The following is an 86,066-nucleotide window of genomic DNA, read 5'->3' as shown; positions in this document are numbered from 1 at the left end:
GCCGACCAACTCGCCGACCGCATCGCGGTGCTGAACGGCGGCAAGCTCGTCGCCGAGGGCACCGCCGAGGAACTCAAGCGCCTCGTCCCCGGCGGACACGTACGGCTCCGCTTCACCGACCCGGCCGCGTACCGGAGCGCCTCCTCCGCCCTGGGCGAGGCCTCCCGGGACGACGAGTCCCTCGCACTGCACATCCCCGGCGACGGAACCCAGCGCGAGCTGCGCGCCATCCTCGACCGGCTCGACAGCGCCGGCGTCGAGGCCGACGAACTGTCCGTGCACACCCCCGACCTCGACGATGTCTTCTTCGCCCTGACCGGCGGCGCCGGCATCCCCGACCAGCCCAAGGAGCCCGTCCGATGAGCACCCCCCTGGTTCCCGCCCGCCCGGCCCGGATCTCCCTCGCCGTGCGCGACTCCTCCACGATGCTGCGCCGCAACCTCCTGCACGCCCGGCGCTACCCGTCCCTCACCCTGAACCTGCTGCTCACCCCGGTCATGCTGCTGTTGCTGTTCGTCTACATCTTCGGCAACGCGATGAGCGGCGGCGCGGGCCGCTCGGCCTACCTCGCCTACCTCGTGCCCGGCATCCTGCTGATGACCATCGGCTCCACCGTGATCGGCACCGCGGTGTCCGTCTCCACGGACATGAGCGAAGGCATCATCGCCCGCTTCCGCACCATGGCCATCCACCGCGGCTCCATCCTCGTCGGACACGTCGTCGGCAGCGTCCTGCAGTCGGTCATGAGCGTGGTCCTCGTCGGCGCCGTCGGCGTGGCCATCGGCTTCCGCTCCCACCACGCCACCGTGCTGGACTGGCTCGCGGCGTTCGGACTGCTCGTGCTCTTCGCCCTGGCGCTCACCTGGATCGCGGTCGGCATGGGCCTGGTCAGCCCGAACGCCGAGGCCGCCAGCAACAACGCCATGCCGCTGATCCTGCTGCCCCTGCTGTCCAGCGCCTTCGTCCCGCTGCACTCCATGCCCGGCTGGTTCCGGCCCATCGCCCAGTACCAGCCCTTCACCCCCGCCATCGAGACCCTGCGCGGACTTCTCCTCGGCACCCCCATCGGCGACAACTGGTGGATCGCCCTGGCCTGGTGCCTCGGCCTCACGGTGCTCGGCTACCGCTGGTCCACCTCGAAGTTCGCCAAGGACCCGAAGTAACCGCCACGACGACGCGGGCCACTTCCCGCGACGCGTCCCACCCGAGGGCGGCGTACACCGGCATCGCGTCGGGGTACGCCGCCCCGTCCGTGTCGGCGAACCGTAGGATCGGGCACGTCTGTCGACTGTCGACGGAATCGTTGCGAGGAGACTTCTGATGGCTCAGGTCACTGCCAAGGGAAACCCGGTTCAGGTCAACGGCTCGCTGCCGCAGCCGGGCGACAAGGCCCCGGCGTTCGAGTTGGTCGACGCGAATCTGACGGACACGAAGCTGTCGGACTTCGCCGGGCAGCGCAAGATCCTCAACATCTTCCCGAGCGTCGACACCCCCACGTGCTCGGCCTCGGTACGCACGTTCAACGCCCAGGCCGGCGACCTGGCCAACACCGTGGTGCTGTGCATCTCCGCCGACCTGCCCTTCGCCCAGGCCCGGTTCTGCGGCGCGGAGGGCCTGGAGAACGTGCGCACCCTCTCGACCCTGCGCGGGCGCGTCTTCCACGAGGACTACGGCGTGGCGATCGCCGACGGCCCGCTGGCCGGCCTGACCGCTCGCGCCGTCGTGGTGCTGGACGAGAACGACACGGTCGTCCACTCGGAGCTCGTCAAGGAGATCGGCGAGGAGCCCGACTACGAGACGGCGCTCACGGCCCTGAAGTAGGACGCGACGTCACGAACGCTTCGGTCCGGCGGGGCCGGGAACGCCTCGGAGCGCCCCCGGCCCCGCCCCCGCCCCTCCCGGGAGCCCCCGAACGCACACGACACACACCCTGATCACCGCCGGGTCGGCCTTCGCCGGCGTGGCCATGCTCATCAACATGGCACCCGGCCCCGACTCCCTGCTCGTCGTCCGCACGTCCGCGACCCGGGGCAGACGAAGCGGACTGGCCGCCGCCCTCGGCATCCTCACCGGCTGCGTGGGCTGGGGCCTCGCCACCGCCGTCGGCCTGACGGCCCTGCTGACCGCATCCCGCATGGTGTACGACACGCTCCGCATGTGCGGCGCCGCCTACCTCGTACTCCTGGGAGTCACCGCACTCCGCCACGCCCGGAAACCGCCCGCTCCCGGAGCATCCGAGCGCACGACCGCCGCCCCGCCCGGCCGCTGGGCCGCATTCCGCACCGGCGTGGCGACGAACCTGCTGAACCCCAAGGCGGGCGTGTTCTACCTGAGCCTGATCCCGCAGTTCGTCCCGCGGCACGCGCCGGTGTTCGGCGCGACGCTGCTCTTCACCGCCATCGACGCGGCCGAACTGGCCGTCTGGTACTGGCTCCTGACCCGCGCCGCCTCGGCGCTGGGCGAGCGCGTCCGGCGCCCCGTGTTCCGGCGCCGTCTCGAACAGCTCACCGGCGTGGCCTTCCTCGGCTTCGCCGCCGGCCTCCTCGCCGACCGCTCACCGTGAGCGGGCGAGAGAAGGCAGCCTGTGCGGAGAGGGCAGGATTCGAACCTGCGTGGACCACGAGGGTCCGACTTCGGGCTGCTGCCCTGGTCCCCGATGAGCCGCTCCGGGCACCTCTCCTTGCTCCCGGCCCCCGCGGTGTTCCGCGGTGCCGTTCACGAGTACGACGATGCCAGGCCCGGCTGACACGGGTCTGACCCGCCGCTGACCACCCCTCGCACGACCGACTCCACCCGGGGTTTGAGGCGCCGTCACCCTGATGGTCCGTCCCGACCGGCAGAACCGTCCGGGCGCGGTGAAGATGATCAGGACATGAGGGGGGAAGCGAAAGGAGCTGTTCGTGTTCCGCTCGATTGCCACGGTATTGGCCGCTACTGCCCTCACCGGTTTCCTGGGCGCCGGCATCGCCGGCGCCGTACCCGTCCACTCCCAGGCCTCCGCGGCCGTCACCCAGCAAGCGAAGGGCGGCGGCGGCGACGGCGTCGGTGGCCTCGGCTCCGCCGGTAAAGACGTCGGCGTCGGCGTCGGTGGCGTAGACGCCAGCGGAACCAGCGGTGTCGGCGGCCTCGGCTCCAACGGCAACGAAGGCAACGGCGTCGGCGGTCTGTGAGGTCCTCGCCGTTGTTCCCCCGGCCCCCCGTCTCGTGCGGGGGGCCGGGGGTTTGCGGCAACGGGCAGGCACCGCGTGACGCGCAGTGGAAGGGACCGACCGATGGACGCAGCTCGACGTGTGGACCGCAGGGCCGTGCTGGCCGGCTCGCTCGCGGGTGCCGCGACCGCCCTTGCGGGGTGCGCGCCGACGAGCGCCGCCACGCCGGCGTCCGGCGTCTCGCCCGGTCCGCGCCCGACGACGCCCGCCGCGGCGTTCGCGAGACTGATGGACGGCAACGGGCGCTGGGTGAGCGGCAAGCTCCGGCATCCGGACCGGGACCCCGACCGGCGGCAGCTCGTGGCTCAGCAGCAGGAGCCCTTCGGGTCGATTCTCTCGTGCATCGATTCCCGGGTTCCGCCCGAACTCCTCTTCGACACCGGACTGGGTGACCTCTACGTGATGCGCACGGGAGGGCAGGCGGTCGGTCCGGTGGTCACCGGTTCCGTCGAGTACGGCCCGATGACGAGCGGCACCCCGCTCGTCGTCGTCCTCGGGCATCAGCGCTGCGGCGCCGTCAAAGAGGCGTACCAGTCCCTGCGTGACGACAAGCCCCTGCCCGTCAACCTCCAGGCGATCGTCAGGGCGCTGCGGCCGGCGTACGAGCAGGCGGTGCGGGAAGGCGGTGCCGACCCGGTCGAGACGATGGCCCGGGCCCAGGTGAAGCTGACCGCGAGCGCGCTTCGCTTCAACGAGGACCTCGCCCCGTTGGTGCGCAAGGGTTCCCTCGCGGTGGTCGCCGCGTACTACTCACTCGACACCGGCATGGTGGAAGTCCTGGCCGGCCGGCCCTCCTGAACCGTTCCTGGCGACTGCCTGTGCGGAGAGGGCAGGATTCGAACCTGCGTGGACCACGAGGGTCCGACTTCGGGCTGCTGCCCTGGTCCCCGATGAGCCGCTCCGGGCACCTCTCCTCGCTCCCGGCCCCCGGTGTTCCGCGGTGCCGTTCACGAGTACGACGATGCCAGGGCCTGCTGACGCGCCTCTGACCCGCCGCTGACGCGCCGATCCGCTGTGGTTCAGGCGGTGCCGGGGGTGTTGCCCGCGTCCGGGGCGGCGTCGGCCCCGGGGGCCGGCAGATAGCTGGCCAGTCCGCGCAGGATGATCTCCAGGCCGATGTCGAACCGCTCGTCGGAGGAGTCGGTCACCATCAGACCGGACAGGGCGCGCAGGTGGGGGAAGTCCCGCGCGGGCAGGGACGCGAAGTAGTGCAGCATCTCGTCGGCCATCTCCTGCCAGTCGGGGCGGGCCGGCGAGGCGGCGCCGCCGCCGTGCCGGGCGGCCCGGTCCCGCCACATGCCCTCCTCCAGGACGAAGCCGTCGATGTAGGTGGAGATGAGGTCACCGGCCTCCGCCGCGATGCGGTCGGGCAGCCCGGCGGTGCGGAAGATGGCGAGCAACGCCTCGACGTGCGGCAGCAGTTCGGCGGTGAAGGGGACGTGTCCCATGGAGATCCTCGCCATGTCCCGGTGCGACAGCAGGCGCCGGCGCCAGGCACGGGCGAAGTCCCGCAGCTGCTCCTGCCAGCGCTCCGGATCGGGTGCGGGCAGCGCGTAGCCGTCGAAGAGACGCGTGTACATGAGCTCCAGGAGGTCGTCCTTGGAGCTGACGTGGGCGTAGAGGGCGGAGACGGCGACCCCCAGTTCGGCCGCCACCTGACGCATCGACAGGCCGTCGAGCCCGTGCCGGTCCAGCACGGTGAGGGCGGCCTCGACGATCCGCTCGCGCGAGAGCGGGGCGCGTGCCGGCGCGCCCTGGGTGCGAGCGGGGCGCTCGCGCTCCCACGGGGTCGGCGGAGGGAGTGCGGGGGTGCCGGCGGCCGCGTCGCTCATGGTGACCAGTCTAGAGACCCGGAGAACAGTGTTCTGCCCAGGGCGAGGGCGTCCCCCCTCGGGCCGAGACGCGATATATCTTGTCTTGGCGACGATGGCGCTATATCGTAATGAACAACGTTCTCTTGATGAGCGCTGTTCTGTTACGGTGAACAGTGTTCTTCCCTTCCTGTCGTGAGGAGTCTGCGATGTCCACCACCGGTGTCGCGTCCGTCGGGACGCCCACCGACTCGCCAGCGCCCTACCGATGGCGCTGGGCCGCGCTCTTCGTGATCCTGGCGGCGGAGGTCATGGATCTCCTCGACGCCGTCGTCACGAACATCGCCGGCCCCTCCATGCGGGCCGACCTCGGCGGCGGCGCCTCCACCCTGCAGTGGCTCGCCGCCGCGTACACCCTCTCGATGGCCGTCGGACTCGTCACCGGCGGGCGGCTCGGGGACATCCACGGGCGCCGCCGGATGTTCCTGGTGGGAGCCGTCGGCTGCACCCTGGGCTCGCTGCTGTGCGCGGTCTCCGTCTCGCCCGGGACGCTGATCACGGCCCGCGTCGTGCAGGGCCTGTTCGGCGCGGTGATGCTGCCGCAGGGCCTCGGCATGATCAAGGAGATGTTCCCGCCGAAGGAGTCGCAGAAGGCCTTCGGCATGTTCGGCCCGGTCATGGGGCTGTCGGCGGTGTGCGGGCCGATCCTCGCGGGCTGGCTCGTGGACGCCGACTACTTCGGCACCGGCTGGCGGATGATCTTCCTGATCAACCTGCCGCTGGGTGCCGCCGCCTTCCTCGGCGCGCTGCGCTACCTGCCCAGGGGCCGCTCCGGCGACAGGCCGCGCCTCGACATCCCCGGCATGCTCCTGGTCTCGCTGGCCGCGCTGCTCATCATCTTCCCGCTGGTCCAGGGCCGTGAGTACGACTGGCCCGGGTGGACGTTCGCGATGATGGCCGCGTCGGTCGTCGTCTTCGCGGCCTTCGCCGTCTACGAGTCGCGGCGCAGCAGGGCCGGCCGTGACCCGCTGGTCGTCCCGAGCCTCTTCCGCAAGCGCGGGTTCAGCGGAGGCATGACGCTCGGGCTGGTCTTCTTCTCGACCATGCAGGGCTTCATGCTGGTCTTCAACCTCTACACCCAGATCGGCCTCGGCTACTCGCCGTTGAAGGCGGGCCTGGTGATGGTGCCCTGGTCGGGCGGCATGATCGTCGGCTTCGGCGTCGCTCAGGCGGTCACCCGCTTCGGCCGGGCCGTGCTCCAGGCGGGTACGGCGGTCATGGCGCTCGGCGTGTTCGGCGTGTGGCTGACCCTCGACACGGTGGGCAGCGGCGTCGGCCCCTGGCAGCTCGTGCCGGCCCTGCTCGTCACCGGCATCGGGATGGGCCTGCTCATGGCCCCCTTCTTCGACATCGTGCTCGCCAGCGTCGAACAGCACGAGACGGGCTCGGCGTCCGGCACGATGACCGCGATGCAGCAGCTCGGCGGCGCCTTCGGCGTGGCGCTCCTCGGCACCGTGTTCTTCGGCCTGCTGGGCGGCGGCATCGCCGGCGCCGTCGACCACCACGCGGCCGGCCTGCGGGGGCAGTTGAGCGCCGCGCACGTGGCGCCGGCCGCCCAGGACCGCGTCGTGGCGGACCTGCGGCGGTGCGCCTCGGACCGTGCCGTCGCCAAGGACCCGGCCGCCACCCCGGCGTCCTGCGCCCGCCTGGGCGAGGACACCCGGTCCGCCGTGACGTCGCCCCAGGCCGGTGCCCGCATACCCGGCGCGCTGGAGGCCACCGCGAAGTCGGCCTTCCGCACCGGTTTCGGCTCCGTGATGAAGACGGTGCTGTGGATCGTCGACGGCATGCTGGTCCTGACGTTCCTGCTCTCCTTCCTCCTGCCGCGCCACGCACGCCCCGAGGGATCCGCCGGCCACTGAGCCCGGCGGCGCCCCGCGGGTCGCGACGGCGCACCGGTACGGCATACTGACGCCCCATCGATGCAACAAAATGTTGAAGGAGGGGCGTTGGCAGCCTGTTTCAGGACGGTCACGAGGTGGGAGAGGCCCATCTCGCCCAGGCGGAGGCCCTGGCGCGCGCCTTCCAGGAGGCGATCGCGCCCGCCACCGTCAACTACGACTTCGGCCACATCCGCGATGCCGCCGCCCGGCTTCCCGACAGCGACATCGTCAGGATGATCCGTGGCTGGGGGCTCCAGGAGGAGGCGCCGGTCGTGGTGATGGCGCTCTCCCTCAAGGAGGCGGTCCGCCAGGCGCTCCCGCCCGAGGCCGCCCAGGCGTCGTTCTGGGACACCGTCGAGCGCGACCTCGTGGACGCCTTCACCGGTCTCGCGGCGCAGGAGGGCGCACCGGGACTGGCCTACTACGACGAGGGGCCGGACCGCACGAGCTACTACCGCGACCTGTTCTTCACCCTCCAGGACGAGCAAGCCGGCGCCCACCTGTACGCCGTCGCCTTCTGCGCCGACGTCACCGTCGGCCTCGACAAGTCCCGTGTGGGCGCCCTGGGCCTCGCCGACACCGCACCGTTCGCGGTCCGGCTCGACGCGATCGTCGTACGGCAGAAACTCGCGAACGCGGCCTGATCCTCCGGGCGCCGCCCCGCATCCCGGGGGCCGGGCAGGCGGGTCGGCGTCACAGACCGGCCGGGCACAGCCGCTGGGCCCTGCCGCCGTCGACGGCGGCGTCGACACAGCCCGCGGGCAGGCCGTCGTGGGTGCGGTCCGAGAAGTTGGCCGTGACCGTCAGGACGCCGTCGCCGAACGTCGTGCGCTGCACCAGCCGGTCGGGCGTCAGCCACCGGAAGCCGGTCATCGGCCGCGTCGCCGCGGCCTTGTGCAGGGGCTCGAAGTACTTCTGCAGCTGGGCGATCCGCGAGCCGTGCCCGTCCAGTTCCGCCTTGTCGAGGACGAGGTTCAGCGGGACGTTGTACAGCATGGCCAGCAGCGCGCGGGTACGGCTCTGGTCGGGCAGCTTCGACCAGGACAACTCCCAGCGCTCGGTGCTGATGACCGAGTCGTGCAGCACGGTCTGGTACAGCGGCACCCGGTACCTGGGGTCGTACATCGCCTTCGCGACGTCGGCCGGCAACCGCACGGGCTTGAAGAAGATCCCGGGCGCTCCGGCCGGCGCGTAACCGCCCCAGGCGGCGCGGTCCCGCTCCAGCGCCCACAGCTGGTCGGGTACCGGGCTCCCGGAGCCGTGGCTGAAGGCGAGCACACCGTTCGCCCAGGAACCGGCGCTCTCCGAGCCGACCACCAGCCCGCGCTCGCCGGACAGCCGGGCCAGCCGCCGCAACCGGTTCTCCCGGTCCCGCGCCGGGGTCATCGGGTGCGCGGGGGAGTGGTCGGTGAACAGCTCGCCGGCGGCGTCCACGTCGAGGAAGTAGCTGTTCGCGCCGTTCGCGGTCATGTCCCGGGTGCGGTCGGCCAGATAGTGGCGGGACGGCTCGGCGCGGCGCAACGCCTCGGAGCTGACGTAGCAGCCGCGTCCGCCGAAACCGGTGACGACCCTGCCGTCGGCTCCCCGCACACAGGCGTCCTGCCACACGGGCGCGGGCCACTTCGACACCGGGCTGTCGGCCGAGGCGGGGTCCTGCGCGTTGGCCCAGGAGTCGTACGGCCCCACGAGGTAGCCCGACCGCTCGGCCAGGCGCACGGCCGAGCGGTCCATGGGGGAGCCGTCGGCGTCGTAGCCGAGCCACATCCTGTCGATGCCCAACTCCCGCAGCCGCCGTACGCCTTGGGCGGTGCGGGCCTGGCCCCAGGTGTAGGCGTGGAAGGCGCCCACCAGCCTGCCGGCCTCGGGGTTGCGGGCGATCTTCTGGCGCAGGGTGGTGATGCCGCCGTGGGCCTGGAGCCAGGCCCGGTAGTCGCGGGCGGCGGCCACCGGCGAGCCGTCGGTGAGCGCGAAGGCCAGCGTGTAGTCGAGCGTGCCCTCCGAGGGTGAGAACGCGTGCTCGGCCTCGGCGTGCAGCCGGCCGCCGGCGGAGACGAACTTCAGCGTGGTGGCGATGTCGGACTCGGCGATGTAGCTCGCGCCGTGCCCGCCGCGCAGGCTGGTGCCCCAGAACGGCATGGTCAGACCGTCGGACAGGCCCGCCTCGGAGCCCGCGAGCCCGGCCCCCGCGGAGTTCCACCAGCGGTCGGCGACCGGCACCGACAGGCCCTCGCCGCGCGGGACCTGCACCTCGCTCGTGTCCGGGTCGGTGGCGGTCACCGGCCAGGTCAGCGTGGACTTCCGGGTGGAGCGCACGGTCACCGCAAGCCGTCCCTCGCGCGCGGCCGCGGTGACCGTGAGACCCCTCGCCGGATACCCCCAGGTGGCCCTGTCCCCGTGCACCGAGACCTGCGCGGCGGGCCCGAGGGCGCCGGCCGCCGGAGCGGACAGCTGCCAGGCCCGTCCGTCGTCCGCCCGGCCGCGCACGGCCAGCGAGCCGGTGTCCACCACGACACGCCCACCGGCGACGGGCACGGTCACCCGGTTGCCGCGCACTTGGACCTGCCGCCCGTCCCGCCCGCCCGTACCGAACGCGGCGGCGGTGCCGACCACCCCGATCACCGTGAGTGCGGCACCCAGCGCGACGATCCTCTTCCTGGTCTTCCTGGTCTTCCTGATCTTCCTCGCCTTCATGGGGCGCCACTGTCACGGGGGGATCTAAGAACATTGTGAGAACGCGCGGCGCGCTCGCCGGTACTGCCTCGTCGGCACGGCAGCGCGGCCGCGACAGAGACGAGGACATGGTCCGCGTTGCCTGGCCGGGGTTCCGGACGTTTGTCTGCCGTAGACGTCTATCCAAGGAAGTCCGGTTATGCCCCTTAAGAATCGGTCCGCCCATATCGCCATGGTCGGCACGCCTTTGGCCGCCCATGTGCTGCCCAGCCTGGAGATCATCCGTGAGCTGGTGGCCCGCGGTCATCGCGTGACGTACGCCAATGCCGGCCCCGTCGCCGGGCTGGTCACCGCCACCGGCGCCGAACCGGTCGGCATCACGTCCACTCTGCCGGACGCCGGCCGCGACTGGCCGCAGGATCCCATCGGCTGCGCCTCCCTCTTCCTCGACGAGGCGGAGGCCGTTCTGCCGCAGCTGCACGCCGTGTACGACGACGATCCCGCCGACCTGTACCTCTACGACGCCGGCGCGTACGCGGGCCGCGCGCTGGCCGAGGCACAGGACCGCGCTCTCGTCCAGCTGTCCGCGGCGCAGGTGGCCTGGGAGGGCGCCCAGGAGGAGATCGGTGCGGCGTACGCGCAGCTGCCCGGAGGCCCCGCACACCGGGCGCGGTTCGCGGACTGGCTGGCCCGGTGCGGTGCGGTGACCGGGAACGTGGAGGAGTTCACCAGCTACCCGCGGCGCACGCTGGCCATGATCCCGCGCGCCATGCAGCCGCACGCGGACCGCGTCGACACCGAGGCGGTGACGTTCGTCGGCCCATGCCTGGGGGCCGGCCAGGAGCAGGGCGGCTGGACGCGGCCGGAGAGTGCGAAGAAGGTGCTGCTGGTATCGCTGGCCGGCGCTGCCTCCCACGGGCCGCAGGAGATCCACCACCAGTGTGTGGCGGCGTTCGCGGATCTCCCCGGCTGGCATGTGGTGCTGCAGACGGGCAGTGACGGCGACCTGGCCGATCGGGTTCCCCGCAACTTCGAAGTGTGGCCATGGGCGCCGCCGTTGACGATGCTGGAGCAGGCGGACGCCTGGGTGACGCACACCGGTGTGGGCACCAGCGGTACGGGCCTGTACGCCGGCGTGCCGATGATCGCGGTCCCCGACGGGCCCGACCAGTGCCTCCACGCCGACCGGCTCGTCGAACTGGGTGTCGCCCGCCGGCTCGACCCCGCGGACGTCACGGCGGCGGCGCTGCGTACCGCCCTGATGGAACTCATCGGCGATCCCCAGGTCGCCACGCGTTCGGCGTGGCTGTGGTCCGAGGTACGCGCCGAGGGCGGCACCGGCCGGGCGGCGGATCTGATCGAGGAGCAACTGGTGGCGGAGCGGGTGGGCTGACCGGTGGCGTCGGCCGCCGACCCGGTGTTCGGTGCGTACGGCGGCGGGCCGGGGCCCGGGTCGGTTCGGTCAGGCGGTGTTGTTCCGGGCCCGTGCGAGGATCGCGACGTGAATGGCTTCCACTTCCGCCTCGCCCGTGACACCGACCTCGCCGCCCTGGTTCGTCTGCGCGACGACGCCGCCCGCTGGATGATCGCCCGGGGCGTCACCGGCCAGTGGCAGCCCGGCGAGCTGGACGGGGACCACTTCCGCCGGGCCATGGCGACGGGTGAGGTCTGGCTCGCCGAGGCCGACGGCCGCGTGGCCGGGGCGTGGGAGCTGTGGTGGCAGGACGAGGACGCCTGGGGACCGCAGCCGCCGGTGGCCGGCTACGTGCACCGGCTGATGGTGGACCGCGGCAGCGCGCGGCCGGGTGCGGGGCGGCTTCTCCTGCGTGCCGCGGAGCGCCGCGTCGCCGCGGCGGGCCGGGCGGTCGTACGTCTGGACTGCCTGGCCGACAACACACGCCTGAACGCCTACTACCTGGACGCCGGCTACCGGGTCGTCGGCCACAAGGCGGGCAAGCCGCAACCGGGCGGTGCGCCCAAGTCGTTCACCCTCCTGGAGAAGACCTGCGGGCCGGCCAATTGATACGGGCCCGTGCGGGCCCTGCGCCGGTGCGGGCGGACACGCTGGCCGATTGTCGTTGGAAGTGACGGCGTGGTGCCATGTCGGCTGACATCATCGACTGACGGCGGTTGAGCCTGTCCGTGGAACGTCTTGGGGGCGCCGTCGATGAGTTGGCTTCACCACACCTGGTTGGCTGTCTACGTGTTACCCGCCGGCGTGAGCGCGGGCATCGCGTGGGTGGGGCTGGTACGCGAGTTCTCCGGCAAGGGGCGGTTGCTGGGCAGCTGGGCGTCGTCGTCTCTGATGCTGCTCGTGCTGGCGTTGATGGGTGTGGTGGCGGCCGGTGCGGTGGTGCTGCTGCCGCATGCGGCGTCGATTCCGCCGGTGGTCGCGGGTGCCGCGACGGGAGCCACGGCGCTGCCCAGACGCCGGCAGGACGAGACGGCGCAGCCGTACGTCAAGTTCATGACACTGGGTATCGCCCTGGTCAGGGAGCGGCTGGTGCAGCGTGTGCATCTGGACGCGTGCAGCTGGTCGGACCGCTTTCTGCAGGGCATCGAGACGTCCGCCCAGCTCAGGGTGTTCGTCCACGACCTCAAGCTGTACCTGCTGGAGCGGCATCCGCTCACCGCCGAGACGAAGACGATCTGCGCGATCTACACGGACGTGCAGACGGCGATCGACGTGGCGCTGGACGTGCAGACGCGGATCGACGAGGCGTGCCGCCAGGCCGGGCGGGAGGCGACGGGGGACGAACTCGTCGCCCGGCGCCAGGCGTTCGGCACCGCCCTCGCCCAGTGCGGTCACCTGCTGCGCTTCGCGTACGTTCACGGCCGCCGCAGCGAGAACGAGGAGCTCAGGGTCCTGCGGGCGAAGGCGATGTCCGACGACGCGTTCCACAGCCCGGCCGTGCCGTCGCAGCGTCGCTGGTTCGACCGCTGGCTCACCCGCTGAACGCGGACGGCCCGGCGATCAGCGGACGGACCGTGCGGCGCGCGTGCCGCACGTGAGGCTCAATGGCGGGCCGGAAGCACGCTGCTCCGGTGGGGCGACGCATCCGTGCCGCGGGCTCTGGCGTCCGTCGGCTGTGCCCGGGGGCAGAAGGTGATCTGCACGTCGGCGTCCAGCGCTTCCGCCACGGCGGCGAGGGTGCGCACCGTCAGGTTCGCGTCTCCGGACATGATCTGACTGACGCGCCCCGGACTGACGCCCATCGCCGCCGCCAGGTCGGAGCGGGTCTTGCCCTGGCCGGCCAGCAGGCCGGCCAGGGAGGCCGTCGCCTGTCGCCCTATCCGGGAAGCCGCTAGCGTGGTCCGGCTCTCGTCACGGGCAAAAATGCCCATGATTCACCCCCAACTCATGGAGAGACAACGCTTGTTGCCACTCCATCAGCATGCCACCTTTAGCTAGGGCTAAAAACTCGGTTGGTGGAAACGCTACGCCCTTCACCCTCCTTCAACGGCGCTGACCTGCGGTGGCTCGCCGTGAAACCGCGCAAAGTCACTCTTCTGAGTCAGTTCCGGTCAGCGTGAGCCGGTGCGAACCCGGCCGGACCAGATGTCGATCACCACCTGGCGGTGGTGCGGGCGCATCGCCGACGCGCCGGCGGCGTAGTTCCTGTCGACCTGCGCCGCCTCGGCCGCGTCCGGCTTGGCGTTCGTGCAGGACGTGCCGGGGCCGTGGCCGGACATGAGCTCCGAGCACGGGCCGCTGTAGTCGTCGGGCAGCCCGAGGATGTGCCCGGTCTCGTGGGCGGTGATGCGGGTCGCGTCGTAGCCCTCGTCCACCGCCTGCCGGCCCAGCTGCACGTCGCCGCTGCCGCCGGGGAAGATCGGCCCCAGCGTGGTCTGCGGCCAGCCGCTGGTCGCCTCGTAGACGTAGTCGGCCGAGCCGGGGGAGCTCGCCGGCTCCAGGCGCACGTTGTGCACCGCGTCGTTCCAGTTCCGTACGGCCTGCTCGACCGGGCCCGCCCACTGACCGGCACCACTGGCGTCGTAGGTCAGGGTGACCACTGCCGGGGTCGCGTGCGGCGCGGGGTGCGCCGAAGCGACGCCGACCGTCGTGCTCAGTATGGCCGGGAGAAGTACCGCCAGGGTCGCTGTTCGCTTGTTCATGGGACTGGTGCGCCTCCTTGGGTCTCCGTTGCTGCCCGCAGTAAACGAGTTCGTCGCGAACACGACAACCTCTGTCCCGGCAATCGGGTCCCGGTCGCAGCCAAGTTGGCTCAAAGAGCACAGGGGGCGGCGGCACCGCGCCGGCGGTCAGGCCGTGCCCGCCGCTTTGAGGATGAGGTCGGCGACGGCGTCGGGGCGGGCGACGAGGGAGACGTGGCAGGTGTTGATCTCGACGGTGTGGGAGCGGGCTCGCTCGGCCTCGAAGCGTTCCTGCTGCGGGGTGATGGTCTTGTCCTGCCGGCCCACCAGGGCCCACGAGGGGATGCTCCTCCACGCGGCGGCCGTGGCCTTCTCGGAGAACGCGGTGGTGGCGGCCGGTCGTTGGGTGATGCCGAGCAGGTTCGCCTGGGCGGCCGGCAGACAGGCGGCGAAGACCGAGTGGACCTTGTCCTGCTTCAGGTAGAGGTCGGTGCCGGTCGTGCCGCCGGTGCGGTACGGCACGGAGTTGGTGGCGGTCGCCAGGGCGCTCGGGAAGCGGGCGGACAGCGACATGCCGCTCTCGCCGACGTCGGGCATCAGCGCGTTGACGTACACCAGCGCCTTCACCTGGGGGTTGCCGGCCGCGGCCGAGCTGATGACGGCACCGCCGTAGGAGTGACCGGCCAGCACGACGGGACCCTTGACCGACTTCAGCACCGAGGCGAGGTACGCGGCGTCGCCGTGCAGGCCGCGCAGCGGGTTCGCCGGGGCCATGACGGTGTAGCCGCGACGCTCCAGCCGCTGGATCACGCCGTTCCAGCTGGAGCCGTCCGCGAACGCGCCGTGCACCAGGACGATGGTCGGCTTGGCGCCGTTCGCCCCGCTCTTCGCGTCGGCCGGGGCGGTGGGCACCGTGCACAGTGCGGCGATCACGCACCCCGCTGCCACGATGCGCCGGCACCGGCGTCGGCGCGCAGTGTCCGGCAGTGGCCCGCGTATGGCAGATTCCGTCATGCCGATCTCGCTCTCTCCCGGGGGGACTACGGCCCATACGTTCACGATTCGACGTGGACGGACTCGGCGTGATCGCCCAAGCGGGTGACCGGGGTGCGGCATGGGAGTGACGTTCACGGTGCGGAGTTCGCCGAGCCGCGACTGCCCGGCCGAGGAGTGCCGAGGGTGTCGGACAGTGCGTCGAGGGCGCCCCGGCAGGCGTGTTCGGGCGGGGCCGCGCAGCCGATGAGCACCCCTGCCGGGCGCAGAGGGAGCGGGCCTCGTCCTCGGGTGGCCGGTCGGCGGGGAGGACCAGGAGGGTGCGCAGACCGGCGGGGACGCCGTGGGCGGTCGGTTCCGGTACACCGGCCACACGGGCCAGGAGCAGTTCGCGCCGCCGGCGGCACGGAGCGGCGCCGCAGCACACATCACCGGCGTCGTCGGCACCGCCGTGGTCCTCTTCTACTGGCTCACGCTCGGATTCGCCGCGTTCCGTCTGTGCACCCTCGTCGCCCGCGTGCCCCGGACCGCCGCCCTGCTGACGACACGCCGACTGTCCCCGCCCGGGCTCCCGCGCCGAGACCCTGGCGCAGCCCCGGTGACGGCGCCGGGGACCGGGCGGGCGAACGCCCCCGTCCCGGGGCCGGGGGACGGACGGATCAGCGCAGGCCGGCGAAGAGGTCGTTCTCGGGTACGGCCGCGCCGGTGGTGTCCCGGACACGTACGAAGGTCTCGACGCCCATCAGCTCGGTGAACCTCTTCTGGCCCATCTTGAGGAAGAAGATGTTCTCGCCCTGGCTGGCGTGCGCGGCCAGCGCGTCGAACTTCTGACCGCCGAACGCGGCGGTGTCCACCCAGGTGGTGATCTCCTCGTCGGGCAGTCCGATCTCGGCCATCGCGGCGGCCTCGGCGGGATCCGGCTCCTGCCAGTCCGCACCGAACTCGCGCATGACCTCCCCGAACCGCCGCATCATCGAGCGGGGCGCCGTCGTCCAGTACACCTTCGGTGTCGGGTCGGTCATCGCCAGCGCGGCCATCGTGATGCGGTTCGCCTGGATGTGGTCGGGGTGGCCGTAGAAGCCGTTCTCGTCGTAGGTGACGACCACATCGGGCTGGTAGCGGCGCATGAGTTCCGCGAGCCGGGCGGCGCCCTCCTCCACGGGTGTCCGCCAGAAGGATCCGGGGACGTCGTTGCTCGGCCAGCCCATCATTCCGGAGTCGGTGTAGTCCAGCGTCTCCAGATGGCTGATCTTCAGGATGGCGCAGCTCGCCTCCAGTTCCTGACGGCGCATCAGGGCGACGGCTGCCGGGTCGTGCCCGGCATCACCCGGCTTGACGCCCCCCGGTCCGTCACCGCAACTGCCGTCGGTACAGGTCACGAGGACCGTGCGGATGCCCTCCGCCGCGTACCGCGCGAGGACGCCTCCCGTTCCGGTGGCCTCGTCGTCGGGGTGGGCGTGCACCGCCATGAGTGTCAGGGGCCGGTCGTTCATGAATCAGTCCTCCTGTGTGAAAGGGCCTCGGCCGGAGTCTGCGGCAGGCGTGTCAGCGGTCGCCCCGATGGCGGGGCGACCAGCCGGTGCAACAGTGCGGGCCGGACCGGCTGTTCCCGGCGTGCACGGGCGGCCCCGGACCCCTGAGGTCAGGCCGTGGCCTCGACCAGCCGCTTCATGCCGGGCTCGTCGGTCACGCAGCCCACCAGGCCGAGCGTCCGGGCCAGCGCCAGATCGCGCTCGTCGTTGACGGTCCAGGCCATGACGTCGATGCCGGCGGCGCCGCACTTCTCCACGATCGCCTGGTTCAGCTGGCGCAGCTCCACGCTGACCAGGGTGGAACCGACCTTCTGGGCGCGGCCGACGAAGGTGTCGCGGTGCGCGCTGGGGCCTGCCACCAGCACGGTGCGGGCCTGCGGCAGCAGGTGGTGGATCTCGATCAGCGCCGCGTCGTGGAACGACAGCACCGAGACCCGGTCCAGCAGGTGGCGGTCGGTGAGCACCCGGGCCAGCGACCGGGCGGCGGCCACGTCCTTGATCTCCGCCTGGATCGGCAGCGTCGGTCCGACGGCGTCCAGCACCTCCTCGAAGGTGGGGATGCGCTCGCCGAGTCCGGCGTCGAGCTTCTTGAGCGTCTGCAACTCCTGGTCGGCGATCGGACCGGAGCCGTCCGTCGTGCGGTCCAGGGTCTCGTCGTGCATGACGACCAGCGCGCCGTCCTTGCTCAGGTGCAGGTCCAGTTCGATGCCGTCCAGGCCCTCGCGCTCGGCCCGCAGGAAGGAGCGCAGGGTGTTCTCCGGCTCGGCGGCCATGACACCGCGGTGGCCGATGGTGAAGAAAGACACTCGGTTGCCGTCCTTGGGTGTGGTGGTCCGGGGCTGCCGCACGAGCGCCGTACCCCTCCGCCGGGCGGCGGGCGACCACCCGTCGCAGCGCCCAAGCCTAATGGGCCCGTCCGGCCCGGTGGCCGGCGTCGGATTCGGTGCCCGGGATGCGAGTCAGGTCCGCCGGACGCCGGCGTGGTGCGGGCTACCGTCGCCGTACGGCGATGCACAAGAAGGACGCGAGAAGGACGGGGGCGGGGCGGGATGAGCGAGCACGTCCGACGGCCGCGGCACCGTACGGTGGACCGCGTCGCGTGGATCCTGGAGGCCGCCGCGCGTGCGCCGGGCGTGAGGCAACGACTGCCCACTCGACCGTATCCCGTACGGGGACGAGAAGTCCTCGCAGAGGTCCTCACGTGCCCCGTCCGAGGGCGGCAGCGGACGAGCCGATAGCGGATCATGACGCCGGGTTCCGTGCTGCCGTACCCGACCGGAGCGGGCACAGGATGTCGGGTGCGGCAGGCTCGGTCCTTTCTAACGTTGGTGATCGAAAGGGAAGGAGGCCGGGGTTGCTGGATCGGCTCAACCAGGCCATGGAGCACATCGAGGGTCACCTCGACCAGCACATCGAGGTGTCCGCGCTGGCCCGGATCACGGTCACGTCCGAGTACCACTTCCGGCGGCTGTTCTCGTCACTGGCGGGGATGGCGCTGTCGGAGTACATCCGACGCCGGCGGCTCACCGTCGCCGGGGCCGAAGTGCTGGCCGGGGAACCGACCTTGCTGGAGATCGCGATGCGCTACGGCTACTCCTCGGGGGAGGCCTTCGCCCGGGCGTTCCGCGCCGTGCACGGCGTCGGTCCCGGCGAGGCCAGGCGTACCGGCGCGGCTCTGAACTCGCAGCCCCGGCTGTCCTTCCGCCTCACCGTCGAAGGGAACAGCACCATGCGGTACCGCATCGTGGAGAAGGAAGCATTCCGGGTCGTCGGCAAGAAGGCCCGCGTCCCGCTGATCTACCGGGGCGTCAACCCGCACATCGCCGAGCACATCCAGAGCATCCCGCCGGAGACGATGCAGCGGATCGTCGGCCTCTCGGACCAGGACCCGCAGGGCGTGGTGTCGGCGACCGTGCGCCTGTCGGACGGCTTCGAGGAGGGCAGCGAACTCGACTACTACCACGCCGTGGTGACCGCTGCCGCCGAGTTGCCCGAGGACCTCGACGTGCTGGACTGCCCGGCGGGCACCTGGGCCGTGTTCGAGAACACCGGTCCGTTCCCGCAGGCGCTCCAGCAGATGTGGGGTGACGTGGCCGCCCAGTGGATCCCGTCCAACCCCTACGAGTACCGTCCGGGACCGGAGATCCTGCGCACCCGGCCGTCGCAGGACGACCCGGCGCGCTCCGACGCGCAGCTGTGGATCCCGGTGACCCGCACCACGGTCTAGTGGGGTGTCTCCCCCCGCGGGGTGACGGCGGTGAGGTGGTAGAAGCTCTGCCGGAGCCGCGACCAGGGCTGCCGCGGGCCCTCGCAGAGCCAGATGGCCTGGCCTCGGCTCGCTTTGGACACGTGCAGGTGGTTGTCGACGGTGCGGTGGGGGGGAGTCAGGGCGCGCTGCTCCTGGCGTGGCGCGGCCCGGGGGCCGGTGCGGACGGTGACACGGGTTGCGTGCGGCGGTTCAGCGCCTCGGCGCGTTCCTGCCCGCACGGGACCGGGCCGAAATCCCCGTCGGGCAGCCGGTGGCGCAGGACGCACCCGACCGCCCCGCGGATGCCCACGGCCAGGGTGAAGCGGTCGGGGGCGCCGAACTCACCGGCTCTGCATGCCTGTTCAAGGCCACGACCGTACTGCTGAGTCCGGCGCCGGCCTGTTGCCGGGGTGCGGCGGCGGCGCGGGACGCCGGGTCCCTACGGCCTCGCGGCGGTCCGCCGCAGTGCGATGACGAGCACCGAGCCCGTGACCAGATGCAGGCACACGAGCACCGTCTTCGCGCCCGTCGTGACACCGAGGCCGAACGGGCCGGCCAGGGACAGGACGAGGACCGTGAGGGCGAGGACGGGCCAGGTGCGGTACGCCCTCGCCGGGGCCCACCGCTCCAGGGCGGCGAGCGAACCCCACGCGGCGAGGCCCGCCACCACCGACGCCGCCAGGACCGCCGCGGCTCCGACGGACTGTTCGTGGCGGTCCGAACCCGTACGGACGACGAGGTGGACGCCCGCCAGCTGGGCGCCCACCAGCCAGACGACGAGGGCCGCCACGGCACCGGCCAGAACCGCCAGGATCCGCGCTCGTCGCATTCCCGAGGCCCCGGACTCGCCGTCGCGGGACGGATTCGCGGTCACCATGGAGTGCCACTCCCCTCTCAGTACAACGTCCAGCGGGCGGCACCGGGAGGCGAGCAGCTCCGCAGACCGGTCGCCGGAAGACTAGGGCGGCGCCCCGCCCGCAGCCAGCGGCCAGGGCGCCCGCACGCCAAGATCGGGGGAAACAACCAGACTTCGCCGGTTCCAGGTCCGTCGGCGAAGCACGCGGTGCACCTCAGAAGGTGATCAGGACCTTGCCGAGGAGGCCGCCGGCTTCGAAGCGCTCGTGGGCGGCGCGGATGTCGCCGAGCGGGAAGCGGTCGGCGATCCGCAGCCGCAGCTCGCCGGCGTCGACGAGCCTGGCCAGGTGGGCGAGGTCGGCGGCGTTCTCCTGGACGTAGCTCTTACGGGCGCCCGGCACGTCGGGCAGGGGGTGGTCGGCGACGGAGACGAAGCGCCCGCCGGGGGCGAGGGCCGCGGCCACGTCCGTGCCGGCGGTGTCGAGGACGGCCTCGTACCGGCCGCGGGGCAGGTCCTGCGGGCGGTGCCAGGCCCGCTCCGCGCCGAGCTCCGTCGCCGCCTGCTCATGGCCGGGCCGGGAGACCAGGGCATCGACGTGGGCGCCGGTCGAGCGGGCGAGCTGGACCACCAGGCCGCCGACCGCTCCGGCGGCGCCGACGACCAGAATCCGCTCGTCGGCGCTCAACTCCGTGGCGCGCAGGGCCTGCACGGCGGTCGTACCGGCCAGCGGAAGGGCCGCCGCGTCCGCCGGCGGCACCGTGGCCGGTGCGGGTGCGAGCAGGTGGCCGGGCAGGGCGACCAGCTCCGCCCAGGTGCCGCGGCCGGTGGCGATCTGCGCGGACATGGCGATCACGTGGGCGCCCACCTCGTGAGCGGGGTCGTTGCTCGCGACGACCCGGCCGGAGATGTCCCAGCCGAGCGTGGCCGGCAGCGGCGGGCCGACCTCCCAGGCGCGGGTCTTCCAGTCCACCGGGTTGAGGCTGCTGGCCGTGGTGCGGATGAGGACTTCACCGGCGGCGGGTACGGGTGCCGCGACCTCGCGGAGGGTCAGGACGTCGGGACCGCCGTGGCGGTCGATCTGGACAGCGCGCATGGTCAGATGGGACCTTCCAGGAAGGGGTGGGTTCGGGGATCAGACGGCGGTGCCCACCGGGGCACTGCCGGTGTGCTGCGCGGTCCCGGTCCGGGGCAGAACCAGGTAGGTCAGGGCCAGGCCGCCGAGGCTGAGCACGGCCCCGGCCAGGCCGGTCCGGCGCAGGGCGCCGGCGGCGACGATGGCCCCGCCGGGGGCGGAGCCGGCGGCGGCGCCGAGGCTGAAGGCACCGACGTTGACCGCGACGGCCAGGGTCGGGGCGGAACCGGCGTGGCGCGGGATCAGGCCCTGCAGCGGGGCGATGGTGGCGGTGGCCGGCAGGCCCGGAACCAGGACCGCGACCACGGCGGTGGGCTGCCAGGCGGCGGCGAACGCGTGGCCACCAGCACGCCGGTCAAGCCGCCGAACACCAGCCGCGCGGTCAGCATGGTCACCGGGGCCCGCCGATCACCACGCCGAGCGCGTAGGCGGTCACCGCCTGCCCTGCAGTGCCCTGCGGCACCTGAAGATCCGCGCCGACCTCGGGCAGCATGCCCGCGACCAGGTATTCCGACGTACCGACAACGAAGACGCTCGCGCACAGGGCCGCGAGCGAGACAGAGTTCCCACGCATGCCGGGAAAGCTAGAGTCTCACATCGGTGTGAGAGTCAAGCGGCGTTGCCCGCCCCAGGCATCCATGAGGAGGATGACGTGCGGATCGGTGAGCTGTCCCGCAAGACCGGCGTACACGAACGGCTGCTGCGCTACTACGAGGAACAGGACCTGCTCCGGCCCGAGCGGCGGCCCAGCGGCTACCGCGAATACAGGGAGGCGGACGTGGACACCGTGCGCCGTATCCGCAGCCTGCTCGCGGCCGGCCTGAACACCGCCACCATCGCGACCATCCTGCCCTGCCTGCGCGACGACGGCGAGCGACTGGTGCCGACCTGCCCCGGCCTCCTCGCCGACCTGGCCAAAGAGCGCGAGCGGATCACCAGAGCCATCATCGATCTGCAGACCTCCCGCTCCGCACTCGACGACGTCATCGCCGCAGCCCCCGCCGACGTCGCCGAACGCGCGGCAAGCGGCGCACCAGCCGGCAGCACACGGTGAGGCACATGCCGACACCGGATCCGCCGCGGTGCCGACCGCCGGTGACGAGGCCGGCCGGCGAACTGGCCGAAGCCTTATGTGCCCACCGCGCCTTGCACGAATCGCTGAAGGTGCGCACGCACGGCGTCGGGCTGCTCCAACCAGGGTTCGTGCCCGGCGCCCTCGATCCGGGTCAGCCGAAGGCCGAGCCGGAGGGCGAGTGATGCGAGTGCTGACACGGGGCGGGGATCGTCGGTCCCTCCGAGGAGCTCCGTTCGCGCCGGCAGGCACGCGCGCAGCTCGGCCAGGTGCGCATCGAGCGGGTCCGCACGTCCTGCCCTGCCGAGTTCGCCGTTCATGGCCCAGTTGACGGGGCGACGCCGCCGGGCGCCCTGGGCGGCCCAGTGCCACCCGCGTTCCGGATCGGCGTGGTCGGTGAACCAGGCCAGCGTGAGCAGCTCGACTTCCTGCTCCTCCGTGCGGTCCGGCACCTGCTCCAGCGCACGGAGCCGCTCCTGCTGTGCTGCGGACATGCGCCGATCGCGCTCCGCCCGGTCCCCGGCGCGCCAGTCACCGACGAACGGCCCGCACATCAGCAGCATCGCGGCAACCCGGTCAGGGTGCGCCAGGCAGAACCGGCTCGCCAGGTCGGTGCCGTAGGAGTGCCCCACCAGCACGGCCCCGGGCACGGCCCATGCGTCGAGCAGCTCGGCGAGATCGTCGACATGCCGGGCGAGGCGATGACGCCCCCGCCACGGGGACCGGCCCGTGCCACGCTGGTCGTACCGGTACACGGGCGCGAGGTCCGCGACCATGGCGGCCACATCGCCCAGATAATCCGGCAGACCCGGACCGCCATGCAGCATGACCACGGGCAGCCTCCGGGCCGTCGTGTCCCCCAACGCTGTCCAGCACAACTGGGCCCCGTCGGCCATCGACGCGAAGCCCTGCGTCTCCATCAAGGTCACCGCGGAGAACCTACCGGCCCCACTGGAGCTCCGCCAAAGGTCGGTGATGTTCCTCGTCGGCCCGGTGACATCAAGTCGGTGGAGGGCTGCTCCCCGACAAGCACGCGGAATTCACGGCACCAGCGCACGACTTGCTCGTGGTCCTCTTCACCCGTGACGCGCCCCCGGCCCTGTGGGCGCGGCTGCGGTGGGGTGTGCGCGCCGAGACGGTGGAGATGCGTCCGCCAGAAGGGGACCGGCGCTGCCGCGAGGACACCGGAGGGGGAGCGGCCGAGGCCGGCCAGGTGAGCGGCGAGGGTGCCGGCCTGCTCGGCAGAGAGAGGGGTGACCCACAGGTGTCCGCGCGGCCTGCGACAGAAGATGGCGCGGACCTCGCCTCCTGACTCCCATCGGCCGAAGACGCCGGCTTCGGCACCGTGCGCGCCGGCCCCGCGTGTCCGCAGGCGGGCGCGGGCGGCGCGGGAGGAACAACGGCCGGCCGTACTCCCGGCGGGGTAGTCGCACGGCCTCTCCACGGCTGATGTGTCCGGTGATCGCCGCGGCGCATGCTGGCCCCTGTCACCACCACGAGGTGGTGCACGTCCATCGGACAGGGGGCGAACGATCATGCCCGAGCTGAGCAGGAGGCCGTTGCTGGCCGCGGCGCTGGGTGCAGCGGCCGTGGGGACGGTCGGGGCCGCCGCGCCGACGGGCCGAGGGACCGAGCGGCGGCCCGAGGGCACCGTGGAGCGCGGCACGGAGATCCGCCACCGGATCGTACGGACGAACGGCATCCACATGCATGTGGCGGAGGCGGGTCAGGGACCGGCCGTCCTCCTCCTGCACGGCTTTCCCGAACTCTGGTACTCCTGGCGGCATCAGCTGCCCGCCCTGACCGCGGCCGGATTCCGCGCCATCGCTCCCGACCTGCGGGGCTACGGCCGTACCGATGCCCCGGCGGACACCCGCGGCTACAGCCTGCGCAACAACCTGGCGGACCTGACCGGCCTGTGCGACGCGTTGGGCCTCGACTCCGCCGCCCTCGTCGGCCACGACCAGGGCGCCACGATCGCGTGGGCGGCGGCACAGCTGATGCCCCGACGATTCCCGGCGATGATCGCGCTGGGAGTGCCGTACCCGGCTCGCCCCCCGCTGCCCATCACGCAACTGATCCGCAGGAACAACCCGGGCAAGTTCAACGTCGTGCTGTACTTCCAGCAACCCGGCGTCGCAGAGGCCGAGTTGGACACCGACGCCGCCCGTACGCTGCGCATGACCATGTACGCCCTGTCCGGCCAGGCGCCCGCCGATCTGGTTCCGCGCTGGCTGCTCGACACGCCGGAGCCCTCCGGCTACCTCACCCCGCTCCCCGACCCGGGGTCCCCGTCCCACTGGTCCCCATGGCTCGGCGACGCCGAACTCGACCACTACGCGGACGAGTTCGAGCGCACGGGATTCGCCGGCGCGATCCGCCGTTACCGCACCTTCGACTTCGACTGGTCGGACCTGCCCGAGGTCGGCACGCTCCAGGTCCACCAGCCCACGCTGTACATCACGGGCGAGCTCGACTCCGCCTACCGGTTCAGCTCCCTGGACCCCATGCGTGCCCTCGTGCCCGGCCTGCGGGACATCATCAGGCTGCCCGGCTGCGGCCACTGGACCCAGCAGGAACGCGCCCGTGAGGTCAACGACCACATCGTGTCCTTCCTGCACTCCGCATGGCCGCTGCGCGGAGACGACGCCGGACACTGAGGCAGCGCCGGCCGCGGCCGCCGGACCGCGTCCGCACGGGGCTGTTCGTTCCGATGTCACACCTCCGGCCCCTGCCCTGTCTCTTCCATGAAAGGCGTGAGAACCGGACACGTGGACCGTGGGTGCACGGGAGGAGCAACAGCATGAGGTCCCTGATCATCTGTACGTCGGTGTCGCACGGCAACACCCGCAGGGTCGCCGACGTCATGGCCGAGGTGCTGGGAGCGAGGGTGGTCCGGCCGCAGGAGGCGGACCCGGCGGAGCTGTCGGCCTGTGACCTCGTCGGCTTCGGCTCCGGGATCTTCGCCCAGCGGTTCCACCCGGACCTGCTCCGCTTCGTCGCCGCCCTGCCGCCGCAGCGGGGGCGGGCGTTCGTGTTCGCGACCAGCGGCCTGCCCGAGCTGCGATTCCGCCCGCCTGCGCGGCCCCTGGTGGGCACGTTGCGGGCCAAGGGCTTCGAGGTGGCGGACACGTTCTCGTGCCGCGGCTTCGACACCTGGGCACCGTTCCGGCTGGTCGGGGGGATCCGCAAGGGGCGGCCGAACGGGGCGGACCTGGCGGCGGCGCGCGTTTTCGCCGAGGACCTGCAGAAGATCAGCTGACCCGGCCGGCGTCCACGATGTCCTGGCCGGATGCTCGTGGTGGTGCATGAGCGCGTCATGCGCCGGGCGGCACCCACACGTTCGGCCCGGCGCCGCGCCACTCCACCCAGTCCGCGCTCGCCACGTCCTCCGGCTCGACGTCCTCTGCCCCGGCCCGGCACAGGAATTCGGCGATGTCGTGCAACGTGTACGCCATGCCTACGAACCGGTTGCCGACGCGGACACGTCTGCCGCCGTCCTCGGCCGGCGGGTAGACGATGACGTGCGGCGTCTCGGTCACCTCTCCAGGGTGCGGTGTGGGCCGGGAGCGCGCATGCGGGACGCCGGAGCCGTTCGTGGGCCGGCGTGCAGGGTCTCGCCGCTGGTGGCACCGGCCGGGGAACGTTGACCAGTGATTCTCTGGCTGTCTCACGCTGCTGGCTCAGCCGCCCAGTCCTGCGAACGTGGTCAGCGTGCTTTCCCGAGCAGCTGCACGAACGCCGGATGCAGGTGGGGTGACGCGGCCAGGAAGCTGGGTGCGCCGATGTGCCAGGGGCGGCCCTCGGCGTCGGTGACCAGCGCACCGGCCTCGCGGGCGATCAGCGCGCCGGCCGCCAGGTCTGAGCAGGACGTTCGCTCTGCCGGAGCGGCTCTGCGGAGGGCGTCGGCAGAGCGGGGGTGTTACGCCGGGGGCTGGGGGCCCTGACCCGTCTGTCCTGTGCGGATGAGGCCGCTCAGGGTCTCGTGCTCGGCGGGCGTGAGCGGGGGACCGGACAATGAGGGCAACGCAGGGCCGGTCAGCGCGGCGAGCAGCGGGCCGGGCCGCATCAGCCGCAGCGCGCTGCTCCGCATGCTGGTCACGTCGAACAGCGCTGACGCGGCAGCGTACGAGCCCGTCGCCGACCGGGTCAGCCGACGCGTGTACTGCGCGGCCAGACGGTCCGCGGCGGTGGGCGCGCCTCCGATCACATGGGGGTACAGGACGTCGGAGCTGACGGCGAGCGTCCAGGCGGCGTCCACCGACGTGGCGACCTCACGCTGTACGCGGCGGGCCAGGCCCCGCGAACCCCAGCGTTGGCGTACGGTCCTCGCCAACGCCTGGGCGCCGAGGGCGGCGACGCTCATGCCCTGGCCGTAGAGCGGATTGAACGTGGCGAGCGCGTCGCCGAGTACCACCAGGTTCTCCGGCCAGACGGCCGCCCTTTCCAGGTAGCGCCGGGCGTTGCTCGTGCTGTGGCTCGTGAAGACGTCCGTGAGCGGCTCGGCGCCGGCGATGAGCCGGCCCACGATCGGGTGCGGCAGGTCGAGCGCGTACCGGAGGAACGCGTCCGGGTCCTTCGGCGGCTCGCCGCCCCGCGACCCGCCGAGGCTGACCATCCACCGGCGGCCCTCGATCGGCACGATCATGCCGCTGCGGGCCGGGCCTCCGGTGAAGGGGTTCGGCTGGATCATGGTCAGCGGCCAGCTCTCGGCACCCTCGGGGATGCGGTACAGACGGGTGGAGTTGACGAGCCCGGAGTCCAGGGTCCGCTCCGGGATGTCCGTGATCCCGAGGCCGCCGAGCCAGGTGGCGATGCGGGACCCGCGGCCACTGGCGTCCACCACGAAGTCGGCGTACAGATCGGCCTCGCCACCGTCGGCGGAGAGCCGGAGCCCGTACTCGGCGGTGAAGCCGGCGTCGAACGGGGTGTCCGGGGCGACGGTGGCGATGCGCACGCCGCGGACGCGCCCGGAATCACCGAGCAGGCCGACGGCCTTGGCCTGCCGGATCGCGATGTTGCCGAGGGACTTCAGCACCGCCGTGCGTATCGCCCAGTCCAGCAGGGCCCGGCTGCACGTGACGATGAGGGGATCCGCGTGACGCCACCGGTGGAACCATCCCCCTGACGTGAAGACGACCATGTCACGGCTCAGGGATATCTCGTGGGCGCCCGAGGCGATGAGGTGCTTGCGCATGTCCGTGCCGGGGATCAGCGTGTCCATGGCGTCCAGGCCGCCGGCCATCATGAGGTGCGCGTGCCTGCCCTGGGGCACTCCCCTGCGGTTCTCGGGCCCGTCCGGGAGGGCGTCGCGCTCCAGCACGACGACCTGGTCGACCACGCGTGAGAGAGCGGCCGCGGCCAGAATGCCGGCGGCTCCCGCGCCGATGACCACAGCAGTACGGGACATGGGACTCCTTGTGTCAGGGGTGGACGTCATCACCGCACCCGCGTGCGGGACCTGGGCTCGTGGACGGCGGGCAGTCGCCCCAGCGCCTCGGCGAGCTGTACGAGTTCCCTCGTGCCGGAGGCGGTGGTGGCGAGGAGACGGTAGCGGTCCGCCTCAACCGCCATGTCCTGCACGGGCACAGAGGAGTCGGCGGCACCTGCCTCCGCGGCGGCATCCACCACCATGGCGGCTTCGGAGACGGCGAGGGCCTCGGTGTGGGAGCTGCCGTGGTCGAGGGCGCGGACGTACACCGTCCTGCCCAGGTCCTGGTTGAAGGCGGGGACCAGGTGCAGCAGGGCGTCGTGGATGGCGAGTTCGAGCACCTGCAGCCGGTCCTTGGGCAGCCGCCACCGCGACGGTGCGGGCTTGGGCGCGGTGGACACGCCCTTCACCTGCTCCCACAGGGGCACCAGCGCGCGGTAGTCCCTCATGCTCCGCCACTGGTCACGCGTCGTCGGAAGGAGCCGCGGAATGACGAATCCGGCACTGGTGATCAGGGCACCGAGGGAAACGGCCGGCGGGGCCACGGTGGTGGAGAGCCAGTCGAGATCGTGCCCGCTCCAGCGGGCCGCGACAGCGACGAGTTTCGCGAGGACGAAGCCGACGGCGTCCAGTGTCAGGCCGACCATGATGAGCCGCAGCCCGGTCCGGAGCAGCCCGGTGACGGTGCGGGACCAGCGCAGGCTCAGCACGATCATGCTCACCGCGCACACCGCGTGCCCGACCAGGTAGAGAACGATCATCTCCCTGATGTACGGGGTGCGGGCGTAGTAGGTGTCGAGGTCCTGCAGCCGCTCGACCGGTGCACTGCCCAGCTGGTACAGGGTGATGACGGCGACGACCAGGACGCTGTAGGTGAGGACGATCCGGGTGACCATCACCCGGATCTGCTCCTGCGGGCCGCCGCGCCAGTGGATCAGCAGAATGAGCACCGAGGCGCTGTACGCGGAGATGAACGAATACGTCAGCGGAGCACCGAAGTTCGGGACACCCGTCATCTCGTTGACCCTGGCCAGCGTCGCGGGAGCCGAGCACGTGAAGCAGACGGCTCCGAGAGCGGCGGAGATGCAGGTCGACACCGTGAGCGGGTTGCGCCGGGACACCCGGGGCCCGGGAAGCAGCAGCAGAGCCGCGACGGCAAGGCCGGCTGCCGCGACGTACACAACGATGCTCATGCCTGAAGACTCCAATCAGGCCCGCGCGTGGGGGGAGAGAGGGGACGTACTGCCGAAGGAGGAATCAGGCACGGCTCTTCGCGACCGGGTCGCCGTGCGCCCGGAACGGCATCACCCGCTCGGACCCGGGCAGCGCGGCAGCGATCCGGACCAGGGTGTGCAGCTCCATGTGGCGCGGTTCCAGGACACCGGGCTGCCCGCTCCAGCCCAGGGCCGGCTGCCCGGCGCTCTCACCGCGGGCCGCGACCGCGATGGTCGTGGCCAGGGCGACGGCCTCCGCGGCCGTACGATCGCCCGAAGCGTCCAGCTCGCGCTCAAGTGTCTGCTCGTACACGTCCCGGTCGAAACAGTCCTGAAGGGCGGCGAGCCCGTTGGTGATGCTCGTCTGGCGCCAGGTCACCCACACCGACGGTGTCAGCGGCCGGTGCAGTCGCAGCGCCCGGCGCTTGAGGAAGTCCTTCAACAGCCGGTCCAGCGGGGCGAGCTGGCGGTACAGGCGCAGCTCGTGCCGCCAGCGCGTCACGTGGTGCCCGAGGAACGGCAGGAGGACGCCCACGACGGTCAGGAAGGCGCCGAGCCCGGCGAAGCCGGGGGAGAGCCGCGTCGAGAGGAAGTCCAGGTCGTGGCCGCTCCACAGGGCGATGACGGCGGTGAGCTTGGTGATGCTGAAGCCGGCGCCGATCAGCGTGCCGATGGCGAGCGTCAACAGGCTGGCACGCACCCATCCACGGACCGTGCGGCCCATGGCCCAACGCAGGGACCACAGACAGGTGATGGTGACGGCGATGAGGTGGGCCACGAGGTACAGCGAGATCATCGCGTCGATGTACGGGGTGCGGGCGTAGTAGGTGTCGAAGTCGGTCCGGCGCTCCACGGGGGTGGTGCCGAGCGCGAAGAGCACACCGATCGCGGTGACGACGACGGCGTAGCCGGTGATCCAACGACGGGCAGTGCGTCGCCCGCCGGTGCCGTTGCGCCAGTAGACCACGAGTACCAGGCAGGACGCCCCGTAGGCCGTGATGGCCGCGTAGGTCAGGGGAGCAGCCAGGTTCGGGATCCCGCTGATCCGGTTGATGGCACCCACGGCGGGCGGGGAGCCGAACAGGAAGCACAGGCTTGCCAGGGCCAGCAGTGCGGTGATGGTGCGAAGGAACGGGTCACTCCTGTGACCGACGAGGTCCCGGAGCTTGAGGCCGAGTCCGAGCCACAGCACGCCGCAGCTCACGAAGTTGATCAGGGCGGTCATGGCCTGGTCCCCCGGTAGTTCAACGCGGCGCCGATGCGGCCGGCCAGGTTGTCGACGCCGCCCTGGGCCGCGTACACGGAGTCCGGCGCCGCCTGCAGCCACGGCCGCAGACGCTGGACGATCAGCAGACCGAACGTTTCAGCCTCTTTCTCCGCAGCCTCGACGAAGTCGGTGCGGGTCGCGGCGGCCAGCGCGGACGGGTCGATCGCCTCGTCCTTGTGCATGTGCCACACCTCGTGCCCGAAGATGACGAGCTTGTGCCAGGCTGCCGCGTGCTCCTCGATGATGATGTGGTCGGCGACGGTGCCGTCCTGGTCGGCCCGCTCCATCCACATGCCCGTCGCGCGCAGCACCGCGGGAAAGGCTTTCTGATGCACCTGGACCCGGCGGCCACGCCACTGGCTGACGGACGTGATGAGCGCGTCCAGCAGCTCGTTGGGGTCGGCCGGGACCGGAACGCGGACGGGGTCGATCAACGCGCTCGCCAGCCGGCGCATCTCCCTGTTCGTCCGCGCCTTTCCGACCAAGGCGTTCACCAGCCGGTGCCTCTCTCCGTCAGTGCGCACACTTCTCCCCGCGGGTCTCATGGACGTCTGCCGTCGGGAGGAACCGCGGACGAGCCGGCAGCTGCACCAAGCACGGCCTGGTGGTCATGCATGACCTCAATATGCCAAGGGCGCCGACGTTCGGGCCACCACCCTGGGCTTCGCGTGCCCCGGGCGAAAACGGGTGTACCGCCGTAAAGGGATTCCAGCGGTCAGATCGACTGGCTGAAAGTGATGCCCGACGACATGACGGGCCGTGATGTCCATGGCCCCGGCGGCCATGAACCACCCAACTCCTCCAGGGCGTGGCGCCTTTCGCCCGGCCTGCGCCGCGTCTCCCGATCGACGGGATCGTCCGGGAGGGCCTGCCCGCAGCCCTCCTCTTCAGGGCGTACCAAATTTTTGCGCGAGCCAGAGCCCCGCCCGTCCGGGCCCATACAGGCCGAAAATCCGATGGTGCTCGATTTCCGAATGCTGACAGTGTGACCCCGCCCGGCCCCGGGCACCGCCTGACGGCCCCACGCACCATCGGTCGGCCACCAGCCGGGCCGACTCCGAAAGGGAACCGCCTCATGCTGTCCGGTCGTACATACCTGCGATCCGCCATCGCCGTTCTCGGCGTAGGTGCCGTGCTCGCCCTGTCCACGTCCACGCCCGCTTTCGCTGCCAACGAGGGTGATCACTGGATCCGAACGGCGAACTGCGTCGCCGATCAGGAGATTCAACTGAAGTTTGTCAACGGCGCCTGGCACGACGAGCAGGAGCTCAACCCGACCGTTGCTCCCCCTGGGTGCTTCTTCGTTCTGACGGACAACGGCAAGGAGATCTTCCGCAGCCAAGGCGGCGGCTCCGGCTGGATTTACGACGGCCCGGACGACTACATCTGTGCCACCGTCCTTGACGCTGGGGCCCAGTCCGGAGTCTCTGGCATCTGCAACTGAACGCCCAGCACGAGGTTGACAGCGATCCGGTCGCCGCGCGGGTCCGATCCTGGCACCGCGTGGCAAAGGACGGCGCAGAGGTACGACCCGAGCGCGCGGCAACCGAAGCGCGTTCCCGCTCCCGAGCTCGGTCACCGGTTCGATCGTCACGCCGCCCCGCCTTCCTGGAAGTGCCGCAGTAAATGCGTACTCCTCGCCCCGGCGGCCGGAATGGCCCGCCGCAGGTCGCGGTGATCACGGCAGGGGCTCTCTCGCGGTAGATCCGGCATTTACTGCGGCAGTTGCGAACGCGTTTCCGCGGTCGAGCGTCCGCCTGAATGCGGTTCAGCTGTGCGGACTTGAGGGGAGGGGACTGTCAGTGCCCGGCGCCGGCATGCTTACCTGGGTCACGCCCCGGATCCTCCGTCACGGGCAGGCACTCGGCGAGCAGGTCGACGACGTCCCGCCAGGCTCGCCGCGCGTGCCGTGGGTGGTAGCCGACGCCGGGGACCGAGGGGTGGCCGACCGGCGGGTGGTGGAAGGCGTGCAAGGCGCCGCCGTAGACCGCGAGGCGCCAGTCGACGCCCGCGGCCTGCATCTCAGCGGTGAACGCGTTCCGTTGCGCGGGCGGCATGATCGGGTCTTCCGACCCGACCCCGGCCCACACCGGGCAGCGAATGCGCGCCGCCTCGCCCGGTCGGCCCGTGGTCAGTGCGTTGACTGTCCCGATCGCACGCAGGTTGACGCCGCCGCGCCCGAGTTCCAGCCCGACGGCGCCACCGGTGCCATAGCCGACGGCGGCGATCCGGTCGGGGTCGGTCCGCGGTTCGGTGCGCAACACGTCGAGCGCCGCATGGCCGATGCCCCGCATCCGGTCGGGATCAGCGAGCAGCGGCAGGCAACGGGCCAGCATCTCCTCGGGGTCGCCCAAATAGCGCCCGCCGTGAAGGTCGAAGGCCAGCGCTATATATCCCAGTTCGGCGAGAGCATCGGCCCGGCGGCGCTCGACGTCGCTGAGCCCCATGCCCTCCGGTCCGAGCAGTACCGCGGGCCGGCGGTCGACACCGGCCGGGAGCGCGAGGTGCCCGATCATCGTCAAACCGTCGGCCGGATACTCGACCGTACGCGTCGTAATCGTCGTCATGAGACTGGACTGTAGTGATCGTCGAGCCCGGTCCAGCTGGTGTTCTGCCGCTCGCAGAACAGCGCGGGTATCCAGCGTCAGGCCAGTGGCATCGGCGGTGATGTCCAGTCCGGCGACGGTTCCCGGCGGCGCGGCGGCACGGACGTCGGCCTCGATGTCGGCGGGGTGCGTTCGACGAGGTTCCAGCGGCCGATGTGGCTCTCAAACCCCGTCCCCACGCCAGCGCTATCGGATCACCTGCCCAGGCCACGGTGTTGGAGGCTGACCCTCGCAGCAGGATTCCGGGGTACACCGGCCCGCTCCTGTGAAGGGCGTCACCAGCTGGTTCACCTCACGGTTCAGGCGGCCTGGCCGAGGCCTGCGGGGGTCAGGTCCTGCTCGCGCAGCGGGGTGAAGTCGACGTCGTCGGCGATGAGATGTCGGGGCCCGAGGCGGCGGTGTGTGGCTGCCGCCCCGAGCGGGTCTGTGCGGTCAGGGCCGCTGCTTCGGGGGCATCGAGAGGTAGAGACGGGTGCCCTGCGGCCGGTAGCCGACGCGTTCGTAGACGCGGCGGGAGCCCTCGCCCGAGTACTCCAACCACACCGATCCGGTTCCTTGGGCGAACATCGCTCCGGTCAGCGCGGCGGTCACCGCGGCGGCGATACCGCGGCCGCGGTGGGCTGGGCGGGTTCCGACGCCGGACAGTTCGGCGGTGTCCTCGGCCGGCGGAGAGCAGGACGCTCCACCGGCGCAGCCGCCTTGCGGATCGCGGACGAAGCGCACCGCCCCGCCGCCTTGCTGGGTGCGCCGCAGCCGGGCGGCACCCTGCGCGGAGGAGGCGAAGACTCCGCCGAATGCCTCCGCGAGCGCGGCGTCGAGCGCGGCGTACTCCTCGTCGGTGGCCGGGGTCTCCACGCGCGGTGCGTCAGCGGAGTGAGGGGGCGTCAGTGTGCTCGGGGTGCAGACGAGGTATTCGTGCACCGCCTCGGTGCCGAAGCCCGCCGCCCGAAGCGCCGGCGCCACGCCGGGTGCGGCCTCTGGTGCGAACTCCAGCCGCGGCAGCAGGCCACGTTCCCGGAAGACGCTGATCAGGGCCGCCACGTCGCGCTCGGTTGGCTCGGCACCGGGCAGCGGGGTGGCGTAGTTCAGGTACGGGCTGTCGGTGTCGGGGTTGAAGCCCGCGACGAAGCCGCCGGTCTCGACAGCTACGGGGCGGCGGCGGAGGTTGGCGACGGCAAAGCTCTGGACTTGGCTGTCCATGGTGGGTGGTGACCTCACGAAGTCTCAGGTGAGCCCGGGGTGAGTTCGGGCAGGGGAGAGTGGCGGTGCGCCTGGCACCGCATCGTGGGGCCGCCGTTCGGGACGGGCGTGGCAGGTTGAGGCCGCTGACCGCTGGGGAGCGGTCTGCTCAGTGCCGACGGCGGCCGCTGGTGGACGCCGAGATCATTGGCTGTCGTTCCTCACCGTGATGGGCCTGCACATGCGCAGGGCGCGGCCATGTTTCCACGGTGGGCGAGAGCGGACAAGCGGCTTTCGCCGTAGTTCCGGTCGCTGTCGTGAGAGGTTGTCCGTGTCTGCGGTGGCACTTCGGCCGGTGTTGTCGCTACTGGAGCTACCACGCCGCTCGCGAGCACTCGGCTTCGTCGACGCCCGGCCACACCCGGCACCGGCCCCCTTGACCCCAAGCCCGTCGCTGTTCCGAGTCGGCGGGCGCTCTTCCCAGCCCGTACCCGCGCAGCATCTCCTCCGAGCGCTCGCGGTGCCGGGCGGCGAACGCCTCCAGCTGCTCGCCGCCCGCGACATGCCGACTTCTACGATGATCCGCATGCCGACACCCGTACATGCCCTCGTCCAGCGCCCGTTGACCACCGAAGCCGTCGCGGAGCTCCTCGCGCTGCCGGACGTGTCCCCCGTGCCCGAGGACGTCGACGCCGTCGAGGAGGAACTACGGCGGCGCGGGTGGGAATGGGAGCACTTGGTCTGCGACTCCTTCCGCACCGGGCACGGACACGTGCTGTGCAGTGAGTACGAAAGCCCGTTCGGAGAGCCGGACGCACGCGCCTTCCTCGTCTTCGGCGAGATCTATCCCGTCGACCCCCACGACGAGGACATGCGGAACGAGGAGTGGCTCAACGGCTATGTCGAGGGCTGGCAGGAACTGCCCGGCTGGACGTGCCGCAGACCGTCCACCGACCAGGACTGCGAGGCCGTGCTCGCGCAGGCGGCACGGGCGGTGACCGAGCACCTGGGCACGGCCCCGGAGCGGACGTTCGTGTCCGCGGCAGTGGCCGCCGGTCCGGCGCTGACCCACCGCATCTGGCGCACCGCCACACACGCCCTGATCCTCGGGCCGGCGGAGGACAACGGCCCCTACGGCTACCTCACCCACCTGCGGCTGTCCTGCAGCCCGCTCGGCAGCGGACCCGACCTGCCGCCCGTCGGCGACGAGGACGCCCTGGTCTCATGGATCACGGCACACGCCGACTGGTGAGCCACATCCTCAGGACTGCTTCCAGGACCGCTTCGCCGCCGTAAGGATTGCCTCCGCCAGGAGCTGTCCGGGCGATCAGGCGTCCCGCTGGGGTGACGCGATGGGGGGACTCGATGAGTGCTGTGGAGATGAGTCGCGCGGAGGCGGTCGCGCTCGTGCGGCGGATCATGCAAGCGGACTACACCTCGGACGACGAGGTGGACGGCTGGCTGGACAGGCTCGACAGAGCCCTGGCATGCCCGTCCGGTCGGGTCAGCGATTTGATCTTCTGGCCGCCGGAGCGGGAGCTCTCTGCTGATGAAGTGGTCGATCAGGCCCTGGCGTATCGGCCCATCGCTTTGTGAGGTCGGTGCTCAACTCCGAAGCCGGATCAGCAGACCCGCCCGCCCGGCGGTCGGATGGCGTGCCATGAGCACAGGGCAGACGCATCGCCGTGTACCGGCTGGGTGATGACGTGGTCGTACGGCTGCCGCTCGTGGCGGGCGGGGCCAACGGCGTGTCGGTGGAGCGGACGTGGCTGCCCGGGGTGCGCCGCAGGCCCACCGCAGGGGACCGATGGCCTCGCTCGACGCGGAGACCCGGGCGGCGTTCGAGGAGCTGCGCGGAAGCCTTCGCCGTTCTCGCTGACCTCGGCCTATCGGCCGCCCCTTGGGCAGCTCCTGCCCCGCCGACGAACTGGGCGGCGGCGAGCGCGAGCAGCTGCTCGGCAACCTCGACGCGGTCGTGCGCGAGCCTTGGTGACGTCGGCTCAGGACGTCGCGGAGCGGGTCGTCGTGCTCCTGGGCCGGGGCGGCGACGTCCGTATCGTGCCGGGCGGGGACGGGGCTGAAGGGGCTGAGGCTCGCATCGTGCACGACGCGGATCGGGCGAGGGTTCGGTCACGCAGTGGCCCGCCGTGCTCTGCTGACGCCCCTTCATAGTGTTCACCTTCAGATCATTGCAACGAATGGGGGGTGAGGAGAGTTGCGTTAACCTTCGACCCGTTGCAACGATTTCATGTCATCTGCCTGCAACTTTGGGAATTGAGCGCAATGATTCTGTTGCTGGATTCGTGAATGCAACGTAGCGTTTCTGTCATCGGAAACGACGAGCCAAGGAGTGCACGATGCAGAAGTTCGACACCCCCGCCCCGGTCTCCGCCGTCCTGGAGATCCCCGCCGGACGCGTCCGGTTCATCGCCTCGGACCGCGCCGACACCACCGTCGAGGTCCTGCCCGCCGACCCCTCCAAGAGGCGCGACGTCCAGGCCGCCGAGCAGACCACCGTCGACTGCGCCGACGGCGTCCTGCGGATCCGCACCTGCGAGCCCAGGAACCAGCTTTTCGGCCCCTCCGGCTCTGTCGAGGTCACCGTCCAGCTGCCCGCCGGTTCCCGCATCGAGGCCAGGACCGCCGGCGCCGAACTCCGGACCGCCGGCCGCCTCGGCGACGTCGCCTTCGAAGGCGCGTACCGTCAGATCGAGATCGACGAGGCCGCGAGCGTGCGCCTCATCGCGGTCGACGGCGACGTCGAGATCGGCCGGCTGGGCGGCCCCGCGGAGATCAGCACCGCGAGGGGCGACATCCGGATCACCGAGGCCATGGGCGGCACGGTCGTGCTCAGCACGCAGTCCGGCGACATCACGGTCGGCGCGGCCGCCGGCGTCTCGGCCTCCCTGGACGCCGACACCGGCCACGGCCGCATCAGCAACGCCCTGAAGAACGACGGCAGCGCCGATCTCGACATCCGTGCCACCACCTCCAACGGCGACATCGCCGCCCGCAGCCTCTGACCCGCTTCCACCACAGCGCCACCCTGGGCGGTACAGGTCCAGCACCCAGGCGGCCTGCAGCGGTGCGAACGAGGCGGGACGGCCGCAGCGTTGACGGTCTTTGCGCCCGGGCAGGCCCGCCAGGCCGCCCGGGCGACCCGGCCACGCCGACGGCGCACGGTGTCCGGCCAGCGGGATATGCAGCGCTTCATCGACTACCTGTGACCCTCGTCTCCTCGCCCACGCCGAGCTGCGGAAGGCCACCCCTGGCGTCTGCGCACGCGACTTCGGCACCTCAGCCTGCTCAGCCGGCTCCAGGAGGCCAAGGAACAGGGGTGGCTCGGCGAGGGACCCCGAGCAGCGGAACGAGGATGCGAGGCAGCAGTCCTGAGCGCTACAACGAGGGGATGACCGTCTTCCTCTGTTCCAAGTGCGGCGCCGCGATCACGCCGGAGCTGGCAGAGCTGGCCGCCGTCCCTGACGTCTCCGACGACGACCGAGACCGGGACAAGGAGACACGCCGGGCGCCTTCCACCGTCCCACGGGGCCACTACGTGATCGATCCCGAGCCCTGGGGACCTCCCTACGTCGTGCAGGACGATCAAGAGGACCCGAAGCCGGCTCAGTCCCGCGGACCTGTGGTCTGCCGCGCACAAGGCTTCGTCATCTCGGCCGGTACGCGACACACAGTGCTGGTGCATCCCGACGACGCCGCCGATATCCGGCCCCTGCCCCATGGGGAGAACAGCAACGGGTGCTGCGGACCGAGAGGCGGCGAGGGGCTCAACCGCGCCTGCCCCTGCGGCGCTCCCCTCGCGACCCTCGCGGCCGACTGCTTCGGGCCCTACGAACTGCACCTCGACCCCGTCCGGACCTACGCGTTCTCCCGGTGAGACCGCGAAGCGCGCGTGGATGATGCCAGTTCGGACCGGTCGGCCCCGGCTCTCGTCCTGTGGGGGAGAGCTCGGCGAACAAGCCGGCCGTGTCCGGCAGCGCCTTGCTCCCCGTGGTCCCGCGCCACCACCCGGCGCGCGCCCGGCCCCTGGCACGCCCATGTCCGCCCGGTCCGCCCATGTCCGCCCGGATCCACCCGGGTCCGCCCGGGTCCGGTGTGCGTTCCCCCTTTTCCCCCCGCGTATCGACAGCCTTGATGCGGGCATCGATTTCGTTCCTCAGCAGGTCGTGGACCTGGCGTCGCCTGACCTCGTAGCTTTCTGGGCGTCAGCTTCTTTGAAGTTTCTCCGACCTGTGGACGGGAGTAATGGACGAGATATCCCCGGCGCTTTCCAGCCGTTTCGTCGTCACCAGCGTGTCGTCGGACGCGCATATGTGGAACCTCGTTTTCCTGCAGTTGTTGCTGGAGGAACGAGGAGGGGAGGTGACCAACCTCGGTGCGTGCGTACCGGACGATGTGATCCTCGCCGAGTGCCGTGAACGCCGCCCCGACGTCCTGGTCGTGAGCACTGTCAACGGCCACGGTCACCTCGACGGGCTCCGGCTCATCGAGCAGATCCGCAGCGATCCCGAACTGGCCGGTCTGCGCGTGGTCATCGGTGGAAAACTCGGTATCCGCGGATCCGAGAACGCACGGTTCGGTGCCGAACTCGTGGCCGCTGGATTCGACGCCGCATTCGAGGCGGAGGCCGGGATGGCCGAATTTGACGCCTTTCTCGGTACGTTGGAAGAACGTCCCGCACGTGAACTCGCGATGGCGGGACAGGGGGGTTTGGCATGAAGGCCGTGCAGCCGGCCGGCGTTCCGGCCGTCGCCCCGGCCTTCGGCCGTTTCTCCCGCTTTGTCAGGCGCAGCCGCGAGGAGGGGCGGCTGGTGGTGCAGCCGCGCATGGGGTTCGCCGACACGGCGACGATGCGCCGGGGTCTTGAGGCCGTACGGGCCGTGCGCGCTGCGTCCGTCGGGACGGTCACCGTCGACAGCTACACCCGGGTCAACGACCACGCCTCCGCCCGACGGGCGCTGGAACGGGGGGACGACCTCAACGGATATCCGGTCGTGGCCCATGGCGAGGAGGAGACCCGGCGGCTGCTGGCAGGCGTGGCCGACGACGACTTCCCCGTCCAGTTCCGGCACGGTTCCGCCCTGCCGCGGGACCTGTTCGGCACGCTGGCCCGCGTCGGCGCGGACGCCACCGAGGGCGGTCCGGTGTCGTACTGCCTGCCGTACAGCCGGGTACCGCTGCCGCAGGCCACGGCGGCCTGGGCCGAGTGCTGCCGGATCCTGGCGGACCGGCCGGAGCCGATGCACCTGGAGAGCTTCGGCGGCTGCATGCTCGGTCAGCTGTGCCCGCCGAGCCTGCTGATCGCGCTGAGCGTGCTGGAGGGGATGTTCTTCCGCGAGCACGGCATGCGGAGCATCTCGGTCAGCTATGCGCAACAGACCAGTCCGCAGCAGGACTTGGAGGCACTGGCCGCGCTGCGCCGGCTGGCGGCGCAGTGGCTGGGCGACGACGTCGACTGGCACGTGGTGCTCTACACGTACATGGGTGTCTTCCCGAGAACACCGGTGGGCGCCTACCGGATGCTGGAGGACAGTGTCCGCCTCGCGGTGCGCAGCGGCACCGAGCGGCTGATCGTGAAGACCGCGGTGGAGGCGTACCGGATCCCGACCATCGAGGAGAACGTGGACGCCCTGGAGTTCGCCGCCGCGGTGGAGGCCGACGAGCGGCGCCGGGCGCCGGGCGCGGGACCGGTTCAGCAGACCGGCATCTACGAGGAGGCGCTGCGGCTGATCACGTCGACGCTGCGCTTCGGGGACGACGTCGGATCGGCGCTGGTGGGCGCCTTCGCCCACGGGCACCTGGACGTGCCGTACTGCCTGCACCAGGACAACGCCAATCGCTCGCGGGCCGCCATCGACCCGAGGGGCACCCTGCGCTGGTCCCATCCGGGTGCGATGCCCGTGGCCGCCTCGGGCGGCCACGGCACCGCCGAGGTGACCGCGCGTTCGCTGATCGACATGCTGGGCTACAACGAGCGCCGGTTCGACCGCGAGGAGCTGGTCGGCGCGGCGGTGAGGGGGATGCTGTGACGACCATGGTGTACAGGACCGCCACGACGCTGGATGCCGTGCGCGCGCGAGGCGTCGTACGGGCGGTGGTCAGCCAGGGAATTCGGGGCCTGTCCCTGCCGGACGGACACGGCGGGTGGAGCGGGCTCGACACGGACGTCGCCCGCGCGGTGGCCGCGGCGGCGCTCGGCGACGGCGGTGCCGTGGAGTGGCTGCCGACGGACCCGGGGGAGCGGCTGACCCGGCTCACCTCGGGCGCGGCGGACCTCACCACCTGCAACCTGTCGTGGACGCTCGGGCGCGAGGCCCGTGAACCCGTCCTGTTCGCCGGCGTCACCTGCTACGACGGGGAAGGCTTCCTCGTCCGGACGGCGGACCGGATATCCGGCCCGGAACAGCTCGCCGGCCAACGGCTCGCCACCCAGGCGGGCACCACGACCGCGGGCAACCTGGCGGCCTGGTTCGGCGCGCGCGGCCTTGAGGTCGAGCCCGTCGCCTACGCCACCCCTGCCGAGGCGCTGGCCGGTTACGCGGACGGTACGTGCGCCGCCTACGTCCTGGACCGCATCGCCCTCGCGGGCGCGCGGGCCACGCTGCCCCGCCCGGCGGACCACGTCGTGCTGGAGACCGCCATCTCCCGTGAGCCCATGGCCCTCGCCGTCCGGGACGACGACCCGGCCTGGTTCCGGGTGTGCCGGTGGGTGCTGCAGTTCCTCGTCGGCGCGGAGGACGCCGTACGGGAGGGCGGATCGGCGCGGGCTGCCGCGGACCTCGCCGGCCGGCACGGACCTGCGCTCGGCCTGGACGAGACGTGGGCCCACCGGATCCTAGATGCCGTCGGCACCTACGGCGATGTCTACGAGCGCAACCTCGGACCGTCCTCCGGCCTGGACGTCGGCCGCGGCGCGAATGCCCTGTGGACCGACGGCGGGCTTCACTACCCGCTGCCGCTGAACTGACGTTCCGCCTGGTCACGTGGGCTCATCGACAGCCTTGATGCGGGCATCGATTTCGTTCCCCAACAGCCCGTGGACCGGCCCCCGCCGGAGCTCGTAGCTTCGTTGCATCAGCTCGGATTTCTCCCCCCCCCGACTTCCCCTCGGACCTTCCCCCCAGAGCAGGAGTATGACATGAGCACATCAGAAGCGCCTTCGCGTCAGGAGACGCGCGGCGCGGTCGAACTCACGGCGGCCATGCTGCTGTCCGGCACCATCGGCGTCTTCGTCGTCCAGTCCGGTGCCTCGCCGTTCAACGTGGTCTTCTTCCGGTGCGTGTTCGGCACCCTCTTCCTCGGCCTGTACTGCCTGGTTCGCGGCTTCTTCAAGAACCACGGCTTCACCCCGAAGAAGCTGGGCCTGGCCGCGCTCGGCGGTGTGTTCATCGTCTTCAACTGGGCGTTCCTGTTCGAGGCCTACGGCAAGACGTCCATCTCGGTGGCCACGGTCGTCTACCACACACAACCGTTCTTCGTGGTGCTGCTCGGGGCCCTGCTGTTCAAGGACCGCATCACCGCGCACAAGGCGGGCTGGCTGCTCGTCGCCTTCCTCGGGCTCGTCCTCGTCGCGGGCATCTCGACGTCCGACCTCTCAGGCGGCACCGCCTACCTGACCGGTCTCGGCTACGCCCTGCTCGCCGCCCTCTTCTACGGCCTGTCCACGATCATCACCAAGCGCGTGACCGGGGTGAGGCCCCACCTGGTCGCCCTGGTCCAGGTGACGCTGGGCATCCCGCTGCTGCTGCCCTTCACCCAGCTCGGCCAGAGCGCGCACTTCGGCAGCGGCTGGGCCTGGCTCGCCGGCCTCGGCTTCATCCACACCGGCGTCATGTACGTGCTGATGTACTCCGCGTACCAGAAGCTGCCCACCTCCAAGATCGCCGTCCTGGCCTTCGTCTACCCGGCCGCCGCCATGGTCTGCGACTGGGCCGTCTACGGACACCACGTCACCTGGACCCAGGCGCTGGGCATCCCGCTCATCGTGGCCGCCTCCCTGGGCATCAACCTCGGCTGGCGCCCCCGCCTGCGCCCCGCCGCCGCTGCGGCTGCCCCGGCCGCCTCCGCACAGCCGGTCGCCGCATCCGGCAAGCGCACCACCGCCTGAGCACCGCCAACGCCCACCGTCCGCGCCCCGCAAGCGCACCCCGCCCGAGAGGACCCCCTCCCATGCCCCGCGTCACCGATCCCACCGCACCCTCCATAGCCCTGGTCGGCGCCACCGGAGTCGTCGGCACCACCCTCCTGAAGCTCATCGAGGACCGCGGTTTCCGCTACCGCGACCTTCAACTCGTCGCCTCCGCCCGCTCGGCCGGCCAGGAGGTCGCCGTCGAGGGCCACCCCTACCGCGTACAGGACCTGGACGGCTTCGACTTCGCCGGCGTCGACGTCGCCTTCTTCTCCGCCGGCGCCCGCGTGAGCACGACGTTCGTGCCCAAGGCCGTCGCCCAGGGTGCCCTCGTCATCGACAACACCAGCGCCTTCCGGATGGACCCCGACACCCCGCTGGTCGTCCCCCAGGTCAACGCCCACGAACTCGACGAACGCCCCGCGAGCGGCATCATCGCCAACCCGAACTGCTCCACCATCCCGCTGGTACGGCTGCTGGCGCCCGTCCAGGAGCGCTGGGGCATACGGCAGGCCGTGGTCAGCACCTACCAGGCGGCGTCCGGCGCCGGCTACTCCGGCATCGAGGAACTGCGCGCCGGCGCCCGCTCCGTCCTCGACGACCCCGACAGCGCCGGCGTCACCGGAACCTTCAGCCCGTCCCTCGCCTTCGACGTCATCCCGAGCATCGACCGCCTCCTGGACGACGGCTTCACCTTCGAGGAGCAGAAGATGCTCCAGGAATCCCGCAAGATCCTCGGGCTGCCGCACCTCGACGTCACCACCACCTGCGTGCGCGTCCCGGTGGCCAACAGCCATTCCGAGGCCGCCTGGATCGAGTGCCACAACCCGGTCGACCGGGCCGAACTGGTCCGGCTCCTGGCGGAGCAGGACGAGGTGACCGTCCACGACCTGGAGACCCCGGGCGCATTCCCCACCCCGCGCACCGCCGGCGACCCGAACCGGGTCCACGTGGGCCGCGTCCGCGTCTCCGCCCACAACCCGCGCGGCTTCTGGTTGTGGCTCGTCGCCGACAACGTCCGCATCGGCGCCGCCCTCAACGCCCTGCAGATCGCCGAGGCGCTCACCCTGCGAGGTGCGCTGTGAGCACACCCGCCGTCCTGAAGTTCGGAGGCTCCACCTTCCCCGCCGCCACGGCCTACGCCGACCTCGCCGCCGCCCTGAGCCGGCGGGCCGAGCAGGAGCAGCGGCCGCTGGCCGTCGTCGTCAGCGCCATGCCCGGCGAGACCGAGAAGCTGCGCGGCCTGCTGCACGAGGTCAACCCCCAGCCGGAGGACGCCACCGGAGCCGGACTCCTGACCCTCGCCGACACCGTCAGCGCCCACCTCCTGGCCACCGCCTTGCACCGCACCGGCCTCACCGCCACCGTGCTCGCCGGTCACCAGCAGGGCCTCGTCACCGACGACACGTTCATGTGGGCCAAGGTGGCGCGGCTGGACGACGGACCGCTGCGGCGGGCCCTGGACGAGCACCAGGTCGTCATCGTGCCCGGCGGCCAGGCGGCGGACCGGCACGGCCGCCCCACCTGGCTCGGCAAGAACAGCTCCGACCTCTCCGCCGTCCTGGTCGCCGCCGCACTCGGCGCCGACCGCGTCGAGATCCACTCCGACGTCGACGGCATCTACAGCGCCGACCCGAACGTGGTCGCCGGAGCCCGTCTGCTGCCCGAGGTCACCTACGACACCGCCGCGCTGATGTCCCTGTACGGCGCCAAGGTTCTGCACCGCAGGTCGGTACGGACCGCCCGGCAGCACGGCATCACCCTGGTCTGCCGCCACAACCGGGCCCCCTTCACCTCCGGCACGGTCATCAGCAACGAGGGTGGGCCGACCGCCGGCGTCGTGGCCAACACCAGGTCCAAGGTCCTCGGCTACGCCACCGCGGCCCAGGCCGACCTGGCGCACAGCGTCTTCCACACCGAGGGCATCGACACCGTACGCCTGGAGGACGGACCGCACCTCGTGGTCGTCGGCGGCTACCTCGACATCGACCGCTTCCAGCGCGTGCACGACCTGCCCGAGGCCCGGGTCCTGGGCATCCCGGTCACCGAGATCATCGGCAGCCGGGCCACCACCCACATCGCCGCCGACCCTGAAGAGGCCCGGCAGCTCGCGCAGAAACTCCACGACGGCCTGCCCGAGAGCACCACCGGACTCCGCGCCCTGTAGGCCACCCGCCCGCGCAGCCGACCGCCAGCAGCCAACTGCCAGAAGCCAACTGCCAGAAGGGGATTTACCACCATGACCGCGACCACCGTCGAGACCGGCACCCGCGCCCCGCAGACCCTCGGCCTGATCGAACTGCCCGACGCCGTCCGGGACGCCATCGGACGAGACCTGGCCGCCGAGCCCGATCCGACCCTGGACACCGACCGCGCCATGGCGCGCTACCACCAGATCTTCGCCACCCTGCCGCTCGAACTGCTGCAGCAGATCCTCGACTTCGGCCGCCACAACGACTCCCCCGGTGTCGGCTACGTCCGCAACCTCCCCGTCGACGCCCGGCTGCCCGCCACCCCGGCGGACGGCGGCCCGGCCACCGGCAAGGAGACCTTCGTGGCCGAGGGCGTCCTGCTCGGCCTGTCCGGCCTGCTGGGCGAGCCGGTCGGCTTCCTCACGGAGAAGCGGGGGCAGCTCGTCCACGACGTCATCCCGGTCGAGGGCGGCGCGATGACCCAGACCAACCAGGGCTCGACCGTCTTCCTCAACTTCCACAACGACATCGTCCACGACGCCATCGGCCGCTACGACGTCAGCAACCCCGACTTCCTCGTTCTCAGCTGCCTGCGCGCCGACCACGAGGGCGTCGCCGCGACCCACTACGCGGACGCCCGGGACATCGTCCGCGCCCTCGACTCCCGCACCCTGGAGCTGCTGCGCAGCCCGCTGTTCCGGCTCAACGCCCCCGGCAGCTACATCCGCGACGTGGCCGGCGGCGGCGAGGTTCTCTCCGACCCGGTCGCCATGATCAGCGGACCCGAACAGTTCCCGGAGATCTCCTCCTCCGCCAACGGCGTACGCGCCATGACCACGGCCGCCGAGGCCGCGCTGGACCGCCTCCAGGCCGCCTGCCGGGAGTCCGCACACCAGGTCTTCCTCCGGCCCGGCGAGGCCCTCCTGATCAACAACCGCAAGGGCCTGCACGCCCGCACCCCGTTCACCGCACGCTACGACGGTGCCGACCGCTGGCTCCAGCGGACCTACGTGCGCCGCAGCCAGTGGTCCATCCGCTACCGGCAGACCGACGGCAGCCGCCGCGTCCACTACTGATCCGCCACTGGCCGTCGCTGATCCGCCGACTGGGGGCGGGGTGTCCCGGCACCCCGCCCCCACTTCGTACGCGCCTACGAGGGGAACCCCCATGGACGTCATGACCGCCGTACTCAGCCGTCGCAGCGGGCACCGGCTGGTCGAACCGGCTCCGAACGACGAGGAGTTCGCCTATCTGCTCCGGGCCGCCGCCACCGCCCCGGACCACGGCAGGATCCGGCCGTGGCGGTGGATCCTGGTGCGCGGTGAAGGACGTACCGCCCTGGGCCGCTGCTTCGCCGACGACGGCTCGGCGCCCGACGCGGAACGGGACCGGACCGAGGCCAAGACGCGCCGTGCGCCGCTGCTGGCCACGCTGGTGTTCACCCCGGCCGTCGGTCACCGGGTGCCCGAGTGGGAGCAACTGGCCGCCACCAGCGCGATGACCGGATCCCTGATGCTCCTGCTGCACGGCCGAGGCTTCGGCAGCATCTGGCGCACCGGCCCCTTCACCGAGTCCCCGGGCGCCCGCCGTCTGCTGGGCCTGCGGCCGGACGAACGCCTGCTGGGCTGGCTGTACATCGGCACACCGGGAGACGCTCAACCGCCCAGGCGCCGGACACCTGACGACGTCAGCGACCGGATCTCCGTCTTCGCCCCCGAACCGGCGACCGTATGAGGCCAGGTGACGGGGTGTGCGTCAGCACGACTCCGCCAGCGGCGTCTCGTCCCGCATGAGGCGCACCGCCTGGTCGATGAACAGCTTCAGCTCCCGCGACAGCCGTCTGCCGCTGCGCCAGGCCAGCTGCGTGTGCACGGAGAACGGGGTGTCCCAGGACAGCGTTGCCAGCTCGCCCTTCTCCAGTTCCGCGGCCACGGTCACCTCGGGCAGCAACGAGATCCCCAGCCCGGACATCACACCCCGCTTGATCGCCTCGATGGTGCCGAACTCCAGGAACGGCATCGTCTCCGCGCCCCGCAGCTCCACCTCGAACAGATCGCGGTACGCGCAGCCCGCCTCGGTCGCCAGGATCGACGCCGCCCGCAGATCGTCGAGCGACAGGTCCTCCCGCCCCGCCAGCGCGTGCCCGGGGGCGGCGACGAGCACCAGCGGCTCCTCGGCCAGCACCACGGTCTCCAGGCCCTGGTGCCGGGTCTCCTGCTCCATCAGGAAGCCGATGTCGAAGGTGCCCTGGCGCAGCGCGTGGCAGGTCTCGGCGCACAGGCTCGGCCGGAGCGACAGCTGCACCTTCGGAAAGCGGTGGTGGAAGAACTCCAGCAGCGGAGGCATGCGGTACGAGGTGATGCTCTCCATCGTGCCGACCACCAGGTTCCCCGACGGACCGTCCCCGCCGGCGACGTCCGCACGTGCCGCCTCGGTCAGCGCCAGGATCTGTTCGGCGTACTCCAGCAGCTTCTCACCGGCGGGTGTCAGCCGGATCCTCCCGCCGAGCCGGTCGAAGAGCTCCACCCCTAACGAGGTCTCCAACGCGCGGATCTGCGTCGTCACACTCGACTGCGCATAACTGAGTTCCTCCGCAGCGCGTGTGAAGCTCAGCAGCGTAGCGACCTTCTGGAACGTCACCAGGTGACGAATCTCCACCTATATCCCCCTAGGCTGAACGTTTCGGCAAGAAGATCATGCCTTCGGTAACGGGCTCCGCGCATCACTAACAAAGACGACAAAACTACAGGCAGAGACCAACTGCCACGTAGGGTAACGTGATTTCGGTCACCTCTGTGCCGCGATGCGAGCCGGCGGCCGGCGCACAGCCGCGCCCGGCTCGACACGGACGGAGAGCTGTTCGAGCAGAAGAGTGTGCCCTCGTTGTCGGGAGCCCGGCATCCGCCGCCTCGGCGGCGGACCGCAGTTCGTCCTCCAACTGCCGGCGGAAGGACGCGACTCGAAGCCGCTGGTCTCGCCCCCTCGCACAGCCCGATTTCCTCCAGGTAGTCGGCGAGCCTGCCCTGCACGTTCTCCCACGCGAGCAGCCGCTCGGACCGGCCGCGTACTCCTCCGAGCGACCACCGCGACGTCCACCGGTCCCGCCCGAGCTGCTCGCACAGCAGTACCTCCCAGAAGTTGCCGTGATGCACGGAGACCTTCTCGATCTGCTCGTATTGCCGGCGAACCCACCGAACCCCTCCACCGCCTCGGTGACCGCTGCCAGGCTCCCGGCCTGCACCAGTTGGGCCTGCACCAGGGAGAGCACAGCCGGGGAGACGCCCCCGCCCAGCCCGCAGTTCGGAGGCGTCCGCCGCATCTGCTCACCCGGCGAAGTCGGTGACCTTCGGCGCGGCGACGCCGTCTGCCCACACCGACGTGATCCGGAGCAGCACCGTCCGGGCTCCGGACATCAGCCAGGCTGAGCAAGGACTCCCGTGGCCTCCCGGCGTCTCCGGTGGGAACGGCGTGACCGTTCCACCGGTGAATCTGGCCCCCAGAGGGGTGAGGCGGCTGCGGTCAGTCCACAACCCCGAAGGCACTGGCCCATACGGTACGGACGCAGAACATCCCTGAAACAACTTGGGAGAAGCCATGGGAACGCTCTGTCGTGTGCAACGCGTGGCCTTGGCGGCAGGCGCCGCTCTCACCCTGTCTCTGGGGCTGCCCACCAGCGCTCAGGCCTCCGCGGGTAGCTTCACCTACGTGAACGTGAGCGGGGAAGAATTGACGCTCCGCAGCCCGGACGAAGGCGAGTGCTATCTGCTGCGCGGTGGTGCGCACACGGTGATCAACCACACGAACAGGAGGGCCACCGTCTTCCCGGAGTACGGCTGCGTCGGAAGCGCCGTCACTCTGCCGAGCGGTTCGGCTGTGAACGGCGCCTCGTTCGTTGCCCAAAGCGTTCGCTTCGGCTGAGCCGGTCGGCTCCAGGAGAGGCCGGCGGGGCAGGACCTGGTCTTGGTGGGTCCGGCCTGCTGCGGTGTCAGTGTTCGGCGCTGTTCCGGAATTCCCGGGTCAGGGACGCGATCTGCTGGGCGTTGAGGCCACTCGTCACGTTGCTCAGGAGTCCGCCGACGGTCCCGGAGTCGGCCCATCCGCAGAGCAGTTCGACGTTGTTCTTACCGCAGCGCATCTTCCCGCCGGTCGAGCCGGGATTGAAATCCTCGGCGTCGGTGATGTGCGCTCCGGCCATGAGATCGGTGTTCTCGTGGTCGGCCGAGTTCCGGGCGAGTTCCTGCGCGAGCTGTGGATCGGTGGTGCCGGTGTCGCTGAAGACCTCTATCACGGGCTGAGTGGGCTTGCTTGGGGTGGTGTAGAAGACGACTGTCTCGTGTTTGGGCAGTTTTCCTGATACTTGGGCGCTGAGTCGGCCTGCTTGCGTGCCGGTCATCAGCCTGTAGCTGCCGAGGGTGGTCGGTGGGGTGATGGTCAGATGCGTGGGCCCCGTGGATGCGGCGCTGCCGAAGTCGTCAGACCGGTGCATGTTGGGCGCGGCCATCACTATGGCCGCCGCAACGATGACCACGGTGCCGATGACGACTCGACGGGTTCGCTTCCGCGCGAGCTTGGCCGTGGTCTCCAGGTCCTCGGGGACCGCTACCGGTTTGGGCCGACGCCACTTGCCGGTTGCCGTCCAGAGGATGACAAGGGCGATGGTGGCCAGGATGAACGGGGCAAGTACCTGTCCCGCTTGGTAGGCATCCGAATGTGTGTCGACGGCGGCAGACATGGATCGAGAGCCTAGGAGGGCTGCATGGGCATGTCCATGCTGTCAGGTCTCGGTCCGCTATCGATCATCTTCTCGTAGGGCTCCGCGCCGACGATCCGGATGCTTCCCTCGACCTCGACATCCATCCGCGTCCAAGACGCCCCTGCCGGCCGTTTCACCGGGGAGTCGACTGGCGTCGGGCGGGTGGGAAGCCCTGATCTCGAAGGGGCCCGGTGGCGCCCGTTGCGGGCTCGGTCCGGACGCTGCGGATACTGGAGGCCGCCCCGGCCGCGCACGGCTGGGTGGAGGACCAATGCTGGACCCTGGCCCGGATCGCCGAGGTCATCCGCCAGAAGGGCAGGCCAGGGTCCGAGGCCGCCCGAGGGCCGTACCTGGGGCCGACGCGGCAGCACGCCGGTGGTGTGCGTGACGACGGCGGGCACCCGGCGCGTCTCACTGGCCGCGCTGGTCTGCACGAAACCGGGCAGCCGGCCCTGGCTGATCTACCGCACCCATATCGACCGCGGCCCACGCCGAGAGCGGCGGAAGGGGTTCACCATCCGGCATCTGTCTCTTCAGCAGCCTGATCCTCGCGACATTGCCCCCGACCGCTCCCGGGGTGAGGGTGGTGGTCAGGGCGGCGAGTACGACTGCGCGGGCGCGCCGTATGCCGGCGGCCGTGGTGCGGAGTTCCCGTTGTCCGTCGAGCCGGACGTCGGCGAGCCGGACGTCGTGGGCCAGGTGCTCGCTGCGGCGCTCGCGCACCATCGTGACCAGGCGCAGAGCGTACTGGGTGGTCGCGGTCGGCACGGAACTGCGTTCACGCACGTCGCCGTCGAGGCACTTGCGCTCGGGGTGGCGGGTTCGTGCTGGGCGGGGCCGGTGAAGGGGTGAGCTCGGAAGTCGGGGCGCGGGCGCGGGAGTCAGAGGGTGAGCTGTGGTTTTCGGCCATCGGTGGCCGCGGCGCACCGCAGACTGGGGACATGAGCAGATTCGCAGAGGTCATCGTTCTGGCACGGGACGCCGAGGACGTCATGGAGCCGCTGACCCGCCCGGACGCCGACCGGGAGTGGCACCAGTGCTTCACCCGCGTCGACGACTCCGTCTTCTCCGGCGCGGGCACAGGATCGGCCGAGTGCTACCTGTGGGTCATCCAGTTCACCAGGCACAACTGGCGGGGCCTGCTGGCTCGTCTGGAGGCCCTGCCCTGGCCCGATCCGGACTCCGTGCAGGTCCTGGTCCACGACGAGGAGGACGACTGCTTCGGCCTGTGGATGATGTACGACGGTCGGCTCACCGAGGTGCCCCTTCCGCGCACCGTCCGCCATCTCAGCCCCGAGGTCAGCGTCACCGGCAGGCTCAGCCGAACTGACCGGGGTTGACGGGGCCCGGCCCCGTCCGTCCGGTGGCCGTAGAGCGCCTGTTCCGGCGGTGGCCGCGGGTCTACCGTCGGGGGAGATGACGTACGCAGAACGGGGGTGCGTTCGCCAATGCGCAAAGACGACGCCGACTTGCACCGGACACGGTTACGGCACCGGACACGATGGGCTGCCGCGCTACTCGCGGTGCTGGTCGCGCTCGTGGTCGCCCTGGCCGGGGCACCGGCCGGTGCCGGAGCCGGGCTCGCACCTGCGGCCCTGGCGGCCACGACGGCCGATCCCGGCGGTCCGAGCACGCCCGCGTACACCAAGTGGGGGCCGCCGCTGACGGTGCGCACCATCAACGGCCGCGCGACGTACATCGATGCCAACGGCGTTCCGCATGTTGTCGGTTCACGCGGTGACACGCCCGACGCGAACGCGGCCTTGACTTTCATGAACCGCCGGCTCGCCGAGCAGGGACTGGCCTACGACGCCACGACGAAGACCGGGTCCGAGTACCTCTTCCAGGACGAGACGAACCGCCTGGAAGAGAAAGGGAGCGTCGGCGAGGGCGTCACCGGGACCACTTCGGACATGATCAAGGTCACCTGGAGCGACGGGCGGCTCGTCAGCGTCGACTCGGTCGATGCGACCACCACCACCCGCACCGGCACCGCCACCGAGGACCTCTCCTCGATCGGCACGACCATCACCGGCAAACTGCCCGGCGGGCGCAAGAGCCAGACCGACAACGTGGTGTTCACGGCGGCCACCGACGAACAGGCCAAGGCGGTGGCGGAGCGCTTCAAGGGCAACCCGAACGTCCGGGTGATCCGGCCCGGTTCCGGCTTCGACAGCGGGGAACTGAACACCGGCACCGACGGGCTGAAGGCGGCCGCCGGCTCCGTCTTCACCGCACCGGGCGACTGCCCCGAGGGCCAGACACAGAGCGGCTTCGAGCACACGGGCACCCGGCCCCGCGCCCAGTACGCCGGGTTCACCCGGGTCCGTGCCGTCGACTGCGGCGGCACATCCGAGGTGCCGCGCGCAGGCGGTCTGGCCGAGGCGCTGGCCGAGCCGGAACGGGCACCCGGCGGAATCGACTTCTCCCAGCTGGAGCTGCGGTATCTCGCGGATTCCGGGCCCGGCGCCGGTGGTCTTCGGTACGCGTTCCGGGCGCCGTCGGCCACGTCGCGCGGCGGCACCGCGCTCACGGGGCTGGGGCACGCCACGCAGGCGTCCGACTCCTTCTTCACCTGGCTGGAGCTGGATCCCTCCACGTTCTGGGTCAACCTCAACCCGAACGAGCCCGACCGCATCGTCGACGCCCGGCTCGGCCGGACCGACGCGGGACGCGTGCTGCTCCAGGCGGACCTGACGCTGAAGAAGACGACGGGGAAGCTGATCCATCCGGACACGTCTCTCGGGGCGGAGTTCTGGCGCTCGCTGTCCGGGGACTGCATGTCGTTCCGCACCTGGATCGTGCCGGCCCCGGCGACCGTGTACACGAAGGGGGACGAGCTCTACATCCTCAAGTCGCCGCTGAACGTGCAGATGGAGACCCAGTACCTGAAGCAGCACGGCGGCTCGGCCGCGGTCTCGTGCCCGCGGCAGTCCCAGTCGGTGCAGGACCACAACGAGGCCCTGTTCCGGCGGCTGATCCTGCCCAAGGTGGTCGAGGCGGTGAACACCGCCCCGGAGTACGCCGATCTGCGGCGCGTGTATCTCAGCCGAGTGGCCGCCGAGTGGTATCGCGATCTCAGTCTGCGCACGAACACGACGTACTCGGCGATGATCGACAAGGGCGACATCGACGCGTACGCGACCCATGAGGACTGGAAGCCGATCGACACCTTCAACGCCTATGTGCGCTCGTACACCAAGGGCGAGTTCAAGGTGACGCACCGAACCCGCGAGGGCGACACCATCTACACGAGGACGTACGTCTACGGGGGCGTCGACTTCTCCCGCGTGCCCTTCACCTCCGTGTCCGACGCCCAGCTGAAGGCGTCGTCACCATCGCTGACACGGAATGTGAGCCGGTCGATCGAGGCGCCGGTCACGGACACCGGGAAGGGCCAGGTCTGGCTCGGCGGCGGCGTACGGACAGCGCACCCCGACCATGCCTCGGGCGCGCCGGGCTCCGTGGCGACGTCCGCTCCGGGCTCCGGGGGCGGCGTCGCACGATGGCTCGTGGTGGCCGCTGCCGCGCTCGCCGCCCTGGTGGTGCTGCGCTCGGCGGTACGGCTGCGACGGGCGCGTCGGCGATAGGAAACGACCGTGGCCGTACGATCCGGCAATCCGCGATCCTGGCCGAACCGACCGTGGCCGGGAGGTCGTTTGGCGGCTTCCAGCTCACCCTCACGCCGGAGGTGTACGACGGGACCGGCGTCCAGGCCGTCCACGCCGACCAGTAGCGCGATCACGGCAAGACCGAGCATGACGGCCCTGATCGCAGGCGATCTTGCCGGGCGTACGAACGGGCCGACGGGACGAGGGTCCGGGCACACACCCGGTGGGCGCCCGGCACGGTGGCGACATCCGGCGCAGGCAGGGCACAGCAGTTGCCGCGGCCGAAGCCGGCGACGGTCTACCCGATGAAGCTCCCTGGCTGGGACAGCAAACCGGCGCCTCGGCCGCCACCGACGGTTTCCTGCCCGATCCCGTGGAAGCGCGTGTCGTCGTCGATCGTGCGAGGCGCCGCGGCGCGCGTGACGTGCGCTTCCTGGAGGACGCGCAGGCATACGCCCACACCGCGGACAAGGCGCATTCAGGGCAGGCCGCGGACGCCTTCCGCTGGTACTTCAGAACTTCGTCGCCGGCCTGTGACCAGTACGCCGACCACGTCGAGCGCGCCCAGAGGCAGATCCTCGACGACAAGGCGAACATCCTGGTCCTGGACGATCCGTGGATCCACCGCCTCGGCGACGTCGCCCACGCACTCGACACATCACAGCAGCGGGTCGCGCTCCCGCACGGCTCGGACAACCCGCCAGGCCGGGCCCGGCGGACCGCCACTGCTCCCGGTACCGGTGCCCAACCCGGTGCCGGTCACGGTCGCCTCGTATCCCGGGCAGCTCCCCGCCATCCTGACCATGGCAGTTCCGGACCTGGACGAACTCGCTGCGGCCTGTGTCCGACGCGGGGTCAGTGGGGATCGGCGGGGACGGGTGAGAGTCGGTAGGCGGGCCCGTGCGAGACGACGTGGCCGGCTGTGGGGGGTGCGAAGTGGGTGCCCAGGAGGAGGGTGTCCGTGTCGGCGAGCGAGGCGAGCAGTGTGCGGCGCGAGGCCTCGGACTGCCGCGGGTCGATGTCGACACAGGCGCCGACGGCGGGGTGGGCGAGCTGGACGGGGTGGTGGATGCAGTCGCCGGTGATCAGGGCGCTGCGGCCGCCGCTGGTCAGCTCCACGGCGAGGTGGCCCGGGGTGTGTCCGGGGGTGGGGAGCAGGCGCAGGCCCGGGGCGATGTCGAGGCCTGCGGCGGGGACGTCGAGGAGGTCGAGCAGTCCTGCCTCCTCGACCGGGATCACGGAGTCACGGAACATCTGCTCGCGGGCCTCCTCCATGTCGTACCCGGCCCAGAACTCCCGCTCGGTGCGGGAGGTGACGTGGCGGGCCCGGGGGAAGGTGGGAACCCATTCGCCGTCGGTCTGCCGTGTGTTCCAGCCGACGTGGTCGGCGTGCAGGTGGGTGAGGATGACGAGGTCGACCTTGTCCGGGGGGAATCCGGCGGTGGTGAGGCGCCGGAGGTAGTCGGTGTCCAGGTCGTGCCAGGCGGGGTTGGCGCGTTGCTTGCCGTTGCCGATGCCGGTGTCGACCAGGACGCGGAGCCCGTCGAGGGCGAAGGCGAAGCTGTGGCTGTCGATGCGCAGGATGCCGGAGTCGTCGGCGAAGTGGGGGCGCAGCCAGTCCTGCCCGGCGACGAGGTCCGGGGTCGCGTCGGGCAGCAGCCATGCTCCGGTCGCGGGTGGGAGGGGGACCTCGTCGATGCGGTGGACGGTGACGCCGCCCACGGTCCAGGAGGGGACGGCGGTCGGCTCGGTGGCCGGTGGAGTGCTCATGAACGGTCGCTTCCTTCGGTCTCGTCACGGATGGTCGTTGTGCGCGCCGTGGGCTGCCCTGCGCCGCGACGCGGCCAGTGCTGTCAGGGCCGCGACGCCGAGCAGGGCGGCGGCGATGACGGTTCCGGCCATTGCGGCGCCGCCGTGGACGGCGGGCAGGCCGGCTCCGTGCACACCGCTCAGCGTCAAGGCCGTGGCGGGGATGACGGCCGGGCTTCCGCCGGTAGCGGCGACGTGCGCCGCGGTGCGCCGCGGTGTCCACACCGTGAGCGTCGCCGCGGTGGACGTGACCGCGGCCGCCTGCACTGCGAAGAGGACCGCCGGCACGACGTACACGGTGACGGCGGGGCGGGTGCGAAACGGACGAGGAGGGCGGAGGCCAGGACGCCGGCGGCCATGCCCGCCACCGGAGCGATGGTGTTCGGCCAGGGCGGGCCGGTCCGGACGCCGGGGGTGCCCCAGGTCGACGAGGGCCGCGCCTGCGGCGCTGGTGGCCGTGCCGGTGGCCGCTCCCTGCACGACGCGGGCGGCGATCAGCGCACCGGCGCCGTCCGCCGAGGCCAGCAGCAAGGTCAGGGAGTAGGCGAGGCGGGGGCATCGCGCGGGTGCTCGTGGTGTGGCGGTGGGCATGGAACTCCTTGGCGCTAAACGCAACAGGTTTGCCTTTAAGGCACTGTAGGCCCTACAGTCCGACTAATGCAAATCCTTAGCTTTTAGTGTTGTGGGTTTGCCGCGCCGCTCCAGCCCCGAGGAGAGAACGCCCATGTCCGCCGCAGAACTCACCACGCCGGAAGCGGCCCGCTGGGCTGCCCGCGCCGGGCTCCCGCTGCCTGCCGACCGCCACGCCTCAGTCGCGGCCGTCGCCAATCACATCCACGCCGTCGTCGCCGTTCTGCGGGAGCTGGACTTCGGGGACACACCGCCCGCCCCCGCCTACCGCGCGGGAGAGGAGAAGCCCGATGCAGCCGTATGAACTGTCCCTGACCGCGGCCGCCGACGAGATCCGGGAACGGCAACTGTCCCCCGTCGAGCTGACGGACTCCGTCCTTCAGCGCATCGTCCAGGTGGAGCCACACCTTCAGGCCTACGTCACCGTCGTCGCCGAGCACGCCCGCCGGGCCGCACGTGAAGCGGCACACGACATCGCGGGCGGCCGCTACCGTGGCCCGCTGCACGGCATCCCCATGGGCCTGAAGGACCTGATCGACGTCGCCGGCACGGCAACATCGGCCAGCTCCCGGGTCCGCGCCGACCACCACGCGCCGGCCGACAGCACCGTCGCCGCACGCCTGGGGGAGGCCGGAGCCGTCCTGGTCGGCAAGACCCACACCCACGAGTTCGCCTACGGACTGACCACCCCGCAGACCCACAACGCCTGGGACCGGAGCAGGGTCGCCGGTGGTTCCAGCGGCGGATCAGCCGTCGCCGTCGCCTCGGGCATGGCGACCTTCGCCCTGGGCACCGACACGGGCGGATCGATCCGGGTGCCCGCCGCGCTCAACGGGGTCGTCGGCCTCAAGCCGACCTACGGCCTCGTACCCCGCCACGGCGTCACGTCCCTGTCCTGGTCGCTGGACCACGTCGGCCCGATCACCCGCACCGTCGAGGACGCGGGCGTGGTCCTCAGCGCCCTTGCCGGACACGACCCGCGCGACCCCGCCTCCCTGACCACACCCGCCACGGACTACCGGCCGGTCACCGGCACGGATCTGACAGGGCTGCGGGTCGGCGTGCCGCGCACCTACTACTTCGACCGCATCGACCCGGAGATCGAAGCCGCCGTCCGACGTGCCATCGACCGGCTCCAGGCCCTCGGCGCACGCCTCGTCGAGGTCGAGACCCCCATGACCCGCTACATCCAGGCCACCCAGTGGGGCCTGATGGTGCCCGAGGCCACGGCCTACCACCAGGGCACCCTGCGCACGGTCCCCGGGCTCTACCAGGACGACGTCCGCATCCTCCTGGAGGCCGGCGAACTGATGCCCGCCGGTGACTACCTGCGCGCCCAGCGCTCCCGCACCCTCATGCGGCAGGAATGGGCCCGCATGCTGCAGGAGGTCGACGTGATCGCCGCCCCCACCGTCCCCGCGACCGCCGTCGAAGCCGACCAGTCCACGATCACCTGGGCCGACGGCACCGCCGAGGGCGTCTCCGACGCCTACGTGCGCCTGTCGTCCCCCGCCAACATCACCGGAGCGCCGTCCCTGTCCCTGCCAGTCGGCCACGACGCGACGGGCCTGCCGATCGGCATGCAACTCCTTGGACGGCCCCTCGGCGAGAGCGTGCTCCTGCGGGTCGGCCACGCCTACGAGCAGACCCCCCGCCCGTGACCTCGCGCACGCGGCGTGAACGAAGGACGGGATCCGGCCGCATCACTTCGGCCGGGTCGAGAGCGCCGCCCGGCTCCGCCCCGGCCGTCTGCCGCAAGAGGAAGCCCCCGACTGCTCTGACGCCGCCGTCGGGCACTCACCCGCTCTCGACGGCGGAGCCTGCGCGGGCGTCCCCAACAGTTGCCCGAGCGGTGACGGCACCGGGGGCATGGAGCGGACAGACCGCACCGTACGTCTCGCAGTGCAGACGGACGACCGTCCCAGCGCCCGGACGGTGTACACCACGCGCGGCGAAACGGCCGTCGAACGGCGGCCAGCGGGTCACGCGGGGGTTGGTGGAGCGCTAGACGCAATGAATGTGCTTTAAGGTGGGGTTCCGTGAGCAGGCAGATGGTGCGCCCCGGCGGACGCAGTGCCCGGGTTCAGGCGTCGGTGCACACCGCCGTACGCGACCTCGCCGCGGAGGTGGGACGGGATGCCCTGACCGTACCGATGATCGCCCAACGCGCGGGCGTGACCCCCTCGACGATCTACCGCCGCTGGGGAGACCTGCAGGAGCTGTTGTCGGACGTGGCGGTCGAGCGCCTGCGACCCGACACCGCGCCCAGGGACCACGGCGCCCTGCCACCCGATCTGACGGCCTGGGCCGAGCAGTTCCTCGACGAGATGTCCTCCGCCGCCGGCCGCGCCTACATCCGCGACGCCCTGCTCGGCGACCCGGACGGCGGCAACGCCGGCCAGTGCTCCGCCTACGCCGCCGAGCAGATCGATGTCATCCTGACCCGCGCGGCCGAACGCGGGGAGGAAACACCCGGCGTCGAGACAGTCATGGACCGCGTCGTCTCCCCCCTGATGTACCGCATCCTCTTCCGCCCGGACGGACTCGACGCCGCCTACGCCCGCGGGCTCGTGACAGGACTCCTCGGCCCGACTTGAGGTGACCCCGGAGGTTGGACACTCTGGCAATGGATCCTGCAGATCCGAGGAAGGGTGTCTTGGCGGGACGTAGGTTTCCGTATCCGGAGGTCAGGAACGATGCCGTCGCGTCGGACCGGGCGGCGAGTGGGAAGCGCACGTATGCGGCGGGCGCGGCCGTCGCGGCGGACGTCGGGGTGACGGGCGAGACGCGGCGGAGCCGGGTGCGCCAGGCCGACGAACATGCCGGCCGCGCTCACTGCGGTGCCGAGCAGAACCCGGAGAGCCGGGGCGAGGAACTGGCCCGGCTGCGCGCGGGAGAGCAGATCGGCCCATCGCCGCCCACGGACCGGATCGGCCGGCATCAGCGGCTCGCATCCGCTGGGGCGGACGCCCCCTCGCCGCCGCAGCCTGAGCACGTGGGGGATCCCGCCGCGCCCGGATGCGGAGATCAGACAGCGGCCAGGCCCTTCGCCATGACCCGCTCCCTGCCCACGCCATCGGGCAGAAGATCGCCGGGCTCACCCGTGTCCGTGAAACCGTGCCGTTCATAGAGCGCGGTCGCCTTGCGATTGTCCGGCATGACGGACAGCCGCAGAGCCGTGGCACCGCGCTCCGCCGCCCACCGCTCGACCGCCTGGATCAGGCGGTCACCCACGCCCTTACCCCGAGCCGTGGGGTTGACCCACATCGAGATCAACTCCACGTTCCCTGCTCCCTCGCCCGGCACTCCGCTGGCCATGCCTACCGGGAGGCCGTCGAGGAGCGCGACGAGATCGTGCGCGCCAGGAATCGACAGACGGGCACGCCAGCGTTCCTCTCGGTCGCCGGAGCCCTGCCACTGGGCCAGCGTCGATCCGAACGCGTAGGGCGCCTCAGCAAGCGCGGCCAGTCGCAACTCCCGCCAAAGGGGCCAGTCGTCTGCTTCCAAAGCGCGTAGTTCAAGCATGATCCAGACCCTGCCCGTCCGCCGGGGAGGTCAGCAAGTTGATTACAGCCCTGCAAACGAGGTCGTTCCGCCTTGCGACCAGCCAAAACCAGGGAGCAGCGGTCACTCACGCACCCGCAGACCACGAGACCTCGGTGTACGTTGCCGGTCACGGCACTAGGAACCCGCAGGCTGATCAACACCCACGCATCACCTCGCCGTTGCCGCCCAGTCCACGCAGCCGGGAGCGGCAGAGCGGGCTCCAGTACTCGTCGCGGCCGGGCCTCACTCACACCCCTCGGCGCTGTCCTCGACGCCGGACACCTGCACGAACTGATCCGATGTCGCATCCCGCGCAACGGCCGTCCGCCCGGGCTGGTTCCATGGCGGGTTCGATCCAGGCCCCCCGCAAGGGAGAAGCGGCCGGTCATTGCTGGCTCGGGGGAGTAGCCGGTCTGTTCTCCGGCGGAGTTGATGACGGCGTCGGACTGGCCGCGCTCGACTTGGACCGTCGGCCGGCAGACCGCCTGCCTGGCGCTGCCGGGGCTCGTCCGGCGGGTCGCGTGACTGCCAAGTTGAAGGGCAGTGCCCGCTTCCGTAAGGCGAGGATTCCTCGCGGGTGTCCTGGCCCCCGGGGCGGCGGCGTCCGTGCGTCAGGGCCGGAAGATCCGGTCCAGGTGGTAGCGGAGGACGGCCGCGGCGGACTCGGCGTCGCGCTGACCCACCAGGACGCTGGTGCCGAGCCCCGCGGACATGGCCAGCAAGCCGACCGCTTCGGCATGGGTGTCCAGGCCGGCCCGGAGCAGTCCGGCGTCCGCCGCCTGCTGCAGCAGCCCGGTGAGGGTGATCTCGGCGGTGTCGGGATCCTTGATGAAGGGCTGGGCCGCGAGGGCCTCGTCGGTGACCGACAGCACGGCGTACGAGGTGTAGAGGTGATGGAACAGGCGGCTCTCCTCGTCGACCGGTAGGGCCGCCGTCAGCAGCGCCTCGATCACCGCCCGTGGCCCGGGGTTGTCACCGGCGGCGTGGACCCGGGCGGTGACCCGTTCCCCGAACCTGTCGGCCAGATGCCTCAGTCCGAAGAGGAGCAGCTTCTCCTTGGACTCGAAGTAGTACTGCACCAGCCGCAGTGAGACGCCCGCCTCGGCCGCCACGTCCCGCATACCCACAGCGTGCAGCCCTTGTCGTCCGGCGGCCCGGACGAGGCCCTGCGCGATCTCGGTGCGCCGCTCTGCGTGATCCACGCGCTTGGGCATGGTCCGACTCTCCGCTCCTCGGATCGTGTCTCCGTTTTTTGATGATACAGCCGTACCACGTTTGTGGTACGTTCGTATCACAAAGACCGACTGCCCAGGAGGTGGCCGTGCCCGAGCCCACAACAGCCCGTTCCCAGCCCGACGTCGGCCGCTTCGTCGGCGACGCCTGGCGTGCGCGCTACTTCGCGGCCTGCGACGCGGTCTACGCGCTGGGCGCGCCCGCGTCCTGGGAGGGGGACGTGGAGACCTCCTTCGGGACCACGCACGTCTACCGCTACGACCCCGAGGACCCGGCCGCCCGCGAGCGCACCCCCCTCGTCCTCGTCCACGGAGCCGGCTCCTGCTCCGCCATGTGGTACCCGAACACTCCCGCCCTCAGCGCCGAACGGCCCGTCTACGCCATCGACACCCCGGGCGACCCGGGCCGCAGCGTGCACCGCGCGCCCATCCACGAGCCGGAGCGCGCCGCGCAGTGGCTGGACGAGACACTCGCCGGCCTCGGGCTCGACCGTGTGCACCTGCTCGGCTCGTCGTACGGCGGCTGGCTCGTCCTGAACCAGGCGTACCGCGCGCCGGAACGCCTCGCTTCGGTCACGCTGCTCGACCCCGGGGGCCTGGAGAAGGTGGGACTGCGCTTCTTCGTGTGGATCTTCGCCAGTCTGTTCGCCACCTTCGCCCCCAAGGCGCTGCGGCCACGGCTCGCGTCCTGGCTGGAACAACCCGTCCTCGTCGTCCCGGAACTGCGCACCATGATCCGCACCGGCGTCCGCGCCTACCGCATCCGCCGGCCCGTGCCGCAACCCCTCACCGACGCCGAACTGGGGGCCGTCCGCACGCCGTTGTATCTGCTGCTCGGCAGGCGCAGCCTCCTGGTGCACCCCGATCGGCAGGTCGAACGCGTGCCCCGGCTGATTCCCGGCGCAACGGCCGAGATCATCTCCCGGACCGGCCATGGCCCGCAGATCGACCACGCGGAGCTGACCAACCGGAAGATGCTCGACTTCATGAACGCCGCCGAACTCGGCCTGCCGACATCGCGCTGAGGACCGTCCCGCGGGGCACGCGCGAAGCCAAAGTCGGAACGCAGCTCCAGTCACGGTGCCGTGAAAGACGTAGGCCCGCTTGTCAAAGCCCGCTCGACCTCGTGCCTGCGGGCGTAGCGTGAATGGCCGAAGCTGGTGGGTCGACCTCCTCGGCCGCCGCGGTTCTGGCGGTGGGTCCGCTGGTCACGGCGCTCGGGAATGGTGTGTTTGATCTCCCGGCGCCGCAGGGAACGGCGGTTGCGGCGGGAGCTGTACGCTTTGCCGCCACTCACATGGTCGTGGTGCCTGCTTGCGTGCACCGGCAGCGTGCTGGTGGGCGCGGCACACGGTGGAGTCCACACTCGCCATGGACCAGTCGATGCGGACCTCCGCGTCCAACGTTCTTCGGCAAGTGAGGCCCCAGACGGGCCCATTCCTCGTTCGACAGATCACCCCGCCCCAACGCTGACCGGAACGATCGCAATGCGAGGCAGTCACGTGGACCCACCGGCCAGGCCCCAGGAGCCGAGCGGCGATGGGGGCGTCCTTGCCAAGCGGTCCGAGTCGGTGGGGCCGCATCATGCGCAGCCCCACTGACTCAGGCAGGTGAATGGCTCGTCAGCGTGCTGTCGTGTTGGTGCCGGTGGCCCAGAGGACGCCGCCCTTGCCCGGTCCTACCAGACCACCTGGCCTGCGCCCTTGCCGGTGTTCAGGCGGGCCACGAGGTTGCCGTCGGTCTGCATGGTCAGCGTCATCACGGCACTGCTCAGGCTGTGTCCCGAGGGCAGTTGCTGGCCGGGGTAGATGAAGGCGCCCGCGGCCGGTGCGGGGGTGGAGGCGGGGATGTGCGGGTCGACGAGGTGGACGTTCTTGCCGCTGTCCAGGTAGGCGATGGTGCCCTGGTACTTGTCGATGGTCCAGGTCACCCTGCGGTCGTCGGTGACGGGACCGGCGGGAAGGTCGGCCAGGTCGGTGGTGGTGGCGGTGTCGGTGTGCACGTCGGTGAGGGTCAGTTTGCCCGTCGCCGTGTCGTGCTCGACGACGAATCCGTCGCCGAGCTGGGCGGGACCGGAGGCGGGGACGGGGACGTCCTTGCCGTGGCCAGGTCGGGCCGGACGGGCCGGAGGACCAGTACACCCAGTGCTGGGCGGCGGCCTGCAGCTCGCTGGGGACGCAGGGGGGCGTCGGTCGGGACGGTCTGCACGGTGCGCCGGGTGGTGAGGTCGAAGTCCGGCCGGACGACGAAGACGCCCTCCGGCTGCCGGCCCCGCCTGATGCGGGGCAGTGGGTGAGGATGCGCCTCTACTGTCATGCCGATGACCACGAGCCCGGCATCGGGGACCGCGGCGAGCGCCACCTGATCCAGCTGTGGCCGGCTCCAGCCGCTGGCCAACTCCACCCTCCCCTGAGCGAGCAGGACCGGCAGGCGCGTACCGAGTACGCCACCGCCATGGCCCGCCAGGAGGAGCACGACGGGATCCAGTACACCGTCCGGCTCACGGGCGACGACTTGGGTGGTTGATCCGCGGCCGCACACGGCGCCTGGTGATGTCGGACGGATCCGGGCCCCGCCCGGATGACCATCAGGGGCGGGAAGTGGGTATGTGACGTGCACTGGGTGACACCGGTCCGCAGCGGGCCGTAACGTACGGGTTCAGCGGCGGGGAGACGGGGGAGCGGCATGGGCGGGCGGGAGCGGGTCGGCTCAGGTGGCCCGGAACTGCCGGATGGCCGGACGATCATTGCCGGTCGCTACCGGCCCCTCAGGCTGCTCGGGCGCGGGGGTATGGGCGTTGTCTACGAGGCGGACGACACGCAGCTCGACCGTCGGGTCGCGGTGAAGGTGCTGACGGCGGTCGAGGGGCTCGGCGAGGACAACGAGGCCTGGGACCGCTTCGTGCGGGAAGCACGCGCGCTGGCCAGGATCGACCACCCCGGAGTCGTGACGCTGTACGACAGCCTGGTGCAGACCGGGACCGGGACGCCGTGCCTCGTGATGCAGCTGCTCGACGGGATGAGCCTGGCGGACCTGATGTCGGCGGCGCGACGTCTGCCCCCGCCCGCAGTGTGTGCGGTGGCCCTCGGCATCGTCGAAGCCCTGACGGCCGCACACGAGGCCGGTGTGCTCCACCGTGACCTCAAGCCCTCCAACGTCGGCATCACGCGGGACGGACGGGTCGTCCTGCAGGACTTCGGGTTGGCGCGGCTGGCCGGTGAGGCAGCGATCACCAGGACCGGAGTCGTCGTGGGCACCCCGCAGTTCATGGCTCCTGAGGCCATCAGCGGGGCCGGTCCGGGGCCGGCGGCGGACTGGTACGGCCTCGGCGCCTGCATGTACCTGATGCTCACCGGGGAGATGCCGTTCGGTGGGGCCGCGGAAGTCGGCGCCATCGTGGAACGGGCACTGGGCGACGGCGTCCCCCGGCTCAGCGGGCGCCCCGAGGCCGGCCCGGCATGGCTGACGAGCCTGATCGACGATCTGTGCGCGAAGGATCCCGCCTTGCGTCCGCACGACCCCAAGGCGATGCGCAGCATCCTGGAAGCCGGAGTGGAAGGCGGCACTGACGTACTTGTCGCCCTGCTCAACCGCAATGTCCGCGAGGGCGCCGTGCGGGCTGCCCTCGCCGTTCCCGCCAGCGCTGAGGAACTGCCCGAGTACGACTGGGAGCAGGCCGACACCACCCCGCGGGCGCGGGAAGCCGGACCGGATCCCTTCCACCCCGCGACCCTCAGCGACGCCACCCGCCGTATCGTCCTCGCCAGCATGACCCCGCGAAGCGCGCTGTCCCGCCAGCGCGAGGCCGCCAACCTGGTGCTGCGCGGCCAGGTGCGGGAGGCGGCGGAAATGCTGTCGGTGGTCGTGCCGGTGTGCTTGTCGTCACTCGGCCCGGAGCATCCGACCACCCTCACCAGCCAGTACTGGCAGGCCCTGTGCCTGGCCAAGCTCGGCGCCGGGGCGGAGGCGCTGGAACTGCTCTCCCGGGTGAACAAGCGTGTCGCCGGGCGAACCATCAAGGATGAGAGAGACGGACAGAGGCGATGACTGACCTGGTCGCGGGGATCGAGGCGGCCGACGGGGCCGAGGACGACCTGCGTTCCCTGCTGCGCTGGCTCCACGAGGACGAGGCTCTCGACGTGCGCGGCCGGGTCGGCGGTGCGCCGCCCCCGTCGGGTGCCATGGGCACCGGCTTCGACCTGCTCCAGCTCGCTGTCGGCAGCGGACTGTCCACCGCCTCGCTTGTCGTCTCTGTCCTGCAGTGGCAGACCTCCCGGCACCGCGCCCCGGCGGTCACCCTGCGCCGCGGCGAGGTGGAGGTGGTTCTCACCCCTGAGGCGGCGCGCGACGCGGAGACCCTGCGCGCCCTTGCCGACCTGCTCGACGCACAGCCCACCACGCTGCCGGCACCGCGGACCGAGGAGACCGGAGGCGATGGAGGCACTCCCTGACCCGGCGTGCTCGCGGGCCGTCCTCATCGGCACCGCTTCCTACCGGCACCTGCCCCAGCTGCCCGCGGTCGAGGCCGGTGTGGTGGACCTCGCCTCGGAGCTGTGTGACGCCACCGTGTGGGGGCTGCCCGTACAGCACTGCACGGTCGTCACCGACCCGTTGAGCCCCCAGACGATCCTGGACCCGGTGTACCAGGCGGGCGATGCGGCCACCGACACCCTGATCGTGTACTTCGCAGGCCACGGCATGCGCGACACCGAATCCGCCGACCTCTACCTCGCCCTCGGGGACACCCGCGAACATCTGGGTTACACCGCCGTCGCCTACCAGCATCTGCGCGCCGCCCTGCGCGCCGCCCGCGCCCGGCGCAAGATCGTCGTCCTCGACTGCTGCTTCAGCGGACGCGCCGCCCGCGCCCTGGCCGGCGACGGAGACGTCCTCGCCGCACAGGCCGCCGTGGACGGTGCCTACGTCCTCACCGCCTCACCCCGCGACCGTCTTGCGCTCGCGCCCGACGGCGAGCGCTACACCGCCTTCACCGGAGAACTGCTGGACGTCCTGCGGCAAGGAGTCCAGGACGGTCCCGAGCTGATCGACCTGGACACGCTCTACCGGGTCCTCGAAGAGCGCCTGCGCGCCAAGAACCGCCCACTGCCTCAACGTTCCCAGGAAAACGGTGTGGGACGGCTCCCGCTGGCCCGCAACAAGGCACACGCCGGCCGCCACACACCCGCCGGCCCCGTGCTGGCCTCCGACGTGCACGCAGCCGTGATCGCCACCGGCCTCGCGCTCGCCCGCCTCCTGCGCACCGACGGCAACGCCCGCGACGCGCTGGCCGTTCTCCGGATCGCCCTTCAGGAGCAGATCGGCGGGGCACGCGGTGACCTGCTCGCCGTACAGCTGGAACTGTCCGAGCTCCTTGCCGAGACCGGTCAGGTCAAGGAGGCCATCGAAGTACTGGAACTCGCCTTCCAGCAGGTACACAAGGCGTACGGTCCTGAAGCGGTCCTGGTGTGCAGACGGCTGGCCGACCTGCTTCAGGAGTCCGGTAACCATCTGCAGGCGTGCGAAGTGCTCAAACACGCCCTGGACATCGCCGAACGAGACAGCCCGGTGTGACCGCGACAGCGAGGCACCCGCGCTCCGTCCTCGCGAACGTCCGGGGCATCAGCGCCGTTACGGCGATGCGTGACGCGGAACGGGCTGGCACTGACTACCTCGCCTACGCGTCGATCGCGAAGCGGTGGACGGTGGACTGCCTGGCCTGGAAGCCGAGACGCTCGTACAGGCGGTTCGCTGCCGCACGATCCGGCCGGGAGGTGAGATCAACCGTCCGGGCACCCGCTTCCCGGGCGAGCCGCAGGGCTTCCTGGGTGAGAAGAGCCGCGACTCCCTGACCACGTGCCGTGCTGTCGACGACCACGTCTTCGACGCGGGCCCGCAAGCCGGACGGCAAGGGCAACAGCACCAGCGTCAGGGTGCCGACGACCGAGTCGGGAGTGCGGGCGACGAGCACGGTGTTGGCATCACAGGTCACCATCCGGTCGAGCGCTTCGTGGTCGAGGGGCTTGGCGGTCGAGGACAACTGCGGAAGCAACCTGCCGAAAGCATCGACGAGTTCCTGACTCGCCGCCCGGATGATCTCTACGCGGATGTCCATGCCGGGAGCCTATCCGTCGGCCGACACTGCACAGTCACTCCAGCAGGACGCGTCGCTGCCGACCATTCACCCCCTCCCGCCGCATCCGCCAGGCCATCGACGGCTGACCACCCGCTCGTATCGGCAGGCACTGGCACCCGGCCACCGAAGCGGCGGCGGCACCACGCGGCGTCCGCCTGCCTGACCGGCCGTGTGAGACGGGCTGAGCGTCGGCTGTCGATGGTGGCGGGGAGTGGGTCGGCATGGTGGCCGACAGGGGAAAGCCGCGGCCGAGCACGGCCCGCGTCGCGTGCTCCTGCTCCGCCTCACCGGCCCGGCCCTGCCCTGACCGGCCCACGCTCAGCCTGCCGGCCGGAGGGCTCCGTCGGCCCGAGTCGCACCTCGCGGGCCGGTCCTGCGTCAGCCGAGGCCGACCAGTTCGGCGATCGTCCCGCCGAGGACCCGGTCGCGTACCTCGCCCGGACTGGTGACTCGTTCGACCAGGGCCCGGGCGAGAACCGGGTCGCCGTACGGCGCGTCCGAGCCGAACAGGGTCCGGTCCGGGATCTCCTTGATGGCCAGCCGGACCGCGAAGACGACGCTGGCCGTGGACAGCTCCAGGTACATGTTCGGGGTGTCCTGCACCAGTTCGATGGCCTGTATCCAGTGATGCCCTCCCAACTGGCTGACCACCAGCGGAACGTCGCGGTAGCGGTGGGCCAGCGCGGCCAGCGTCGCCAGGTCCTCCGCGGTGGTCGGCGCGGATCCGTGCACCACCACGGGCAGTCGCCCCTGGTCGGCCGCCGCCCGGAGCACCGGTTCGATCAGCCCTGCCCGTCCCGGCGGCGGCGTCAGCTCCCCGATCCCGCGCAGTCCGCGCCCGACCACCTCCTGCTCCACGATCGCGGCCGTCTCCTGCGGCCCCGGACCCAGCGGCACCGACAGGAAGCCGATGAACCGCTCCGGCCGTGCGGCCAGCGCGGCGTCCAGCTCCCGCCACGCCGGCCGGTACGCCTCGACCGTGCCGGCCCGACCTCCGAGCGCCTTCTCCAGGACGGCCATCTCCCGGCGCAGTGCGGCCAGGTCGCCCGCCCGCTCCGGGTGCGGCCGGGTGGCGAACAGGACGGCACGGTCGACCCCGGCCTCGTCCAGCAGCCCCACATGTGCCTCGGCCGGGTCGTGGACATGGCTGTGCGCGTCGATGATCACTGGTTCGTTCCCTCCGTCTCGACCGGTCCGGAATGCGGCCGGTCAGGGCACTGTTGCTCCCTGACACCGTTGGAAGGTCAAGTCGAAGGGGGCGGATCGGTGCTGATCGGGGAGCTGTCGCGTCGGACCGGAGTCAGCGAGCGGCTACTGCGCTACTACGAGCGGACGGAACTCATCCACGCCGAGCGCCGCGCCAACGGCTACCGCGAGTACGACGAGCAGGCCGTGGAGACGGTGCGCCGCGTCCGCGCCCTGCTCGCCGTCGGCCTGCCCACCCGCATCATCCGCCAGGTCCTGCCCTGCACCCACGACACGGCAACGCTGCGCCCCTGTCCCGGCGTCCTCACCAGCCTTCGCGACCAGTTGGACATCCTCGACCAGCGCGCCGCCGACCTGGAGACCGCCCGCCGCCTGCTGCGCCAGACGATTGCCGTCACCGAGAACGCCGAGAACATCGAGAAGGCGGCCGATCAGGCTCCGGCTCCGGGCACCCGGACACCTTCACCACGTCGAACCCTCAACTCGCCGGCCGAGGACCCGGTCACACCCGTGTGACCGGGTCCTCGCCCTCGCGGGCGTGTTGCGAAAGTGGTGCCGCGGGAAAGCGTTTGACGCTCGCCGGTGTCCGGCGGTCGGATGGCGTGCCATGAACACAGGGCAGATGCATCCGGGCATGCACGCCATCGACGCAGACCTTGTACGGCGGCTGGTCGCCGGGCAGTTCCCGCAGTGGGCGGGGCTGGCGGTCGAGCGGTTTCCGTCCGGCGGGACGGTCAACGCCATGTACCGGCTGGGCGATGACATGGTCGTACGGCTGCCGCTCGTGGCGGGCGGGGCCAACGACGTGTCGATGGAGCGGACGTGGCTGCCCCGGCTCGCGCCTCACCTGCCTGTGACCATTCCTGAGGCACTCGGGGAGGGGGAGCCAGCGGAGGGGTACCCGTGGTCGTGGTCGGTGTACCGGTGGCTGGCGGGGGAGAATCCCGAGGCGGGAGCCCTGAGCGAGCCGGTGCTGCTGGCCGAGGATCTGGCCGGGTTCGTGACGGCGATGCGCAGTATCACCCTGCCGGGTGCGCCGCAGGCCCACCGCGGGGGACCGGTCGCCTCGCTCGACGCGGAGACCCGGGCGGCGATCGAGGAGCTGCGCGGGATCCCGCAGGAGGGCGTCGACTGTGATGCTGCCACCGCCGTGTGGGAGGAGGCGCTGCGGGCTCCCGGCTGGGAAGGGCCGCCGGTGTGGCTGCACGCCGATCTCATGCCGGGCAATCTGCTGGTGGACGGCGGCAGGCTGACCTCGGTCATCGACTTCGGGTGCCTGGGGACGGGCGATCCGGCCTGCGATCTGTTCCCAGCGTGGAATCTGCTGCCGGCCAAGGCGAGGGAAGTCTTCCGCGAGGCGCTGAGCGTGGACAACGCGACCTGGATCCGCGGCCGGGGACGGACACTCTCGCAGGCACTGATCGCGCTGCCGTACTACCGGACGACGAACCCGGCGATGGCGCACAACGCCCGGCACGTGATCCGGACGGTGCTGCAAGAGGGCTGAGGCCAGAGCGTGTTGGGACTGCGCTGATCACAGCACAGCCTCTTGCTTTCACCAGGGCAGGCGGCAACGGGTGTACCACGGGCCATGGCCCCTGGGCCTGGAGGTGCGCGCGTCGGACAGCGTCGCTGCGACGGTAAGCGCCCGTCGGAGGCGTGGTCCTCTGGTGGAGGACCGAGACGGGGGAACGGCGCCCGTCGAGCTTCTGCAGTCGGCTCGTCCGTGGCGGACGTTCCGCTGGTACATACTCCAGCCGCAGATCGCGATGCATGGGGAGTTCGCGCAAGGAACTGTCGACCACGAGGGGGAGGCCGGGGCGGCGTGGCTCGCCGAGTTGCCTGGGACCGTGGAGGAGTTGCCGCCTGCACTGCCGCGTCAGATGGTGGATGCCGCCGTGGCGAGCGTGCGGGAGCTGGGCCGGGACCAGAAGCTCCCGGTACCTGCGCGCCGAGTACACCGGCCGCATCGACCGCATGGAGTTGGGCTCCGTGTACTGGTCCCGCTCCTGCTTCGCCGGAGCGTGCGGCGGCGCACCGCTCAGCATCGTCCGTCAGTACATCGAGGGTCAGATGCGGCCCGCTTGACCGTCGCCGAAGACGCGCAGTGAACTCCGGTGCTGCGCGCCTGCGGCCCGAAGATGCGTTTCCCTCCCCCCAGCTGAAGCTGGGGATACCCACGCAAGATCAGGGATGGCCTGCGGCATGCCGCTGTTGGCGTAATGGGCGGGCTGGGCTGTTCGGCCCGTCATGCTTTGCGTGTTGATCACGGTCACGTCAGCGACCGATCGAGGGTGGCGGAAACGCTCACGGGCGCCCTGCGTCTCTGCCAGACAGCTTGGCTGCTGAAGGAGAACGATCATGCTGTTGCGTCATGCAATTGTCCTGCCGCTTGTCGCCCTGTCGATGGCGGTCATCGCCCCGTGCGGAGCGGCGGCAGCGGAGGCCCGGGATCCGGCAGTTGAGTCTGCTGCCATTCCCTCAGCCGGTCCGGACGGCAGCCCCTTGAATCCGGTGTTCGGGCTGCTCGGGAGCGCACCAATCGTCGGGGTGCTCCTCCGAGGACCGCACGGAGGATGACGCGCGGATCAGCGGCATGTACGAGGGCTCGCCAAATGAAGATCCACCATCCTGAATGGTCTGATCACGGCCGTCTCGGCCGGCGCCGCGGCTGGGTCAGCCTGGCTTTACCGCCAACGTCGCAAAATAGTTCGACATGTATTGGGCGGATGCGTTGGATTGGTGCGGTGCTTCTGCGAAGCGGGTGAGGACGAACCCCGCGGCGAGTTGCCCGCCGATCTGGTCGGTGAGGGTGTGACTGTATTCAAGAGGGGCCGCGCCGAACTTCGTGGCGCGTTCCTCGGCGGAGTACTGCGTCACATCGCTGTAGGGCAGCTTGTGCACGACGATCAGCTCGCCGCGCTCGTCGAGGGCCTCGTGGTCGAACAAGTACACATCAGGGTTGAGGAAGCCAACGAGCAGAGTTCCGCCCGGTCGCAGGACGCGGAAGCACTCACGCCACACCGGCGCCAAGTCGGGTACAAATACGTTCGAGACCGGGTGGAACACAACGTCGAATGCTGCGTTGCCGAAGGCGCTGAGGTCGCGCATGTCACCCAGGACGGTGCGCAGCTCAAGTCCGTCGCGCGCCGCCACCATCTGGTCCTGGCCGAGCTGGCGGGGCGAGTTGTCGAACACGGTGACCCGCGCCCCTGCGGCGGCGAGGATCGGACCCTGCTGGCCACCGCCGGAGGCCAGGCACAGCACGTCCTTGCCGGTCAGGTCCGTCGGCAGCCAGGAGCGGTCGACTGGCTCACGCCCGATGAGAACAATCGACCAGTCACCCATGCGGGCGCGCTCGACATCCTCAGTACTCACCGGCCTCGTCCACTCGTTGCCCTCCTGGACGTATCTGTCCCAGGCTGCCCGATTATGGACACCGGGGTCGACGACAATGTCCTTCACGTTTAACTCCCTGCTGCAGCCGAGCGGACACCAGCGGTACTGACAGTTCGATGCCGATAGCCAACACGATCACGGGTGCGAGCTCAACGAATGAGCGGGCGTCAAAGGTGCCCACGGGCTCGCCGGGTGGTCGCGCAGCGGGTGCGTAAGCGCTGGATCGTGACGAGGCACCCTCGGTGGCGGTTGGGATTGTGTGACGAACTACTCAGGTTGAACTCACGATGTCCGGTGGTCTGATCGTGTCCATGATCAGGCCGGTGGGCGGCAGGCATCCGTCGGTCAGGTGGGGCCGGTACTGGATCTTCTTCAGCTTCCGCTTGATCACGCGGGTCAGGTGCGCGAGATCGGCAGCGGCGAAGTCGGCCAGGTGCCGCTTGAGGAGCGACCAGACGCCCTCGGCCGGGTTCAACTCCGGCGCGTAGGAGGGCATCTGGAAGATCCGCAGCCAGTCCTTGTGCTCCTCGGCGTAGTCCGCCAGATCCTTCACCAGGTGTACGTGCAAGTTGTCCCAGCACCACACCACGGGTGTGCCCAACTGCAGGTGGGGCATGACGATCAGATCGCGGTACTGGCGCCAGGAGAATACCTTCGGTTCACCCCGGCGCCCGTGCCAGATGTGCAGCGCGTAGAAGAACCGGGAGCGGTGCCCGGCGCGGTAGCAGACCACCCCGGCGATATTGACCCGACCCTGGTTACGGCCACGCACCCGAACCACGGGCCGACTCCCGCGGGGCGTCCAGGTATATCCCTTCGGCGGCCTCAGCCCCTGACCTGCCTCGTCCTCGAAGCAGACGTGGGCGCCCAGGTCCGCCGCTGTCCTTTTACCTGGGGCCGCACCTCGGCTTTCCACACCTCGATGGCCTCCTCGGCGCGTTCGATCGCCCGCCGCAGCGGGACCTGCGCGGACCAACCGTGCCGGCGCAGCAGCTTCCACACACCCCGGACCGTGTAGCCGACGTGGAACATCCGCCCGATCAGCAGCTTGATCCGCTTGAGAGTCCACCCCTGGAACCCATCGTCCCAGCCATGCGCCAGCGGACCGCGCATCAACTCCCGCTCGCACCGGCACCGGCCCGAACGCCTGGTGGCCCGACCTCATCACGCGAGCTGGACAACGAAGCGGCAAGCTCCAGCGCCCAGGACCCAGACGCCTGTCCTGGTGCTACGGCACCCCCGGCATCGCCCGCGCTCAGCAACTCGCCGGCCTCGTCCTCGGCGACCACGCCCGGCAACACCAGGCCGAACAGGCCCTGGCCGGATGCCTGGACAACGACGCACGGGCACCCGTGATCGTCACCGGCTTCCACGCCAGCCGCACCCACAAGCTCACCCCCGGCGAGAAGACCGCAAGCCGCATGGTCGCCAACGCCCGTGCCCGCGGTATCGCCGTGGAGGTCGTCTGGCCTGCGGGCGCCGCCCGTGATCCGGCCGGGTCGCGTGCCCGAGCGCAGGCGCTGACCGTCTCGACGGCCGTCTCCTCACCGCTGTCCTTCGCCGCCGGTCTTCTGCACGTGAGTGGTGTCGGCGTCCAGCAGGGCACCGTCGGCGCCGGTCGGCCTCACGTCCGGCACCCGGGAGCCGTGCCGGTCGACCAGGGTGGAGTGCGCCTCGCCGGGCTCGAAGGCGTGGCGCTCGCCCCACTGGCGGAGGGTGAGCAGAACGGGGAAGAGGTCGCGGCCGACGTCGGTGAGGACGTACTGCAGGCGGCGGCCCGAGGGCGCGGTCTGCTGGGCCAGGACTCCGTGGGCGGTGAGCTTGCGCAGGCGGTCCGTGAGGATGTTGCGGGCGATGCCGGTCCGTCGCTGGAACTCGGTGAAGGACCGTGCGCCGTCCATCGCATCCCGGACGACCAGGAGGCTCCACCGGTCACCGACGAGGTCGAGCGTGCGGGCCACCGGGCAGTCGGGGTCAGACCAGGCGGGGCTCGGAGTGCCCGTGGAGGGACGCGGCATGACACCTCCCGATGAGTTGCGGATTGAGACCATCATGCCCTACGGTCGAATTGGTTTCACTTTGCTACTCATTTTGGTAAGGAGTGCGATGGACGTCTGGCGACGGTTACTCCTCGCGACCGTGTGCGGTGTCGCGGTGGCGAGCATCTACGCTGCGCAAACGGTGCTGCCGCCCATGGGGGACAGTCTCGGGGTGTCCGCACAGCACGCCGGGTGGATCGTCTCCACCGGCCAGTTCGGCTATCTGATCGGTCTGGTGCTGCTCGTGCCGCTCGGCGACGTGGTCGCCAACAGGCGCCGGCTCATCGCGGTGCACATGGCCGTCACCGCGACGGGCCTGTTCGTGACGGCCGCGGCCTCGGCCGCGTGGACGGCCTTCGCCGGGCTCGCCCTGGCCGGCATGTTCGCGGTCGTGGTGCAGACCACGGTGGCCTACGCCGCGACGGTCTCGCCGCCGGCCGAGCGCGGACTCAACATCGGTGTCGTGACGTCGGGCGTGGTGGTGGGCATCCTGGGCGCGCGGTTCGTCACCGGCGTGCTCGCGCAGGTGTGGGGCTGGCGCAGCATGTACGCCGTACTCGGCGTGCTCGCCCTCGCCCTCGCCGCCCTCGTGCTGCGCGCACTGCCGCCCGAGGACGGCTCCCGCCGGCCCGCGGGCTACCGACAGGCCGTCGTCTCGCTCGGCGGGCTGTTCGGGCAGCGTCTGTTCCTGACGCGCGGTCTCATCGCGTTCTTCCTGTTCGCGTCGTTCGGCGCCCTGTGGAGTGGCCTGTCCCTGCCGCTGGCGCACGCACCGTGGCACCTGAGCGAGAGCCAGATCGGACTGTTCGGCATCGCCGGACTCGCCGGCGCACTGGGCGCGGCGCGTGCGGGACGGTGGGCGGACGCGGGACGGGCGATCCCGATCAGCGGTCTCGCGCTGGTGCTGCTCATCGCCTCCTGGGCCGCGACCGCGCAGCTGTCCTGGTCCCTGTGGCTGCTCGCCGTCGGCATCGTGGTGCTCGACTTCGCGGTCCAGGTCGTGCATGTCAGCAACCAGCACCTGCTCACGGCCGTCCATCCGGAACGTACCAGCAGCGTCACCGGCGGCTACATGGTCTTCTACTCCCTCGGCTCCGCCCTCGGCGCAGCCACCACCACGTCCGTCTTCACCTCCCACGGCTGGGCCGCCTCCAGCCTCCTCGGGGCGGCGTTCGCGACCTGCGCGCTGATCGTCTGGGCAACCGACGCACACTGGCGCTCCGGGACCGCGCGGGCCGGCGCCGAGGCCGCGGACGCGCACCGCGGCGAGGAGAAGAGGCAGAGGGGCGAAACGGAGCAGGTCGGCCCGGTGGCGGACCGTTCCGAGGTCTTCTGAGAACTTCCCCGGCTCGCCCCCCCTGCGCAACCGGCAGGTCCGGGCCGTGGTCCGGCGCCCGCACCGATGCAGCCCCGTCACAGTCAAGAGGAGTGATCGTGTCCCTTATGAACCCGGCTAGCCTTGTCGACTCCTCACCGGTGGGCTGCATTCCGGTGACAAATGCCTTGGCGACCGAAGCCCGGTGGACCATGCGTCGATCGGCGGTCCGATGGGCGCGCGGACATGCCGAGAAGCCGGCGCGCATGGCGCGACGGCTTGAGCTGCCTTTCCTGGGATATAGGTTCGTCAGGCGGAGCAGGTGAGTGCGTCGGGGATCATGGCGAAGGTTTCCTCGACCAGTTTCATCAGGCCGTCGCGGCCACCGCGGCCGCCCTGTGCTGTCCAGTGCAGGGACGCCGTGTGCCAGGCGGCAACGAAGATCTCCACGGTCAGGCGCAGGCGCACCTCGTCGACGCCAACGCCGGAACGGGCGGTCACCGTCTCGACGATGGTCTGCGTGGTGCGCCAGGCGTTGCGTGACCAGCCGTGGGGGCAGGCAGGCCAGGGACTGAGATCCGAGAAGGACCGCATCTGGTTCTGACCTGCAGCGGAACCAGCTGGTGTGTGGTTTCCGCGGCGCGCTTCACGCGGATCACGACTGGCTGTGCTCCCCATCGAGCAGGCCGATCTCGATCGCACGGGCCGGATCGCGCCAGATCCCCATCGCGGTTTTCATGGGCAGGAAACCGAGCCCGCTGTAGAAGGCCTCGGTACCCGGGCTGGCGTAGAGAATGATCTTCTTGTGGCCCTGGGCGAGTTCTACCAGCTTGCGCATGATGCGGGAGCCCAAGCCCCGTCCCTGGTGGTCGGGATGCACCGCCACATCGCCGATGTAGGCGCAGTCCACGCCGTCCGCGAGGGCCCGGCCCGCACCCACGAGCGCACCGTCGGCGTAGACGAAGCAGGCGAACATGCTGTTGCCGAACACCGTTGCCAGCGCCTCGGGAGGCTTGTCGCCCAACGGCGCCATCCGGTACAGATGCGCCAGCTCATCGAAGTCCACGTCATCGGCGCGGTGCACCCAGGAATAGTCACCCACTGTTCGATCCCCACCTCGGCCGAGCCATCCGGTCCCGGCGTGAACAGACACCAACTGGCCGGCCGGGGGCGGACTTCCGTCGGCCCTCCGGCCCGCTCTCCCCGGCCACTCACTCGAAGCGCAGGCTGCCCGTCCGTTCCCGCTTCAGCTCGAAGAAGTCCGGGTGCGCCGAGAGGGTCCGGACCGCGTCGAAGAGCCGCGCCGCCTCCTCGCCCCGCGGGATGCTGTTCATCACCGGGCCGAAGAAGGCCGTTCCGTCGATGTGCATCGTGGGCGTGCCCACGTAACCGCCCGCCGCAGGATCCTTGCCCGCGTCGTGGCTGCGCTGGAGGGCAGCGTCGTACTCGGTCGAACGCGCTGCCTCCGCGAGGCCCCCGGGGAGCCCGAGGTCGAGCAGGGACTCGACGGCGACCGCGTCGAAGTCCTCCATCTTCTTGTGGTGAATGCGGGTGCCGAAGGCGGTGTAGAGGTCGCGGAGCACCTCCTCGGAGTCGTGCTCGGCCGCGGCCGCGGCGACGCGGACCAAGCCGAGGGAGCGGTCCACGAGGTCGCGGTACCAGTCGGGCAGTTCGTTGCCCTCGTTGTGGAGATACAGGCTCATGACGTGGAACCGGACGTCGAGGTCGCGCAGGGCCTCCACCTCAAGGATCCACCGCGAGGTGATCCAGGCGAAGGGGCAGGCGGGGTCGAAGTAGAAGTCAACCCGGGTCTGTGGCATGGATGATTCAGCTGTCACGACAACGACGTTACGTGACGATTGGGGCATGATTTAGGTCCAATGCCGTGATAAATTCTTGGTCCACTTCAGCTACCCGGGGCATCGATTTCCACCCGGCCAGGTGCGCTGCCGATGCTCTCCCACGTTCTGCTGGAGACTTGGCGCCGGCACCGGGGCCGGATGCTGACCCTGGCGGCGTGCGCGGCGCGATCGCCGCGAGTCGTTCCACCAAGTCCTCGGCTCTGCCGAGTTCTTCCGGCGGGCTCAGGACGCTGAGACAGCCGCCCGGGGCGGGGCCGCGGCCGTCTCCGGTCGACTCGTGCGGCCGTTCGGCTGCCGGGTCTTGCGGCCGCTCCCTACGGCTGCCAGGCCAGTCCGATGTAGTCGCCTGGGATCTTCGCCGTGCGGGCGACGATTCCCGGAACGGCCGGGTCCATGGTGTCGATGAATTCTTCCCCGGGCTTCTCCGAGCCCCAGGCGGCACCGATGGCCGAGCCGATGCGCTCCACGGACGCGACTTTCCTGCCGCTCGCTCTCCGGCGACCGGCTCAACTGGCCGGTGAGCATCGGGAAGTGGGAGCTGTGGCGGCCTGCGTAGTTTGGCAACCGGGTCGCTGCTGCCGAGCCCGGGCCTCGACCCCTGATCTTGAACACGGGTTGTGCAGCTTCGGCCAGCGTAGGTGATGTTGTTCGGAGTGCTCGTAGGCGATGGGGCTGCGATGTCCGAGGCGGGAGTGGCGTCGGACGGTGTTGTAGCGGTGCAGCCGGCGGAATAGGTCAAGGCGGGCCTCGCGCTCGGTGTCCCAGGCCCGGCGACCTTGGAGGGTCTCCCGTTCGCAGGTTGCGTGGAACGACTCGGCGAGTGCGTCGTCCGCGCTGGAGCCGACCGCGCTCATGGACCGGGTGACGCCGGCTTCGCGGCAGGCGTCGGCGAAGGACCGGCTGAATCCACCCTGGGCCCCGTGATCGGTGTGCATCACGGTGCCGGCGAGGCTGCCGCGGGTCCGCTCGGCCGCTTTCAGGGCGTCGACGACGAGGTCGGCGCGCATGTGGCGGCGATCGCCCACCCGGCCGGGCGCCGTGAGCAGAGATCGATCACTGTCGCGAGACAGCGGAACGTCCCGCCGGCCAGCGGCAGATCAGTGATGCGGCCGACGTACTTCCGATTCACCTCGTCCGCGGTGAAGTTACGGCCTGTCAGGTCCGGTCCCTCGCCGCGGCGGGGTCCGGGATGGTGGTGCGATGCGTCCTGCGCAGGCGGAGACCGGCCGGCCCGGCCGCCTGCATGACCCGGGCGCCCCGCTTGTGGTTCACCACCTCGCCGTTCTCGCGGAGTCCAGCGGTGATCCCGGGGACGCCCGTAGGTGCCGTCCGAGGCGCCGTGGATCACGCGGGGCGGCGAGCTGGGGCGCCGGCAGCCTGGCGGGCCGCCCGCAGCGGTGCACTCCGACGGCGCTGACAGAAGCCGGGCCACGACTCGTACAGTGCGACCGCGTCCGCCTTGAACTCCGGCGGACAGTGCTTCATGACCACGACACGTTCATCTCTCAGTGGGTGGGACTCGGGGGAGGCCTGCGTGCTCGACGGGTACGAGGGCCACTACGGATACGACAGGTACGACGGATCCGCCGGCCGGCCGTACCACGGGCCGTACCGGCCACCGCCTGCCGTTCCGCTCGCCTGCCGCGGCGCAGCGTGCCCGGGGAACGGAGCTCCGCGGCCGTCCCTTCCTCGCACGAACCCGTGCCTGGCTCTGCTCACGAGAGTGAAAAGAGCCACCGTGCATATGTGACGCGGCACGGGGCGGGGCGCTCACGGCGCCGGCAGGGCTCGGATGGGGAACCATCAGGTGGCAGCGATCAGCCCAGCGACGCGGTTGCCGCGCGCAGGTCCTCCAGGGCTGCCAGGGTATGAGGCGCGAGCTCTTCTGTGTCGTCGCGACCGCTTTCGGACCACTTGGCGTAGCCCTGCTTGAACGCGAGGACTCCCAGCTCGCCCGCGAGATGCGCAGTCGGGTCGGAGACACCGCGGGCGATGAGCGCGGCTGTCATGGCGGCTGCGAGACCGACGCTCTTGAGAGCGTCGCGCTCCTGAAGTTCGGTGCTGGCTGCCACGGCGGCTTTGATGCGGGGGCCGAGTTCGCGGTTCGCCGGCCCCATGGCGCTCGATGCGCGCTCCAGACCGGCTGCCACCGCCTGGAGCGGGCTGGCGTCGGCAGGTGCTTCGGTGATGCCGTCGGCGAGCAGCCTGCTGAGCGTCTCCTGGCCTGCGACCAGCAGCTCGCGCTTGTCGGCGAAGTACCGGAAGAAGGTGCTCTTGGTGACGCCGGCACGCTCGGCGATCTGCGTCACCGTGGTGGCGTCGTACCCCTGCTCGGTGAACAGGTCGACGGCAGCGACGACGAGTCGCTGGGGCGCTCCTGGTTGCCATCTGGCCATGAGAACAGCATAAGTGATGGCACTTTGGTCCCGTCACCGGTGTAGGGTCAGTGATGGGACAAGAGTCCCGTCACTTTCGGGGAGGGCTCATGCACGTCTTCATCACGGGCGGTACCGGCACCATCGGCTCCGCCGTCGTCGCCGAACTGCTCGGCAACGGCCACACCGTTCTCGCGCTGGCTCGCTCGGACGGCTCGGCGCAGGCTCTGAAGAGCGCGGGTGCCGAGGTGTTGCGAGGAGATCTGGCGGACCTCGACGTCCTGCGGTCCGGCGCCGCACAGTGCGACGGCGTGATCAGTCTGGCGTTCGGACGCGACTACAGCAGTCCACTTGCGCTTGCGCAGGCCATCGCCGAGGAGAGCGCCGCTCTCGCCTCGCTGGGGCAGGAACTCATCGGGAGCGACCGCCCGATTGTCACGGTCTCGGGCACGCCATGGGTGCCGGGTCGCGCCTCCACCGAGACCGATCCGCTGCCGACCGACGGACCGGTGGGCGGTCGAGGCCGTTCGGTCACAGCGCTGCTGGATCTCGCCTCGCACGGTCTGCGCAGCATGGCTGTCCGCATGCCGCGCACCGTCCACAACGAGGGGCAGGGAGGATTCGCCGGACTGCTGGTCGATGCAGCGCGCCGCACCGGTGTGTCCGGTTACCCGGGCGACGGCACCCAGCGCTGGCCGGCTGTGCACGCGCTCGACGCAGCGGTCCTGTTCCGTCTGGTCCTTGAGTCCGCACCGGCGGGGACGTCCTGGCACGCCGTGGCTGACGAGGGCGACACGGTGCGGGACATCGCGACAGTCGTCGGACGGCGACTGGGCCTGCCGGTCGAAAAAGTTCCGCAGGAAAACTTCGGCCCGTTCGGCCCGATCTTCGCGATGGACCAGCCGGCGTCCAGCGCCCGCACCCGCGACGTCCTCGGATGGCAGCCGACGCGCTCCGGCCTCCTTGAGGACCTGGAAAACGTTCAGCCCTGACAGGCTTCGACCGAAGGCGGCGCGAGCAACGCATGCTCGCTGTCCTGGCTCGTCGACGGTGGAGTCGGAGAGCGTGCGGGCGATGAGGGCCGGGAACGTGGGGTCGGGCGGGCGTGCGCCCGCTCGGCGGGAAGGCACCGCGGCTGATTGCCGTCGGCGGTGCCGGGTCGCCGCGCACGCCGACGGCAAGCAGGTGCGGGACGCCGAGGGGTTGCCCGAGTTCTTGCTCCCGATCATGCACGCGCACGGTGACGGGCTGGACTTCTGCCGGTCCGCCGACGAGGTCCGCTGGACCAGTCTCAGCCCCGCCGCGCAGATCGCCCGGCATGTATGCACACCGAGTGTCCCCGGCCGAGCCGCGGCCGGTCGGCCAACCGGACGGCTCAGGCTGCGCACCGAAAGACCGGCGGCCGGGTGGTGGCGCGCGCCGTCGTACCACTGCCGGTCCAGTGCCCGCGGCCTTGCCCGCGCCGGGTCGGTGCGCACCCGGGAGACCGCCTCAGACGGCTACCGCCGCGCTCGCTCGCATACGCCTGCCTATGGCCCGAGAGTTACGGCTCAATCTCCAGCTGAACCTCGTTATCGCCTCCTTGCAGGCCGGATGTGAGGCATTCCGTGGGCAGTTCGCGGGGCAGCCCGGTGATGGTCCGCTGCACGGGATGCCCATGACCACGTCCCTCGCTGACCCGGCCCCGCTGGATCACGACCAGGACTCCTGCGACGCGGAGGGTCGTGGCGCTGTCGTAGACGATCAGAGACGTGCCGCCGTCGGCGTACCGGACGGATTCCGTCCCGCTTCCGCCGGACACGGCGACACAGGAAGCAGCCGGTACGTCCGAGTCGAAGGAGCCGGTGGCGGGGACGGTATGCCCGTGGGCACCGCAGGTGTACGTGATGTCCGCGTGAACATGGGTCGGCCGGGCCAGGAGCGTGAGCGGCGGGTCATACCGGCTCTCACTATGCCCGATGCATCCGACGCTCCCCTCCTCTCCCGTCGTGGCCTGACCGGCCGGCGCCCACACCAACGACGATCCCGCCAGCATCACAGACCCCACGGCCACTGCGACGCCAGTCCTACCGAACATGTTCCCTCCCGTACGTCCTGCTCTCGTCAACGGCCTTTGGCTTCCCCAGGGGCGCATCCCATGACCCGGCGTCTCGAAGCGCATGACCCGCGCTCGCCCGAGCCGTGCGCGGTCACAGGCGCCTGCACTCCCGTCGGGCTCCGCACGGCCGGCTGCGGTCGCATGAACGCTGGAACAGGGCGGGTAGCAAGCGCCGGACGAGTCTCAGTCGAGCAGGAAACGAGCAGGAGGAGATCTTCGGTGAGCCGTACCAGCGCCGCAGCCGCCACCGTCGCGCGAGGGCGTATCTTCGCCATGATGGACGCGGACGGGGACGGGGTCATCTCGGCGCACGACTACCTCTCCAGGGTGGACCGGGCCGTCCAGGCCACGGCACGCTCGGAGGATGACCCGCTCGTCGTCGCCGCCCGCGGGGAAGCCCACAAGGCGTGGGGCGCGATGGACGCGAACGGCGACGGGAAGCTGACCTTCGAGGAATACGACGCATGGGTCGGCGCCGACAAGTTCGACAGCATCTGCCGGTTCGCTCTGGGCTCACTGTTCGACCTCGCTGACGCCGACGGGGACGGCGCCCTGGACAAGGCTGAATTCACGGTCCTGCGCACTGCGCTGAACAACGCGCCCGGGAACGCTGCCGCCGCCTTCGACGCACTGGATGCCGACGGCGACGGCTGGGTGGGTCGTGATGAATACCTGGCGTCGATCCGCGGCTACGTCGTCGGCGACGCCTCACCGATGGGCGAGGCCCTGTACTAGGCCCCATGCCGTTGCATGGCGGGCCTGCGAGTTGAGGTCTTGTGATGAGGTTGGCTTGTGCGCCGGTGCGGGTCGGTTGTGGCCAGACATGGTGTTCAGCCCGCTTGAGCTGGTAGTTGGACGTCTTGCGTGTCACGACTCGGGGCTGGCTGCGGAGCCGTCTGGCGGGCAGAAGCCGTTCGAGAAGGTCCTGCTCAAGCACACGAAGGCCCTGACCAGGAGGTCAGGGGGAAAAGCTGCCCGGCGTGACGGTCACGCCGCGCCGGGCGGAGCGCGGGGTTTCGCCGCGGCCACTCCTAAGTTCCGGGACACCTCCACGATCGGCGGCACATACGGGCCGGCGCACGCCAAGACGATCCGCGCCCGCAGAGCGAGTGCCTGGGCTGTCTTCGCCCGGCGTGTCCATCGAACCAACACCACACGCCCGTCCTCGGCCAAAAGCAACGGCTCCAGCTTCGGACCCCGACGAGGAACTGACGCACCAGCAGCAGAAGTCACACAGCATCTGACGAACCACTACTGGCGCAGGACGCTAGGCGCCGCGGAGCGCCGTGGTGGCGATGTCCAGGAAGGCCAGGACCAGCGGTTCGCGGGTGGTGGGGGCCACGAGGCAGGTTTCCTCGGAGGGCAGGTCGGTGACCGGGACGTGGGTCAGGTCGGGGCGGGAGTAGGTGCGGGCGACGCTCAGTGGGACCAGGGCGATGCCGTGGCCGGAGGCGATCAGCTCGAACTTCTCCTCCGCGGAGGTGGTGCGGCGGCGGGTCGGGGTGTCGAGGACCGGCTCGCCGTCCAGGTCGGCCAGGGTCAGTTCTTGACGGCTCGCCAGGTGATGGCTGGTCGGGAGGCAGGCCACCCGGGGTTCTCTGCCGATCGGGACGGTGGACAACCCCGTGTCGTCGAAGGGGCGGCGCAGGAAGCCGACCTGGGCACGGCCGTCGCGCAGTGGGAGGTCCTTCTCCCACCAGTGCGCCGGGACGACGTCGATCTCCACCTCCGGATGATGCTCCCCGAAGGCACGGATCGCCTCCGAGACATGCAGGCCGGGGGAGAAGGCGACCATCAGCCGCCGCACGCCTCGGTCGGCGTCCCGCACGCGCTGCAGCCCGGCCTCCACCGCCGCCAGGATGCCCTTCGCCTCCTCGCGCAGTTGATGCCCGGCCGCCGTCAGCTCCACCCGGCGCGTTGTCCGGTTCAGCAGCGTGCACCCCAACTCCTGCTCGAACGCCCTGATCTGCCGGCTGAGCACCGGCTGGGCGATGAACAACTGCTGCGCCGCCCGCCCGAAATTGCCGTGCTCGGCCAGCGCGACGAAGTAGCGGAGCTTGCGCAGATCGAGACTCATGCCCTCAGGGTATCGAGCGGGGGCAAAGGGTATTGGACGCCCGAAACGCCCGGGCCGAGACTCGAAGGCATGATCGTAGTCACCACTCCCACCGGAAGTATCGGCAGCCGGCTGCTTCGCGACCTCCTGGACCGGACCGACGAGCCGGTCCGTGTCGTCGTCCGCGACCCCGCCCGGCTCCCCGACGCCGTCCGCGACCGCGTCGACGCCGTCACCGGCTCGCACGGCGACCCCGCCGTGCTCGACCGCGCCCTCGCCGGCGCCGACGCCGTCTTCTGGGTCGCCCCGCCCAACCGCCAGGCGCCCACCCTGGACGCCGTCTACGCCGACTTCACCCGCCCCGCCGCCAAAGCCTTCGCCGCCCATGGCGTCGGCCATGTCGTCAGTGTCTCCGCGCTCGGCCGCGGCACCCCCGTCGCCGACCGCGCCGGGCTGGTCACCGCCTCCCTCGCGATGGACGACCTGATCGCGGCAAGCGGCGTCGCCCTCCGGGCCCTCGCCAACCCCAGCTTCATGGAGAACCTGCTGCGCCAGACCGCCTCGATCCGCGACGACGGCGTCTTCACCGACACCCTCCCCGCCGACCTCAAGGCCCCCTTCGCCAGCACCCGCGACATCGCCGCAGCCGGGGCCCGGCTGCTGATCGACCGCAGGTGGACCGGCACCGGCGAGGTGCCTGTGCTCGGCCCGGAGGACCTCTCCGCCGCAGACCTGGCCCGCATCATGAGCGAGGCCCTCGACCGCCCGATCCGCTACCGCCGGCAGTCCCTGGAGGACTTCCGCGCCGCGCTCCAGGGCCACGGCACGGGAGAGGCCCTCGTCGAGGGCTATGTCGCGATGATGCGCGCCAAGGGCGAGGGCCTCGACAACGGCGTGCATCGCACGGCGGACACCGCGAGCCCCACCACCTTCCGCACCTGGTGCGAGGAGGTCCTCAGGCCGGCGGTGGACACATGAGCAGCACAGCCCCGACCGCTCTGATCGCCGGTGCCTCCCGCACCCTGGGCCTCGGCCTCGCCGCCGAGTACGCGCGCCGCGGCTGGCACGTCGTCGGCACCGTTCGCGGCGACACCCGCACCGGTCTGCACGACCTCGCGGACGCCTCCGACGGCCGGGTCACCGTCGAGCAGCTGGACATCAACGAACCCGAGCAGATCAACGCGCTCCGCGACCGGCTCGCCGGACGCAGCCTCGACCTGCTCTTCGTCAACGCCGGCATCACGCGCGGCGACCTGTCGATCGCCGACGTCCCCACCGACATGTTCACCGACGTCATGGTCACCAACGCGCTGAGCCCGATGCGCGTCGTCGAGGTGCTGCGCCCGCTGGTCGTCGCGGACGGCACGATCGGAGTGATGTCCTCCCGGCAGGGCAGCCTCGCCCACAACACCCGCGACGGCCAGGACGCCTACCGGGCCAGCAAGTCCGCCCTCAACCAGCTGATGCGCAGCTACGCCGCACGGTACGCCGACGCCGCGCACAGCCTGCTGCTGATGTGCCCCGGCCACGTCCGCACCGAACTGGGCGGCCCTGGCGCCCCCCTGACGGGCAATCAGCTCGTCTCCGGGATCGCCGACACGATCGACCGACACCGCGGCGAGCCGGGCCTGAAGTACCTCGACTACCAGGACCACACCTGGTGGTTCCTGGGCGCGTGCCCGTACCGGACGACTCGCCGTCCTGGTCGAGGCCGTGGCCAAGGGCCTCGCGCGTGCCCGACCGGAGCCCGCTCGCTGCTCGGCAGCCGGCGGTGCGCCGTCCTCCGCGCAGCTCGGCGCACAGGCGGTCGTGACGGGAGGCGGTGACGAGAATGTGACGACCCGTCACCCGCCGCCTGCTCGCCATCCGCCGCCCGTCACGAAAGTCTTGCCTGAGCCGACTTCAAGGTTCGCCGGGCGTCCAGCCATCACGTAGTCGTGATACTCGTCTTGGGCTACACCGGTGTTGCCCCGCTGAGCCTGTGCTGATCAGGCGAGCCGGCTGGTGCCAATCGCTGAATGCCGTCGATGAACCTCGACCATGCTTCTGGCTCCACCATGATCGGTGGACTTGAACTCCTCACGAAATGATCTTAGGTGGCCCCGGCTGCACGAGGTCTTCCTCGCCAAGCTCCGCAGCGCGAACGCCCTGGACTTCTCCTGGGCGGCCGTCGACGGCTCACACATCCGTGCGTTGAAGGGGGGCTCCAAGACCGGACGAAGCCCCGTCGACCGGGGCAGAACAGGCGGCAAACACCACCTCATCACCGACGCCACCGGCATCCCGCTCGCCGTTACCTTGACCGGCGGCAACCGCAACGACGTCACCCAGCTGATCCCACTGCTTGAAGCGGTGCCGCCGGTGCGGGGCAAGCGCGGCCGGCCCCGCCGTCGCCCGGACGTGGTGCTGGGCGACCGCGGCTACGACCACGACACGTACCGCCGTTTGGTCTGGGATCTCGGCGTGAAGCCGCTGATCGCCCGCCGGGGCGCCGAGCACGGCTCCGGACTCGGCACCCACCGCTGGGTCGCGGAGCGCGCGTTCGCCCACCTGCACTGGTTCCGCCGCCTGCGGATCCGCTGGGAGATACGCGACGATATCCATGAGGCCTTCCTCACCCTCGGCTGCGCGCTGATCTGCTGGCGACGCCTGAACGCAGGTGTCGCTCGCTAGTTTTTCTGCAGGGCGCGGGTGACACCCGCGATGACGGCGGTCGTCAGCACCCAGCCGAAGGCGATCAGCAGGTAGGCCAGCCATTGGAGGCTGTCGTTCGGCCAGAACCAGGCCGTGCGCTGGCCCAGACCGCCGATGGGGATCAAGAGGTCGAGTGTGTAGACGAGGGGCTGGAACGGGGCGCCTTGGCCTCGTTGGACCGGGTCGGGGGAGTGAGTACCGAAGGACAGCGTGCCCAGCAAGGTCAGTGCGAGGAGCCAGACGCCGGCCAGCCAGGGGCGGTAGCCATAGCCGACAGTCGCGTCGAGCAGGTGCCCCCACACGCGCGCGGCCGGGTGAAGAGTTTGACGCCGATGGCGCTGCTTGGCCAGGAGTACGCGGCGGGCGTCGTCGTCGTGGCCGGCCTTCCGGTACCAGCTCGCCAACTGCTCATAGGGCTGGGGGTTGTAGCCCGGGCTGCGTCGTATCCACGCCACACGGTGGGCCACGGAATCCCGCCGCCCCACTGCCTCCCGCCGCTCGCCGGCCTCGTCCACCTTGATAGAGCCGTAGACAAAGCCGTCCAGCTCCACCACGTCCGGCCAGCTGTGCTCGCTGTCGTGGAGGTAGGACACCTGCGCACCCCGCAGGTCCACGATGCCGGACGGTGGCCGGGCGAGGGTGAAGTCGAAGTCGACGGCCTGCATCAGCAGGGCGGCCAAAGACGGGCCGTTGCCATCGGGTGGCCCGTTCAGGGTGGCCCCTTCGAAGGTCAGATTGTCCGAGATCCGGGCACCCCGCAGCCGTACGGTCCCGTTCGCCGTGAACCCGCCGGAGAGGTTGATCGTCGAGGCCACGGCGTTGTCCAGGGCGAGGGCCACTCCGCGCGGGCCGGGCTGTTCCAGGCGCGCGCCCTGCATGAACAGCCCACCCGGCAACTGCGCCCCCAGCAGGCGCACTTCGCCTCGCGCGACAAACCCGCCCTTGCAGAAGACGCCTCCTTCCATAACCAGGCCACCGGCGGCCACGGCCCACCCTCCGGGCGCGTTGATCTCAGCCTTGTTGAGGACCACGCCGCCGGTCACGCGGGCGTTGGTGAGCGACAAAGCGGTAATGTCGTGGTGGAAATGTCCGGGAGCGCCGCTCTCCACGAGCGAGCGCCGCAGGTCGAGGTTTCCCTCGATGCGGGCCGACCCGGCTTCGATGCCGGGCACCCGGCTGCCCGTGATCACGAGCGTCTGCGTCGACGCCCCGAGAAGGTTCACCGGCTCATCGAACCAGCAGTCCTCGATCCAGAGGGAGTGACCGAGCTGCGCCCCGGCCAGGTTGAGGTGGCCCGATATCCGAGCCCCGGTGAGCCTCAGGCATGCGACGGCGCCCGGTTGCGTGGTGTTCGCGCCCAGGAGGAGCGCCACGATCACGGCAGCCCGAACCGCCCGCCCGGGGCCCCATTGCCCACCCGCGGCGACACGATCGTCCTCGGGCGCACCCGTGCGCAAGTCCACGCGGCGTCCCTCGGGGAACGCGTCCCACAACTCACGCTCCGAGGAAGTCAACTCGTCGTATGAAAGCACTCCTGCAGAGTAGTGATCTACCTTCGCGCTCGCCTTGCCTCACCCCGCGCGGCTTGGAGGGCGGTCCATTCTGTTAGGAGTTCTAAGGGCTTGCCGGGAATCAACACGCTGATTTGATCTTGGGGTTGTCCGGGTCGAGGAACCTGGTGATGTCGGCTGGCGTGCGGAACCGGGCTGTCG

85 protein-coding genes, 2 tRNA genes and 10 pseudogenes are annotated in these 86,066 nt (G+C 70.9%); 52 read left to right on the top strand and 45 right to left on the bottom strand.

Features of this window, described 5'->3' with window-relative positions; translation table 11 throughout:
- The 4 genes and pseudogenes from ACFC8N_RS44105 to ACFC8N_RS44090 form a co-directional block, all read left to right on the top strand.
- A pseudogene (locus ACFC8N_RS44105) lies at positions 1 to 363 on the top strand (DUF4162 domain-containing protein); the annotation flags it as partial.
- Entirely contained in the window at positions 360 to 1,163 is an 804-nt protein-coding gene (locus tag ACFC8N_RS44100; RefSeq protein WP_376295336.1) for an ABC transporter permease, read from the top strand. The pseudogene ACFC8N_RS44105 and the gene ACFC8N_RS44100, both read left to right, overlap by 4 nt.
- Before the next feature lie 157 nt (positions 1,164 to 1,320).
- Positions 1,321 to 1,821 (top strand): thiol peroxidase, encoded by a 501-nt coding sequence (gene tpx, locus ACFC8N_RS44095; protein ID WP_376295335.1) that lies wholly within the window; start codon positions 1,321 to 1,323, stop codon positions 1,819 to 1,821.
- A gap of 157 nt (positions 1,822 to 1,978) precedes the next feature.
- Positions 1,979 to 2,563 carry a LysE family translocator gene (locus tag ACFC8N_RS44090; RefSeq protein WP_376295333.1) on the top strand — a complete coding sequence of 195 codons (585 nt, stop codon included), beginning with the start codon at positions 1,979 to 1,981 and terminating at the stop codon, positions 2,561 to 2,563.
- A 24-nt stretch (positions 2,564 to 2,587) separates the two neighbouring features.
- Here ACFC8N_RS44090 and ACFC8N_RS44085 read toward each other — a convergent pair.
- Positions 2,588 to 2,680: transfer RNA gene (locus tag ACFC8N_RS44085), tRNA-OTHER, on the bottom strand.
- A gap of 220 nt (positions 2,681 to 2,900) precedes the next feature.
- Here ACFC8N_RS44085 and ACFC8N_RS44080 point away from each other — a divergent pair.
- Positions 2,901 to 3,170, top strand: a complete 270-nt coding sequence (locus ACFC8N_RS44080; RefSeq protein ID WP_376295332.1) for a hypothetical protein — start codon at positions 2,901 to 2,903, stop codon at positions 3,168 to 3,170.
- Between the two features lie 102 nt (positions 3,171 to 3,272).
- The gene (locus tag ACFC8N_RS44075) at positions 3,273 to 4,007 is read left to right on the top strand and encodes a carbonic anhydrase (protein ID WP_376295331.1); all 735 of its coding nucleotides are present in this window, start codon (positions 3,273 to 3,275) and stop codon (positions 4,005 to 4,007) included.
- Between the two features lie 23 nt (positions 4,008 to 4,030).
- Here the strand turns inward: ACFC8N_RS44075 and ACFC8N_RS44070 are convergent.
- Positions 4,031 to 4,123, bottom strand: a tRNA-OTHER gene (locus tag ACFC8N_RS44070).
- A 105-nt stretch (positions 4,124 to 4,228) separates the two neighbouring features.
- Complete coding sequence (locus tag ACFC8N_RS44065) at positions 4,229 to 5,041, bottom strand: TetR/AcrR family transcriptional regulator C-terminal domain-containing protein (protein WP_376295330.1); 813 nt, start codon at positions 5,039 to 5,041, stop codon at positions 4,229 to 4,231.
- Positions 5,042 to 5,229: 188 nt separating this feature from the next.
- Between ACFC8N_RS44065 and ACFC8N_RS44060 the strand changes: the two genes are divergently transcribed.
- Together ACFC8N_RS44060 and ACFC8N_RS44055 are read left to right on the top strand one after the other, a co-directional pair.
- Entirely contained in the window at positions 5,230 to 6,942 is a 1,713-nt protein-coding gene (locus tag ACFC8N_RS44060; RefSeq protein WP_376295329.1) for an MFS transporter, read from the top strand.
- 116 nt (positions 6,943 to 7,058) lie between these two features.
- On the top strand, positions 7,059 to 7,607 hold the full coding sequence (locus ACFC8N_RS44055; RefSeq protein WP_376295328.1) for a Type-2Aa cytolytic delta-endotoxin: 549 nt from the start codon (positions 7,059 to 7,061) through the stop codon (positions 7,605 to 7,607).
- Between the two features lie 49 nt (positions 7,608 to 7,656).
- On the opposite strand, the gene ACFC8N_RS44050 is transcribed toward ACFC8N_RS44055, so the two are convergent.
- Positions 7,657 to 9,654, bottom strand: a complete 1,998-nt coding sequence (locus ACFC8N_RS44050; RefSeq protein ID WP_376295326.1) for a glycoside hydrolase — start codon at positions 9,652 to 9,654, stop codon at positions 7,657 to 7,659.
- A gap of 178 nt (positions 9,655 to 9,832) precedes the next feature.
- On the opposite strand from ACFC8N_RS44050, the gene ACFC8N_RS44045 reads away from it, so the two are divergent.
- The 3 genes from ACFC8N_RS44045 to ACFC8N_RS44035 all read left to right on the top strand — a co-directional run bounded on the left by ACFC8N_RS44045 (position 9,833) and on the right by ACFC8N_RS44035 (position 12,589).
- Complete coding sequence (locus ACFC8N_RS44045; RefSeq protein ID WP_376295324.1) at positions 9,833 to 11,026, top strand: macrolide family glycosyltransferase; 1,194 nt, start codon at positions 9,833 to 9,835, stop codon at positions 11,024 to 11,026.
- 108 nt (positions 11,027 to 11,134) lie between these two features.
- The gene (locus ACFC8N_RS44040) at positions 11,135 to 11,656 is read left to right on the top strand and encodes a GNAT family N-acetyltransferase (protein WP_376295322.1); all 522 of its coding nucleotides are present in this window, start codon (positions 11,135 to 11,137) and stop codon (positions 11,654 to 11,656) included.
- Between the two features lie 195 nt (positions 11,657 to 11,851).
- Complete coding sequence (locus tag ACFC8N_RS44035) at positions 11,852 to 12,589, top strand: hypothetical protein (protein WP_356039219.1); 738 nt, start codon at positions 11,852 to 11,854, stop codon at positions 12,587 to 12,589.
- A gap of 59 nt (positions 12,590 to 12,648) precedes the next feature.
- Here ACFC8N_RS44035 and ACFC8N_RS44030 read toward each other — a convergent pair whose 3' ends face one another.
- The 5 genes from ACFC8N_RS44030 to ACFC8N_RS44010 all read right to left on the bottom strand — a co-directional run bounded on the left by ACFC8N_RS44030 (position 12,649) and on the right by ACFC8N_RS44010 (position 17,059).
- Positions 12,649 to 12,978, bottom strand: a complete 330-nt coding sequence (locus ACFC8N_RS44030; protein ID WP_376295320.1) for a helix-turn-helix domain-containing protein — start codon at positions 12,976 to 12,978, stop codon at positions 12,649 to 12,651.
- A 180-nt stretch (positions 12,979 to 13,158) separates the two neighbouring features.
- The gene (locus ACFC8N_RS44025; RefSeq protein ID WP_356039213.1) at positions 13,159 to 13,749 is read right to left on the bottom strand and encodes a snapalysin family zinc-dependent metalloprotease; all 591 of its coding nucleotides are present in this window, start codon (positions 13,747 to 13,749) and stop codon (positions 13,159 to 13,161) included.
- Positions 13,750 to 13,896: 147 nt separating this feature from the next.
- Entirely contained in the window at positions 13,897 to 14,661 is a 765-nt protein-coding gene (locus ACFC8N_RS44020) for an alpha/beta hydrolase (RefSeq protein WP_356039210.1), read from the bottom strand.
- 719 nt (positions 14,662 to 15,380) lie between these two features.
- Positions 15,381 to 16,214 (bottom strand): PIG-L family deacetylase, encoded by an 834-nt coding sequence (locus ACFC8N_RS44015; protein ID WP_376295318.1) that lies wholly within the window; start codon positions 16,212 to 16,214, stop codon positions 15,381 to 15,383.
- A 149-nt stretch (positions 16,215 to 16,363) separates the two neighbouring features.
- The gene (locus tag ACFC8N_RS44010) at positions 16,364 to 17,059 is read right to left on the bottom strand and encodes a glycerophosphodiester phosphodiesterase (RefSeq protein WP_376295316.1); all 696 of its coding nucleotides are present in this window, start codon (positions 17,057 to 17,059) and stop codon (positions 16,364 to 16,366) included.
- A 548-nt stretch (positions 17,060 to 17,607) separates the two neighbouring features.
- On the opposite strand from ACFC8N_RS44010, the gene ACFC8N_RS44005 reads away from it, so the two are divergent.
- Positions 17,608 to 18,480, top strand: a complete 873-nt coding sequence (locus ACFC8N_RS44005) for a GyrI-like domain-containing protein (RefSeq protein WP_376295314.1) — start codon at positions 17,608 to 17,610, stop codon at positions 18,478 to 18,480.
- A 460-nt stretch (positions 18,481 to 18,940) separates the two neighbouring features.
- On the opposite strand, the gene ACFC8N_RS44000 is transcribed toward ACFC8N_RS44005, so the two are convergent.
- The 4 genes from ACFC8N_RS44000 to ACFC8N_RS43985 all read right to left on the bottom strand — a co-directional run bounded on the left by ACFC8N_RS44000 (position 18,941) and on the right by ACFC8N_RS43985 (position 21,063).
- Positions 18,941 to 19,378, bottom strand: a complete 438-nt coding sequence (locus ACFC8N_RS44000) for a DUF6069 family protein (RefSeq protein WP_356038869.1) — start codon at positions 19,376 to 19,378, stop codon at positions 18,941 to 18,943.
- 193 nt (positions 19,379 to 19,571) lie between these two features.
- Entirely contained in the window at positions 19,572 to 20,450 is an 879-nt protein-coding gene (locus tag ACFC8N_RS43995; protein WP_376295313.1) for an NADP-dependent oxidoreductase, read from the bottom strand.
- A gap of 39 nt (positions 20,451 to 20,489) precedes the next feature.
- Complete coding sequence (locus ACFC8N_RS43990) at positions 20,490 to 20,795, bottom strand: hypothetical protein (protein ID WP_376295311.1); 306 nt, start codon at positions 20,793 to 20,795, stop codon at positions 20,490 to 20,492.
- A gap of 85 nt (positions 20,796 to 20,880) precedes the next feature.
- Positions 20,881 to 21,063 carry a hypothetical protein gene (locus ACFC8N_RS43985; protein WP_376295309.1) on the bottom strand — a complete coding sequence of 61 codons (183 nt, stop codon included), beginning with the start codon at positions 21,061 to 21,063 and terminating at the stop codon, positions 20,881 to 20,883.
- Positions 21,064 to 21,141: 78 nt separating this feature from the next.
- On the opposite strand from ACFC8N_RS43985, the gene ACFC8N_RS43980 reads away from it, so the two are divergent.
- Complete coding sequence (locus ACFC8N_RS43980; RefSeq protein ID WP_362823472.1) at positions 21,142 to 21,543, top strand: MerR family transcriptional regulator; 402 nt, start codon at positions 21,142 to 21,144, stop codon at positions 21,541 to 21,543.
- A 74-nt stretch (positions 21,544 to 21,617) separates the two neighbouring features.
- Here the strand turns inward: ACFC8N_RS43980 and ACFC8N_RS43975 are convergent, their stop codons facing one another.
- Positions 21,618 to 22,481, bottom strand: coding sequence for an alpha/beta fold hydrolase (locus tag ACFC8N_RS43975; protein WP_376295338.1), 864 nt, complete (start codon positions 22,479 to 22,481; stop codon positions 21,618 to 21,620).
- A 615-nt stretch (positions 22,482 to 23,096) separates the two neighbouring features.
- Between ACFC8N_RS43975 and ACFC8N_RS43970 the strand changes: the two genes are divergently transcribed.
- Positions 23,097 to 24,221, top strand: coding sequence for an alpha/beta fold hydrolase (locus ACFC8N_RS43970; RefSeq protein ID WP_376295307.1), 1,125 nt, complete (start codon positions 23,097 to 23,099; stop codon positions 24,219 to 24,221).
- A gap of 143 nt (positions 24,222 to 24,364) precedes the next feature.
- On the top strand, positions 24,365 to 24,823 hold the full coding sequence (locus ACFC8N_RS43965; RefSeq protein ID WP_376295305.1) for a flavodoxin family protein: 459 nt from the start codon (positions 24,365 to 24,367) through the stop codon (positions 24,821 to 24,823).
- A gap of 55 nt (positions 24,824 to 24,878) precedes the next feature.
- Here the strand turns inward: ACFC8N_RS43965 and ACFC8N_RS43960 are convergent, their stop codons facing one another.
- The 6 genes and pseudogenes from ACFC8N_RS43960 to ACFC8N_RS43935 form a co-directional block, all read right to left on the bottom strand.
- A complete protein-coding gene (locus ACFC8N_RS43960; protein ID WP_362823470.1) occupies positions 24,879 to 25,103 on the bottom strand; it encodes a hypothetical protein in 225 nt (74 codons plus the stop codon).
- A 167-nt stretch (positions 25,104 to 25,270) separates the two neighbouring features.
- A pseudogene (locus ACFC8N_RS43955) lies at positions 25,271 to 25,426 on the bottom strand (inositol monophosphatase family protein); the annotation flags it as partial.
- Between the two features lie 57 nt (positions 25,427 to 25,483).
- A complete protein-coding gene (locus ACFC8N_RS43950) occupies positions 25,484 to 26,971 on the bottom strand; it encodes an NAD(P)/FAD-dependent oxidoreductase (protein ID WP_376295303.1) in 1,488 nt (495 codons plus the stop codon).
- Between the two features lie 29 nt (positions 26,972 to 27,000).
- Positions 27,001 to 28,185, bottom strand: a complete 1,185-nt coding sequence (locus tag ACFC8N_RS43945) for an MAB_1171c family putative transporter (protein ID WP_356038849.1) — start codon at positions 28,183 to 28,185, stop codon at positions 27,001 to 27,003.
- Between the two features lie 64 nt (positions 28,186 to 28,249).
- The gene (locus tag ACFC8N_RS43940; RefSeq protein WP_356038846.1) at positions 28,250 to 29,431 is read right to left on the bottom strand and encodes an MAB_1171c family putative transporter; all 1,182 of its coding nucleotides are present in this window, start codon (positions 29,429 to 29,431) and stop codon (positions 28,250 to 28,252) included.
- Positions 29,428 to 29,928: a toxin gene (locus ACFC8N_RS43935; RefSeq protein WP_362823489.1), complete on the bottom strand. Its 501-nt coding sequence runs from the start codon at positions 29,926 to 29,928 to the stop codon at positions 29,428 to 29,430. The genes ACFC8N_RS43940 and ACFC8N_RS43935 overlap by 4 nt, the downstream gene beginning before the upstream one ends.
- Positions 29,929 to 30,548: 620 nt before the next feature.
- Between ACFC8N_RS43935 and ACFC8N_RS43930 the strand changes: the two genes are divergently transcribed.
- Entirely contained in the window at positions 30,549 to 30,917 is a 369-nt protein-coding gene (locus tag ACFC8N_RS43930) for a hypothetical protein (protein WP_356038843.1), read from the top strand.
- A gap of 355 nt (positions 30,918 to 31,272) precedes the next feature.
- On the opposite strand, the gene ACFC8N_RS43925 is transcribed toward ACFC8N_RS43930, so the two are convergent.
- Together ACFC8N_RS43925 and ACFC8N_RS43920 are read right to left on the bottom strand one after the other, a co-directional pair.
- Positions 31,273 to 32,040, bottom strand: coding sequence for a dienelactone hydrolase family protein (locus tag ACFC8N_RS43925; RefSeq protein WP_356038840.1), 768 nt, complete (start codon positions 32,038 to 32,040; stop codon positions 31,273 to 31,275).
- Positions 32,041 to 32,511: 471 nt separating this feature from the next.
- On the bottom strand, positions 32,512 to 33,279 hold the full coding sequence (locus ACFC8N_RS43920; protein WP_376295301.1) for a GNAT family N-acetyltransferase: 768 nt from the start codon (positions 33,277 to 33,279) through the stop codon (positions 32,512 to 32,514).
- A gap of 565 nt (positions 33,280 to 33,844) precedes the next feature.
- On the opposite strand from ACFC8N_RS43920, the gene ACFC8N_RS43915 reads away from it, so the two are divergent.
- The 12 genes from ACFC8N_RS43915 (at position 33,845) to ACFC8N_RS43860 (ending at position 45,330) form a co-directional block, all read left to right on the top strand.
- On the top strand, positions 33,845 to 34,510 hold the full coding sequence (locus ACFC8N_RS43915; protein WP_376295300.1) for a hypothetical protein: 666 nt from the start codon (positions 33,845 to 33,847) through the stop codon (positions 34,508 to 34,510).
- Positions 34,511 to 34,623: 113 nt separating this feature from the next.
- Positions 34,624 to 34,854 carry an e9imm peptide gene (locus tag ACFC8N_RS43910; protein WP_356038832.1) on the top strand — a complete coding sequence of 77 codons (231 nt, stop codon included), beginning with the start codon at positions 34,624 to 34,626 and terminating at the stop codon, positions 34,852 to 34,854.
- Between the two features lie 761 nt (positions 34,855 to 35,615).
- On the top strand, positions 35,616 to 36,281 hold the full coding sequence (locus ACFC8N_RS43905; RefSeq protein ID WP_376295298.1) for a DUF4097 family beta strand repeat-containing protein: 666 nt from the start codon (positions 35,616 to 35,618) through the stop codon (positions 36,279 to 36,281).
- A 386-nt stretch (positions 36,282 to 36,667) separates the two neighbouring features.
- Positions 36,668 to 37,153, top strand: a complete 486-nt coding sequence (locus ACFC8N_RS43900; protein ID WP_376295296.1) for a hypothetical protein — start codon at positions 36,668 to 36,670, stop codon at positions 37,151 to 37,153.
- A gap of 368 nt (positions 37,154 to 37,521) precedes the next feature.
- Complete coding sequence (locus ACFC8N_RS43895) at positions 37,522 to 37,995, top strand: cobalamin-dependent protein (protein WP_356034885.1); 474 nt, start codon at positions 37,522 to 37,524, stop codon at positions 37,993 to 37,995.
- Entirely contained in the window at positions 37,992 to 39,305 is a 1,314-nt protein-coding gene (locus ACFC8N_RS43890) for a methylaspartate mutase (RefSeq protein WP_376295295.1), read from the top strand. Before ACFC8N_RS43895 ends, ACFC8N_RS43890 begins: the two co-directional genes overlap by 4 nt.
- Before the next feature lie 5 nt (positions 39,306 to 39,310).
- A complete protein-coding gene (locus tag ACFC8N_RS43885) occupies positions 39,311 to 40,243 on the top strand; it encodes a transporter substrate-binding domain-containing protein (protein WP_376295293.1) in 933 nt (310 codons plus the stop codon).
- A 171-nt stretch (positions 40,244 to 40,414) separates the two neighbouring features.
- Positions 40,415 to 41,383: a DMT family transporter gene (locus tag ACFC8N_RS43880; protein ID WP_376295292.1), complete on the top strand. Its 969-nt coding sequence runs from the start codon at positions 40,415 to 40,417 to the stop codon at positions 41,381 to 41,383.
- A gap of 62 nt (positions 41,384 to 41,445) precedes the next feature.
- Positions 41,446 to 42,489: an aspartate-semialdehyde dehydrogenase gene (locus ACFC8N_RS43875; protein ID WP_362823706.1), complete on the top strand. Its 1,044-nt coding sequence runs from the start codon at positions 41,446 to 41,448 to the stop codon at positions 42,487 to 42,489.
- The gene (locus ACFC8N_RS43870) at positions 42,486 to 43,571 is read left to right on the top strand and encodes an aspartate kinase (protein WP_362823705.1); all 1,086 of its coding nucleotides are present in this window, start codon (positions 42,486 to 42,488) and stop codon (positions 43,569 to 43,571) included. Before ACFC8N_RS43875 ends, ACFC8N_RS43870 begins: the two co-directional genes overlap by 4 nt.
- A gap of 72 nt (positions 43,572 to 43,643) precedes the next feature.
- The gene (locus ACFC8N_RS43865) at positions 43,644 to 44,672 is read left to right on the top strand and encodes a TauD/TfdA family dioxygenase (RefSeq protein WP_356034898.1); all 1,029 of its coding nucleotides are present in this window, start codon (positions 43,644 to 43,646) and stop codon (positions 44,670 to 44,672) included.
- Positions 44,673 to 44,763: 91 nt separating this feature from the next.
- On the top strand, positions 44,764 to 45,330 hold the full coding sequence (locus ACFC8N_RS43860) for a nitroreductase (protein ID WP_356034900.1): 567 nt from the start codon (positions 44,764 to 44,766) through the stop codon (positions 45,328 to 45,330).
- 21 nt (positions 45,331 to 45,351) lie between these two features.
- Here ACFC8N_RS43860 and ACFC8N_RS43855 read toward each other — a convergent pair whose 3' ends face one another.
- On the bottom strand, positions 45,352 to 46,254 hold the full coding sequence (locus tag ACFC8N_RS43855; RefSeq protein WP_362823703.1) for a LysR family transcriptional regulator: 903 nt from the start codon (positions 46,252 to 46,254) through the stop codon (positions 45,352 to 45,354).
- A gap of 954 nt (positions 46,255 to 47,208) precedes the next feature.
- On the opposite strand from ACFC8N_RS43855, the gene ACFC8N_RS43850 reads away from it, so the two are divergent.
- Positions 47,209 to 47,514 (top strand): hypothetical protein, encoded by a 306-nt coding sequence (locus ACFC8N_RS43850; RefSeq protein WP_376295290.1) that lies wholly within the window; start codon positions 47,209 to 47,211, stop codon positions 47,512 to 47,514.
- Positions 47,515 to 47,581: 67 nt separating this feature from the next.
- On the opposite strand, the gene ACFC8N_RS43845 is transcribed toward ACFC8N_RS43850, so the two are convergent.
- The gene (locus ACFC8N_RS43845; protein ID WP_376295289.1) at positions 47,582 to 48,328 is read right to left on the bottom strand and encodes a hypothetical protein; all 747 of its coding nucleotides are present in this window, start codon (positions 48,326 to 48,328) and stop codon (positions 47,582 to 47,584) included.
- Positions 48,329 to 48,733: 405 nt separating this feature from the next.
- Between ACFC8N_RS43845 and ACFC8N_RS43840 the strand changes: the two genes are divergently transcribed.
- The 3 genes from ACFC8N_RS43840 (at position 48,734) to ACFC8N_RS43830 (ending at position 51,939) form a co-directional block, all read left to right on the top strand.
- Positions 48,734 to 49,201 carry a hypothetical protein gene (locus ACFC8N_RS43840; RefSeq protein ID WP_376295288.1) on the top strand — a complete coding sequence of 156 codons (468 nt, stop codon included), beginning with the start codon at positions 48,734 to 48,736 and terminating at the stop codon, positions 49,199 to 49,201.
- An 89-nt stretch (positions 49,202 to 49,290) separates the two neighbouring features.
- Complete coding sequence (locus ACFC8N_RS43835; RefSeq protein ID WP_376295287.1) at positions 49,291 to 49,689, top strand: hypothetical protein; 399 nt, start codon at positions 49,291 to 49,293, stop codon at positions 49,687 to 49,689.
- 183 nt (positions 49,690 to 49,872) lie between these two features.
- Entirely contained in the window at positions 49,873 to 51,939 is a 2,067-nt protein-coding gene (locus tag ACFC8N_RS43830) for a hypothetical protein (protein WP_376295286.1), read from the top strand.
- A 499-nt stretch (positions 51,940 to 52,438) separates the two neighbouring features.
- Here the strand turns inward: ACFC8N_RS43830 and ACFC8N_RS43825 are convergent, their stop codons facing one another.
- The 3 genes from ACFC8N_RS43825 to ACFC8N_RS43815 all read right to left on the bottom strand — a co-directional run bounded on the left by ACFC8N_RS43825 (position 52,439) and on the right by ACFC8N_RS43815 (position 54,360).
- The gene (locus ACFC8N_RS43825; RefSeq protein WP_376295285.1) at positions 52,439 to 52,606 is read right to left on the bottom strand and encodes a hypothetical protein; all 168 of its coding nucleotides are present in this window, start codon (positions 52,604 to 52,606) and stop codon (positions 52,439 to 52,441) included.
- 209 nt (positions 52,607 to 52,815) lie between these two features.
- The gene (locus ACFC8N_RS43820) at positions 52,816 to 53,730 is read right to left on the bottom strand and encodes an MBL fold metallo-hydrolase (protein WP_376295284.1); all 915 of its coding nucleotides are present in this window, start codon (positions 53,728 to 53,730) and stop codon (positions 52,816 to 52,818) included.
- Between the two features lie 24 nt (positions 53,731 to 53,754).
- Complete coding sequence (locus ACFC8N_RS43815) at positions 53,755 to 54,360, bottom strand: hypothetical protein (RefSeq protein ID WP_376295283.1); 606 nt, start codon at positions 54,358 to 54,360, stop codon at positions 53,755 to 53,757.
- 133 nt (positions 54,361 to 54,493) lie between these two features.
- On the opposite strand from ACFC8N_RS43815, the gene ACFC8N_RS43810 reads away from it, so the two are divergent.
- From ACFC8N_RS43810 to ACFC8N_RS43800, 3 genes and pseudogenes are all read left to right on the top strand, one after another.
- Positions 54,494 to 54,703, top strand: coding sequence for a hypothetical protein (locus tag ACFC8N_RS43810; protein ID WP_376295282.1), 210 nt, complete (start codon positions 54,494 to 54,496; stop codon positions 54,701 to 54,703).
- Positions 54,690 to 56,079: pseudogene (locus tag ACFC8N_RS43805) on the top strand (amidase). Before ACFC8N_RS43810 ends, ACFC8N_RS43805 begins: the two are co-directional and overlap by 14 nt.
- Before the next feature lie 371 nt (positions 56,080 to 56,450).
- On the top strand, positions 56,451 to 56,996 hold the full coding sequence (locus ACFC8N_RS43800) for a TetR/AcrR family transcriptional regulator (RefSeq protein ID WP_362823713.1): 546 nt from the start codon (positions 56,451 to 56,453) through the stop codon (positions 56,994 to 56,996).
- A 430-nt stretch (positions 56,997 to 57,426) separates the two neighbouring features.
- Here the strand turns inward: ACFC8N_RS43800 and ACFC8N_RS43795 are convergent, their stop codons facing one another.
- Positions 57,427 to 57,924, bottom strand: a complete 498-nt coding sequence (locus tag ACFC8N_RS43795; RefSeq protein ID WP_356034944.1) for a GNAT family N-acetyltransferase — start codon at positions 57,922 to 57,924, stop codon at positions 57,427 to 57,429.
- A gap of 632 nt (positions 57,925 to 58,556) precedes the next feature.
- Positions 58,557 to 59,159: a TetR/AcrR family transcriptional regulator gene (locus ACFC8N_RS43790; protein WP_362821898.1), complete on the bottom strand. Its 603-nt coding sequence runs from the start codon at positions 59,157 to 59,159 to the stop codon at positions 58,557 to 58,559.
- Between the two features lie 107 nt (positions 59,160 to 59,266).
- Here ACFC8N_RS43790 and ACFC8N_RS43785 point away from each other — a divergent pair, with 107 nt between their 5' ends.
- Positions 59,267 to 60,202, top strand: a complete 936-nt coding sequence (locus ACFC8N_RS43785; RefSeq protein WP_376295280.1) for an alpha/beta fold hydrolase — start codon at positions 59,267 to 59,269, stop codon at positions 60,200 to 60,202.
- Between the two features lie 21 nt (positions 60,203 to 60,223).
- On the opposite strand, the pseudogene ACFC8N_RS43780 reads toward ACFC8N_RS43785, so the two are convergent.
- Both ACFC8N_RS43780 and ACFC8N_RS43775 read right to left on the bottom strand, forming a co-directional pair.
- Positions 60,224 to 60,644: pseudogene (locus ACFC8N_RS43780) on the bottom strand (hypothetical protein); the annotation flags it as partial.
- Positions 60,645 to 60,855: 211 nt separating this feature from the next.
- Positions 60,856 to 61,179, bottom strand: coding sequence for a hypothetical protein (locus tag ACFC8N_RS43775; RefSeq protein ID WP_376295279.1), 324 nt, complete (start codon positions 61,177 to 61,179; stop codon positions 60,856 to 60,858).
- Positions 61,180 to 61,475: 296 nt separating this feature from the next.
- On the opposite strand from ACFC8N_RS43775, the gene ACFC8N_RS43770 reads away from it, so the two are divergent.
- The 4 genes from ACFC8N_RS43770 to ACFC8N_RS43755 all read left to right on the top strand — a co-directional run bounded on the left by ACFC8N_RS43770 (position 61,476) and on the right by ACFC8N_RS43755 (position 64,748).
- A complete protein-coding gene (locus tag ACFC8N_RS43770) occupies positions 61,476 to 61,703 on the top strand; it encodes a hypothetical protein (RefSeq protein WP_376295278.1) in 228 nt (75 codons plus the stop codon).
- 159 nt (positions 61,704 to 61,862) lie between these two features.
- Positions 61,863 to 63,224, top strand: a complete 1,362-nt coding sequence (locus ACFC8N_RS43765; protein ID WP_376295276.1) for a protein kinase — start codon at positions 61,863 to 61,865, stop codon at positions 63,222 to 63,224.
- A complete protein-coding gene (locus ACFC8N_RS43760) occupies positions 63,221 to 63,628 on the top strand; it encodes a hypothetical protein (protein WP_356034958.1) in 408 nt (135 codons plus the stop codon). Before ACFC8N_RS43765 ends, ACFC8N_RS43760 begins: the two co-directional genes overlap by 4 nt.
- The gene (locus tag ACFC8N_RS43755; RefSeq protein ID WP_356034960.1) at positions 63,612 to 64,748 is read left to right on the top strand and encodes a caspase family protein; all 1,137 of its coding nucleotides are present in this window, start codon (positions 63,612 to 63,614) and stop codon (positions 64,746 to 64,748) included. Before ACFC8N_RS43760 ends, ACFC8N_RS43755 begins: the two co-directional genes overlap by 17 nt.
- Positions 64,749 to 64,851: 103 nt before the next feature.
- Here the strand turns inward: ACFC8N_RS43755 and ACFC8N_RS43750 are convergent, their stop codons facing one another.
- Positions 64,852 to 65,289 carry a GNAT family N-acetyltransferase gene (locus ACFC8N_RS43750; protein WP_356034963.1) on the bottom strand — a complete coding sequence of 146 codons (438 nt, stop codon included), beginning with the start codon at positions 65,287 to 65,289 and terminating at the stop codon, positions 64,852 to 64,854.
- A 399-nt stretch (positions 65,290 to 65,688) separates the two neighbouring features.
- A complete protein-coding gene (locus tag ACFC8N_RS43745) occupies positions 65,689 to 66,477 on the bottom strand; it encodes an amidohydrolase family protein (protein WP_376295275.1) in 789 nt (262 codons plus the stop codon).
- A gap of 99 nt (positions 66,478 to 66,576) precedes the next feature.
- Here ACFC8N_RS43745 and ACFC8N_RS43740 point away from each other — a divergent pair, with 99 nt between their 5' ends.
- From ACFC8N_RS43740 to ACFC8N_RS43730, 3 genes and pseudogenes are all read left to right on the top strand, one after another.
- On the top strand, positions 66,577 to 67,032 hold the full coding sequence (locus ACFC8N_RS43740; protein WP_376295273.1) for a MerR family transcriptional regulator: 456 nt from the start codon (positions 66,577 to 66,579) through the stop codon (positions 67,030 to 67,032).
- A gap of 91 nt (positions 67,033 to 67,123) precedes the next feature.
- Positions 67,124 to 68,023, top strand: coding sequence for an aminoglycoside phosphotransferase family protein (locus ACFC8N_RS43735; RefSeq protein ID WP_376295272.1), 900 nt, complete (start codon positions 67,124 to 67,126; stop codon positions 68,021 to 68,023).
- A 425-nt stretch (positions 68,024 to 68,448) separates the two neighbouring features.
- Positions 68,449 to 68,604 (top strand): annotated as a pseudogene (locus ACFC8N_RS43730) (transposase); the annotation flags it as partial.
- A gap of 588 nt (positions 68,605 to 69,192) precedes the next feature.
- Here ACFC8N_RS43730 and ACFC8N_RS43725 read toward each other — a convergent pair.
- From ACFC8N_RS43725 to ACFC8N_RS43715, 3 genes are all read right to left on the bottom strand, one after another.
- Positions 69,193 to 69,981 (bottom strand): class I SAM-dependent methyltransferase, encoded by a 789-nt coding sequence (locus tag ACFC8N_RS43725; protein WP_376295271.1) that lies wholly within the window; start codon positions 69,979 to 69,981, stop codon positions 69,193 to 69,195.
- Between the two features lie 205 nt (positions 69,982 to 70,186).
- Complete coding sequence (locus tag ACFC8N_RS43720; RefSeq protein ID WP_376295337.1) at positions 70,187 to 70,744, bottom strand: transposase; 558 nt, start codon at positions 70,742 to 70,744, stop codon at positions 70,187 to 70,189.
- Positions 70,741 to 71,028, bottom strand: a complete 288-nt coding sequence (locus tag ACFC8N_RS43715; protein ID WP_376295270.1) for a winged helix-turn-helix domain-containing protein — start codon at positions 71,026 to 71,028, stop codon at positions 70,741 to 70,743. Before ACFC8N_RS43715 ends, ACFC8N_RS43720 begins: the two co-directional genes overlap by 4 nt.
- Before the next feature lie 50 nt (positions 71,029 to 71,078).
- On the opposite strand from ACFC8N_RS43715, the pseudogene ACFC8N_RS43710 reads away from it, so the two are divergent.
- Positions 71,079 to 71,186: pseudogene (locus ACFC8N_RS43710) on the top strand (hypothetical protein); the annotation flags it as partial.
- A 273-nt stretch (positions 71,187 to 71,459) separates the two neighbouring features.
- On the opposite strand, the gene ACFC8N_RS43705 reads toward ACFC8N_RS43710, so the two are convergent.
- Positions 71,460 to 71,933, bottom strand: coding sequence for a winged helix-turn-helix transcriptional regulator (locus ACFC8N_RS43705; RefSeq protein WP_376295269.1), 474 nt, complete (start codon positions 71,931 to 71,933; stop codon positions 71,460 to 71,462).
- A gap of 88 nt (positions 71,934 to 72,021) precedes the next feature.
- Here ACFC8N_RS43705 and ACFC8N_RS43700 point away from each other — a divergent pair, with 88 nt between their 5' ends.
- Positions 72,022 to 73,290: an MFS transporter gene (locus ACFC8N_RS43700; protein WP_376295268.1), complete on the top strand. Its 1,269-nt coding sequence runs from the start codon at positions 72,022 to 72,024 to the stop codon at positions 73,288 to 73,290.
- A gap of 288 nt (positions 73,291 to 73,578) precedes the next feature.
- On the opposite strand, the gene ACFC8N_RS43695 is transcribed toward ACFC8N_RS43700, so the two are convergent.
- From ACFC8N_RS43695 to ACFC8N_RS43685, 3 genes are all read right to left on the bottom strand, one after another.
- On the bottom strand, positions 73,579 to 73,863 hold the full coding sequence (locus ACFC8N_RS43695) for a hypothetical protein (protein ID WP_376295266.1): 285 nt from the start codon (positions 73,861 to 73,863) through the stop codon (positions 73,579 to 73,581).
- Positions 73,864 to 73,924: 61 nt separating this feature from the next.
- Positions 73,925 to 74,371, bottom strand: a complete 447-nt coding sequence (locus ACFC8N_RS43690; RefSeq protein WP_356038582.1) for a GNAT family N-acetyltransferase — start codon at positions 74,369 to 74,371, stop codon at positions 73,925 to 73,927.
- Positions 74,372 to 74,480: 109 nt separating this feature from the next.
- A complete protein-coding gene (locus tag ACFC8N_RS43685; RefSeq protein WP_356038601.1) occupies positions 74,481 to 75,089 on the bottom strand; it encodes a DsbA family protein in 609 nt (202 codons plus the stop codon).
- A 117-nt stretch (positions 75,090 to 75,206) separates the two neighbouring features.
- Between ACFC8N_RS43685 and ACFC8N_RS43680 the strand changes: the two are divergent.
- A pseudogene (locus tag ACFC8N_RS43680) lies at positions 75,207 to 75,296 on the top strand (hypothetical protein); the annotation flags it as partial.
- A gap of 149 nt (positions 75,297 to 75,445) precedes the next feature.
- Here ACFC8N_RS43680 and ACFC8N_RS43675 read toward each other — a convergent pair.
- The 3 genes from ACFC8N_RS43675 to ACFC8N_RS43665 all read right to left on the bottom strand — a co-directional run bounded on the left by ACFC8N_RS43675 (position 75,446) and on the right by ACFC8N_RS43665 (position 77,527).
- Positions 75,446 to 75,598, bottom strand: a complete 153-nt coding sequence (locus ACFC8N_RS43675; protein WP_376295264.1) for a hypothetical protein — start codon at positions 75,596 to 75,598, stop codon at positions 75,446 to 75,448.
- 39 nt (positions 75,599 to 75,637) lie between these two features.
- On the bottom strand, positions 75,638 to 76,138 hold the full coding sequence (locus ACFC8N_RS43670; protein WP_376295263.1) for a transposase: 501 nt from the start codon (positions 76,136 to 76,138) through the stop codon (positions 75,638 to 75,640).
- 810 nt (positions 76,139 to 76,948) lie between these two features.
- Positions 76,949 to 77,527 carry a TetR/AcrR family transcriptional regulator gene (locus ACFC8N_RS43665; RefSeq protein ID WP_376295261.1) on the bottom strand — a complete coding sequence of 193 codons (579 nt, stop codon included), beginning with the start codon at positions 77,525 to 77,527 and terminating at the stop codon, positions 76,949 to 76,951.
- 89 nt (positions 77,528 to 77,616) lie between these two features.
- Here ACFC8N_RS43665 and ACFC8N_RS43660 point away from each other — a divergent pair, with 89 nt between their 5' ends.
- The 3 genes and pseudogenes from ACFC8N_RS43660 to ACFC8N_RS43650 all read left to right on the top strand — a co-directional run bounded on the left by ACFC8N_RS43660 (position 77,617) and on the right by ACFC8N_RS43650 (position 80,339).
- Entirely contained in the window at positions 77,617 to 78,498 is an 882-nt protein-coding gene (locus ACFC8N_RS43660) for an SDR family oxidoreductase (RefSeq protein WP_356038575.1), read from the top strand.
- Between the two features lie 107 nt (positions 78,499 to 78,605).
- A pseudogene (locus ACFC8N_RS43655) lies at positions 78,606 to 78,820 on the top strand (NAD(P)-dependent oxidoreductase); the annotation flags it as partial.
- Between the two features lie 1,003 nt (positions 78,821 to 79,823).
- Positions 79,824 to 80,339 (top strand): EF-hand domain-containing protein, encoded by a 516-nt coding sequence (locus tag ACFC8N_RS43650; protein ID WP_376295259.1) that lies wholly within the window; start codon positions 79,824 to 79,826, stop codon positions 80,337 to 80,339.
- A gap of 532 nt (positions 80,340 to 80,871) precedes the next feature.
- On the opposite strand, the gene ACFC8N_RS43645 is transcribed toward ACFC8N_RS43650, so the two are convergent.
- A complete protein-coding gene (locus ACFC8N_RS43645; protein ID WP_356038569.1) occupies positions 80,872 to 81,681 on the bottom strand; it encodes a LysR family transcriptional regulator in 810 nt (269 codons plus the stop codon).
- A gap of 69 nt (positions 81,682 to 81,750) precedes the next feature.
- On the opposite strand from ACFC8N_RS43645, the gene ACFC8N_RS43640 reads away from it, so the two are divergent.
- The 3 genes and pseudogenes from ACFC8N_RS43640 to ACFC8N_RS43630 all read left to right on the top strand — a co-directional run.
- Positions 81,751 to 82,638, top strand: coding sequence for an NAD(P)H-binding protein (locus ACFC8N_RS43640; RefSeq protein WP_376295257.1), 888 nt, complete (start codon positions 81,751 to 81,753; stop codon positions 82,636 to 82,638).
- Positions 82,635 to 83,312: pseudogene (locus ACFC8N_RS43635) on the top strand (SDR family NAD(P)-dependent oxidoreductase); the annotation flags it as partial. The gene ACFC8N_RS43640 and the pseudogene ACFC8N_RS43635, both read left to right, overlap by 4 nt.
- A gap of 445 nt (positions 83,313 to 83,757) precedes the next feature.
- Positions 83,758 to 84,333: pseudogene (locus ACFC8N_RS43630) on the top strand (IS5 family transposase); the annotation flags it as partial.
- Here the strand turns inward: ACFC8N_RS43630 and ACFC8N_RS43625 are convergent.
- Positions 84,330 to 85,886 (bottom strand): oxidoreductase, encoded by a 1,557-nt coding sequence (locus ACFC8N_RS43625; RefSeq protein WP_376295255.1) that lies wholly within the window; start codon positions 85,884 to 85,886, stop codon positions 84,330 to 84,332. The pseudogene ACFC8N_RS43630 and the gene ACFC8N_RS43625 overlap by 4 nt on opposite strands.
- Positions 85,887 to 86,066 lie beyond the last annotated feature (180 nt).

It is taken from the genome of Streptomyces sp. NPDC055966, from assembly GCF_042269865.1.
GTDB lineage: Bacteria > Actinomycetota > Actinomycetes > Streptomycetales > Streptomycetaceae > Streptomyces.
This window is presented reverse-complemented; position numbering and strand designations above follow the sequence as displayed.

Excerpts from the sequence above, each read along its gene's own strand:
- ACFC8N_RS44100 (WP_376295336.1), top strand. The coding sequence starts at position 360 with ATGAGCACCCCCCTGGTTCCCGCCCGCCCGGCCCGGATCTCCCTCGCC.
- tpx (WP_376295335.1), top strand. The coding sequence starts at position 1,321 with ATGGCTCAGGTCACTGCCAAGGGAAACCCGGTTCAGGTCAACGGCTCG.
- ACFC8N_RS44090 (WP_376295333.1), top strand. The coding sequence starts at position 1,979 with ATGGCACCCGGCCCCGACTCCCTGCTCGTCGTCCGCACGTCCGCGACC.
- ACFC8N_RS44075 (WP_376295331.1), top strand. The coding sequence starts at position 3,273 with ATGGACGCAGCTCGACGTGTGGACCGCAGGGCCGTGCTGGCCGGCTCG.
- ACFC8N_RS44065 (WP_376295330.1), bottom strand. The coding sequence starts at position 5,041 with ATGAGCGACGCGGCCGCCGGCACCCCCGCACTCCCTCCGCCGACCCCG.
- ACFC8N_RS44060 (WP_376295329.1), top strand. The coding sequence starts at position 5,230 with ATGTCCACCACCGGTGTCGCGTCCGTCGGGACGCCCACCGACTCGCCA.
- ACFC8N_RS44050 (WP_376295326.1), bottom strand. The coding sequence starts at position 9,654 with ATGAAGGCGAGGAAGATCAGGAAGACCAGGAAGACCAGGAAGAGGATC.
- ACFC8N_RS44045 (WP_376295324.1), top strand. The coding sequence starts at position 9,833 with ATGCCCCTTAAGAATCGGTCCGCCCATATCGCCATGGTCGGCACGCCT.
- ACFC8N_RS44030 (WP_376295320.1), bottom strand. The coding sequence starts at position 12,978 with ATGGGCATTTTTGCCCGTGACGAGAGCCGGACCACGCTAGCGGCTTCC.
- ACFC8N_RS44025 (WP_356039213.1), bottom strand. The coding sequence starts at position 13,749 with ATGAACAAGCGAACAGCGACCCTGGCGGTACTTCTCCCGGCCATACTG.
- ACFC8N_RS44015 (WP_376295318.1), bottom strand. The coding sequence starts at position 16,214 with ATGAACGACCGGCCCCTGACACTCATGGCGGTGCACGCCCACCCCGAC.
- ACFC8N_RS44000 (WP_356038869.1), bottom strand. The coding sequence starts at position 19,378 with ATGGTGACCGCGAATCCGTCCCGCGACGGCGAGTCCGGGGCCTCGGGA.
- ACFC8N_RS43995 (WP_376295313.1), bottom strand. The coding sequence starts at position 20,450 with ATGCGCGCTGTCCAGATCGACCGCCACGGCGGTCCCGACGTCCTGACC.
- ACFC8N_RS43985 (WP_376295309.1), bottom strand. The coding sequence starts at position 21,063 with ATGCGTGGGAACTCTGTCTCGCTCGCGGCCCTGTGCGCGAGCGTCTTC.
- ACFC8N_RS43975 (WP_376295338.1), bottom strand. The coding sequence starts at position 22,481 with ATGGAGACGCAGGGCTTCGCGTCGATGGCCGACGGGGCCCAGTTGTGC.
- ACFC8N_RS43970 (WP_376295307.1), top strand. The coding sequence starts at position 23,097 with ATGCCCGAGCTGAGCAGGAGGCCGTTGCTGGCCGCGGCGCTGGGTGCA.
- ACFC8N_RS43965 (WP_376295305.1), top strand. The coding sequence starts at position 24,365 with ATGAGGTCCCTGATCATCTGTACGTCGGTGTCGCACGGCAACACCCGC.
- ACFC8N_RS43950 (WP_376295303.1), bottom strand. The coding sequence starts at position 26,971 with ATGTCCCGTACTGCTGTGGTCATCGGCGCGGGAGCCGCCGGCATTCTG.
- ACFC8N_RS43945 (WP_356038849.1), bottom strand. The coding sequence starts at position 28,185 with ATGAGCATCGTTGTGTACGTCGCGGCAGCCGGCCTTGCCGTCGCGGCT.
- ACFC8N_RS43940 (WP_356038846.1), bottom strand. The coding sequence starts at position 29,431 with ATGACCGCCCTGATCAACTTCGTGAGCTGCGGCGTGCTGTGGCTCGGA.
- ACFC8N_RS43935 (WP_362823489.1), bottom strand. The coding sequence starts at position 29,928 with ATGCGCCGGCTGGCGAGCGCGTTGATCGACCCCGTCCGCGTTCCGGTC.
- ACFC8N_RS43930 (WP_356038843.1), top strand. The coding sequence starts at position 30,549 with ATGCTGTCCGGTCGTACATACCTGCGATCCGCCATCGCCGTTCTCGGC.
- ACFC8N_RS43925 (WP_356038840.1), bottom strand. The coding sequence starts at position 32,040 with ATGACGACGATTACGACGCGTACGGTCGAGTATCCGGCCGACGGTTTG.
- ACFC8N_RS43920 (WP_376295301.1), bottom strand. The coding sequence starts at position 33,279 with ATGGACAGCCAAGTCCAGAGCTTTGCCGTCGCCAACCTCCGCCGCCGC.
- ACFC8N_RS43915 (WP_376295300.1), top strand. The coding sequence starts at position 33,845 with ATGCCGACACCCGTACATGCCCTCGTCCAGCGCCCGTTGACCACCGAA.
- ACFC8N_RS43910 (WP_356038832.1), top strand. The coding sequence starts at position 34,624 with ATGAGTGCTGTGGAGATGAGTCGCGCGGAGGCGGTCGCGCTCGTGCGG.
- ACFC8N_RS43905 (WP_376295298.1), top strand. The coding sequence starts at position 35,616 with ATGCAGAAGTTCGACACCCCCGCCCCGGTCTCCGCCGTCCTGGAGATC.
- ACFC8N_RS43900 (WP_376295296.1), top strand. The coding sequence starts at position 36,668 with ATGACCGTCTTCCTCTGTTCCAAGTGCGGCGCCGCGATCACGCCGGAG.
- ACFC8N_RS43895 (WP_356034885.1), top strand. The coding sequence starts at position 37,522 with ATGGACGAGATATCCCCGGCGCTTTCCAGCCGTTTCGTCGTCACCAGC.
- ACFC8N_RS43890 (WP_376295295.1), top strand. The coding sequence starts at position 37,992 with ATGAAGGCCGTGCAGCCGGCCGGCGTTCCGGCCGTCGCCCCGGCCTTC.
- ACFC8N_RS43885 (WP_376295293.1), top strand. The coding sequence starts at position 39,311 with ATGGTGTACAGGACCGCCACGACGCTGGATGCCGTGCGCGCGCGAGGC.
- ACFC8N_RS43880 (WP_376295292.1), top strand. The coding sequence starts at position 40,415 with ATGAGCACATCAGAAGCGCCTTCGCGTCAGGAGACGCGCGGCGCGGTC.
- ACFC8N_RS43875 (WP_362823706.1), top strand. The coding sequence starts at position 41,446 with ATGCCCCGCGTCACCGATCCCACCGCACCCTCCATAGCCCTGGTCGGC.
- ACFC8N_RS43865 (WP_356034898.1), top strand. The coding sequence starts at position 43,644 with ATGACCGCGACCACCGTCGAGACCGGCACCCGCGCCCCGCAGACCCTC.
- ACFC8N_RS43860 (WP_356034900.1), top strand. The coding sequence starts at position 44,764 with ATGGACGTCATGACCGCCGTACTCAGCCGTCGCAGCGGGCACCGGCTG.
- ACFC8N_RS43845 (WP_376295289.1), bottom strand. The coding sequence starts at position 48,328 with ATGTCTGCCGCCGTCGACACACATTCGGATGCCTACCAAGCGGGACAG.
- ACFC8N_RS43835 (WP_376295287.1), top strand. The coding sequence starts at position 49,291 with ATGAGCAGATTCGCAGAGGTCATCGTTCTGGCACGGGACGCCGAGGAC.
- ACFC8N_RS43820 (WP_376295284.1), bottom strand. The coding sequence starts at position 53,730 with ATGAGCACTCCACCGGCCACCGAGCCGACCGCCGTCCCCTCCTGGACC.
- ACFC8N_RS43815 (WP_376295283.1), bottom strand. The coding sequence starts at position 54,360 with ATGCCCACCGCCACACCACGAGCACCCGCGCGATGCCCCCGCCTCGCC.
- ACFC8N_RS43810 (WP_376295282.1), top strand. The coding sequence starts at position 54,494 with ATGTCCGCCGCAGAACTCACCACGCCGGAAGCGGCCCGCTGGGCTGCC.
- ACFC8N_RS43800 (WP_362823713.1), top strand. The coding sequence starts at position 56,451 with ATGGTGCGCCCCGGCGGACGCAGTGCCCGGGTTCAGGCGTCGGTGCAC.
- ACFC8N_RS43795 (WP_356034944.1), bottom strand. The coding sequence starts at position 57,924 with ATGCTTGAACTACGCGCTTTGGAAGCAGACGACTGGCCCCTTTGGCGG.
- ACFC8N_RS43790 (WP_362821898.1), bottom strand. The coding sequence starts at position 59,159 with ATGCCCAAGCGCGTGGATCACGCAGAGCGGCGCACCGAGATCGCGCAG.
- ACFC8N_RS43770 (WP_376295278.1), top strand. The coding sequence starts at position 61,476 with ATGCGCCTCTACTGTCATGCCGATGACCACGAGCCCGGCATCGGGGAC.
- ACFC8N_RS43765 (WP_376295276.1), top strand. The coding sequence starts at position 61,863 with ATGGGCGGGCGGGAGCGGGTCGGCTCAGGTGGCCCGGAACTGCCGGAT.
- ACFC8N_RS43760 (WP_356034958.1), top strand. The coding sequence starts at position 63,221 with ATGACTGACCTGGTCGCGGGGATCGAGGCGGCCGACGGGGCCGAGGAC.
- ACFC8N_RS43755 (WP_356034960.1), top strand. The coding sequence starts at position 63,612 with ATGGAGGCACTCCCTGACCCGGCGTGCTCGCGGGCCGTCCTCATCGGC.
- ACFC8N_RS43750 (WP_356034963.1), bottom strand. The coding sequence starts at position 65,289 with ATGGACATCCGCGTAGAGATCATCCGGGCGGCGAGTCAGGAACTCGTC.
- ACFC8N_RS43735 (WP_376295272.1), top strand. The coding sequence starts at position 67,124 with ATGAACACAGGGCAGATGCATCCGGGCATGCACGCCATCGACGCAGAC.
- ACFC8N_RS43715 (WP_376295270.1), bottom strand. The coding sequence starts at position 71,028 with ATGCGCGGTCCGCTGGCGCATGGCTGGGACGATGGGTTCCAGGGGTGG.
- ACFC8N_RS43705 (WP_376295269.1), bottom strand. The coding sequence starts at position 71,933 with ATGCCGCGTCCCTCCACGGGCACTCCGAGCCCCGCCTGGTCTGACCCC.
- ACFC8N_RS43700 (WP_376295268.1), top strand. The coding sequence starts at position 72,022 with ATGGACGTCTGGCGACGGTTACTCCTCGCGACCGTGTGCGGTGTCGCG.
- ACFC8N_RS43695 (WP_376295266.1), bottom strand. The coding sequence starts at position 73,863 with ATGCGGTCCTTCTCGGATCTCAGTCCCTGGCCTGCCTGCCCCCACGGC.
- ACFC8N_RS43685 (WP_356038601.1), bottom strand. The coding sequence starts at position 75,089 with ATGCCACAGACCCGGGTTGACTTCTACTTCGACCCCGCCTGCCCCTTC.
- ACFC8N_RS43670 (WP_376295263.1), bottom strand. The coding sequence starts at position 76,138 with ATGCGCGCCGACCTCGTCGTCGACGCCCTGAAAGCGGCCGAGCGGACC.
- ACFC8N_RS43665 (WP_376295261.1), bottom strand. The coding sequence starts at position 77,527 with ATGGCCAGATGGCAACCAGGAGCGCCCCAGCGACTCGTCGTCGCTGCC.
- ACFC8N_RS43660 (WP_356038575.1), top strand. The coding sequence starts at position 77,617 with ATGCACGTCTTCATCACGGGCGGTACCGGCACCATCGGCTCCGCCGTC.
- ACFC8N_RS43645 (WP_356038569.1), bottom strand. The coding sequence starts at position 81,681 with ATGAGTCTCGATCTGCGCAAGCTCCGCTACTTCGTCGCGCTGGCCGAG.
- ACFC8N_RS43640 (WP_376295257.1), top strand. The coding sequence starts at position 81,751 with ATGATCGTAGTCACCACTCCCACCGGAAGTATCGGCAGCCGGCTGCTT.